Consider the following 107560-nt stretch of genomic DNA (forward strand, 5'->3'; position numbering starts at 1 on the left):
CCGTGGCCGACCTGGCCGCGCGGGCGGCGGTCAGCCAGGCCACGCTGCACCGGCGGTTCCAGGCGGAGCTGGGCACCACGCCGCTGGCCTGGCTGACCGGGGAGCGGGTGGCGCTGGCCTGCCGGTTGATCGAACGCGGTGAGCTGCGGCTGGATCGGGTGGCCGAAGCCAGCGGGCTGGGCTCGGCCTCGAACCTGCGGGTCAAGCTACGGCGGCAGACCGGGCTGACGCCAACCGCGTACCGGCGACGGTTCGCCTCCTGATCGTTTGTCAACGGGTTCACGCACCGATGAAACCGTTGTCCCACAGCGGTTCCGCCTGGCTATGTTCGGGATGATTCCGCTGTCTTCCGGGAGGACTCCATGCGTTCCTTCAAGCTCTTCGCCGGCGCTTCGGTGCTCGCGCTCTCCGCCGCCGGGCTGTTCGCGGCGCCGGCCAGCGCGGCCCCGTGCGGCTACTCCGAGAGCGGCAACGACGGCCTGTACAACCACTGCCCCTATGACCAGGACATGATCGAGGTCTACATCGACTACCACAACGGCTCGAAGGGGCAGACCTGCGTGCGCACCGGCACGACCCGGATCGGCGACGCCGACAAGATCTACTTCGCCTGGTCGAACCGGACCATCTGCCGCGTCTGACACCTGCGGGGGAGCCGGTTCCCGCTGAGGTGGGAACCGGCTCCCGCCGCGCCCGGACACCCTGGTGGTGACCAACACCGAGGGGGAGTCAGGATGATCGGCGTGATGGTGGTGGCGGCGCTGGTGGCGCTGCCGGGAGTGCCCGCGGACACCGCGACGGTGGCCGGGACGGCCAAGATCCGGTTGTCGGACCCGGTCAGCGAGTTCGAGCTCGACCTGCGGGGCACGACATTCCGGATGGCGCACCACTACCAAGGGGAGAGTGGCTGGCTGACCGCGACCGTGGACTGCGTGCGGACCGGCGGGCCGGTGGGTGTGGTGACCGGGGTGGTGGACCGGGTGCACGGGATCGGGCACATCGCGCCGGGGGACCGGTTCAGCCTCAGCGTGCTCGACCGCGGCCGCCGCGACCTGGTGGGCATGGCCTGGCAGGCGGAGGCGGCGCGCTGCCTCGGACCGGCGCCGGGCACCGCGATCACCAGCGGCGACCTGCGGGTGCGCGGCCCGGGCTAGACTCCGGTGCCATGGGGGCGGAGCTGGTGCTGCTGTCGCGGATCTCCTTCCGCGGCAACGTGATCACCGGCCCCCGCCTGCACGCGCTGCTGGCCCTGTTGGCCGAGGACCTGCGCGCCGGGTGCGGCACCGGGCGGCTGGTCGAAGGCCTGTGGCCGGAGGCGCGGCCCGAGCACCCGGTGAAAGCGGTGCAGATCCTCATCTCCCGCGCGCGGGCCCAGCTGGGTTCGGAGGTCATCGCCAGCACCCCGACCGGCTACCGGCTCACGCTGGCCGAACAACAGGTGGACGCGACCGCGCTGGCGGCCGCCGCGGCCGAGGCGCAGCGGTCGGCGCGCGCGGGGGAGCACCTGGCCGCGCTGGCCGCGGCGGAGGCTGGAATCGCGCTGTGCCAAGGGATCGAGCCCGCCGCCGGGGAGGATCCGGTGGCCCGGCTGCGCGCGCGGCTGGCCGGGCTGGGCCCGGACCTGGCGCGGATCAGGGCGCTCGCGCTGGCGCGGCTGGGCAGGCACGCCGAGGCGGTCGGACCGCTGGCGGCACTGGCCGAGGAGCGGCCGCGGGATGAGGAGCTGCTGGCGGAGCTGTTGCGCGCCGAGGCGGCCACCGCCGGACCCTCGGCCGCGCTGGAGCGGTTCGAGCGGTACCGGCAGTCGCTGCGCGCCGAGCTGGGGGCTGATCCCGGCGAGCCGCTGCGGCAGGCCCACCGTGAGTTGTTGCAGGCTACCCAGCCCGCGGTGCGCCGGGGCGTGCCGGAGGAGCCGAACCCGTTGCTGGGCCGGGAAGAGGACCTGCGGCGGGTGGCCGAACTGCTGCGCAGGTCCAGGGTGACCTCGATCGTCGGCACCGGCGGTCTCGGCAAGACCAGGCTGGCGCACGCGGTGAGCCGGGCCCCCGAACACCGCCTGGTGCACCTGGTGGAGCTGGCTGGGATCGGCGCGGACGAGGAGGTCGCGCCCGCCGTGGCCGCCGAGCTGGGCGCGGACCTCGGCGACCCGGTCCGCGGGCTGGCCAGGGTCCTGGCCGGTGGCGCGCTGCTGGTGCTGGACAACTGCGAGCACGTGGTGCGCGGCGCGGCCGAGCTGGTCAGGGCCCTGGTCGCGCTGACCCCGGAACTGCGCGTGCTGACCACCTCGCGCACCCCGCTCGGCCTGTCCTCCGAGGCGGTCTACCCGCTGCCGGAGCTGAGCCCCTCGGCCACCGTGGAGCTGTTCACCCAGCGGGCCAGGGCCGCCCGCCCCGAGGTCGAGCTGCCCGCGGACACCGTGGCCGAGCTGTGCCGCCGCCTGGACGGGCTGCCGCTGGCCGTGGAACTGGCCGCGGCCAGGGTGCGGCTGCTCTCGGTGGCCCAGATCGCGCGGCGGCTGGACGACCGGTTCTCCTTGCTGGCAGGCGGTTCCCGGGACGCGCCGCCCCGGCACCACACCCTGCGCGCGGCCCTGGAGTGGAGCTGGGCGCTGCTGGCACCCCAGGGACAGCGGGCTTTGCGGGTGCTGTCGGTGTTCCCCGGCGGGTTCACCGCGGAGAGCGCGGGCAGCCTGCTCGGCGCGACCGAGGTGCTCGCCGACCTCACCCACCTGGCCGACCAGTCGCTGCTCACGGTGGTGGACACCCCGCTGGGCACCCGGTTCCGGATGCTGGAAGCCGTCCGCGAGTTCGGCGCGCGGCAGCGGGCGGCAGCAGGGGAGGAGGATGCGGTCACCGCCGGATTCCTGGGCTGGGCAACGGACATCGGCCGGGCCTGGCACGAGGGCGTCTTCGGCGCGGACCCGCTGACGACCTCCGAACTGATCAGGGCCGAGCACGACAACCTCGCGCACGCCCTGCGCCTGGCCGTGGACCGGGGCCAGCCCCAGGCGGCGGTCGCGGCCGCCGCGCTGCTGGCCGTTCTCGGCCTGGTGGACAACAACCACCTGCGGATGCTGCGCGCCAGTGACCTGTGCGCCCCGGTGCTCGCCCGCTACCGCCCGGAGCCGGAGCTGCTGGAGGTCACCCGCACCGCGGCGGTGCTGTGCTCGCTGTTCAACTTCCAGGGCCGCGGCCTGCGCGCCGGGCGGGCCCTGCTGGCGCTGCGGCGGCTGCCACCGGGACCGCCGGACTCACCGGTGCGGGCCTTCGCCCTGGTGCTGACCAAGTCGGTGGAGACCCTGGGCGCGGACGACGAGGTGCTGCGCGAGCTGTGCGAACGCCCGGAACCGCTGCTGGCCGCGGCCGCGGAGTTCATGGCAGGCTACCTGTGGGAGCGCGACGGCGTGCCGGAGCGGGCGCTGCGCTGCACCGAAGGCATGCTGGCCAAGCTGCCCCCGGACGTGCCACTGCTGCGGATCCTGGCCATGGTGCGCCTGGCCGAGCTGAACCTGCAGCTGGACCGGGCGCGGACCGCGCTGCGGGAGTCCCAGACCGCGTTGCGGGAACTGGAAGAACTGGGCCTGTCGGCGGACTTCGTGGGCACCAGGGTCGGCGTGATGCTGGCCAACCTGCACCTGGGCGCGGTGGACGAGGCCGAGCAGTGGCTGCCCCCGGCCGAGGACGCCGAGGCCACCTACCAGGAGGCGTTCCGCCTCGGCGTCGGCGGTGCGATCCTGTTGTCCCGCGGCCAGATCGAGGAAGGACTCGCGGTGCTGCGGCGGCTGTCCGGGCCCGCCTGGTCGGTCTCGCCGGAGAACTGGGCGCTGGAGGCCCAGGGCGTCACGGTGGCCGCGCACGCCCAGCACGGCCGCCTGGACCTGGTGACGGGCCTGACCGAGACGCTGCCCGCGCGGCTGGCCGAGCTGCTGGCCGTCCCGGTCGGGCCCGCCACCACGGTGGAGGAGTTCCCGGTGTGCGGGGTGCTGCTGGTCGCGCTGGCCCTGGTGCGGCTGGAGCGCGGGCACCCGGCGGTGGCCGCGCGGATGATCGCGCTGGCCGAACGGTTCCGGTTCTCCCGCGCCTTCCAGCCCACCATGACCGGCGCGCGGATCACCGGCATCGCCGAACGAGCCGACCCGGCCGCCTACCGGCAGGCCCGGCTCGACTACGCGGGCCGCTCGCAACTGGAACTGCAAGCGGCGGCCCGCGCACTGGTCGAGCTGGTCAGCGGGTGAGCAGCGGCAGGCTGCGCACACCGAGGGTTTCCGGGCTGGGCATGAACACCACCGGGCGGTCCGGGTCGACGCGCAGCGCGGGGAAGCGGTCGAACAGGATGTCCAGCACGACCCTGCCCTCCAGCCGGGCCAGCGGGGCGCCCATGCAGAAGTGCATGCCCCGGCCCCAGGCCAGGTGCGGGTTCGGGTCGCGGCCCGCGTCGAAGGTGTGCGGGTCGGCGAAGACCGAGGCGTCCCGGTTGGCCGCCGCGGTCCACATCCGCACCATCTGCCCGGCCGGGACAACCGCGTCGCCGATCTTCACCTCGGCGGTGGCGACCCGGTAGGCGGTGGCGAACGGGGACAGCAACCGGATCGACTCCTCGATCGCGGTCGGGATCAGCGACCGGTCGGCGCGCACCCTGGCCGCCTGCTCCGGGTTGGCATCCAGCAGCAGCACCGTGTTGCCCAGCATCATGGTGGTGGTGATGTGCCCGGCGAGCAGCAGCAGGCTGCCGAAGGTGGCCACCTGCCGGTCGGTCAGCCGCAGCCCGTCCACCTCGGCCTGCACCAGCTCGGTGAGCAGGTCCGCGCGCGGGCTGCGCCGGCGTTCGGCGGCGTGCTCGGACATGTAGGCGGTGAGCTGCTCGGCCATCTCGAACTGCCTGCGCAGGATCGCCTGCTGCTGCTCCAGGTCGCCCGGGTTGAGCGAGAGCTGCATGTCGTTGCCGAAGCGCTCGTCCACCCAGCTGCGGAACATGTCCTTGTCGCCGCTGGGCACACCGAGCATCTCGGCGATCACGGTCACCGGCAGCGGGTAGGCCAGCTCGGCCACCCACTCGAAACCCTCCCGGCCTTCCACCTGGTCCAGCATCTGGTGCGCGAGCTTGGCGATCCGGGGCTCCAGGTCGGCCACGGTCTTGGGCGTGAAGGCGTGGCTGAGCAGCCGCTTGAGCTTGCGGTGCTCGGGCGCGTCGGTCTGCAGCAGGTTCCCGTCGTTGAACTCCGCCGCGGCCTCCTCGCCGACCATGAGCTTGAGCGTGTTGGCGGAGAAGTTGTCGTTGTCGCCGAGCACCTCGACGACCTCGGCGTAGCCGAACACCTCCCACATGCCGAGCTCTTCGTTGAACGCGACCCGCTCGGCGGGCTGCTCGCCGCGCATCCAGGGGAACTGCTGGTGGATGGTGGTCAAAAGCGACTTCGTGGTCATGCCGACCAGGCTGGCCCGGCCCGGTTTCAGCATGGCTTCACCGCGGCTTCCCGCGCTGGGACACTGGGCTGACCACCGGGGAAGAGGGGTGTGGCGATGAGTTCGGCAGAGGGTTACGAGGCGGCCGCGCGCCGCGGCGCCGACTGGCTGCTGAGCAGGCTGCGGCCCGACGGCGGCTTCGGCGAGACCGACCTCGCCTGCTACTACAAGGCCCCGGCCGCACTGGGCCTGGCCGGGCACCCGAGGCAGGCCCGCCGCCTGCTGGAGGTCGCGGTCGAGCGCTTCGGCACCCCGGAGGGCGACTTCGTCACCGCCGAGGGCGTGAAGAGCGCGAACCCGGTCTTCCAGGAGTTCTGGTGCTACCCCAACGGCTGGCTGGCCCTGGCCGCGCACCGCCTCGGCTGGTTCGGCGTGGCCCACCAGGCCTACCGGCACCTGCTGACCTACCGCACCGGCGACGGCGGCTTCAGCGCCAACGACGCCGGCGTCCCGGACGCGATCAGCACCGCCCACCTCGGCCTGCTCGCCCTCACCCTCGGCGACCTGGACACCGCCCGCGCCGCGGGCGACTGGCTGACCAAGCTCCTGGTCACCCAGCCCCACCTGGCCACCGGCTTCCACCTGCGGGCCGATGAGCACGGCCCGCGCACCGCCGACGACTCACCCCTGCACGTGCTGCGCACCGGCGCGCCGGACCAGCCGTACTTCATGATCGGCTACCCGCTGGCCTACCTGACCCGCCTGCACCAGCTCGGCGGCGACCCCGCGCACCTGACCGCCGCCATCGGCTACGCCGACTACGCGCTCAGCTGCGGCGAGCACCTGCGCAGCACCCCGTTCAGCCACAAGGTCGGCTGGGGTGCGGCGATCCTGGCCCGGCACGGTCACGACGCCCGCCACCGGGACCTGGCCACCGGCATCGCCGACCACCTGGTCTCGTTGCAGGCCGAGGACGGCAGCTGGTCCCCGGACGGGCCCGCGTACGCGACCTTCGACGACACCGCCGAGATCACGCACTGGCTGCTGGAGATCGCCGCCGAGCTGCCCTAGTACCGCGACGGCACGCGGCTCAGCCCTTGCCCATGCGCAGGATCAAGGCGACCGCGTCCGCCGAGTGGACTGCCGGAGTCAGCACCTCCTGGAGGAGCAGGCCACGAATCGCGGCGATGGTGACGGTGGCCAGGGTCAGCGCTTCCCCGGCGCCGAGCCCTTCGCGTTCCGCGAGCGAGGCCAGAGTCTTGGTCAGGTCGTCGAGTGAGTCGATGAACTCACGAAAGTTCTCCGGGCTGTACGCGGCCAGACCCACGACGTGGAAGAAGCCGCGGACTCGCGACAGCTGCTCCGGGCGGGTGTAGGTCCGCCAGATCGCCAGGACGAGGTCGTCGAAGGTGCCTTGCCGGGCGGCCTCGAACAGCGCCTCGTTGTCACGGGATCGCTGCGCCTTGAGCATGGCCGCCAAGACGCCCGGGAGCGACCCGAAGTGGTATCGCAGGAGGGCGTGACTGGTCCCGGCCCGGGCGGCGACCTCACGCAGTGACACCTCCGGTGCGGGCAGGGCCTCGCCGAAGGCGTCGAGAAGCCGGGCCAGGAGACGCTCGCGTGCGTCGCCGGTGCGTTCGGTGCTTGACAGGGTCACTCCCACAGTTTATCCATTGGAAAAGACCGACGACGCGTGTTGTGAAGGATCTCCGATGAGCACCATGTGGCAGGGCTGCCTCGCCGACACCGACTACTTCGAGCTGCGCTCCAGCGGTGGGCACGACTACGGCGTCTGGGTCACCACGCCACCGGGCTACGACCCCGCCACGACGCCGGCGCCTGCCGTGTACGTGCTCGACGGCAACTGGGCCGTGGGCCTGACGGCTCCGCTCATCGTCACCCAGGCGGATCCCATGCAGCGGATCCAGCCCTACCTCCAGGTCAGCGTCGGCTACGCGGGCGAGGAAGCGCGGCACTGGGACCGGCTGCGCAACAGGGACCTCGTGCCGCCCGGTGAGCCCATCGCCAAGGAGCTCATCGACGCCGTGGAAATGGGAGTTCAAACCGGCGCGAGGACCCGCGAGGAAGCCGACGCCTACCTCGCCGAACTGCGCGACACCCACGCGGACGCGTTCCTGAGCTTCCTCACCGCGGAGCTGCACCCGCGGATCGAACGCGACTACGGCACGGCCACGAGCGGTCACGGCCTTTTCGGCTACTCCTACGGCGGCCTTTTCAGCCTCTACACCTGGCTCACCGGCACCACGCTCTTCGAGAGCATCGGAGCGGGCAGCCCCGGCGTCACCGGTGCGGACAGTCAGATCTTCGCCCAGCTCCAGGAGATGGGTGACCGGCAGCCTGCCGCCAAGCTGCACGTGACCCTCAACGAGCAAGAGCTGCTGGGAGACCTGGCCGTCTACCAGAACCTCACGAAGCACACGACCACCGTCCTGCACCACCTCACCGCCCGCGGCGCAGCCGTCACCAGCGCGGTCCTGCGCGAAACGCACGTGACTGGCCTGCAGGCCTCGTTCCTCAGCTACCTCAGGACCTGCCGGGCGGTACTAGGCGATCTCGGCCGGGTCTGAGATCGAACGCACTACTCCGCCGGTCCGGTGCCCGCGTCCACCCGGTCGAGCTCGACCCGGCGGCCGTCCTTGGTGACGAAGCACAGCTCGACCTGCTCGCCGGTGTCGGCGTCGGTGTAGACGGGGGAGGAGCTCTCCGGCAGTGGCCGGTGCTCGCGACCCCAGTGCGCCAGCCCGGCCAGCACGAGCAGCAGGTCGTGGCCGGCCGGGGTGAGCACGTACTCCTCGCGGGCCCTGGCCCCGGTGTCCCGGTAGGCGCGGCGCTCCAGCACACCCTCGTGCACCAGCGCGGCCAGGCGGTTGGCCAGCACATCGGGGGCGATGCCCAGGTTGCGCCGGAACTCCGAGAAGCGGGTGCGGCCCCAGCAGGCCTCCCGCGCGATCAACAGCGCCCACTTGTCACCGAGCAGGTCGACCCCGCGAGCTATCGCGCAGCGTGCCTGCCGGCCGATCACCTGCGTCATGACGTGACGGTACCACCGCTAAGTTTGCGGCACCTACTCAGAAGTCGGCGGCGGTCGTGGTCAGCGCTTCTTCCGCTTGATCTTGATGTCGCGCATGTCGGTGACCGCGACCTTGAGCACCTGGCGCACCGGAATCCCATGTGCGGCAAGCAGTTCCTCCGCCTTGAGCTCGGCGATGCCGTCATCGTCGTCCGGTTCGGCCGGCACCTGGCAGCGGAAGCTGAACACCGTGGCGTCCGCGTCGTGGCTGAACGAGCCGGCGTCGGTGTACCCGATGCCGCTCACCGCGGCCAGCGCCGCGCGCTGCGCGGCCGACAGCGGCTCGAACTTCCCCCTGATGGTCACCCGGAACACAGCTCAGTCCTCTCGCACGGCATAACCCAGCACCTGCTCTCCCCACACGTCCCGCACCCCGTCCAGCAGCCGGAGCACCGCGGCCGCGATGGTCGCCGGACGCTGCCCGGCCAGCGTCCGCTTGCCGACCTCGGCGAAGGTCAGCGCGTGCGCCCAGCCGATCTGACCGGCCACCAGCCGGGGCCGCAGCCCGCGTTCGCCGGTCTCCCGGACCAGTTGCGCGGCAAGGGCATCCACCATCTCCGCGCCCCTGCGCTCGATCCGGGCGGCCAGGGTCGGCGCGGCCAGCATCATCGGCAGCACCCGCCCGAACCCGGCGGTGAGCCCCACCTTCCGGTCCCGCCGCCGGACCTCGGCGCGCAGGTGGTCGAGCACCGCATCAGCCGCGGACACCCCGACCGCCCTGGCCCGCACGATGTCGGCCAGCCGCTCCGGCGAGGCCTCATCCGGCGGCAGCACCAGGTCCTCCTTGACCGGGAAGTAGTTGTAGACGGTGTTCACCGAGACATCGGCGGCGGCGGCCACCTCGGCCACGGTCACCTGATCGAAACCCCGGTCCACGAACAGCGCCAGCGCGGTGTCGGCGATCCGGCGCGCGGTCTCCCGCTTCTTCCGCTCCCGCAGTCCCGGTGTGCTCACCGGAAAAGTGAAGCAGACAGCAAACTTGGGGTCGACTCCATTTTTCGTGCTCAGTCACAACTGAGTCCTGCGCCACGTCCGTGGGATGCCGCGCACTCCGCCGTAACCCATCCCCCCGAACGTCGTTAAGGCCGACATGAGCGAACCCCTGCTCCTGGAAGACGGGACCGTGCTGAACCTAATCCGCCGCGGCGACCCGGCCGCGCCGGTGACCGTGCTGTTCGCGCACGGTTACGCACTGGACCACCGCGAATGGACCCGGCAGCTGGAGGTGCTGGAAACCGCGGTGGCGCGGCCGGTGCAGCTGGTGGCCTACGACCACCGCGGCCACGGCGAGTCCAGCCCCGCCACCGCCGAGACCGCCACCATCGACCAGCTCGCCGACGACCTGGCGGTGGTCATCGAACGCGCGATCCCCAGCGGCCGGGTGGTGCTGGTCGCGCACTCGATGGGCGGCATGGCCGCCCTCGCGCTGGCCGTCCGCCGCCCGAGGTTGTTCTCCCAGCGGATCGGCGGCCTGGTGCTGCTGTCCACCGCGGCGGGCGGCTTCGCCGAGGCCAACCTCGGCCTCGCCCAACCGGTCGGCAGGCTGGTGCACGAGCTGGAACGCCTGTTCGGCCCGGTGGTGCGCAAGGTGCGGGAGAAGATCGAACCCGCCAAGACCGCGGGCCTGCGCTGGTTCCTCTTCGGCGCCAAACCACGTGCTGAGGACGTGGACCTGACCGCCGACATGGTCTGGTCCAACTGGCCGGAAACCGTGGCCCTGTTCAAACCGGCCCTGGACCGCCACGACCGCCAGGCCGCGCTGACCGTGGTGGAGGGCGCCACCCTGTCCGGGGCGGAGGTGGTGATCATGACGGGCGACCAGGACCGGCTGTGCCCGACCAGCCACGTCGCGGAGATCGCCAGGGTGTGCGGGTGCGGGGAGCAGGTCATCGTGGCCGGGGCCGGGCACATGCTGCCGCTGGAACGCCCGGATGAGGTGACCGTGCGAATCGCGACCCTGGTGGACTCGTTGCCGTAGTCGATCACGGTTCTGACCAGGCGTAATGCCGTCTTTCTCAAGAACTTTCTCGTGATGATTACTTCAGTGACGAGTGAAAGCAAGCGGCAGTGCGAGCAAGGGCCAAAACGCATGGAGGGGAGAAGCTGAGCGCTCCGGTGCTGGCAGCGGAGATGAGCCCGCGTTGCCCGGCGGGCGGAGGGCCGGAGCCTAGGCCTCGTCTGCCAGCGTCTCCGGGCGGGCGAGCGGGAAGAACACCGGACTGAACAGGTACGGCCTGCGCTCCGCCGTGGGCTGGTTCGCCGCGTGCGCCCGGAGCAGCGCGATCACCTCGCCCGCCAGGTCCGCCATCTCCGCCTCGCTCAGCCACACCGTGCCCTGCTTGTAGCCCACCAGGTCGGTCGCCGGGTCCGCGCCCTCGCGATCCAGGTAGCCGTTGAACTCCGCGAGCAGGGCGGCCATGGCGGCGGTGAACAGCTGGCGGTGGTCGTCCAGGGTCATCGACCTGGCCTCGTCGCCTTCGATCTTGGTGCGGTCCTGGCGGAGGCGGTAGTGGCGTTCGACCGCGCCGTGCACCCGCCGCTCGTCCGCGACCTCCAGCACGCCACCCTCGGCGAGCAGGGCGACGTGGCGGTACACCGTGGTCTTGGGCACGTCCGGCAGTTGCGCGCACAGCTCCGAGGTGGTGACGGTGCGCCCGCCGGACAGGCACCAGGTGATGCGCAGGCGGACGGGGTGCAGCAGCAGGTCGAGGGTGTCCACGGGCCTACGATCCCATATCTGGTACCGTTCCCAAAGTTGGGAAAGCAACTGACGGGGGTTGGACGTATGAGCACCGAGATCTCGGCCGCGCGGCTGAGCAGGGCCGCGGTGCGGCCGCTGGCGACGCTGGACCCGGCCGCGCCGCTGGATGACCTGAGCTGGCTGGACGAGGTGGTCGGCGAGGCCAGGGTGGTCGCGATCGGCGAGAGCGGGCACTACACCACCGAGTTCCCGCGGCTGCGGCACCGGGTGCAGCGCTACCTGGTGGAGCGGCACGGGTTCCGTGCCTGTGCGGTGGAGAGCGGGGTGGTGGAGGGCAGGCAGGTCGACGACTGGGTTCGCGGCGGGCCGGGGGAGCTGGGCCCGGTGCTGGCCAACGGGATGAACTCGCTGACCGGGGTGTGGCGGTCGGTGCGCGCCCAGTTGGAGTGGCTGCGCGCGCACAACAGCACAGCGGCGGAGGCGGTCGGCTGGTACGGGTTCGACCTGGGCGGCTCGAACGTCAGCCTGCAGCCCATGCTGGACGCGGTGCTCGCCTACTTCACCGCGGCGGATCCGGAGTTCCGGCCGGACCCGGCGATCCGGGAGACCGCGATGGCCTTCGCCGTGCCCTCGGCCTTCGGCATCCCGGCCGCGCTGGGCGCCTACGCCGGGCTTGCGCCCGAGCGCAGGGACGCGCTGACCGCGGGCCTTGCCGGTCTGCACACCCGGCTGACCAGCAGGCGACTGCCGTACCTGCGGCGGACCGGCGCGGAGGCCTACGAATGGGCGGTGCGCGCGTTGCGGGCCACCGTCACCGTGGACACCGTGGTCCGCGCGATGGCCGCAGGCGACCAGGAAACCGCCCTGTTCAGCCGGGAGGCCACCAGCGCGGACACGGTGGAGTGGATCCTGGGCCGGGCGGACCGGATCGTGCTGGGCGCGCACAACGGGCACGTCCAGCGCTGGCCGGGCGCGCTGCCGGGGACGGGGCCGATCACCACGCTCGGCGTGCACCTGGCCGACCGGCTGGGGGAGCGGTACCGGGCGATCGGCACCACCTCGGGGCCGGGCCAGATGCTCGGCCGGGGCTTCCACGCCGGTGAGCTGTTCGAGGAGCTGCCCGCGCCCGAGCCGGACAGCCTGGACGGGGTGCTGGCGGCCAGCCACGACGGACTCTTCGGCGTCAACCTGCGCACGCTGGACCCGGCCGACCGCGACACCCTCCGGGCGGTGACCCGGCAGTGCCACGGCATGTACTACGCCGAGGTGGACGCGCTGGCCGCCTACGACGCCCTGGTGCACGTGCCCAGGGTCAGCGCGGGCGAACCCGACCCCGAGGCGATCGCCGCCTCGCCCGAGGACGTGCGGGAGATGTTCGCCAAGTGGCAGGGGAGTGGCGGCTGACCGGGGTCAGGCCGGGCGGCGCGCGGTGAGCAGCACCTGCGGGAGCGACGACGGCGGCCGAGGCGGCAGCCGCAGCTCGGCGACCAGCTCCAGGCCGGCCTCGGCCAGCATCGCGACCAGGTCGTCGGGGCGGTACAGGTGGGTCGTCCAGGACACCGGCAGGCCACCGTAGCCCTCGGTCCGGTGGATCTCGCCGTCGCCGACGTGCGTGCCGATCAGCGCCTGCCCGCCGGGCACGAGCGCTTCGGCGAAGCTCCGCAGCACACCGGGCAGCGCCTCCCGTGGGAGGTTGAACAGCGACCACCAGCCGAGCACACCGCCGAGCGAGGCAGGCGCGAGGTCGAGCTCGGTTGCCGAGGCGACGGAGAACCGCAGGTCGGGGTACTGCTCGCGGGCGTGCTCGACCATCCGCGGCGACAGGTCCACGCCCGAGGCGTCCAGGCCGAGCCCGGTGAGGTGCGCGGTGACGTGGCCGGGTCCGCAGCCGACGTCCAGGACCGGGCCGAGCCCGCGCACGGACTCGGCGAACCCGGCGAGCATGGCCCGTAGCCAGGGCTCGGTCTCCAGCCGGCCGACGGCCAGCTCCACGTAGGCATCGGCGACCCGGTCGTAGGACTCACGGACGGTCTCAAGATCGGCAGGCTGCGGCACGGAGGCATCCTATGCACGGCGCGTGGCGCGCTAGGACGGACCTCGGAAAGCCGAGATCAGCGCGAGCAGACCGATCCCGGAGAGCACCACGCCGAGGACCAGCACCACGGTGCCCCGGTAGTCGGTCATGGTGGTGGCGCCCCAGCTGAGGGTGACCCCGCCGGCCAGGAGCAGCAGCGCGAACACCACCCCGACAATCGCGGCCGTACGGGTTCGGGCCACCGCAACCTCCAGCAATGCTTGATCGGGCAGGTGGCTCATTCTGCCCGACAAGCTTCTTTCTTGTCACGATGACTTCAGTGTCGAGTGAAATTAACCGCTCAAACAGACAAACCAAACCCGCAAGGAGGAGGAGCCGCCACACAGCCGCGAGAGGGGGGGTGAAGGCGCGGAAACAGTCATGGCTAAGGCATTCGCCGGTGCTCACGCCTTCGCGGGCACGGCTCGGGCGCGGTCGATGTCCGGTCCGCGGTAGAGGTGCTCCGGGATCCGGGCCAGGGTCGAGGGGTGCGCCTGCGGCCCGAGCCCGTAGTACTTCTGGAAGCTCATGATCAGCGGTCGCCAGGCGTCCGGGTCGATGTGGTCCTCGGTGCCGGCCAGCCGGATGCTCTCGTGCGCGAACACCCGCTGCACCCGCACCTCCACCGCCACGATTCCGCCGCGCTGCCGCTCATCCGCCTCCGCGATCGGGTGCACCGCCTCGACCACCACCTCCATCGCCACCGGGCACTCCGCGACCCTGGGCGGCGCGACCGTCTCCGAGCGGACCGGGGTCAGCCCGGCGCGGCCGAACTTGTCCGCGACGTGGAAGTAGCCGCGGCGGAGCTTGCCCGGCGGCACCGGGTCCGAGCCGGTGGTCAGGGCGAGGCGGTCGACCGCGGGGGCCAGGGCGTCGCTGGGCAGGTTGAGCACGGCCTCGCCGGTGCGCAGCAGGTTGTGCGTGGTGTGCGACTTCGCGCTGATGCCCAGCAGCGCGCGCCAGCCGAGCCAGAACGCCGAGGAGATCGGGGCCAGGTTCGGGGTGCCGTCCTCGTTCTCGGTGGAGACCAGCACGACCGGGGTGCCGAAGTACAGGATGCCGGGCTCGATCGCCTGGTGGGCAAGGGGTTCGGTGTTCACGCCGCCCAGTCTGGGAGTCCACACCGGACCGCTGCTGGCGGGAATCGGCCGTGGTGATCCGGTAGCGGACAGGAACTGACCTACAGGGTCGGCAGAATCGCCTCCACCATCGAACCCGGAGGTCACACGATGTACGCACCCGCTCAGCACGACGAGGTCACCGGCCTGGTCAACTACCTCGACGAGCAGCTCACCGCCATCCGTGCCGCCGCCTTTGGCCTGACCGAGCAGCAGGCGCGGGAGACGCCGTGCCGGAGTGCGCTCTCGGTCGGGGGCATCATCAAACACGCGGCCTGGGTCATGCGCGGCGCGCTGGAGCGGTTGCGAACCGAGGTCACCGAACAGTCGGTCGACGCGGCCGCCTACGCCGAGTTCACCGACAGCTTCACCGTGCGCGAGGACGAGACGGTGGCAGGCACCATCGAGGAGTTCGACCGGCTGCGGGCTCAGCTGCTGGCCGCGGTCGCCGCGACCGATCCGGCCGCCAAAACCATGGCCCCGCCCGCGCCGTGGCACGGGATCTTCGACGCCCGGCCGATCCACGCCCGCTACTTCCTGGTGCACCTGATCGAGGAGTGTGCCCGGCACGCGGGTCACGCCGACATCATCCGCGAGCAGCTCGACGGTGTGGCGGTGCCGGCGCTGGTGCTCACCCTGGCCGGGGCGAGCGCCAACGACTTCTTCCAGCCGTACCAGCCGATCCCGGGCACCCTCCTGGCGTGAGGCACGCCGCGGGGTGATCACACGTGCTGGGCGGCCGCGGCGAGGTCCAGCCATTCCCCGATGGCAAGGGGTTCGATGTTCACGCCGTCCAGTTTGAGAGTCCGCACCGGACCGCTGCTGGCGGAAATCGGCCGTCCCTGGACCGCAAGCTCCAACTCGAATAGTGTCGACTGCACTAATCATGTTTGGAGTAGTGCATGAAGCATCGGCTGTGCAAGTCCCAGCGTGAGGCGCGCAGGGCGGAACGGACCGTCTACCGGGTCACCCCGGAGGGCAAAGAGGAGTTCTCCGGCACCCTGGGTGAGCTGCTGACCAGCGAATCGATCGACTGCTCGGCCACCATGACCGCCGCCTCCCTGCTCGTCCACCTGCCTTCGCCGCAGGTCGCCGAGCAAACCCATCGCGTGTGCGTCCTGGAGTTCAGGCATCTGCGCGCGGTGGAGCGAACCGAGCTGACCAGCCTCGACCGCGGCGAACTCGACTGGGATCCACTCGCGGTGCGGGAGGACCCCGAGGTGCTGCGGCACTCGCCACCACGACATCCGCCTGTCGTGCCGACCGCACGGAGTCGACAGTGAACGACACCGTGCGCCGCCTCGGCCAGGTGACCAGGGGGGACGCCGCCCTGGTCGGGCAGAAGGCCGGCATGCTCGGCGAACTGCGCGCCGCGGGCTTCCCGGTGCCGGACGGATTCGTGCTGACCGTGGCCGCGTACGTCGGCGCCGCTGACGACGGCGAGGCGGGCCTGGCCCGGATCCGCGAACCGGTGCAAGCCGCGCTGGCCGAACTCGGCGCGGACGACGCCTACGCGGTGCGGTCCTCCGCTGTGGACGAGGACCTGACAGGCGGATCCTTCGCCGGTCAGTACGAGAGCGTGCTCGACGTGCGCGGCCTGGACGAGGTGCTCGCGGCGGTGCGGGTCTGCTGGGACTCCGCCGGTTCGGACCGGGTGGCCGCCTACCGGCGCGGCCGTGGCCTGGACGGCTCGGGGCGGATGGCCGTGCTGGTGCAGCGGATGGTGCCTGCCGACGCCGCCGGTGTGGCCTTCAGCGCCAACCCGGTCACCGGTGACCGGGCCGAGGTCGTGGTCAGCGCGGTGCGCGGGCTCGGTGACCGGCTGGTCGCCGGTTCGGTCGGCGCGGAGGAGTGGGTGGTGCGGGCGGAGCCGCACTGCCGCTCCGACGGCGCGCAGGTGCTCACCGCGGCGCAGGCCCGCGCGGTCGCGGAGCTGGCCTGTCAGGTGGAGCGGCAGTGCGGCGTTCCGCAGGACATCGAGTGGGCGATCGCGGATGGGCGGATCATGCTGCTGCAGGCCCGGCCCATCACCGCGCTGCCGGAGCAGCTGCCCGAATTCAAGGTGGCGGTGCCCGGGGGCTTCTGGCTCCGGGATCCCTACCTGCGCCGCCCGTGGACGCCGATGCAGCGTTCGCTGTTGCAGGAGGGCCTCAACCAGGTCAACTGGCGGTTGTTCGAGTACGGGCTGATGCACGGCTTCGAGTACCGCGATATCGGCGGCTGGTGCTATTTCCGGTTCGTGCCGCTCGGCGCGCGGATCGCGGAGCGCATCCGGGACATCGTCACCGCGGTCGCCGGCGGCGAGCCGGCCAGGGTGATCGAGCGCTGGCACACCGAATGGCAGCCGGACCTGGCGGCACGGGTCCGCGCCATGCGTGACCGCGAGTTGCCGCGGCTGACCGATGCCGCCCTCGGCGAGCACCTGTGGGCGGCGCGGGAGCTGTCCACCGAGTCCAATGAGCTGCACTTCCGGGTCGGCGGGGCTAGTTCGTTCAGCTGGGGCACGCTGGGCGTCACCTGCGCGGAACTCCTCGGCTGGGAACCCTTCCAGGTGCTGCGGCTGGTCGTCGGCATGCCGGGCAAGACCACCGAACCCGGGTTCCGGCTCGCCGGGCTGGCCCGGATGGCCGCGGCCAAGCCCGCCGTGCGCGAACTGCTCCCCAGCGGCGAGGTGGGCCGGACCCTGGCCGCCGACCAGGAGTTCGCGGCGGCCTTCGCCGACTACCTGAGCGAGTACGGCACCCGGACCATGGGCCAGGACATCACCAAGCCGACGCTGGCGGAGCAGCCGGAGCTGGTGCTGCGCCTGGTCGAAGGACAGCTCACCGGCGAGCACGACCCGGAGGCGGCGCTGGCGGCACTGGCCGAGAGCCGGGAACAGGCGTACGCGGAAGCTGTCACCGGCCTGCCCGGTCCTGCGGCGGACCGGCTCACCGAGGCGGTGCGGCTGGCCCGCCGGGCGTATCCGGTGCGCGACGACAGCGCCTTTTACACCCACGTGATGCTGGCGGTGCTGCGGCAGGGCGTGCTCGAGCTGGGCCACCGGCTCACCGCCCGCGGTCAGCTGGCAGATCCCGCGGACGCGTTCCTGCTGGAACTGCCGGAGGCGCTGGACGCGCTGCGGGACGGCACGGACCAGCGCAAGCTCGCCGAGCGGCGGCGAGCCGAGCAGGCATGGGCGAGCACCCATCCCGGTTCGCCGTACTACGGCGAGCCCCCCGCGCAATCGTCCGAACAGGACAGCGCGTCCTGGCTGGGATCACTGGAGGCGACCGCCCGGCACACCATCGAGATTGTGCTATGGGTGGGCCGCACGGCGAGCCCGGTCGCGCAGGCGCAGGCCACCCCGACCGGGCTGCGCGGGCTGGCCGCCTCGAGCGGGCAGTACACCGGGACCGCACGGGTGATCCTCGACGAGACCGAGTTCCACCGGCTCCGGGCGGGAGACGTGCTGGTCTGTCCGGAGACCAACGCGCAGTGGTCAGTGCTCTTCGGCAGTGTCGGCGCACTGGTCACCGACACCGGGAGCATCCTGTCCCACCCGGCGATCATCGCCCGCGAGTACCGGGTGCCCGCCGTGGTGGCCACCGGCAACGCCACCCAACTGCTGCGGGACGGGCAGCTGGTCACCGTCGACGGCGACACGGGCGCCGTCGACTTCATCGAAAGCTGACAAGGAGTCGGAAGATGGCGTTCAAGGGACCGGGACTCCGGACATTGCTGCTGCGCCTGCTGGTGGATGTGGTAGCGCCCATCGTCCTGTTCATCTTGCTGCACCGGGCCTTCGACGTCCGGGACCTGTACGCGCTGCTCGCGGCAAGTGCGGTGCCCGCGCTCGCGTTCACGGTGGAACTGTTGGCACACCGCAGGATCGATGGCCTCGCGGTGTTCATGGTCTGCCTGTTCGGGGTGGGCATCGGCATGGCGCTGATCAGCGGTGACCCGAGGTTCGTGCTGGCGAGGGAGTCGGCATTCACCGGTTTTGTCGGGCTCACCTTCATCGGCTCGATCTTCGTCCGGAAACCGCTGATCCATCTGTTCGGCCGCAAGTTCGCCGAGGGCGGCGGCATTCCCGGGATGGACGCGGCCACCTGGGACCGGTACTTCGCCAAGTCGCCGCGGTTCCGGCGCGCGATGAACTTCATGACGATGGTGTGGGGCTTCGCGCTGGTGGTGGAGTCGGTAGTGCGGGTGGTCGTGATCTACCTGATCCCAGTGACCGCCTCGGTGTTCGTCTCTCCCGCGCTGTACGTGCTCACCTTCGGTCTGCTGGTGCTGTGGACGCCGCGGTACGCGGGCCGGGTCAGGGAGCGGGTCAACTCGGCCTGAGTGGCGCGGTGCCGGTGTGGGTCAGGCGCATCCGCACCGGCAGCGGCACCACCTCGACTGGTGTTGCGGCACTTCGGTCAGTATTAGTCCTGTGAGCCGCTCATTGACCTCGCGTGACATCGTCGCACTGACCGTTCTCGGCCTGCTGCTCGAAGGTCCCAGCCACGCGTACAACCTGAACCGGGAGATCCGGACCAGGAAGATGGACTTCGTGAGCGGCCTGCCACGCAGCGTCTACCACGCGGTGGACCGGCTGACCGCGCAGGGCCTGTCCAGGCTGGTCGAGACCAGCCGGGACGGCCGCAGGCCGGAGCGGTCGGTGTACGAGATCACCGACAAGGGCCGGACGGAGTTCTACGAGGCCTTGGCCGACCTGTTCATGGTGCCGACCGACAAGGAGCTGCCATTCACCATCGCGCTGTCATTCTTGATCAGGCTGGCGCCGGAGGAGGTGCTGGCGGTCCTGCGGAAGCGCGCCGCCCGGCTACGCGCCGAGCTGGCTGAGGTCGACGCCTCGCTGGAGGTCGGCAGGCAGCACGTGCACCGGCTGGCGCTGCTGGAGGTCGAGTACACCCGGACATTGCGGCGGGCCGAGCTGGACTGGCTCGACCAGCTGGTCGCCGACATCGCCGCGAGCCGGCTGGACTGGGATCCGGCGGCGATCCTGCGGGATCCCTCGATCCTGTCCCGGTGAAGCCGCACAGCGCCGGCGAGCCGGTGCACTCAGCTACCCCAGGTCCAGCCATTCCCCGATGGGCAGCACGTGCGCGCGCCCGCCGGCATGCGCGCGGAACTCCTCCGCCGGGTCGGTGACCTCGACGTAGCCCGCGATCTTGTCCGGCACCTCCGCCTCGTAGTGCATCGGCACCACGTGCCGGGCATCGAGGATCTCCGCGGCCGCGGCGGCCTGCCTCGGGTCCATCGCGGCGGGCAGTGGGCTGGGGGGCTGGAGGTGCGGCGCGTCGACCACCGCGCCGTTGGCGGGCAGGAACACCGCGTCGAACGGGCTGAACCGGCGCGCGATGAGCCACCAGTAGCCGTGGAACATCGTGTCGCCGCCGTGGAAGACCCGCTGTCCGTCGGCCTGCACCACCCAGTTCAGCTGCGGGTCGCCCAGCCCGTCGACGGCGGGGACCGCGGTGACCCGGAACGGCCCGATGTCGCGGGTGGCCCAGGCGTCCACGACCTCGGCGGCCAGTCCGTGCTGGGCCAGTTCGCGACGCGGTGGCCGAGGTGTGGTCGCGCTGGCGGGAACAACTGCGGGCGGACCTGGTCGCGGCGGTGGGGCAGGGCGAGCTGCCCGCCGGGTTCGACGTCGACCAGGCGCTGTTCGAGATCATCGCCGCCGGGCTGGCGCTGAACGCGGCCATGCAGCTCGAGCACGACCGGGCGGCCGCAGGCCGGGCCCGCCGCGCGATCGAACGGGCCTTGCGGCAGCCCTGACCGCAAGCCGGAGGCGTCCGGCTTGCGGCGCGCTTGTCGAACTTTGTTGGCTCGATGGTCTCAGTGTCGACTGAATTCAATCCTGATAAAACAAAACCCGAAGAACGCAGCGAAGCCCGAATACGGGAGAAGCCCACCGGCAAGCGGCGCGACCGAGATGACCGCTACCGGATACCGTGACCGGATGCGGAGCGGTGACCGTTCCGGCCGGGTGATCTTCCTCAACGGAACGTCGAGTGCGGGGAAGACCACCCTGGCCCGGGCCATCCAGGAGGAAAGCGACACCCCGTTCGTCTACTGGGGCATCGACACGCTGTTCAGCCTGGTGCCGCCGAACTGGGGCGGGGGACGTGACGGCCCGCTCAGCCGTGACGGCTTCTGGTACGACCGCACCGGGGGTGACGCGGACGGGCGCCCGTCGGTGGTCATCCGTTACGGCGACGTCGGACGTCGGATGCTGCGGTCCGCCCGGTTCGCGGCCGCCGCGTTCGCCCATGGCGGTGACGACCTGGTCATCGACGAGTTGCTGCTGACCCCGGATCTGCTGCCGCAGTGGATGGACGCGTTGTCAGGTCTGGAAGTGCTGCTGGTGCGCGTCACGTGCCCGCTCGCGGTCGCAGAACAGCGCGAACTCGACCGGCGCAACCCGAACGGGCTCGCACGAGGCCACTACCGCATGGTTCACGACCACGGCGCCACCTATGACATGACCGTCGACAGCACCACGGGTACGCCCGCCGAACTGGCCAGAGCAGTACTGGCCGAACCAGCCGTTGTGTGAAGCGCCCAGGTGCGTCCCTACGTGAGGCGGGCGGAACCGATTTGCTTGCCCAGTCCGGGTGCGGAGGGCTTCCGGGCACCGATCCAGGTCGACCACGCGGTGCTGAAGGTGTCAGCGGGTTGTGGGTCGGAGGCGGTGGAGATCCAGGCAGTGTGTCCGTCGGGGCGGACCAGCAGGCCGTCGAGTTCGGGGTGTTCGGGGCAGTGGGCGCGGTAGGTGTCCACGTTGCCGTCCGTTCCGGTGTCGACTGGCAAGGCGCGGTTGCCGAGGTGCAGAAGTACCGGGCGTGCGGGCCGGAGCAGTTCGGCGATGCTGGTGTGCTTGTCGCCGATGGTCAGTTTCAAGTTCGGGGCGAGTTTGCCCAGCCAGGGATGGTCGCCGGGGATCTTGGGGTCGTACCGGGTGCTGACGCCGGTGGCGAGTTCGGCCAGGTAGGTGCTGACGGGTGGCAGGTCGGTGAGTTCGTTGAACAGGTCCCGGACCGGATCCAGTTCCGGTCGGCGTCGTCCGAGGATCGCCTGGGCCCGGGTGGTGCGCAGCACGCGTGCCCCGGCCTCGTGCCGCTCGTGGTGGTAGCTGTCCAGCAGCCCGTCCGGCGCGTGGCCGAGCGCGGTGGCGGCCAGCTTCCAGCCGAGGTTGACCGCGTCGGCCAGCGCCACGTTCACCCCCACCGCCCCGGCCGGCGGGTGGATGTGCGCGGCGTCCCCGGCCAGCACGACCCGGCCGGCGACGTAGCGATCCGCCTGCCTGGCCGCGTCGGAGAACCGGGTGAGCCAGCGCGGGTTGCGGAGTTCCACCGGGTGGCCGAGCGTCTCGTTCAGGAGTTGCTGGAAGTGGGCCAGCCGCACCGGTTCGTCGCGGTCGGCGGGCGGGGTCGGCTCGTCGAGCACGATCCGCACGTAGCCGGGTCGCGGGATCACGAACACCGTGCCGTGCTCGCCGTCGGTCATTCCGAACGGCAGGTCGGCGGGGTCGGCCAGTTCCACATCGGCGAGCAGGCCGAAGGTGGTGGCGGCGGTGCCCGGGAAGCCGATCCCGGCGAGTTTGCGCACGACGCTGCGGCTGCCGTCGCAGCCTGCGAGGTAGTCGACCCGCCGGTGCTGGTGCTGACCGCTGACCCGGAGGGTCACGTCCACCCCGTCCTCGTCCTGATCGAGGCCGATCACCTCGTGCCCCCAGGACACCGCCACACCCAGCTCGGCCAGCCACTGCTCGAGGAGTTCTTCGACCCGGGTCTGCGCGATGCCGAGCACGTAGGGGTGATCGGTGTCCATCACGCTCAGGTCCAGGGGGCGGCTCGGATCGGCGAACATGCCGTAGGGCACCGTCGGGCCCTCCGCCAGGAAGCGGTCGGCGATGCCGCGCCGGTCCAGCAGTTCCAGGCTGCGGGCGTTGAGGGTGAAGCCGCGGCAGAACGGCGACCGTGCCGGCAGCCGGTCCACCACCGCCACCTCGGCCCCGCCCAGCGCGAGCTCCGCCGCCAGCATCAACCCGGCCGGTCCCGCCCCGGCCACCATGACCTTCATCGAACCCCCGCTTCCGGTCTTCATCTGGTCTCGTTCTGGTCGCGGACCCAGCCGGTCACCGGTTCCGGCCAGGCCAGCCGGCCGGTTGTGATGTCGCCGATGATCTCCTCGAGCCAGCCCGACTCGGCCTCCAGCATCCGCACCGCGTACTCGGCCTCCACCACGAACAGGCGCGGCACCTCACCGGCCTCCAGCACCTCGCGGTGGCCCTGCCGGATCTCCGCCAACGACGCGCGGATCCGCTCGGCCCGCTCCCGCAACGCCGCCACCGCGCCCTCCGGCCCGAGCGCGCCGAGATAACTGACCGCGGACAGGAACTTCGGGTACTCATCGGCCGGGACGCGGATCAGCTCCTCCACCCAGCGCACGAACTCCTGCCGCCCCAGCGAGGTGTGCTGATAGATCGTCCGTTCCGGCCGGGCGCCCACCCTGACCGTCTCGCGCGCCGCTATCCACCCGGCCCGTTCCAGCGTCCGGACCACGTCGTAGAGGGAACCGGTGGTCACCTTGAACGCCCGGTCCATGCCCCGTTCCCGCAGGGTGGCGGCCATGGCATGGGGATGCGTCGGCGCCTCCATCAGCAACCCCAGCACCGCCAGCCCCAGCGGGTTGGACACCACACGCTTGCTACTCGAGCTCAATCGCTCGCCTCCAATCAGTCGGCACCGAGTATTTGGTGGCGACTGCCGATTGTCAAGAGGGGACGTCGTGGTGACCACACGTGCGGGGGAGCCGGTTCCAGCCGGGGAGGGAGTCCGCGGGCCGGCATCGCGGCGAGCCTGGAACCGGAGGTGGTCGCGGTGGCGGCAGGGAAGCGGTGGCAGCGCTGGCCGGAGTGGGTGGCGGGCGCGGCGGCGGTGTGGGCGGTGGGTTACGCGGGGGTGAACCTGGCGCTGGGCGGGCCCGCGGTGGTGCTCTGGCTGACGCCGGTGGCGGTGCTGGTCGCGCTGGCGGCGGTGCGGCCGGCGACGGGCTGGCTGGTGCCGGTGGCGGCCGGGGTGGTGGGTGCGCTGGCGTTGGTCGCCGGGATGTTCACGGTGATCTCGGTGGTGGCGCTGGTGATCAGCGGGATGGTGGCGGACTGGGCTGCACTGCTCCGGCAGGCGCTGGCGCTGGTGGGGGCCGGGTTGTTCGGGGCGGCCGCGGTGTCGAGCAGGAGGCGTGGGCGCGGGTGGTGCGGGCGGTGTGGCCGGGCTCCTGGCGAGCCGGTCCGGCCGAGGGCGGTGCCGGTGGCGGTGCGGCGGACGGCGTACTTCGGCATCGCCGCGTTCGTGCCGTACGTGGTGATGAAAGCGTTGTGGGCCTGGGGTTTCCAGCTGGGCGACAGCGTGGCGCCGGACCTGGTGGGCGAGGGGCGGGGGCTCTACGGGCTGCTGGCGCGGTACGGGCTGGATGCCACCGCGCTGGCTGCGCTGGCCGGCATGGTGCTGTTGCTGGCACTGGTGCGGCCCTGGGGGGAGCGGGTGCCGAGGTGGCTGCTGCTGGGGCCGGCGTGGCTGGCTGCGTTGCTCGGGCCGTACGGGGTGGTGGGACTGGGCTGGGTGGCGATGGTCCTGCTGGGCTGGCTGCCGGGGAGTGCGGAGTCGCCGGTGTGGGTGGGGCTGGTGGGCGCGGTGGGGTTCGGCGGGTTCGGGGTCGCCGCGGGGGTGGCCGCGTGGTCCTACCAGCGCCGGACTCGTCAGGTTTGTTAGCTCGATGATATCAGTGTCGACTGAAATCAATCCTCATAGAGCAAAGAAAACCCAAACAGCGCATGGAGAGGAAAGGGACCGCGACGCGGCGGTGTGCGGTGGCTCAGCCGGGGGCTGGGCTCAGATGATGACTCCGGGCAGACCGGCGTGGGCTGGTCGTCGTTTGCGGCGGAGCCAGACCTTGCGGGTGCCGTCAGAGAACAGCAGCACCCTGGACAGCTCCCATCCGGCGAACTCGGCGTGGATGGCGAGCTGGGTGGCCGCCGCGCGCCGGGAGACTCCCGGTGGGATGCGCAGCGGCTGGTACTCCCAGTCTCCGTCGGTTACCGCCCCGTCGGTTGCGGCACTCATGGTTGCACCACCTGTACCCCTCCTCCGTCGGCGGAGGCGACGAGTACGCGTCCGCTCTTCGGATCCACCGCGACCGAGTTGGGCTGGTGCACGGTGGCAAAGCGATACTTCTCCTCCGGCGAGCCGGTGGCCACGTTGTAGCCGACCACCTCGTCGCGTTCGGTGAGGGTGATCCAGGCCAGGTCCCTGGTGCGGTCGTAGGCGATCCCGTAGGGCGCCCCGGGCACGGGGTAGCGCTGGCGCATGATCAGCGGGTTCGTGGAGAAGGCGAGGAGTTCGCCCGCTCGGGTGTCGATGAGCAGGATGCGGCCGAAGCGGTCGGTGACCGCGCGGGTGGCGGCATCGCCTGCGCGCAGGCCTGCGCCGAGTTCGCCGGTGGCGGGGTCGACCTCGATGAGGGCGGTGCGCAGCTCGTCGAGGACGGCGACCTTCTTGCCTGCGGGGAGCACGGCGCTGACGCCGCGGAAGCCCTGGGTGATGGTGCGTTCGAGCTTGCCCTGGGCGTTGAGCACGGCGATGCCCTGGCCGGGTTCGCGCAGGGCGACGATGGTGCGGTCGCCGACCTGGGTGGCCGAGAGCGGGCCGCCGGTCACGTCGAGGGTGTCGACGGTGCCTTCGGGCAGGGTGATGCGGAGGAGTTTTCCGTTGGCGCGCACCGGGGCGAGCAGTTTTCCGTCCACCAGGGACAGTTGGTCGACCGGGCCGGGCAGCGGGAGCTCGCGGGGGGTGGCGGCGAGGTTGCCGTCGGGGTAGAGCAGCAGGCGGGCCGGGTCGCTGACGGCGATGGCGATCGTCTGGGTGGCCTCGTCGTGCAGCAGGGCGGTGGCCTTGCCGGGCAGGGGGGTCACGGTGCCGGCGGGGACCGCGCCGCGGTGCGGGGCGGTGGCGGGGGTGGCGGGGACGATCTCGTCCGGTGGCTGCTCGGTGGTGTTGTCCTGGCTGGTGGTGCAGCCGGTGAGCAGGACTGTTCCGGTGAGAAGGGCCGCCATCAGCCGACGCACTCTGGTTCCTCCCGTGTTGGCCGTGGTGCGTTCAGCATCCCGGAAGTTCACGCTCTCGTCACGTTCCGGGTGTGAACAACTCCACGACCTGTAACTCGTAGTAGTTGTTAGGCGAAGTATTACCGTGTCGGCCGTATCCGCCCTGAGTCGCCCCGCCCGGTGAGGAGTCTGCGATGAACTCGACCAGTTCGCGGAGTTCGTTCGTGCTGGAGGGGCTGCGGGTGGGGGAGCAGGCGCACGGCCACGGGCACCTGGCTGATGGGCGGGAGTTCTCGTTCGTGTTGCGGCGTGGGGTGGCCCGGTTGGTGGTCTACCGGGCGGACGCGCCGTCGGTGCCGGGCCGGGCGGATGCGGAGTGGGTGCAGGAGTCGCCGGTGGAGGGTGTGGATCCGGCGGACCGGCGGGTGGTGGGGGCGTTGTTGCGGTCGATGGTCACGGCAGTGGGCGTTCGGGGTAGCTGAGCTCGATCGCGCTGACGTCGTCGAGGGCGGCGCGGATGGCCGGGGGCAGGGTGAGGTCTTCGGCGGCGAGGATGCCGGCCAGTTGGGCGGTGTCGCGGGCGCCGATGACGGGGGCGACGACCAGGGGGCGGTCGCGGACCCAGGCGAGGGCGACGGCCAGTGGTGAGGTGCCGAGTCCGTCGGCGGCGGTGGCGACGGCTTGCACGATGCGGGCGGTGCGTTCGGTGCGGTGGTGTTCGACGTAGGGGGCGTAGTGCGGGCTGGCGCCGCGGGAGTCGGCTGGGGTGCCGTTGCGGTACTTGCCGGTGAGCACGCCGCGGCCGAGTGGGGCCCAGGGGAGCAGGCCGAGGCCGTGGTGGGTGGCGGCGGGGATGACTTCGCGTTCGACGCCGCGTTCCAGGAGTGAGTATTCGACCTGGGTGGAGATCAGGGGGGCGGGGCTGTGCAGGGCGTGCTGGCGGGCGGCGGCGGTGGCGGTTTGCCAGCCGGAGTAGTTGGAGATGCCGGTGTAGCGGACTTTTCCGCTGGTGACGGCGGTGTCGAGGGCGGCGAGGGTTTCCTCGATGGGGGTGCTGGCGTCCCAGGCGTGGAGTTGCCAGAGGTCGATGTGGTCGGTGTTGAGGCGGCGCAGGGAGTCGTGCAGGGCGGTGAGCAGGGCGCCGCGGGAGGCGCCGCCGCCGAAGGGGCCTTCGGTGCGTCGGGCGACGGCTTTGGTGGCCAGGACGAGGTCGTGGCGGGGGATGGTGTCGCCGAGCAGGCTGCCGAGGATTTCTTCGCTGAGGCCGTCGTTGTAGACATCGGCGGTGTCGACGAGGGTGCCGCCGGCTTCGAGGAAGGCGAGCAGCAGGTTGGCGGCCTCGTCGGCGTCGGTGTCGCGGCCCCAGGACATGGTGCCGAGTGCCGTGCGGGAGACGCGGAGGCCGCTGCGGCCGAGCTGTCGCTGTTCCACGGCGGTCAACGATAGGTGCTTGGTTAGCCGTTCGTGGGTAGCTGGGGCGTGGCGGCGGGTCACTCGGTCGTGTGACCGGTGTCACGGTCGCCTACCCGGTTTGTTACTAGCGAGTAAGGTTCGGCGGGTGCGACTTGGGCTGAACCTCGGATACTGGGGCGCCGGTAACGACGCCGAGAACCTTGACCTGGCCAAGGAGGCCGATCGACTCGGCTACTCCGTGGTCTGGGCCGCGGAGGCCTATGGCTCCGACGCGCCCACCGTGCTGAGCTGGATCGCGGCGCAGACCGAACGCATCGACGTCGGTTCGGCGGTCTTCCAGATCCCGGCGCGGACCCCGGCGATGGCGGCGATGACCGCGGCGACCCTGGACACGCTCTCCGACGGCCGGTTCCGGATGGGGCTCGGGGTGTCGGGGCCGCAGGTCTCGGAGGGCTGGCACGGTGTGCGCTTCGACAAGCCGCTGGGCCGCACCCGCGAGTACGTGGAGATCGTGCGCAAGGCGCTCTCCCGCGAGCGCCTGAAGTACGAAGGCCAGCACTACACGCTGCCGCTGCCGGATGGTCCCGGCAAGGCGCTGACGCTGACCGTGCACCCGGCGCGCGAGCACATCCCGATCTACCTGGCCTCCATCGGCCCGAAGAACCTGGAGCTGACCGGCGAGATCGCCGACGGCTGGCTGGGGGTGTTCTTCTCCCCCGAGCACTCCGCGGAGAGCCTGGAGTCCATCCGCCTGGGCCGGGAGCGGGCGGGCAAGACGATGGAGGGCTTCGACGTCGTGCCGACCGTGCCGCTGGTGGTGGGCGAGGACTGGCGGGCGTGTGCGGACAAGGTGCGGCCGTACGCCTCGCTGTACCTGGGCGGGATGGGCAGCAAGCAGAAGAACTTCTACAAGGACCTGGCCACCCGGATGGGCTTCGGGGAACAGGCCCAGGAGGTGCAGGACAAGTTCCTGGCCAAGGACTACGAGGGCGCGCTGGCGGCGGTGCCGCTGGAGTTCATCGACGCGACCTCGCTGCTGGGGCCCAAGGAGCGGATCACCGAGCGGGTGAAGGACTTCGCGCAGGCGGGGGTCACCACGCTGACCGTTTCGGCGATGCTGCAAGATCTTGACGAGGCGACGCTGTCCCTTCGCGTCGCGGTCGAAGCCTTGGAAGCAGCTGGAGTGGGGTAAGTGTCGCAACATCTCGCGGTCGCCGACCGAGTCATCGCACGCATTGGCGACCGCGGGATGGTGGTCTAGGCCATGACCTGGCTTGAGGCTCTTGTCCTTGGCGTGGTCCAGGGGCTGACCGAGATGCTGCCGATCTCCAGCTCCGGTCACCTGCGCATCGTCTCCGAGCTGTTCTTCGGCCGGGACGCGGGCGCGAGTTTCACCGCGGTGACCCAGCTGGGCACCGAGGCGGCGGTGCTGATCTATTTCGCCAAGGACATCTTCCGGCTGGTGGGCACCTGGTTCCGCGGGTTCGCCAGTGCGGAAGTGCGGCGGACGCACGACTACAAGCTGGCCTGGTACGTGATCATCGGCACCATCCCGATCAGTGTGCTGGGGCTGCTGTTCAAGGACGAGATCCGCACCAGTGGCCGGAACCTGTGGATCGTGGGCACCACACTGGTGGTGTTCGGGCTGGTGCTGGGTGCGGCTGAGCTGTACGGGAGGCAGCGGCGCAGCGTGGAGCAGATGACGCTCAAGGACGGGATCATCATGGGCTGCGCGCAGGCGATGGCCCTGGTGCCTGGGGTGTCGCGGTCGGGCGGGACGATCACCGCGGGGCTGTTCATCGGGCTGGACCGGGCGGCGGCGACCCGGTACTCGTTCCTGCTGGCCATCCCGGCTGTGGTGGCCGCGGGGGTGTTCTCGCTGCCGGATGTCTTCGAGCGGGGCGGGGCGAACGCGCCGAGCATCGCGCAGATGATCGTGGCCACCGCGGTCGCCTTCGCCATCGGGTATGTGACCATCGCCTGGTTGTTGAAGTACGTGGCCAAGCACAGTGTGTACGTCTTCGTCTGGTACCGGGTCGTGGTGGGGCTGTTCGTGCTGGCGATGCTGTCCTCGGGCTACATGTCGGCGACCTGACCGTCGGCGCGGCGGGTGCAGCGCTGCAGGCAGAGCCGGTAGCTGTTGTCCACCGCGGCGGTGCAGGTGCGGAAGAGGTCCTGGCACCGGGCGGCGGGCTGGCCGCTGGCGCGGCACTGGTCGTACCTGAGGTCGCAGCTGCGGCGGCCGTCGGTGCGCTTGCGGAGGCAGTCGTCGGTGCACGGGCCCGCGGCGGCGTCCTGGGCGCAGCCGGGGGCGGGTGCCGGGGCGGGGGTGGCCGCGGCGGCAGGGGCGGCGACGAGCGCGCCGAGGGTGGCCAGGGCGAGCAGGCCGCGGGTGAGGCGGGTGGTGTGGGACATCTGTCTGTCCTAGCAGTCCGGCCGGGCCGGTGTGGGTGGAATGGCGCGGTTGACCCAGGCCGGACCGGGGCGGTCTAGGCGCTGCGGCGGGTGCAGGTGGCCAGGCAGCGGCGGTGGCTGTCCTCGACCAGGGTGCGGCAGCGCAGCCGCTGCTCGCGGCACTTGCGGGCGTCGGTGCCGTTGCGCAGGCAGTTGTCCTGGGCGCGGTCGCAGTTGCGCAGGCCGTCCTCCTTCTTGCGGCGGCAGCCGTCGACGCAGGGTCCGGCGGCGGCTTCGGCGCAGGCCGGTGCGGTCGCGGGGGCAGGGGTGGCGGCGGCGGGGGCGGCGAACAGGGCGCTGAGGGTGGCCAGGGCGAGCAGGCCGCGGGCCAGGCGCGTGGTGTGGGACATGTGCTCTGTCGTAACAGGGCGGGCTGGGTGGCGCGCGCGGAACGGGCGGAGGTCACCCGGTCCGTTGACCTTGGCTGCCCGTAAGCTGCCGGGGTGGCGACGCTCATCCTTCTGCGGCATGCACGGTCGGTGGCCAATGGCGCCGGCACCCTGGCCGGCCGGGCTGAGGGGGTCGGGTTGCACGAGGACGGCCGGGTTCAGGCCGAGGCTTTGGTGGAGCGGTTCGCCGGGGTGCCGATCGCCCGGATCGTGTCCTCGCCGTTGCAGCGGTGCGCCGAGACGCTCGCGCCGTTGGCCGCGGCGCGGGAGCTGGTGCCGGTGACCGAGCCTCGTCTGTCCGAAGTGGACTACGGGGACTGGACCGGCAAGGCGATCAAGGACCTGCTGGCCGAGCCGCTGTGGAAGGTGGTACAGCAGCACCCTTCGGCGGCGGTGTTCCCCAGCGGTGAGGGGCTGGCGGCGGTGTCGGCGCGGGCGGTGGCTGCGGTCCGGGAGCACGATGCGCGGATCAGCGCCGAGCACGGGGCGGAGTCGATCTGGGTGGCGTGCAGCCACGGCGATGTGATCAAGGCGATCCTGGCTGACGCGCTGGGCTCGCACCTGGACTCCTTCCAGCGGATCCTGGTGGACCCGGCGTCGGTGTCGGTGATCCACTACACCGAGCACCGGCCGTATGTGTGGAAGGTCAACGACTCCGGGCCGCTGGCTGGTCTGGTGCGGGCGGAGCGACCGAGCGAGGACGCCACGGTGGGTGGGTCAACCGGCGGGGAGACCGCCGCCGTCGAGGGCTGAGCCTGCGGGCAGTTCCAGGGTGGCCTGGGCGCCGCCGTCTTCGGCGTTGGTCAGGGTGAGGGTGCCGCCGAGGACCTTGGTCTGGGCCAGTGCGATGGTCAGGCCGAGGCCGTGGCCGCTGCCCCGGTCGCTGGCTCCGGTGCGGAAGCGGCTGGGTCCGTCACGCAGCAGGTCGGGGGCGAAGCCGGGGCCGTGGTCGCGTACGCGCAGGGTGCGGCCGGCGACGGTGACCTCGATCGGCGGCCGGCCGTGGCGGCGGGCGTTGTGCAGCAGGTTGACCAGGATGCGTTCCAGGCGGCGGGGGTCGGTGAGCACGGTCTCGGACTCGCCGCTGACCTCGGCTTCGGGGATCACGGCGGTGACCCGGCGTCGCACGAAGGTGAGCAGGTCCAGCTCGGTGAGTTCGGCCCGTTCGGCAGCGGTGTCCAGGCGGGCGACTTCCAGGACGTCTTCGACGAGTCCGCGCAGGGCTTTGATCCGGTCGCGGACCATCTCGGCCGGTCGTCCTGGTGGCAGCAGTTCGGCGGCGGTGACCAGGCCGGTGACCGGGGTGCGCAGCTCGTGGGCGATGTCGGCGGTGACGCGCTGTTCGGCGGCCAGGCGCTCCTGGAGGGCGTCGGCCATGGCGTCGACGGCTTGGGCGAGCTCGGCGGTCTCGTCGGCGGGGCGGGTGCCGATGGCGTCGCGGACCCGGACCTCGGTGTCGCCGTCGGCGACCTGGCGGGCCGCGGCGGCGGCCAGGCGCAGGCGGCGGGACAGGCGGGCGCCCAGGACCACGCCGAGCAGGGTGCCGAGCACGACGACGGCGGCGGAGCCGATGAGCAGGACCTGGTCGAGCTGGTCGAGGGCGTCGTCCTTGTCGGCGTAGCTGCCGCGGATGGAGAGCACGCGGCCGTCGGTTTCGGCCGCGGCCCAGATCCAGGCCTGGCCGCCCTCGCGGTGCAGGTAGGTGGCGCGGTGGCCGCCGCGGACGGCCTCGCGCAGGTCGCGGGGCAGTTCGGGGGAGTCCAGGTCGGCGCCGAGGGTGGCGGTGCCGGTCATGCCGTACTCGCGCAGCACGAGCTGGATGCGTTCGTCCTGCAGGTGGCGGGCGTCGGCGAGCTGGGAGCGCTCGAACTCGGTGTGCACCAGGATGCTCAGCGCGATCGCGACCAGGGCGCTGACCACGGCGATGACGGCGCTGAGCCGCCAGCGCAGGGTGGCGAGGAACATGGGGTTCAGGTCCGGAGCTTGTAGCCGAAGCCGCGGACGGTCTCGATGCGGTCCTGGCCGATCTTGACCCGCAGGCGCTGGACGTGCACGTCGACCACGCGGGAGTCCCCGCCCCACTGGTAGTCCCAGACCTGTTCCAGCAGCACGTCGCGGGTCAGGACGCTGCCGGGGGACTCGGCGAAGCAGAGCAGCAGGCGCAGTTCGGTGGGGGTCAGCTCGACCGGCTGGCCGGCCAGCCGGACTTCCAGGCCGTGTTTGTGGATCTCCAACTCGCCGAAGCGCAGCACGGTGTCCTCGGGCTCGCGTCCGGCGCGGACCATGCGGCGGGCCACCGCGCGGATGCGGGCGACCAGCACGGTGGAGTCGAAGGGTTTGGTGACGTAGTCATCGGCGCCTGCTTCCAGGCCGAGGACGACGTCGACGGGGTCGGAGCGGGCGGACATCATGATCACCGGGGTGGGGCCCTCCTCGCGGATCTGGCGGCAGAGGCTGACGCCGTTGAGGCCGGGCAGCATGATGTCGAGCAGGGCGACGTCGGGGCGGTCCTGGCGGTAGGCGGCCAGGCCGGTGAGGCCGTCGGCGGCCACGGTGACGGTGAAGCCGTCGCGTTCCAGGGTCAGCTGGGTGGCCTCGCGGATGACGTCGTCGTCCTCGACCAGCAGCACGTGCAAGCCGCTCACTTGTACTCCTCGAAGACGGTGCCGGTCCAGCGGTAGACGGTGGCCTCGGCGCCGCTGGGGCAGCAGCTGCGGTCGGCCGGTTCGTAGACCGGGTGGCTGAGCACGAACCCGATGCCGGGTTCGACCTTGATGCCGCCGCCGGGGTCCTCGGAGCCGAAGAGTCGTTTGGCCGGGGTGGCGGTGAGCTCGTAGATGTAGTTGCCCAGCACGCCGCGGGTGGCATAGGGGGCGGCCTGGCTGCCGGAGCAGGCGCGCACCGAGGCGATCAGCTCGGGGTTGCCGTCACCGGTGAGGTCGTCGAAGCGGACGTCGACCGGGTAGCGGCTGTCCCCGCAGGGCTTGAGCTGGGCTTTGATCTTCTCCCCGACCAGCGGGTCGGCGCGCAGGATGGCGATGGCATCGGCGCTGGGGGCCTGTCCGCTGCTGGTGGGCGGGCTGGTCGGGGGTGCTTTGACCTGGCTGGCCGGTCCTTCGATCTGGACTCCGCCGACGGTGGCGCAGCCGGTGACGGCCAGCAGGGCGGCGGTGGCCGCCCAGGCGCTGATCCGTGCTCGCATGCCGCTCATTGTGCCCAGGCAACCACGGCGTGGCCGCATCGGCACACGGCCTCGAACGGGGTGTTACCTGCCTGGTGGGGGAGTGCCGGGTGGCTGTTACAGAACCGTCGGACAGCCGAGTCAATCCCCGCTTAGCGTCGAGTTCGACCTGCTCAGACAACTTTCGGGGAGTTGTGCTCATGCTCCAGCGTCTCGGTCCGTTCCGCTACGTGGCCATCGCCGTGCTCGCGTTGATCGTGGTGGCGTTGCTGCTGAACCGGAACACCGCCGGGACCCCGGAGCCGGTCGCGAGTGACGCGCCACCGAGCACGCCGGACTCCTCGCCGGATCCGGCGTCGCGGCCGGTGCCGGGCGGGGAGCCGGCCAAGGTGGTCTACAAGGTCGACACCCAGGACCGGGTGGTGTTCCTGACCATCGACGACGGCGCCACCCGCCGCCCCGACATGATCGACATCCTGCGGCGCAACGGGGTCAAGGCGACGTTCTTCCTGACCAACTCTTACGTCAAGCAGGACCCCGGTTTCTACAAGGGCCTGCGCGATGCCACCGGCAGCGCGATCGAGAACCACACCGAGAGCCACCCCAACCTCAAGGGCAAGTCCCTGGAGGAGCAGCGCGCGGAGATCGGCCCGGTCTCCGAGACCTACGCGCGGGAGTTCGGCGCGCGGCCGACGCTGTTCCGGCCGCCGTTTGGCAACTTCGACGACACCACGCTCAAGGCCGCCGGTGAGGCCGGGATCAAGTGGGTCGTGCACTGGGGCTCGGAGATCAGCAACGGCAAGGTGCAGTTCAGCGGGCCGCACGAGTTCCGGCCCGGCTCCATCGTGCTCATGCACTTCCGCACCACCTTCGAGCAGGACGTCCAGGCATTCGTGGACCAGGCCCGCGCGAACAACCTGACCCCCGCTCTCCTCACCGATTACCTGAAATGAGCCCGATGTCCGAGCACAAAGCCACCAACTCGACCCGCCGGGTGCTCTCCGGCATAGGCAAGACCGGCCTGGTGCTGGTCTCCGTCGCCGCCCTGACCGCCACCGCCGCCGGCTACCTGACCTACCGGCAGGCCACCGTGGGCCTGGCCACCGACAACGTCATCACCGACGACAAGGGCGACCCGGTGCTGCCCAAGGCGCCCGGCACCGACACCAACATCCTGCTGGTCGGCGTGGACTCCCGCACCGACGCCCAGGGCCGCCCGCTCTCCCGCGAGGTCCTCGACGCGCTGCAGGCCGGGGAGGCCAACGGCGAGCAGAACACCGACACCATGATGCTGGTGCACGTCCCGGCCGATCCGAACAAGAAGGCCTTCGCCGTCTCCCTGCCGCGGGACTCCTATGTGGACATCGCGGGCGGGTTCGGCAAGCACAAGCTCAACTCCGCCTACGCCCGCGCCAAGCTGGCCAAGGCCAAGGAGCTGCGCGGCCAGGGCAAGGACGCCGCGACCGTGGACAAGGAGTCGGTCACCGCGGGGCGGAAGAACCTGATCAGCACCGTGGCCAAGCTCACCGGGCTGACCGTGGACCACTTCGCCGAGATCAACCTCTATGGCTTCAGCGAGATCACCAAGGCCGTCGGCGGCATCCCGGTCTGCCTGAACAAGCCGGTGCGCGATGACTTCTCCGGCGCGAACTTCCCCGCCGGCAAGCAGGTGCTGGAAGGGGTGGACGCGCTGAAGTTCGTCCGCCAGCGCCACGGCCTGCCCGGCGGCGACCTGGACCGGGTGCGCCGCCAGCAGGCCTTCCTGGCCGGACTGGCCAACCAGGTGCTCTCCGCCGGCACCCTGACCGACCCCGGCAAGGTCAAGGACCTCATCGACGCGCTGACCCGCTCGGTGGTGCTGGACTCCGGCTGGGACCTGCTCGGTTTCGCCCAGCAGGTGCAGGGCCTCTCCGGCGGCAAGATCCAGTTCCACACCATCCCGACCCTGCGGTCCAACCTGGCCACCCCCGGCGACGGCGTCGCGGTCGAGGTCGACCCCGCCAAGGTCCGCTCCTTCATCCAGGACCTGCTGGGCGGCGGGGACGGCACCCCGGCCAACGCCGCGGGCAGGCCCGGCGGCACCCCGGCAGGCGGCCCGGTGGGCCGGGTCAAGCCGATGGCCAACAACACCGCCCAGCAGCCCATCGACGCCGCCGGGATCCCCTGTGTCAACTGACCGCCACGACCGGGCGGCCGCCGGTATCCACCCCCGTCACCGGCGGCCGCCTGCCTCCCCCCGCCTGCCCTGGTGGGCCGCGGTCCTGCTCGCCCTCACCCTGACCGCCCTCGGCGGCTGGCTCGGTGGGGCGTTGTTCCCGGCCGGGATCGCACTGGGCTGTGTGGCCGCCGCCCTCGCGGTGGATTCCCGTGGCCTGTTCGCGGTGGCCGTGCAACCGCCACTGGTCACCGCAGCCGTGGTGGCAGGCACCCTCTTGGCGGGGAAACCGCTGCTCAGCGCCTTCTCCGAGCTGGTCTCGGTGTTCCCCTGGCTGGCCGCCACCACAGCTGTGGTGATCGCGATCGTGCTCGGCAGGGTGAACCGGGCTCGGCGCGCCGCCGTAGTCAGGGAAGCCTCGCTCGGCGCAGTGAACCGGCGTGAGACGCGCGTGAAGGCGGGCACGGCCTCCCGGAGCGGGCGGTCGGAATGGTTGCCTCAAGGCCGGGAAGGGGTGAGCGCCGATGAGTCTCCGAGCACGTCACGCCCGTCGTCTGGCCAGTCTGCTGACCGCGCGCACCGGCGCCTACGTGGTGGTGCGCTACGACCGGTCAGCCGGCCGCTACCAGGTTCAGTGGAGCGGCGGTCCTGATCGGGAGTCCATGCGCGAGCTGGCTACCGAGTACGCCGAGGAGGTGGCCGAACTCGACGTCACGGAGCTGGTGTGGCTCCGCAGCAGCGGTTGAGATTGGATCCGCTTCCCGCCGCCGTGGGAGGTCCCCCGATGATCGTGCTCAGCCTGGAGATCGGCAGCGACGCACACCGGCTACCCGCGGTGGGCGCCGCGATAGCCCCGGTGCTGGCCCGCCTGTTCCCGCCCGCCCAGGCCCAGCTGCTGGGCCAGGCGGTGCGGGAGGCGGTGGCCAACGCCATCCAGCACGGCAACGCCGCCGACCCGCGCGCCGCGGTCGGCATCACCCTCGCCCTGGCCGAGGACGAACTGCTGATCCAGGTCAGCGACCAGGGCGAGGGCTTCCTGCCCACCACAACCGACCTCTGCCCAGCCGCGCTGCGCCGCCCGCACGGCGGTGGCCTGGCGCTGATCCTGACCGCGGTCACCGGCCTGGACGTCACCTGCTCCAACGGCCGTTTCCTGCTCACCCTGCGCGCGACCCTGCCCACCCCGCAAACCGACGCCGCCTAGTCCGCCAGCTGGGCTTTCACCGCGGCCTGGATCTCCGCGCGCAACACCGCCCGCTCCCTACCACCGGGGTGGTGCCACTCGCCCTCCACCGCCAGCACCTGCGCCAGCGGCGCGGTGAGCACCTCATCGGCGTAGCCGGTGGCCCGGCAGATCCGCTCCACCGCCAGTAGCACCTGCTCCTCACCATCGATCCCGTCGGCGCAGCGCCGGGCCACCGCGGTGAACACCACTCGCGCGGCCGCCGAGAGCTCCGGCTCCGGCGCGCCGGCCTGGGCCAGCGCCCAGGGCAGCACCGACCGGACCTCCTCCACGTCCTGCCCGCTCATCCCGGCCAGGATGCGCAGGTCAGGACCATCACGATCCTCGGCCAGCCAGTGCGCGGCCCACAGCGGCAGCCGCTCCAGCGGAGCCACGCCCAGCCGCACCGCCGCCGCGGCCAGCTCCGGGCCCGGGGTCTCGGTGAACATCAGCGCCGCGCGGCCAGGTCCGGGCCGGTGAGCAGCTCGCCCAGCCAGCCGGGCACCGCATCGGCCCACTCCGCCAGCGCCGCCGCATCCGCCCCGTGCAGCGCGCGCTCCCAGGCCAGGGCCCGGCCGATGGCGCCGAGTTGGGCGGCCACGGTGGCGGTGCGGGCCAGCTCGGCGGGCGTGCCCAGGTCCGACCACGGCTCCAGGTAGGCATCCCGCAACCGCAGGATCTCCGGATCCTCAGGAGCCAGCTCGAACTTCTTGCAGGCCACCCGCAGCGAGACCAGCAGTGTGCCGAAGGGGTGGGCCACGCTGGCATCGCCCCAGTCGAAGAACCGGTACCGGCCGCCGGCGTCGACCAGCACGTTGGCATCGTGCAGGTCATCGTGCTGCAACCCCATCGGCACCCGGGACTCCGCCAGCTCCGCGCACAGCTCCAGCACCCTCGGCCGCGCCGCGGCGACCTCGGGCAGCCCGTGCGCAGCCAGCAGCCGGTCCAGCTGCCCGGGCAGCGCGGCGGGGGAGAGGTCGGGCACGCCGAGGCCGAGGAAGTCCGCCGAGTGCGGCAGCAGGGCGCGCTGCAGCTGGGCGTACTCACCGAGCATCCGCGCCCACTCCGCCAGCCCGGTCTCCGGCAGCTCCCGCAGCGTGGTGCCGCCGTCGGGCAGCAGCGCCCAGCCCAGCTCCGGCTCCACCGCCAGCGGGACGATCACCCGCTCCGGGGCCAGCGACCCCAGCGCCCGCAGCAACCCGGCCTCGTAGCGCAGGCCGGGGCCGTTGACCTTGAACCACAGCGTGCCGGTCCCGGTCGGCACGGTGGCCACCGTCGACCACGGCATCTCCCGCACCCGGGTCACCTCGCCGGTGCGCACCCGGCCGCCCAGGTTGTCCTCGATCCAGGCCAGCGCCTGCGGCCACCACACGGGTTCGCTCATGGGCGGCACCGTAGAGGAACTAGTACTCCCAGTTCATCCCAGTTCCGCTGTACTCCTCCACCGGGATGGACTCCGCGTCGGTGCGCATCCGCTCCGGGTAGAGCACCCCGTGCAGGTGATCCACCTCGTGTGCGACCAGCCGCGCCACCCCGTGGCTGAAGATGGTGATCCGCCGCGCGCCGGAGAGCTCTTGGTGCTCCACGTGCAGCGCCAGCGGCCGGGTCACCAGGCCCCTGACGTCGAAAAAGCTCAGGCAGCCCTCGTACTGCTCGTCGGTCTGGTCGCCGATCTCGATGATGCGCGGGTTGAGCAGCGTGATCACGTCCTCGCTGCCCGGCGGCAGCACCAGCGCCGCCGCCCGGTCGATGCCCAGCTGGTTGGCGGCCAGGCCCATGCCCTTGCCGAAGGTGTGCGCGCGGCAGATCCGCTTGGCCGCGGTGCACAGCTCGTGCAGCACCCGGCGTGCGTCCTCGGCCTCATCGGGCAGCACGAACGGGCGAGCCGGACGGTGTAACAACGGATCATCGCGCTGCAGCACGCCCAGGGCCTGCATCACCTCACTGGGCCGCTGCGCACGCACCTCCTCCACCTTCGCCGCGGCCCGGAAGTGCCATTCGAGGCGGTAGCGGGCGTGCAGCGGCGGGTCCTCGGTGGCCCAGGAGTAGATCCGGCGGCCGCGTTCCCGGCGCTCGTCGATGGCGGTGCGAAACGGCATCGCCTCCGCGGTCATCGAGGTGTGCAGCCCCCACACCGTGGGCTCCAGCTCGGCGGGCAGGTCCAGGCGCATCGACAGCCGTTTGGTGGGCAGGCGCACCGCGCGGCGGAACCACGGGCCCCACTTCTCCGCGCGCACGGCGTAGGTGTACTCGATCCAGGTGCTCTGCCCCGGATACAGCGGGAAGTGGCCGCTGTCGTTGGCGAAGAGCAGCCACACCTCCTTGAAGGCATCCCGGTCGTGCTGGGCCACCCAGTGCATCGGCTCGGCCCTGCCCTCGCCCCACCACGCGGAGAGCTCCAGCTCGTCCCAGGTCAGCGGGTCGTCCCGGTAGAGCCGGTTGGACTGCTCCGGGTTGTCCGGATAGCGGTCCACCGCGATCCGGATCAGGTAGCGGGTGATCGGCTCGGTGCCGGAGTTGACCAGCTTGCGCCGCATGGTCGCCCGGTAGGAGCGGCCGTCGAAGTGCAGCGCCGCGTCGTCGTGCTCGACCAGCAGGCTGGAGCCGGTGGCGGTGTCCACCCCGAACTCCGGGCTGGGCTGCACCAGCCGGATCGCCGCCGGGCGGTGGTTGTCGTAGTCCCGCCAGGCCCGCCGCAGCGCCCCCGCCGCGCGCAACGCCTCATCGGCGGCCTTGGCGAACTCCCGGGACGGCCGCTCGTGCGCGCTCTCGACCTTGGAGACGTAGGAGCGGCTGTAGCCCATGGCGTTGGCCAGCGCCGTCCGGGAAAGACCGCGCACATCGCGCCACCGCCGCAGCTCGGCGATGAACGCGTCCAGGTGCGCGACATCTTCACTCGTGGGTTCGTCGTCAGACACCATGCCGCCGCCTCCACCGCCGAGGCGTGAGTCGGCGTGAGAGGCGCGTGAGTCCACGCACATCTTCCGCTAGCCGGCCCACCACTGGTCTGCTCTAACCACAGATAGCACACAAGCGACCGCGCGGAGTGTTCGGAAGGGCTTCTGTTATGGAACTAGTCCAGAGGGTGCTTCGCGCGGTTCCCAGCGGAATGAGCACCATGAGCAGCAGAGCCCGCAGCGCCCGACGCCTGGCGACCCTGCTCTCGGCACGTTCGGGGGTGAGCGTGTCGGTGCGGTACGACCGGGAGCTGCGGCGCTACCGGGTGGTCTGGGCCAGCGGCCCTGACCAGGCGCAGATGCAGACCCTGGCGGTGACCAGCGTGGCCGCGGTGCCGGACTTCAGCATCGGCGAGCTGTTCTGGTCCAGGACTCCCGCGTAGGCGCCACAAGCCACTACGCGGGCAAGCCGCCCCGGTGGCGGCGGGTTTTCCGGGCCTGCAACCCGGCCGCCACCGGTTCGGCAACCACGACCTCATCCCCGTTTCCCTGCGGGAGCCCTCCGAGCTGTCATGCCGGGACAGCTCAGGCGACCACCAGCCGGTCGAGCAACGCCGCCAGCTCGACCGGCTTGGTGGCCATCGGCCAGTGGCCGGTGCCGATCTCCGCGCGCACCCACTCGCGCCCGTAGCCGGGCAGCTCGGGCGCCGGGCCGTCGCCCGTGCAGTGCAGGAACACCCGCGGCACCGGCGAGGAGTCCGGGCTGGCCAGCTCGATGACCTCGCGGTGGGTGGCGATCGGCACGCCCTCGGCGTGCCTGCGCAGCCAGGCCAGGTGCTCGCCGGTGAGTTCGTGCTCGCCGTAGTAGGCGTCCAGGATCTCATCGCCGATGAACGGGATCCGCCAGCCCTGGCCCTCGGCGTCGGCCATCGCCTGCATGATCTCCTCCACGCCCTCGGCCAGGTCGAACAGCCGCTGGCCGTGCCGCGGGGTCACCCCGGCCACGTAGATCACCTTGGCCAGCCGCTGCGGGATGCGGTCGGCGACCACGGTGACCACCGCCCCGGCGTAGCTGTGCCCGACCAGCACCACGTCGGTCAGCTCCTCGGCCTCGATCGCGGCGATCACGTCCTGGACGTGGTCGGACAGGTTCGTCTCCGGGCTGCCCAGGTGCGCCCGGTCGCCGAAACCGGTCAGCGTCACGGCATGCACCTGGTGCCCGGCCTCGCGCAGCCTCGGCGTGACCGCCCGCCAGGCCCACGCGCCCAGCCATGCCCCGCCCACCAGCACGATGTTCGCCATTTCTCTCATCCTCCCAGTCGTTGTTTCCGCTGGTGAGGACGCTAGGATCAAATCCGGACAGTATCCGCCCGGATTCACCAGGGGAGTGGCCCGTGTCACATCCGACGACGCGGATCCTGGCGTTGCTGGAACTGCTCCAGGCCCACCACCGGCTCACCGGCGCCGAGCTGGCCCGCCGCCTGGAGGTCGATGAGCGCACCGTGCGCCGCTACGCCACCCGCCTGGCCGAGCTCGGCATCCCGGTGCAGGCCGAACGCGGCCGCTACGGCGGCTACCGGCTGCTGCCCGGCTACAAGCTGCCGCCGCTGATGTTCACCGACGAGGAAGCCGTCGCGGTTGTCCTCGGCCTGCTCGCCGGGGCCCGCCTCGGCCTGGCCGCCACCGCCCCCGCCGTGGACAGCGCGCTGGCCAAGCTCCAGCGCGTGCTGCCCGCCCAGCTGCGCGAGCGCACCGCCGCGGTCCGCGAGGCCCTGGACTTCACCCTCGTCCCACGCGAGGCCCGCGCTCCCGGCACCGGCACCCTGCTCACCCTCGGCGAGGCCACCAGCCGGCGCCGCCGGGTCCGCCTGGCCTACCGCTCCTACCAGGGCCAGGACAGCGACCGCGAGCTCGACCCCTACGGCCTGGTCTTCCACCACGGCCGCTGGTACGTCACCGGCCACGACCACCACCGCGCCGACCTGCGCACCTTCCGCCTGGACCGCATCCGCGAGGTCACCATCACCGAGCAGACCTTCACCCCGCCCGCCGACTTCGACCCGGTCGGCCACGTCACCCAGGCCCTGGCCGGCGTGCCGTATGCCTGGGAGGTTCAGGTCACCCTGCACACCACCCTGGAAGAAGCCAGCCGCCGCGTCCCGGCCACCACCGCCACCCTCACCGAGACCGAGAACGGCGTGCTGATGCGCACCCGCGCCGAACGCCTGGACGGGATGGCGATGATGCTGGCCGGACTGGGCTGGCCCTTCCGCATCCACCACCCGGAAGAACTGAAAGCCGAGGTCAGGGCACACGCGGCGCGGCTCGTGGCGGCCAGCGAGGACTAGCTGGGACTAGCTGGGGAGATCCAGCCGGCCCCGGCGGGGAAGTCGGGGGGTAGCTTCCCACGCCGGGGCACCGGCTTCTGGCCGGGACAACGCCCGACCGCCAGGTTCGTCGCTCCGCGCAGCGTGAGCGTTACACCACGAAGCGAGAAACCCCCGCCCGGATCGCACACTTGACCCTCACGCCACGTGAGGCCACAGGCTCGGAGCCGTCAACGAAAGGAGCGGGGAAGGTGAGCTACTCGGTCGGCCAGGTGTCCCGGTTCGCCGGCGTCACGGTGCGCACGCTGCACCACTACGACGAGATCGGCCTGCTCAGCCCGAGCGGCCGAACCCTGGCCGGATACCGCCGCTACGAGCAGGAGGACCTGGACCGGCTCCAGCAGATCCTGTTCTACCGCGAGCTCGGCTTCCCCCTTGACGAGATCTCGACCCTGCTGGACGACCCGACCGTGGACCCGCGCGAACACCTGCGCCGTCAGCACGCCCTGCTGACCGACCGGATCGATCGCCTCCAGCAGATGGTCAAGGCCGTCGAACACACGATGGAGGCACGAGCCATGGGCAACGCACTGACCCCGGAAGAGCAGTTCGAGGTCTTCGGCAACTGGCGCCCCGAACCCGGCTACGCCGAGCGCGCCGAGGCCCGCTGGGGCCACACCCAGGAGTGGCAGGAGGGCATGCCCAAAGCCGCGAACATGACCAAGGAGGAGTGGGTCGCCGACCAGGAGCGGGTGGCTGCCTGGGTCAGCGAGCTGGAGCAGCTGCTGGACTCCGGCGCCAGCCCGGACAGCCCTGCCGCGCTGGCCCTGGCCGAGCGGCACCGGGACATGCTGAAGAAGTTCTTCGACTGCTCCTACCCGGTGCAGGTCAGCATCGCCGAGAGCTACGTCACCGAACCGGAGCAGTTCGCCTTCCTGGTCCGCCCGGAACGGCAGCGGCCCGGCATGGCCGAGTTCATCCGGGACGCGGTCAAGGCCAACGCCGCCAAGGCGGGCTAACTGGCCCGCCACTCCTGCACGGACGGCAGCACGTAGTCCACCAGCGCGGGTAGCTGCGGTGCGAGCGCGAGGAAGGCGATCGCCCGCAGCACCCCCACGCCGTTGACGAACTTCGAGACCTCCGCATCCAGCTCCCGCAGACCTTCGCGGCGCGCGCCGCGGTTGTAGGCGGCTTCCAGCTCGGGGCCGAGCGCGGCCAGGTCCCACTCCACCGGACCCAGCGTGACCAGCTCGAAGTCGGCATAGCGCGGCCCGTCCACCCCGGCGAAGGTGTTCGCCGGCGGGGAGTCGCCGTGGATGGGCTGGAGGTCGATGCCGGGGAACCTCTCCTCGAAGGCCGCCCGCGACCGCACCAGCGGCTCCAGCTCCGCCCACTCCCGGCGCGCCCGCGCCACATCGGCCGCGCTGATCGGGCCGGGATGCTGTTCGAGCTGGGTGAGGGCCTCGGTGATGAAGTCCGGTTCGGCCGCCGACAGGTAGGACAAGCGGCCCGGGTAGTCGCGCAGCGCGGCATGCAGCCGCGCGGTGCTCTCGGCGTTGACCGCGTAGTCGGGCTCGCCGCTCCGGTCCTCCTCGACGAACTGCCAGAACGTCATGGAGAACCCGTCCCGCGCCACGGGTTCGCGCGCCACCAGCGGGCTCGGCGGGATCACCGGTACGCCTTGCTGGTCCAGCCACCAGGTCACGTCCAGCTCGGCCTGCTGCCGCTGCGCCAGGGTGTGCACGGTGGCAGACTCCGGCAGCACGACCGGCATCCGGGCCACCACCGGGGCCGGCGCGAGGTGCACGACCACCGAGAACACCTCGTGCAGCACCCGCGCGTCGGTGACGGTCAGCCCGCGTTCGCGCCCCGCGGCGACCGCGGCGTCCACCGCGGCGGCGGTGCGGCGGGCGATCTGCTCAGGGGTCAAGAACTCAGCCATGGCCGGCGCCAGCTCCGTTCAGCCAGGACGCCACCAGGTGGTGTCCGATCGAGTCCAACTTGAAAGCTCCCGGATCCGCGGCCACCCGCGCCCGGATCTCCTGCGCGGTGAACCAGCGCGCCTCCACCAGCTCCGCCTCATCCACCGCGATCGCCTCATCGAGGGCGGTGGCGTGGAAACCCACCATCAGCCCGGCCGGGAACGGCCAGGCCTGCGAGGCCAGGTAGGACACCGGCCCCACCACGACTCCGGCCTCCTCGGCGACCTCCCGGCGCACCGCGTCCTCCAGGCTCTCGCCGATCTCGACGAACCCGGCCAGCGTGGAGAACGCGCCCTCGGCCGCACCGCGGTGCCGCCCGAGCAGGCAGCGCCGGGGCTCGCCGGGGGCGGTGACCAGCACGATCACCGCCGGTTCGATCCGGGGGAACAGCAGCCGCGCGCACCCGGGCGCGCCGCACACCCGCAGGTGCCCGCCCTCGCGGACTTCGGTGGCGTGCCCGCAGGTCCCGCAGAAGCGCTGGTTGCGGTGCCAGTGCAGCAGACCCTTGGCATAGGCCAGCAGCGTGGACTCCGCCGCGGGCACCGAGGGGAACAGCGCACGGATGTCCACAGTGGACTCCGCGCCGGTCCGGCGCAGCGCCTCGGCCTCGTCCACATCGGACAGATCAACGGCGAAGCGGCCGTCCTGGCCGTCCAGGGCCAGGAAAACCGGCTCCGCACCGGCCCACGACTCGCCGGTGGCCGCGGGCAGCGCCACCGGCACACCGCCGATGGTCAGGCAGCGGTCCCGCCACAGCGGCAGCACCGTCGAGCCCGGCCGGGCGCGCACCTCCGCCAGCCACGCCGGGTCACCGCGATGCCCGCCCGCCCGGTCCAGAGGTAGTCCGTTGTAGGCGATGGCCAGCTCAGGCACTAGCGGGCTCCAGGGAGTCAGGTCGGGGGTGAGGGGCCAACTCCACCGTCCGTGGACTCGACCGTCAAGATAATTACGTGTCAGCCAGCCCCCGCCCGAGTGAACCCACCGGCCATGGTCACGGGCACGGTCACGGCCCGGCCGAGCCCGTCTCCCGCCGGGTCCGGACCCTGCTGACCGCCCTGCTGGCCCCGCTGGCGCTGGCCGCGGTGCTCGGCGGCATCCTGCTCTACCCCTTCGGCAGCAAGCAGGCCACCGGCGGCGACCTGGGCCTCAACCGCACCCCGGTGCACGCCGAGGTCACCGCGGTCAGCCAGGAACCCTGCCCCTCCGGCGGCCAGGGCGAGTCCTGCCAGGCGGTCATGGTCAAGCTCACCGACGGCCCCGGCGCGGGCGCCACCGTGCGCCTGGCGGTGCCGCTGGGACCCAGCGCGCCGAAGTTCACCATCAATGACGCGGTGGTGCTGGCCTACTCCGGCGAGGGCAACCCGCGCGAGGGCACCGCCTACGAGCTGGTCGACTTCCAGCGCGGCCTGCCCCTTGGCGTGCTGGCCGCGATCTTCGCCCTGGCCGTGCTGGTGCTGGCCCGCTGGCGCGGCCTGGCCGCCCTGGGCGCGCTCGCGCTGAGCTTCCTGGTGCTGATGTACTTCATGCTGCCGGCGATCCTGGCCGGGAAGAGCCCGCTGGCCGTGGCGGTGGTCGGCGCGGGCATCATCATGTTCGCCGCCCTGTACCTGACCCACGGCTTCAGCGCCCGGACCTCCACCGCCGTGCTCGGCACCCTGGCCAGCCTGCTGCTCATCGGCTTCCTCGGCGCGGCCTTCGTCGCCCTGACCCACCTGACCGGCCTGGACGAGGACACCACCAACCTGATCACCCTGCTCGGCCGCCCGGTGGACACCCAGGGCCTGCTGCTGGCCGGGATCATCATCGGCGCCCTGGGCGTGCTCGACGACGTCACCGTCACCCAGGCCAGCGCCGTGTGGGAACTGCGCCGCGCCAACCCGGCCCTGAACTGGCGACGCCTGTACGCCGCCGGCCTGCGCATCGGCCGCGACCACGCCGGCTCGGCGGTCAACACCCTGTTCATGGCCTACGCCGGCGCCGCCCTGCCAATGCTGATCACCTTCTCCGTCTCCGGCCGCACCTTCGGTGAGATCGCCACCACCCAGCACCTGGCCACCGAGATCGTCCGCACCCTCGTCGGCAGCATCGGCCTGGTCGCCGCCGTCCCGGTCACCACCCTGCTCGCCGCCCTGGTCGCCGTCCGCGAACCCATCCCCGACCCCCCGGAAGCCGACGACCCCAAACCCGCCCCAGAACCCAAGCCCGAGGCCGATCCCGAGTCCGAGGCCACCGCCGAGCCCGCACGCCCCCAGCCCGCACGTTCCCAGCCCGCGGTGGCTGGCGCGCACCAGCGCCCCCCAGCCACCGGAACCCAGCCCCGCCTGTCCCCGTCCACCGCCTCCAACCCCCGCCTGCGCCCACCAGCCCCACCCGGCGGCCCCGCCCGCCCCGCGCCTGCCCACCCCGCCGACCGCCGACCGCCGCACCCCAGCGAGCGCTCGAACCCGGCCCTCAACCCCGGCTCCGGTCACTGGCCCGTCCCCAGCCCACCCCTGGACCCAGCCCTCAACCCGGGCTCCGGCCAGTGGCCTGTTCCCAGCCCATCCCCGGCTCCAGCCTTCTACCCCGGCTCCGACCGGCGGCCCGCCCCCGGCCCAGCCCCCAACTCCGGCCAGTGGCCCGTCCCCGGCCCAGCCCCTGACCCTGACCCGGCACTCAACCCCGGCCCAGACCCGGCACTCAACCCTGGCTCCGGCCGGTGGCCCGCCCCTGGCCCGGACCCAGTCCTCAATCCCGGCTCCGGCCGATGGCCTGTCCCTGGCCCAGCCCCAGCACTCAATCCCAGTTCCGGCCAATGGCCCGCCCCCAACCCCGGCCCGAACCCCGGCCCGAACCCCGACCCGGACCCGAACCGCGCCTTCACCACCGGCCAGTGGCCGACCCCCGCCCCACCTCGCCCGATCCGCCCCACCCCACTGCCCGACCCCGCCGAGCCACCCCCCGCCGAACCCCGCCCGGCCCCCGACGCGCGGCGACCCCCACCGCCGCCCTCGCAGCAGTGGGGATCGCCCCAACCCGACCAGCCCGCACCCGATCACCCGGGACCGACGCACCGGCCCCGGCACCGGCGCGACTGATGCGGGAAGCTCACTCCCGGCAGCGCTTGTTCTTGTTGATGCAGTTGACCACCCGGTTCATGATCGACTGCGACATGACGTTGGCGAAGTCGTCGTGGTCGGAGAAGGGGTTGTGCGCCTCCTCCGGGAAGGAGTCCACCGCGTACCGGCGCTGCTGCTGGATGTCCAGGGGAATGTTGTAGGTCAAGGAGATCCGCAGCTGCGGCACCGCCCGCGTGCCCCGCGGGCAACGCCCGGAGTTCGCGTCCGGGAACTGGATGTGGTCGCGGTGGTTCCGGCTGTCGATGTTGCGGCCGTCCCAGCAGCTCGGGAAGTCGTGCACCCGCTTGACCTTGCTGCCCTGCGGACAGATCGGATACTTGTTGATCAACCGGTTCTCGAAGCCGGTGCAGGTCCAGGAGGCGCGGGCGTTCTTGGTGCCATTGGTGGAGACCTTGGCATCGCCGTAGAGGATGCGCAGGAACCGCGGCATCGCGGTGACCTTGCCGGTGGGACTGCCGCGGAAGGTCAGGTCCACCACCTCCGGCCGCTGGATCTCCCCGGCGTTGCCGGGCAGCTCGTTGTTGCCGTCGGCATCCAGCAGGCTCGCCTTGGGCGACTCGAAGACCTCGGCGTTGTCCTGCTTGACCTCACACCGCTCCAGCCCGGCCGTCTCCGGCTGCTGACCGCTTTGCGAGACCACCTGCCGGATAGCCTCGATGACCACCGCGCGCAGCTGGGTCAGCGGCTCGATCACCTCCTTCTGCACCTGTTCCTCGTTGGCCGGGTCCACCCCGCGCAGCCGCTCGATGGCCTCCTCGATCTGCCGGTCGAGCTCGTCGAGGCGCTTCTCGACCTCCGGCTGGGACTCATCCGGCACGTCCGTCAGCTTGCTGGCCACATCGGGGCAGCTCACCACGTCCTTCTTGACCTGAGGGCCGCCGGTGCCGCCGCGCTGACCCTTGGGGTTCTGCACGTCTTCGCCGCGGTCGATGCGCACCACCGGCCAGAAGTAGGTCGACTTGTCGCCGTTCTTGCAGGTCGTGCCCGCCCGTTTCAGGCTCTCATTCGTGGAGTCGGCATCGGTGGACAGGTTTCCGACATAGTCGTGCAGGTGCTCGGCGCCATTGCGCACACCGGGCTGGGCGATGAAGTTGTCCGGATTGAAGTGGCCGTTCTCGTTGCGGCCGCAATCCACGGTGAACGTGCCCCTGGTCGCGTCGTTCTCTCCTCTCGGGGTGCGGACGTTCGGTCTGACCGTTCGGATGTCGACGTACTGGTCTTTCGGCCCCTGTCCGTCAGCCAGCGCCGAGCCCGGCTGCACCGAGGAGGTGATCACCGCGACCACCCCGGCGAGCAGCGTCATCGTGATGAACGCGGCGAGGAAAGCGGCCCGTCGGGACGGGAGTCTGTGCAAGGCCATGCGAGGTCACCTCACAGGTCAAGGTGCGTGAAAGGCATGCGTGTGCCGTACTTCGCCGGGATTCCGAGGCACCCGTGAACCCGACATGGGAAATACGGGTCGGAACCAGCCGAAGCTCACCCATTTGCCCCGCGTTATCAAAACGTTATTCGATACGGGCGCGTTCCTCGGCCGCCGCCAGCTGCTCCGCGGAGACCCACCGCCGCAACGGCAGGATGGTCACCAGCATCAGCACCGCGCACCCGGCGAACACCGCGGCGGGCGGGGCCAGCACGCCCAGCAGTCCGCCCAGTGCCGCACCGATCGGCGTGCTGCCGTAGTTGATCATCCGGAACGCGCCGCCGACCCGGCCCAGCTCCGCCCGCGGCGCGGTGCGCTGCCTCACCGACATCGCCACCGCCTGCCACATGCCGCCCAGCACGCTGGCCGCCGTCATCACCACCCCCAGCGTCCAGCCGGAGAGGACCAGCGGCGCGGCGAAGAACACCGCCCAGCCGAGTCTGGTCAGCCGCAGCAACCGTGCCCGGCCGCACAGCCGCTCGCCGCGTCCGGACAGCAGCGACCCCACGGCCGCGCCGACCCCGCTCGCCCCCAGCAGCAACCCGTAGCCGGTCGCGGTCAAACCCAGCGGGCCGCGGGCGTAGCCGAGGAAGACGATCAGGAACGCCGCGTAGGCCGCCATGGCCGTCCCGCTGACCGCGAAGAGCACCAGCAGGATCGGCTGCCGCAGCACCGGAGCCAGCCCACCACGCAGGCCCGCCCCGCTGCGCCGTGCCGGCGCCGAGGGCAGCGGAATCCCGCGCAGCAGCAACGCCGCGGCCAGGCAGGCGATGCCGGCGGCCAGCGCGGGCAACCCGATCGCGAGGCTCGCCGCCAGACCGGCCACCGCCGGTCCCAGCGCCTGCTGGGAAAGCCGGGTGGCCACCGACATCGCACCATTGGCGCCGGTCAGCTTCTCCGGAGGAACCAGCTCCGGCACGGTCACCTCGGCCGCGGTGTCGGCCAGCAGTTGCAGGCACACGGCCAGGAAGACCGAGACCACCAGCACCGGTACCGGTGAGAGCCCGGCGCTGAGCAACAACCCGGCTACTAGCAATACCAGACCGCGACCCAGTTGGGCCAATCGGAGCAGTCGTCGTCGATCCGTGGCGTCCACCAGCACCCCGGCCGGCACCGCGAACAGCAGCCACGGCAGGCTGCCCGCCGTGCTCACCGCGGCCACTGCCAGCGGCGAACCGGTCGCCGACTCCGCGATCAGCGTGCCGGCCACGACCACCACCCCGGTCGCGGAGTCCGACAGCGCGGTGGTGCCCAGCAGGCGGCGGAACGGGGTCACCGGCATGCCGCGAGCCTGCCACCCGTCAGCCCCCTGGTCGTGGGGATGTGATCAGCGCGGGGGCAGCGGCAACGGCAGCGCGGGCAGCCCGTCGATGCTGGTGCCGTTGGTCGGCACCTTCTCGCAGTAGGCGGCGAAGTCGGTGTCGGAGCGGCGTCCGAAGTACTGCGCGTGCAGCGTGCGCTCGGCCCGGTAGTCCAGCAGCGGCACCGCGAACCCGCAGCTGTCGCTGACCCGCTGCACCGCCACCAAGATCACCGCACGCAGCCCCGGTCCGTCCGCCTCGCCAAAACCGGCCACCAGGTCGGCGAAGCGCGGGTCGTCGCGGAAGACCGGCTCGCCGTGGCCGTGCACCCGCAGCACCATCGGCGGACCGCTGAAGGCGCACCACATCAACGTGATCCGCCCGTTCTCCCGCAGGTGCGCGATGGTCTCGGCGTGGCTGCCGCCGAAGTCCAGGAAGGCCAGCGTGCGCTCGTCCAGCACCCGCAGCGACCCGGCCCGTCCCTTGGGTGAGAGGTTCACGTGCCCCGAGCCGGACAGCGGCGCCGTGGCCACGAAGAACACCGGCTGCTCGGCGATGAACGCGCGCAGCCTGTCCTCGATCCCGTCATAGTTCCTCCCCATGATCGGCAGTCTGGCCGCCGCCACTGGCAATCCGCTGACGCCGGTTGCCGGGAAGCCGGAGGACCCTCTAGCATTGTGATATCACTTTTTCCTGGGGAGGAACCTCGATGGCGCACATCCTCTGTCTCGCCCCCGGCGCGGCGGGCCACGTCAACCCCCTGCTCGGCGTGGTCAGCGAACTGAGCGCGCGCGGGCACCGGATCAGCTTCGCCACCACCAAGGACTACGCGCCCAGGGTCGCCGAGGCGGGCGCGGAGCCGGTGGTCTACCGGTCTGTCATCGAGGAGTCCTGGGGCGATGAGGACCCGCCGGACTTCACCGGCGAGGAGATCATCCGGCTGATGGGCCTGGGTGTCACCGAGACCGAGACCCAGTTGCCGGTGCTGGAGCAGGCATTCGCCGGCGACGAGCCCGACCTGGTGCTCTACGACGGCATGCAGCTGCTGCGCTGGGTCGGCCCGTTCCTCGGCGACCGCTGGGGCGTGCCGACGGTGCAGAGCTGCCCGTCGCTGGTCAGCAACGAACACTGGTCCATGACCGATGAGCACGTCCAGTTCGACCCCGGCCACCCCGGTTTCACCGAGGTGCTGGGCAGGCTCAGTGCCCTTGCCGCACAACGGAAAGCGCGCTTCGACTTCGGCGGGCTGTTCGACGACTCGCTCAGCACGCGGCACCTGGTCTTCGTGCCCAGGGAGTTCCAGCCCGCGGGGGAGACCTTCTCCGCGCGTTACCGCTTCGTCGGGCCCTGCCTGGGTCAGCGGTCCTTCCAGGGGGAGTGGGAACCGCCGAACTCGGTGCGGCCACGGGTGTTCATCTCACTCGGCACCGCCTACAACCGGCGGCCGGAGTTCTTCCGCACCTGCCTGGCCGCCTTCGCTGGACTGCCCATCCACGTGGTGCTGGCCATCGGCGATCAGGTCGAGCGCGCCGCCCTCGGTGAAGTTCCCGCCAACGTGGAGGTGCACGAGTTCGTGCCGCAACTCTCCGTGCTGGAACAGGTCGACCTGTTCGTCACGCACGCGGGCATGGGCTCCACGATGGAGGGACTGCACCTGGGCGTGCCGTTGCTGGCGGTGCCGCAGATGGCCGAACAGCGGGTCAACGCCGACCGGATCGAGGCACTCGGCCTTGGTCGTCAGCTCGCGCCGGAGGAGGTGACCGCGGCGAGTCTGCGCGAGGCCGCACTGGCGGTGGTCGCCGACGGCGCGATGGCCAAACGCGTTGCCGCGTATCGTAAGCGCTCGCAGGCCGCCGGTGGCGCGATGGCGGCCGCGGACGTGGTGGAGGAGCTGTTGTGAGCGAGGCGATCGGCGAGCTGGTGCGGGACTGGGTGCACGGCTGGGCGCGCTGCCGGGACGTGGCACCGCCGGTCGCGGTGCCCGAGGGCTACCGGCTGCAAGTCGACCGGCCCGGCCACCTGGCCCGCCACGTGCTGCCGGAGTTCGACCCGGACACCGTGCGGGCACTGGCCGATCGGCTGTCCACTGTGGACAACTGGCTGAAGGTGTGCGGCCCGCCCGAACAGGTGGCCGCCTGCCTGTCGCCGCACTGGTCAGTCGGCGCGCCGGAGTTCCTGATGAGCACCGCCCTCCAGTCGCGGCCACCGCTGCCGACCTCTTATACGGTCGAGGTGGCGGGGAACGGGGAGGTCGTCGACGTGCGGCTGCGCGCGGACGACGGCGAGCTCGCGGCCAGCGGCCGGATCGGGCTGGCCGGCGCCGCCGCGGTCATCGACCAGGTGGAGACCGCGCCCGCGCACCGGCGGCGCGGCCTGGGCCGGATCGTGATGGACCGGCTCGGCGCGCAGGCCCTGGACCGGGGTGCGAGCCGGGCCGTGCTGGTGGCCACCACGGACGGCCACGGCCTCTACCGCGCCCTCGGCTGGACCACCCACTCCCCGGTCACCGCCGCCCGCCGCACCTCCTGACCAGCGCGTTTGCCCCCGGTGGTGACCCGCGCTACATTCAACCCATCGGTTAATTAACAAGGCGGTTGAATACAGATGAGCGACGCGAGACCTGATACCGAGGACCAGCTCAGTGCGGTGTTCGCGGCGCTCGCCGACCCCACCCGCCGAGCCATCCTGGCCCGGCTCACGGAAGGGGAGGCCACGGTCAACCAGATCGCCGAACCGTTCGCGATGAGCCTGCCCGCGGTCTCCAAACACCTCAAGGTGCTGGAGCGCGCCGGGCTGATCACCCGCGGACGCGAGGCGCAGTGGCGGCCCTGCCGGTTGGACGCACGTCCGCTGGAAGGAGCCACCGACTGGCTGGAGCGGTACCGGAAGTTCTGGTCCGACAGCTTCGACCGCCTCGACGACCACCTGCGCCGCCTCCAGCGACGGCAGGCGCCCGGCCAACAGGAAGGACAGCACGATGACTGAGGCAGTGGCCACCAGGGAGTTCACCCTCACCCGGGTTTTCAACGCCCCGCGCGAACTGGTGTACCGGTCCTGGACCGACCCCGACGACGCCACCCACTGGTGGGGCCCGGACAACTTCACCACCCCCAGGGACACCATGTCCTTTGACGTGCGCCCCGGCGGCCAGTGGCAGGCCTGCATGGTCAACGACGCCACCGGCGAGCAGTTCCCCAGCAGCGGCGTCTACCGCGAGGTCGTGCCCGGCGAACGGCTCGTGTTCACCTGGGGCAGGCAGGGCGACCCCGATGAGCACAAGCCGGTGGTCACCATCGAGCTCACCGACAAGGGCGAACACACGCAGATGGTCTTCCACCTCGTCGGGCACCTGGCGGAGGGCGACTTACTGGAGATGGAAGACGGCTGGAGCGAGTGCATCGCCCGCAGCATGACCCACCTGTCCCGCTGAGCTACCCCGACCGGTACGCCGCAACGGCGACCCGGACGAAGGAGTGCACCAACCGGCTTTCCCGCGCGCTCGCCCAGGCGACGACGAGCGGGCTCGGGGGCATGTCGGTCAGGGGGACCAGGACGAGTCCCTCCGGCAGGGCGTGGCTCAGGGGCGCGATGCCTACCGTGCCGTTCCACAGCACGGCTTGGACGCACTCGTTCACCGTGCGCACCACCGGCCCCGCGGGGCGTTCGCCCACCGGCGTCGCGCCGTTCCAGTACTCGCGCCAGAGCGGGTCCGTGCCCTCGGGCAGCTGGAACCAGGGACGGTCGGCGAGCTCGGCCAGGCGCAGCGGGCCGCGAGCGGCGAGTGGGTCGTCCGCACGCAGGACCGCGCCGACCTGGTCGGTGCGCAGCACGCGGGCGCTGATACCGGTGGTGTCGAAGGGAAAGCGGGTGAGCGCCACCTCGGCCAGGCCGGTACGCAGGCCGGCGGCAGGGTCGGCGAAGTCGGTCTCGCGGAAGCGGATCGAGACCTCCGGATGGCGGCGGCGGAAGGTCGCGGCCAGCCGGGTGCCGATCTCGCCCGCGCTGTCGGCGAGGGTGCCGACGGTGAGGGTGGCGGTCCCGGCGGCGGTCCGCACGCGGGTGCGGGTCTGCTCGGCCTGGGCCAGCAGGGCGGTGGCATCGGCGTAGAGCACGGTGCCCGCGGCGGTGAGCTCGACGCCGGTGGCCGAGCGGTGCAGCAGCACCACGCCCAGGTCGGTCTCCAACTGCTTGAGCGCCCGGCTCAACGGTGGCTGGGTCATGTGCAGCCGGGCCGCGGCTCGGCCGAAGTGCCGTTCCTCGGCGATGGCCACGAAGTAGCGCAGCAGTCGGAGCTCCATCACCAGCGACGATACCCAGCCGGCATCGGGGCTGCGGCATCGGTGTTGGACGGCGGACGTGCGCCGCCCGGAGAGTCGGAGCATGTCTTCCGAAGCTCTCACCGGCGAGCCGATCGTCGAGATCAGCCAGGCCCGGGAACTCGCCCACGACCTGGTGATCATCCCCGACCGAGGGGTGCAGCTGGTGCCCAACATCGGCGTCATCGGCGGCTCGCACTCCGTGCTGGTGGTCGAGACCGGGCTGGGACCGCGCAACGCCGAGCAGGTGCTCGCCTTCGCCACCGAGTACGCCAAGGGGCGTCGGCTGTACCTGACCACGACGCACTTCCACCCCGAGCACGCCTTCGGCGCGCAGGCCTTCGCCGGTGAGGCGACCTACCTCGCCAACGCCGCGCAGGCCGCGGACCTGACCGAGAAGGGGCAGGCCTACCTGGCGATGTTCCGCGAGCTGGGCGCGCCGGTGGCGCGGGAACTAGCCGGGGTCGAGCTGGTCGCGCCGGAGGTGGTCTACGAGGAGGACTACGAGCTGGACCTGGGGGGCCGGGTGGTGCGGTTGCGGGCCACCGGGCGTGCCCACAGCAAGGGCGACCAGGTGGTGAGCGTGCCCGATGCGGGGGTGCTGTTCACCGGTGACCTGGTCGAGGCGGGGCAGTTCTCGATCTTCCCGTGGTTTCCGCCGCACGATGTGGACGTCTCGGGGCTGCGGTGGATCGAGGTGCTGGGCCGCCTGATCGCCACCGGGCCGCGGGTGGTGGTGCCCGGCCACGGCGAGGTCTCCGGGCCGGGGGTGCTGGCCGAGGTCCGCGACTACCTGGAGCTGCTGCGGGCGGAGACCTGGGTGCGGCGGGACTCGGCCATGCCCAGGGAGACACTGGTGGCCGAGGTCAGGGCGCTGATGATCGAGCGGCACCCGGAATGGGTCGGCCGGGACTGGATCGAGAAGGGCATTGGCTGTTTCTGCGCGGAACACGCCTGACCCGCACATTGCGAAATTGCCCGAAGTTCCGCCGTTCTCACCCGCGTGATCGCGCGATGGGGCGGAAGATCAAAAACAACTGGCTCGCGGCGGACGAGGCTGGCCAGACTCGGCGCGTATCGCAGGACCGATTCGGCGACATGAGCCGGATGTCCTGTCAGGTCTGGCCAACGAAAGGCGACTCATCAATGCGGATGTCACATCGTATTTTCGCGGTGCTCTCGGCGGTAGCGGCGGTCATGAGCACGGCATCGGTCGCGGTGGCGGCTCCGGCGGGGCCGCCACCGACGGATGAGCCGATGCAGCTGCGCAACGTGTTCAGCGACGGGTGCGCCGACGTCGAGCGGAAGTCCCTTGAGGACGGCGCGCGGGTGCACCAGTGGCGGTGCTACTCAGTCAACGCACCCAACCAGTTGTGGCGGCTGGAGCACCTGGGCGGCAAGGACTACAAGCTCAAGAACGAGAACAGCAAGAAGTGCCTTGACGTGTACGACCGCGCGCTCGAACGCGGAATGTCGGCGATCCAGTACACCTGCCGCTATTCCGGGGACCCGAGCCAGCGGTGGGAACTGGACGAGGTGGAACGCGATGTCTACCGGCTGATCAACCGCAACAGCGGCCTGTGCCTGGACATCAAGGACCACACGACCGCGGACGGAAACCACATTCACCAGTGGGACTGCCAGGCCAACGCCCGCAACCAGCGGTGGGTGTTCCGCGCGGTCAGCTGATTCAGGCGTGGGGACCGACCGTGACGGTCCCCACCGTCAGTTCCGCGGTGGCTTCCAGCACCGCCGCGACCCGGTCCACCTGCTCGGCCAGCATGCGCCGCCGGCCTGCCCGCCACCGGCCGCAGGGTTCGACGGTGACCGCGATCCGGCGGCCGGAGCGGCGCTGGTGCCACACCCCGGCGACGGTGCCGTCGACGAGCACCACCGGGTAGTTCCCGGCCTGGCCGCGGTTGAGGGCCCGGAGGTAGGTCTTGCCGGGGAACAGCGACTCCCGGGGGTGGCAGCCCACCTGGTAGGCGTCGAAGTAGGGGAGCAGGCGCAGGCCGGGGGCGTCCTGGGCCGGCTCGAAGTTGTCGTCGGCGGCCAGCCAGGCCTCGGTCTCGCCGAGGCGGACCGGGCGGAGCCGGTCGCGGCAGGCGGTGAACAGGCGCTCGGCCCAGGGGCGGGGTGCGGACAGCCAGCGGGCGAAGTGGGCGGGGGTGGCCGGGCCGTAGGAGTACAGGTAGCGGCGCAGCAGCTCGGCCAGAGCCTGTTCGGTGGTCATCGGGGGCGCGGTGGACAGGTGGCGGTGCGGGCTGGTGTAGGTGGTCTTGCGGTCGCGGTCGGGGCCGAAGCACAGCGCGCCGCGGAAGGCGGCGGTGTGGATGACCGTGGCCCAGCGTGGCCAGAAGCCGCTGAAGGAGGGCACGACCAGGTCACCGGCCCAGGAACCGGTCTCGGCCACCACGGCTGGGGTGAGCTCGTCCATGGTGAACTCGCCCGTGCGGCACACCCGGTCCAGGGCGGCCACCACGGCGTCGGTCTGGTCGGGGGTGAGCCGGAGGGCCGGGGCGTAGCCGACGGTGAGGGGGACCGCGGACAGCGCCGCGGTCCACAGGGGCAGGTCGGCGGCGGTGAGCAGGTGGACCGTGCCGCGCAGGCCGAAGGTCTTGACCAGCTCACCGCGCTGCCAGAGCGCCTCGCGGACCTGAGTCCGGGTCGCGCCGGTGCGCAGGCCGAGGGAGAGCTCGGCCGCGGACATCACCTGGGCGTGCACGCCGCACATCGCCCGCGCCGCCTCGGCGATCCCGGGCGTCGGGGTGCTCAGCGCGTGCCGCTCCATCCGCACCGCGCACACCGTGGCCCAGTCCAGTTCCGTCATGGCCGCAACTCTAGGCAACAACTAGGACAGGGAGTGTCCTCTTCGGCTGAGAGGATCCGGTCATGACCGACACGCCTGCCCGGTTGCTCACCCTGCTCTCGCTGTTGCAGACCCCGAGGGAGTGGTCCGGCACGGTGCTCGCCGAACGGCTGGGGGTCACCACCCGGACCATCCGCCGCGACATCGAACGGCTCCGCGAGCTCGGCTACCCGGTGCAGGCCAGCATGGGCGCCGAGGGCGGGTACCGGCTGGTGGCCGGGACCGCGATGCCGCCGTTGCTGCTTGATGACGAGGAGGCGGTGGCGATCGCGGTCGGGCTGCGCAACGCCGCCGGGCTGGCGGTGCAGGGCATCGAGGAGGCCTCGGTGCGCGCGCTGACCAAGCTGGAGCAGGTGCTGCCCTCGCGGTTGCGGCGGCGGGTCTCGGCGCTGGGCAGTGCCACGGTGCCGATGTTCGACCCCGGCTCGGCCAGGGTGAACCCCGAGCACCTCGCCGTGCTCGCGGCCGCGGTGGCCAACCGGGAACGGGTGCGCTTCGGCTACGAGGCCTTCGACGGCGCCCGGACCCGGCGGCTGGCCGAGCCGAACCGGCTGGTCTCCTCCGGACGGCGGTGGTACCTGGTGGCCTTCGACCTCGACCGGGACGACTGGCGGATCTTCCGGGTGGACCGGATCGAGGAACCGCGCGGGATCGGGGTGCACTCGGCGGAACGCACGCTGCCCGCGGCCGACGCGGCCGAGTTCGTCACCAGCAAGCTGTACTCCTCCGCGCCGACCTACCAGGCGGTGGCCACCATCCACGCCCCCGCCAGCCGGGTGCGAGGGGTGCTGGGGGACCGGCCCGCCGATGTGGAGGCGGTGGACGAGCACACCTGCCGGTTGCGCAGCCACACCGACACCCTGGACTGGCTGGCCTTCCGGCTGGCGATGCTGGGCTGTGAGTTCGAGGTGCACTCGCCGCCGGAGCTGGCGGAGTACCTGCGGGAGCTGGCCGGGCGGGTGAGCAGGGCGGCAGGCGCTCCGGCGGCCGGATGAGCAGACGCGACTGTGACTTGTCTTGCTAAGTTAGCATGCTAAGTTCGCCTGGTGTCGCAGAACCTGAGTTTCACCCTGCACGTGCTCACCGCGCGGCTGGACCGGGCGGCCGACCGCCTGCTGCGGGCCGAGCACAACGTCTCCTACCGTCGTTTCCTCGCCCTGACGCTGGTGAAGGAGCTCGGCAGGCCGACCCAGCGCGCCCTCGCCGACACCCTCGGGGTGACCGAGCCGTCGGTGAGCCGGATGGCCGCCGTGCTCGCCGAGGACGGGCTGCTCGACGTCCAGCCGGATCCGGCGGGCGGGCGGCGCAAGCTGCTGAGCCTCACCGAGGAGGGCCACCGGCTGGTGACCTCGGTCCAGCGGGACTTCGAGAAGCGGTTCGCCAAGCTCGTGGCCCACAGCGGCGTGCCGTACGAGGAGTACGCCGAGCAGACCGAGCGGCTGCTGGCCACCCTGGACCACCTGTGGACCGAGAAGGGGACCCGATGACGGCCGAGATCAGCACGGTCAGCTCGGCCGACGGCACTACGATCAGCTACCAGACCTTGGGCGCGGGCCCCGGTCTCATCGTGTTCGGCGGCGCGCTGCGCACCGCGGCGGACTACGCGCCGCTGGCCTCCGCGTTGGCCCGCTCCTGCACCGTGCACCTGGTGGAACGGCGCGGACGCGGCGCCAGCGGCCCACTGGGACCTCAGTACAGCCTGGCCTCGGAGGTGGCGGACCTGCGCGCGGTCCAGGCGGCGACCGGCGCGAGGCTGGCCTTCGGGCACAGCTACGGCGGGCTGGTCGTCCTGGAAACCGCGCGCACGAGCGAGGTCTTCGACCGCGTCGCGACCTACGAGCCGGGAGTGCCGGTGGCCGCGGTGCCCACCGGGTGGATGGACCCGTACCGGCAGCGGCTCGCGGCAGGAGATCCGCACGGCGCGTTTGTCCACTTCCTCCGGGGATCGGGCGGCGCGCCACCGTTCGTGGCGAAGCTGCCGCACTGGTATCTGCGGTTGGCCTTGCGCATCGGGTTCCGTGGCGGGAGCTGGCAGCGGATGCGGCCGCTGCTGGCGGCCAACCTGGCCGAGCACGAGCAGGTGGCCGCCCAGCACGGCAAGCTCTCCGGGTTCGCCGCGGTCGCCGCCGAGGTGCTGCTGCTGTGCGGCAGCCGTTCTCCCCGCGAGACCAGGGCGGAGTTCGACACCCTCCGCCAGACGCTGCCGCACGCGGTGCTGGAGGCCCTGCCCCGGCTCAGCCACTTCGGCCCGGAGGGCAAGTCGGCCCCGCTGGTGGCCGAACGGGTGCTGGCGTTCTTCTCCTGAGGTCTACAGGCCGAGCTTGGTGACCGCGTTGTCCTCCAACGGGTTCGCCGTGCGGATGTAGCGGTGCACGGTGCGCGGGTTGGACCAGCGGCCCTGGCGCATGATCTCGCGGTCGCTGGCGCCGCCCAGGGCGGCCTGGGTGGCGAAGCCGGCGCGCAGGGAGTGGCCGGAGAACAGGGCGGGGTCCAGGCCGGCGCGGGCGGCGTAGCGCTTGACCAGCTCGGCCACCGCGCGGCCGGAGACCGGGGTGGCGCCCAGGTGGCCGTGTTTGCTGACCGAGGGGAACAGTGGTCGGGCGGTGCCGTCGGCCAGTGGGGTGCCCTGGTAGCCGTGGCAGGTGTGCACGGTGGCGGGTTCGGGCCGGGTGGCCAGCCACTGCTGCAGGGCCGCGGAACCGTTGGTGGCGTTGACTTCCAGCAGGGCGACCCAGTTGGCGAAGGCGCACACCGGGCAGGTCTGCGGGCGCTGGCCTCGCGGCAGGGCGACGCGTTGTTCGTGGATGCCGGTGGGGTCGGTCTTGGTGCCGGCCAGCTGGATGAGCAGCAGGGGTTCGCCGGTGGACAGGTCGGTGTCCACGGTGACGTCGTCCAGGGTCAGCGCGGCCAGCTCGCTGCGGCGCAGGGCGCCGGCGAAGCCGACCAGGAGCAGCAGCTGGTCGCGGCGGCGGGCCGGTTCGGTGGGCCAGCCGGGTTCGGGCAGGCCGGTGAGCAGTTCTTCCAGGGTGTGCAGCAGGACCGGGCGTTTGCGGGTGGGCTGGGTGCGGCGGGTGCGGCGGATTCCGCGCAGGGTCAGCCGGACCACGTCGGTGCGGGTCGGGCTGGGCAGGCCGTTGGCGGCGTGCACCGCGGCGATCGCGGCGGCCTTGCGGTCCAGGGTGGCCGGGCTGAACGCCGGGCGGCCATCGGATTTGCGGGCATCCGCGGCCGCGGCCAGGTAGACCGCGAGATCGAGGGGGTCGGCGGGCAGGGCCTGTCGGCCTTCGGCGGCGCACCAGGCGGCGAAAGCCAGCCAGTCCGAGCGGTAGGCGCGCAGCGTGTTGGGGGACTGGCTGGCCTCCAGGTAGCGGGCCAGCGACTCCGACTGCTCGGTCTCGAACCTGGCCCGCACCGCCAGCAGCTGCTGGGTGTCCACCAGCACGCTGCGCGGCCCCTGCTCCAGGCGGGCGCGCACGAGCTGGGGCAGTCGGTCCGCGGTCTCCGGCACGGGGTTAGCCTGCCACAGCGGCATGTCATGATCGACTCTCTAGAGCGGTGACACGGAAGGAAAACGCGGTGGCCGAGCTGTCCGGGGTGGCGTCGACGGAATCGGGAATGCTGGCGATCTTCTCCCCGGAGGAGTTCGCCGGCGTCCGCGACCAGGCGAGCTGGGCGGCCGAGCTGGGCAGCGCGGAGAAGATCCGTGAGCGGATCGTGGCCGGCGGGCTGGTGCCGGTCAACATCGGTGGCGACGGGGCCTGGCAGGTGGTGCTGCGCGCCGACGGCACCGGCCTGACCGAGCGCGAGGACCGCTACCTGATGCTCAGCTCCGAGCCGTATCTGCTGGTGTGTCACGGGATCGCGCACATCGGTGGCATCGAGGAGGTCTGCGCCGAACCCGAGGACACCGGCCTGCCGCTGCGGCCGGGCCGCTACTCGGTGGTGGTGCACCTCATCGAGTGGGAGGCCGAGCCGGGTAGCCGGGACGCTGACGGTCAGCCCGCCGCCGACGCGCTGCCGGACTTCGTGGTGCTGCTGGAATGGGACGCGCCCCTGGTCTCCGACCTGGCCCCCTCGGGGCCGTTCGCGCCGGTGTACCGGCAGGAGCTGATGACCTTCGACGCGGCTCAGCGGGTGTCTCCGAACTGCTGAACGTGCCTGGTGACGTGGCGGGCTGCCCGGTGCCGAAGAATCACCGGCGGCGGGCGGTGAGCTGGTCCGGGGGCGGCGGCATCGGCCCGGTGGACGCGGCGCTGGCCGAGGCGGCGGATCTGATCAAGCGGGGCCGGCTGCACATCCCGGTGGCGAAGTCCTACCTGCTCGCCGAGGCCGCGGCCGCGCACCTGGACAGCCAGCCGGGCACACCCGGGGGCGGCGCGTTCTGGTGCGGTGAAAGGGGTTCAGCGCGGCGGGCCCAGTCCTGTCACGGCCAGCCGGAGCAGCCGGTCGGCCTGCCCGGCGGGGTCGGGGTGCTCTTCGGTGGCCAGCGCGATGCCCACGGCCAGCGTGATCAGGTCCGCCACGGTGAGGCCCGGGGGCACCCACCTTTCCCGGATCGCCCGGCGCAGCAACGGTTCCGCCGCCTCGGCCACGGTGGCCGAGCAGGTGCTCTCGTGTGCCCGGACCGCCTCGGCGTCGTAGGCCAGCGCGGCCGCCAGTCCCCGCGCCGAGACGCAGTAGCCGACCAGCTCGCCCAGCCAGTCCACCACCGCGTGCTGACTGTCCTGTTCGGACAGTTCCTGCGCGCGCCGGCACAGGGCCTCGATCCGTTCCCGGGACACCGCCTCCAGCAGCGCGCGGCGGGTCGGGAAGTGCCTGCGCACGGTGGCCGAGCCGACCCCGGCGAGGCGGGCGATCTGTTCCAGGGAGGCGTTCGCGCCGTGTGCGGCCACCTCCGCGGTGGCCACGGCGAGGATGTGCGCGTAGTTGCGCCGGGCGTCGGCTCGCTGGCGCTCAGCCATGGTCACCTCGATGTTTGCCAAGTGGCGGGGTCCGCCGTATCGTACCGGACAGTAAGTGGCGGGCCCCGCCACTTAGCACGCTGAATTGGAGTGCCATGTCCGTAGAATCCGCACCCGTCCTGGTCACCGGCGCCACCGGCAGGCAGGGTGGTGCCACCGTCCGGGCCCTGCGCGCCGCGGGAGTCCCGGTCCGCGCACTGGTCCGCGACCCGGCCACCGAACGGGCCAAAGCCGTTGCCGCGCAAGGGGTCGAGCTGGTCACCGGGGACTTGCACGACCGCGATTCAGTGCTCAGGGCCGCCAAGGGAGCTCGGGCGGTCTTCTCCGTGCAGCTGCCCGCCGCGACCGCCGACGGCGTCGACTTCGCCGGGGAGGTGACCCAGGGCGTCAACCTGATCGAGGCCGCGAAGGCCGCCGGGGTGCCGCAGTTCGTGCACACCTCGGTCTCCGGCGCGGGCCAGCACGTGGAGGTCCCGGGCTGGGCCGAAGGCCAGTGGAACTGGATGGCGCCCTACTACGAGGCGAAAACCGAGCTCCAGGACCGGGTCCGCGCGGCTGGGTTCGAGCACTGGACGCTGCTCAAACCCGCCTTCTTCATGGAGAACTTCCTGCCGTCGATGCGGTACCTGTTCCCGCGCGGCCTCGACGGCGGCCTGGTCACCCTGCTGCGCCCGGAAACCCGGCTGTCCCTGATCGCGGCGGCCGACATCGGCCGGGCCGCCGCGGCCGCCATCGCCGAGCCGGGGCGGTTCCACCGGGTCGAGCTGGAACTGGCCGGTGACTACCTGTCCATGACCGAGGTCACCGAGGTGCTCGCCCGGGTCCTGGACCGGCCACTGTCCACTCCGGATATGACCGAGGCGGAGGCGGTCGCGGCGGGCATGCCCGCGATGGGCCACTCGCACAAGTGGGTCAACGTGGCCGGACAGCCCGCCCGGCCGGAGTTCGCCAGGGCGCTCGGCATCCCGCTGACCGGCTTCGAGGAGTGGGCGCGGGAGCACCTGCCGGCCGACCGGGCTTGACTGTGCCGCGACGGCACGGCGTGGTCAGGCCAGCGCGAGGTAGACCGCGGTGGCGATCGGGGCCAGCGGCAGCGCGGGCAACAGGTTGGCCACCGCGATCTCGCGCAGTTCCAGCATGCGCAGGCTGATCGCCAGGATCAGCACCCCGCCCACCGCGGTCAGCGAGCCGATCACCGCGGGCACCATCACCGTGCTCAGCACCGAGGCCAGCGCGGTCAGCCCGCCTTGGTAGAGCAGCACCGCGGCCGCGGACAGGCCCACGCCCCAGCCCAGGTTGGCGGCGAAGGCCAGCGCGATGAACCCGTCCAGGATGGCCTTGATCGACAGGATGCCGGGGTCGCCCTGCACGCCGTCGGCGAAGGCGCCCAGCACCGCCATCGGGCCCACGCAGAACAGCAGGGTGGCGGTGACAAAACCGGTGGCGAAGCGGTGGTCCTCGGCCTCGCCGCGGGTGAACTTGCGTTGCAGGAACAGGCCGAAGCGGTCCAGCCGGGCCTCGATGTCGACCGCCGCGCCGAGGCCGCCGCCGAGCACCAGCGCGGCCAGCACCAGGATGGTGGCCGCGCCACCGGCCGCGGTGGCGAACTCGCCGCTGAAGGTCTGCATCGCCTGGTGCACGCCGAGGGCCAGCAGGAACAGCGCCAGCGAGGAGACCATCAGCTCCCGCCAGCGTTTGGGTAGCCGGTCGCCGAGCACCGCGCCCACCCCGGTGCCCACCACGATCGCCACCACGTTGATGCCCGTGCCCAGACCAGTCACCGGATCAGCCTAGGTGGGCAGGAGCGCGCGGATCGCGTGCTCCTGCCCACAAACTCCCTGGCTACCGCGCGAGGTAGCGGCCGGTGCGGCTGGCCGGGTTCGCGGCGATCTGCTCCGGGTTGCCGGTGGCCACCACCTGGCCACCACCGTCCCCGCCCGCCGGGCCCAGGTCGATCACCCAGTCCGCGCCGCGCACCACCTCCGCGTTGTGCGAGACCGTGATCACCGTGTGCCCCTTGGCCACCAGCCGGTGCAGCACCCCCATCAGCCGGGCCACGTCGCTGGCGTGCAGTCCGGTGGTCGGCTCATCCAGCACGTACAGCGTGTGCTTGCCGGGCCTGCGCTGGAGCTCGGCGGCCAGTTTCACCCGCTGGGCCTCCCCGCCGGAGAGGGTGTTGGACGCCTGCCCCAGCCGCAGGTAGCCCAGCCCCACCTCGCACAGGGTGCGCAGCGGGCCCGCGATGGCCGGGGCGGCGGTGAAGAACTCCGCGGCCGCCTCGATCGGCAGGTCCAGCACCTCGGCGATGGTGCGGCCCCGGTAGGTCACCTTGAGGGTGTCGGCGTCGTAGCGGGTGCCGTGGCAGGTGTCGCACTCCAGGAACACATCGGGCAGGAAGTACATCTCCACCCGCACCGTGCCGTCCCCGGCGCAGCTCTCGCAGCGGCCGCCGGGGGAGTTGAAGGAGAACCGGCCGGGGGTGAACCCGAGCTCCTTCGCCGCGGGGGTCTGGGCGAACAGTTTGCGGATGGCGTCCAGGATCCCGGTGTAGGTCGCCGGGGTGGAGCGGCCGGAGCGGCCGATCGGGGCCTGGTCCACCCGGATCACCCGGTCCAGGTGGCCCAGCCCGTCGATGCGCTCGTGCGCGCCCGGCGGCGGCGCCTCCCCGCCCAGCGCCCTGGCCACCGCCCGGTACAGGATGGTGTCCACCAGGGTGGACTTGCCCGCCCCGGACACCCCGCTGACCACCACAAAACACCCCAGCGGGAAGGCCACGTCGATCCCGGCCAGGTTGTTCTCCCGCGCGCCCCGCACCACCAGCTCCCGTCCCGGGGCCGGGGTGCGCCGCCGTGCCGGGACGTGACCGGTGCGGCGGCCGCTGAGGTAGGCCCCGGTCAGCGACTCCGGATCGGCGAGCAGCTCCGGCGCGGTGCCGGTGAAGACCAGCTGCCCGCCGTGCTCGCCCGCGGCCGGGCCGAGCTCGACCACCCAGTCCGCGGCCCGGATCAGGTGCTCGTCGTGCTCCACCACGATCAGCGTGTTTCCCCGGTTCCGCAACGCCTTCAGCGTGCCGATCAGCTCTTCCACGTCCTGCGGGTGCAGTCCGGCGGTGGGCTCGTCGAGCACGTAGAGCAGCCCGAAGAGCTGGGTGCCGAGCTGGGTGGCCAGCCGGATCCGCTGGGCCTCCCCGCCGGAGAGGGTGCGCGCCGGGCGGTCCAGGCTGAGGTAGCCCAGGCCGACCTCGGTGAGGTGGCGCAGCCGGTCGGTGATCTCGGCCAGCGCCTGGGTGAGCACCCGCCGCTGCCGCTCCGGCAGTTCCAGGGTGCTGAAGAACCGCAGGCATTCGGTCACCGGCAGCGCGTTGACCTCGGCGATGCTGCGGCCGTCCAGGCGCACCCCCAGCTGGGCCGGGCGCAGCCGCGCGCCGCCGCAACTGGCGCACAGCCGCTGCTCGGTGCTCTCCGGATCGGCCGCGGCGCCCAGGCCGAGGCAGTCCGGGCACTGGCCGAAGGGCAGGTTGAAGGAGAAGGACCGGTTGTACATCTCCGGCACTTCGGTGGCATGCCCGTCCAGGCAGACCAGGATGCCGTTGTCGGGCAACAGTTCCTCGGCGCAGACGGTGCAGTGCGGCACGCCCGCGGTGGCCCAGACCACGCGCATCAGGTCGAACACCTCGGTCACCGTGCCCACCGTGGAGCGCGGGCTGCGGGTGGCCGAGGAGCGCTGGTCCACCGCCACCGCCGAGCACAGCCCGGTCAGCTGGTCGACCGCGGGCTTGTCCATCTCGTTCATGAACTGGCGGGCGAAGGTGGACAGCGACTGGACCTGCCGCCGCTGCGCCTCGGCGTAGAGGGTGTCGAAGGCCAGTGAGGACTTGCCGGAGCCGGAGACCCCGGTGAAGACGATCAGTTTGCGGTGCGGGAGTTCGAGGTCGACGCCGCGCAGGTTGTGCACGCGCGCGCCACGCACGATGAGCCGGTCGGGGAGCTGGGTGTCGGTCGAGTCGAGGACGTCGACTGAGGTCACCATTGTCCTTTCTGGACTGATCGGATAGCGGCTCAGGCGGAGAGCTTGCGGATGGCGCGCAGCGCGAAGGCGGTGGCGCCCGCGCAGCCGAGCACGGTGATGGCCAGCGCGATCAGGATCGACGGGTGGCTGAAGTTCCCGGCGAAGAGGGCGCGCTCGGCGTTGACCACGTGGGTCAGCGGGTTGATCCGGGACAGCCAGTACAGCCAGCCCGGGGCGGCGTCCATCGGCAGCAGCATGCCCGCGGTGAGCATCAGCGGCAGGATCGCGGTCTGCACCGCGGTGTAGAACAGGTACGCCTGCTTGAGCACCAGCCCGAGCCCGAGCGAGCCCACGCCGACCCCGGCGGCCAGCACCAGCAGCATGACCAGGCCGAGGACGGTGCCCAGCGGGTCGACGTCCAGGCCGAAGGGCAGCACCAGCACGATGAGCACCAGCGCCTGCAGCAGCAGCGTGGTCAGCTGGCGGCCGACCTGCCCGACCAGCAGCGCCACCCGGTTCAGCGGGGAGGCCAGCAGGCGTTCCAGCGAGCCCATGTCCCGCTCGTACATGATGTCCGCCCCGGCGAAGGCGGTGCCGAACAGCGTGGTGAAGACCAGCATGCCCGGGATGAACCAGGTCCACGGCGTGCCCCCGCCGCTGGAGACCCCCGGCAGCGCGAAGGTCGACAGCAGCGGGCCGAACAGCGCCACGTACAGCAGTGGCTGGATGAGTCCGGTGATGATCGCCATCGGGTTGCGCAGCGTCGGCCGCATCTCCCTGGCGTAGACCACACCGGTCGCGGTGATCAGGTTCATGCCGACTCCTCACGCAGGCTGCGGCCGGTCAGGGACAGGAAGACGTCGTCGAGGCTGGGCCGGGCCACGCTCAGCCCGCGCAGCCGGATGTCCGCGGCGTCCAGCGCGCGGACCAGGATCGCCAGGGCTTCATCGCCCTGCTCCACCCGCAGGGTCAGCTTTGTGCCGGCCGCGGTCACCTCGTGCGCCCCGGGCAGCGCCGCGCCCACCGGCACCGCGCGGGCGGCGGAGTCCGGCTCGCCGAACTCGACGGTGACCAGGTCGCCGGAGACCTTGGCCTTGAGCTGGTCCGGCGTGCCCTCGGCGATGATCCGGCCGTGGTCGATGACGATCACCCGCTCGGCGGCGGTGTCGGCCTCGTCCAGGTAGTGGGTGGTCAGGAAGATCGTGGTGCCGTACTGCTCGCGCAGCCCGGTGATGTGGTTCCACAGGTTGGCCCGGCTGTGCGGGTCAAGGCCGGTGGAGGGTTCGTCCAGGAACAGCAGGTCGGGCCGGTGGATCAGCCCGAGCGCCACGTCCAGGCGGCGCTTCTGGCCGCCGGAGAGCGTGGCCACGTACCGCTTGGCCTGCTCGGTCAGCTCCAGCTGCTCGAGCAGCTGGTCGGCCCGCACCCCGGCCTCAGCCCGGTTGAGGCCGTAGATCCGGCCCTGGGTGACCAGCTCGTCGCGGACCTGCTGGCCCTCGCTGGCGCCGTGCTTCTGCCCGATGTAGCCGATCCGGCGGCGCACCCCGTCGGGGTTGGCGCGCACGTCGAACCCGGCCACCGTCGCCTCGCCGGAGGTGGCGGGCAGCAGCGTGGTCAGCATGCGCAGTGTGGTGCTCTTGCCTGCCCCGTTCGGGCCGAGGAAGGCGACGATCTCGCCTTCTTGGACATCCAGGTCAACGCCCTGGACGGCCTTGACCACCTCCCCTTTTGCTTTGAAGTGTCGGACCAGATCCCTGGTGTGGATCATCCCCAGCTCCCTACTCAAACTTGAGTCGCCGGGCGAGGGTAGGGCAAATCGGACCCAACGTACAAGTTTGAGTAGGGAAAAAGTTCAGCCGCAGCTGATGTCGGGCTTCGGCCGCGGCCGCGGGCTGCCGTCACTGTGGAACCCGGCCCCGCCGGGCTGGCCGAAGACGTACGGGGCCTCTCCGGCGAAGGTGTGCGCGCCGGCCTCGATCCGTTCCACCAGGTCCTGGGTCCAGGCCACGCTGGCATCGGCGGAGGAGCGCCAGACCCCGAACAGCTCGCTCATGTGCGCGGGCTCGGTCAGCTCCCCGGCCCGCCCGGCCACCTGCGCCCGGTTGACCTCCAGCGCGGCCAGCCGCTCCTTGAGCAGCGCGATCACCTCATCGCGGGGCAGCGTCGGCATCAGCACCAGCGCCGCGGCCAGCAGGTCGGGCTTGTGTTCCTCCGGCTCGCGCAGGGTGGCGCGCAGCAGCCGGAAGAACTCCGCCTCACCGGCCGGGGTGAGCGTGTAGTCCACCCGGCCGATGTTGCCCATCGGCGAGGAGGAGGTCATCAGCCCCTCCTTGGTCAGCTGCTTGAGACCGTGGTAGATCGAGCCCCACTTGATGTTGGCCCATTCGTGCGCCCACCAGGACTCCAGCTCGGCGCGCACCAGATAGCCGTGTGCGGACCCGCACCAGCGCACCACGCCCAGCACCAGCAGCCTCGTCGCCGACATACTCTCCCTACTTCGCCGTGCCACCCCCGGTGACCAGGTTATCCCTGCTCGATCGAAGCTCGGCGGAGGTCCGCCACCAGCAGGCACAGCGCCGCGCCGGCCAGCTCCAGCCCGGCGCTGCACAGGAACGCCGCCGGCACCCCGACCGCGCCCACGGTCAGCCCGAACAGGCCGGTGGCCAGCGGCGCCACGCCCAGGCTGCACAGGGTGTGCACGCTGCTCACCCGGCCGCGGAAGGCATCGGGGGTGCGGGCCTGGATCAGCGTGCGCACCCCGACCCCGCAGGGCGCGCCGCCGAGTCCGATCAGCACCGCGGCGACCACGGCCGCAGGCAGCGTGGGGGCCAGCGCCATGACCACCATGGCCGCGGTCTCGACCAGCGCGGCCACCGCGACGACCAGGCCGAGCCGTCGTCGCAGCGGCACCCGCAGCAGCACCAGCGCGCCCAGGGCCGCGCCGCCGCCGAACCCGGCCACCAGCAGCCCGACCCCGACCGAGCCCCAGCCGCGGTGCTCCGAGAGCACCGCCACGCCCAGGTTCATCGGTCCGACAAAGCCCAGGTTGATCACCAGCGCGGCCAGGATCACCGTGCGCAGCACCCGTTCCCGCCGCAGGAAGGCGAACCCGGCGCGCACCGAGGCCAGCACCGGCTCGGTGTTGGGCTCGACCTCCCGGCGCGGCTTGGCCGAGGCCACCGCGGCCATCGAGACCCCGAAGGTCAGCGCGTTGACCACACAGGCCAGCGGCAGTCCGCCCACCGCGACCAGCAGCCCGCCCAGCGGCGCGCCCAGCAGCAGCGCCGCCCGGCCGACCACCTCGTGCAGCGCCGCGCCGGAGGACAGCTGCGCCGGTTCCAGCAGCCGGGGTTGCAGCGAACCGGCCGCGGGCAGGAACACCGCGTCGGCGATGCCGAAGGCCAGCGCGACCAGCACCAGCCACAACAGGCTGGGGGAGAGGAAGGCCAGGGTCGCGGCCACCAGCATGACCAGCGCGCGGGCCAGGTCGCTGCCGATCATCAGCCGCCGCGCGTCGAAGCGGTCGGCCAGCGCGCCGCCGAGCAGCATCAGCGCCAGCCTGGGCACCGCGGCCACCGTCATCACCAGCCCGGCCACCCCTGGCGAGGCCAGCTGCACCGCCGACCAGGACAGCGCGATGTGCCAGACCTGGTCGCCCAGCAGCGAGGTGCCGTGCCCGGCCAGGTAGCGCAGGTAGGCCGGCTCCCGATAGGCCGGGCGCAGCGCGGTCGCGGTGCTCACGGGCGCTCCGGGAAGCCGTGCAGGAACAGGAAGACGTGCTCGCGGCCGTCCTCGGCCGCCGGTCCGGCGGGCAGGTCCTTGCGCGGCTCGCGCCAGCGGTTGATCACCTCGTGCAGCTCGTCCTCCAGCTGGCGCAGCTCGGTGTCGGTCAGGCGCAGGAAGTTGTTGGAGATGAAGGCCGAGGTGTTCCACTGCCCGCCCCAGGCCGAGCGGTTCTGCTGGAAGTCCCGGACCCGCTCGAACTGGTTGGTCACCATCTGGGCCACCGCGGCGCTGGCCACCGCCTTGGCCTCCGGGGTGGTGAAGTCGGTCCAGGCCCAGGACTGGTGCTCCTCGGCGGCCCGGTACCAGCGCTCGCGGCGGTCCCTGGCCAGCTCGGGCGCGGTCTCGATGTAGCCGGCCTTGGCCAGCTCACGCAGGTGGTAGCTGACCAGCCCCGGATCGGTGTCGACCTGCTTGGCCAGCGTGCTCACCGTGGCCGGGCCGGCCTGGGCGAGCAGGTGGTAGAGGCGCTGGCGCAGCGGCTGGGCCAGGCCCTTGAGCACCTCGGGATCGGTGATGCGACGGTTCCCCATGTTTCGGAAGATATCTTCCAGAAGAAATCTTCCGCAAGTGGTCTCAGCATACCTGCCAGAACCTGTCAGCTTCTGCTGGCACGGTGACCGCCATGAGCAAGCCACTGCACGGCAAGATCGCCCTGGTCACCGGAGCCACCCGCAACGCCGGTCGCGGCATCGCCATCGAGCTCGGCGCCGCCGGCGCCACCGTCTACCTCTCCGGCCGCAGCGGTGGCGGCCACACCTCCCCGGAGAACCGCCCGGAAACCCTGGAACAGACCGCCGCCATGGTCGAGGCCGAGGGCGGCACCGCGATCGTCGTGCCCACCGACCACCTGGACTCCGCGCAGGTCCGCGCCCTGATCGAGCGCATCGAAGCCGAGCAGGGCCGGCTGGACGTCCTGGTCAACGCGATCTTCGGCGGGAACTCGCTGCTGGAGTGGGACAAGCCGGTCTGGGAGCACGACCTCGACGGCGGCCTGCGGATGCTGCGGCTGGCCATCGACACCCACCTGGTCACCGCCCACCACGCGCTGCCGCTGCTCACCCGGCACCCCGGCGGCCTGGTCGTCGAGATCACCGACGGCACCAACGCCTACAACGCGGACAACTACCGGGTGAACACCTACTTCGACCTGACCAAGGCCGCCTGCAACCGCCTGGCCTTCACCCTGGGCCACGAGCTGCGCCCGCACGGCGGCACCGCGCTCGCGCTCACCCCGGGCTGGCTGCGCTCGGAGATCATGCTGGAGGCCTACGGGGTCACCGAGGAGAACTGGCGGGACGCCCTGGACAAGACCCCGCACTTCGCCATCTCGGAGACCACCCGCTACGCCGGTCGCGCGGTCGCCGCACTGGCCGCCGACCCGCGGGTGGCGCGGTACAACCAGCAGTCCCTGGACGCGGGCAGCCTGGCCAAGGAGTACGGGTTCACCGACCTGGACGGCTCGCAGCCGGATGCCTGGCGGTACCTGGTGGAGGTGCAGGATCCGGGCAAGCCCGCCGACACCACGGGCTACCGCTGAGAAACCGGCGTGGCGGCCGATGAGTTTTCCCGGCGGTGGAAGTCTCTACTGGCATGACCGAGACGCACACCCTGAGCACCCCCGAAGCCGACCTCGTCTACGACGTGTACGGCCCGCTGCCTGCCGCCGACGGCCGCCCGCCGCTGCTGATGGTCGGTCAGCCCATGGAGGCCAGCGGGTTCGCCACCCTGGCCCCGCTGATGTCCGAGCGCACCGTGGTCGCCTACGACCCGCGTGGCCTGGGCCGCAGCACGCGCAAGGACGGGCGGACCGACCACAGTCCCGAGACCCAGGCCGGGGACCTGCACGCCCTCATCGAGGCCCTCGGCGCCGGGCCGGTGGAGGTGTTCGCCAGCAGCGGTGGCGCGGTGACCTCACTCGCGCTGGTGACCGCCTACCCGCAGGACGTGCTGACCCTGGTGGCGCACGAGCCGCCGCTGAACAACGTGCTGCCCGACGCCGAGGCCGCCGACCGGGGCCGCGCCTGGTTCCGCGACGTCTACCTGGCCAAGGGCTGGGGCGCGGGCATGGCCGCCTTCATCGCGATGACCTCCTGGGAGGGCGAGCTCACCGAGGAGTTCTTCGCCCAGCCCGCGCCCGACCCGGCCCAGTTCGGGCTGCCCACCGAGGACGACGGCAAGCGGGACGACCCGCTGCTGTCGGACCGCTCCTGGGCGGTGAGCAGCTACCGGCCCGACATCGAGGCGCTGAAGGCCGCGCCGACCCGGGTGGTGGTCGCGGTGGGCGAGGAGACCGGGAACACCTTCACCGGGCGCACCGCGGTGGCCCTGGCCAAGCTGCTCGGCCAGGAGGCCACCGTTTTCCCCAGCCACCACGGCGGTTTCGCCGGCGGCGAGCACGGCTACGCCGGTCAGCCCGAGGCCTTCGCCGTCCGCCTGCGCGAGGTGCTGGCGGGTTAACCGGCCAGGAACCCGCTGACCACCGAGGTGAAGGAGTCGGGGGCGTCCAGCCACGGCCAGTGCCCGCAGCCGGGGAGCACCGCGAGCACCCCGGCCGGGTGCAGGTCGGCGACCAGCCTCGCCGGGGTCAGGCCGGCGATGCCGTCCTCGGCCCCGGCCACCGCCAGCACCGGGTGCGGCACCGCCTTGGCCTTGTGCTCGACGTAGAAGGCCGCGCGCAGCCAGCCCGGCGGGTTCCCGTTGTCGGCCGGTTCCCTGGTGCGCACGCCCCTGGCCCTGATCCGGGCCACCTCCTCCTCATCCGGCTCGCGCGACCCGCGCCCGGCCGGGGTGATGAGCACCAGCCGCCGGACCCGGTTCGGCTCGGCCGCGGCGTAGGCCTGGGCGGTGAGGGTGCCCGCGGAGTGCGCGAGCAGGTCGATGGCGGGCAGGCCCAGGTGGGCGCGCAGCGCCTCGACGTCCTTGACCTGCTCGGTGAAGGCGCAGCTGCCCTGGTCGGCCGGGATCTCGGAGTCACCGCCCGCCCTGGCGTCCAGCCGGATCAGCGTGTGGTGCCCGGCCAGCCCGCCGAGGTCGCCGAGGCTGGTGGCATCCGCGCCGGGTCCACCGGAGAGGCAGACCAGCGCCGGGCCCTCGCCGAGGGTGGTGTAGGACAGCCGAAGTCCGTCATAGCTCTCGAAATGCGGCATCCGCGCCAGAGTGCCACAGGTCCAGCAGTGCCAGCACCTCATCCACCGAACCCGCGGGGTCCGGGATCGGGTACAGCGCGGCGCGCACCACCCGGTCCCGGTCCACCACCAGGGTCAGCCGCTTGAGCCGGTGCGCCCCGGCCGCGCGGAAGGTGGGCAGCCGCAGTGCCGCGACCAGGCTCAGCTCGGCGTCGGAGAACAGCGGGAACGGCAGCGACTCCGCGGCGCGGAAGGCGGCCAGCTCGTCGAGGCGCTGGGTGGAGACCCCGTGCACGGTGGCGTCCCTGGCCGCGAACTCCGCGTGCCGGTCCCGGTAGGCGCAGGCCTCCAGGGTGCAGCCGGGTGCGCCGGGGATGCGGTCCCAGCCGGGTGGGGCGTTGCCCGCGCCGGGGAAGAAGTACAGGACGGTGTGGGCCGAGCCGGCGACCGGGTCGCGGCGGGTGTTGTCCGCGGCGGGCAGCAGCAGCTCCGGGACCCGGGTCCCGACCAGGTCGCGCACCCGGCGGGCCTCCGCGGACTCCGGGGCGCTGGTCGCCGAGAGGGTGCCGTCGCCCAGCAGCCAGGTCGAGCCCCAGTCCTGCAGGGCGATGAGCACCGGCAGCAGGCCGCGGCCGCGGTCGGTGAGCCGGTACTCATGGCGCGGCGGGTGCTCGTGGTAGCGCTCGCGGCGCAACACCTCGTGCTCGACCAGCCGGCGCAGCCGCTCGGCCAGCACCTTGCGCGAGAGGCCCAGCTCGGCCTGCAAAGCGTCGAAGCGGTGCACGCCCCTGGCCACATCGCGCAGCACCAGCAGGGTCCACCAGTCGCCGACCACGTCCAGGGACTGGGCGATCGCGCAGTCGGCGTCGGAGAGGTCCGTTCGCCGCACCGTCACCTCCTTGACCTGCGGGGCGCGCGGCCAGCATAGTGCGTTCCTTGAAGGAACTCACGCGATCCTGGGGAGCGACATGCGCACGAGACCGGCAGGCGACTTCGACTACGAGACCCACGGCGCCGGCTACGCCCAGCACCGCCGCACCGACCCGCGCATCGCCGCGCTGGTGCACGCCGCCCTCGGCGAGGCCCGCACCGTGGTCAACGTCGGCGCGGGCGCGGGCTCCTACGAACCGGTGGACCGGCACGTGATCGCGGTCGAACCCGCCGCCGCGATGCGCGCCCAGCGACCGCCGCACCTGGCCCCGGCGATCAACGGCGTCGCCGAGGAACTGCCCTTGGACGACAACAGCGTGGACGCGGCCATGGCCACCGTCACCGTGCACCAGTGGTCCGGCGCCGACCGCGGCCTGCGCGAGATGTGCCGGGTCAGCCGCGGCCGGGTGGTCATTCTGTGCATGGACGGCGAGGCGCTGAGCCAGGGCTGGTTCGCCGAGTACGCGCCGGAGGTGGTCGCCGCCGAACGTCAGCGCTACCAACCCATCGAGCACATCGCCGAGGTGCTCGGCGGTGCCACGGTCACCCCGGTGCCGGTGCCGCTGGACTGCGTGGACGGCATCACCGACGCCTTCTACGGCCGCCCGGAACGCTTCCTGGACCCCGCGGTGCGGCGTGCCCAGTCCGGCTGGGGCTTCGTCGGCGCCGAGGCCGAGGCGCGGTTCGTGGCCAAGCTGACCGCCGATCTGGAGTCGGGGGAGTGGGACCGGCGCTTCGGGCACCTGCGCACCCAGCCGGAGTACGACTCCGCGCTGCGGCTGGTGGTCGCCGGTTAGGGGAGATCGAACTCACCGGTGGCCCGGCGCACAGCCCCGGCGCGAGCTGGGAAAAGTCCGAACGGGTGACGCTAGCCTCGACGGGTGGCTGCCTCGACCCTCCCCGCGCTGATCCGGTTCGTCCGCGAGAACTCCCCGTACTACCGGGACCTGTACGCGCACCTGCCGGAGAACCCGGAGCTGGCCGAGCTGCCCATCGTGGACCACGCCACCTATTGGGCGGCGAACACGTTGCGGGACAACCGGTTGCACACCGGCGAGCACCGCGGCGGGCTGGTGTTCAAGACCGGCGGCACCACCAGCGCGCCGCGGGTCTCGGTCTACACCCGCGCGGAGTGGCGGGAGATGAGCGAGACCTTCTCCACCGGCCTGGCCGGGGCCGGCCTGGTCGACGGGGACCGGGTGGCGAACCTGTTCTACGCCGGGGAGCTGTACTCCAGCTTCATCTTCACCCTCAACACCCTGCAGGACGCGCCGGTGGACACCGTGCAGCTGCCCATCGCCGGTTCCGCGCCCCTGGACTTCGTCGCCAGCACCCTGGCGGAGTTCGGGGCGACGGTGCTGGCCGCGCCGCCCACCTCGCTGTGCCAGCTGGCCCAGCACGTGGCCGACACCGTCGGGGAACTGCCGCTGGTGCGGATCGTGCTCTTCAGCGGCGAGGCCTTCTACGGCGACCAGCGCGCGCTCATCCGTGCGGCCTTCCCGAACGCCGAGGTCCGCTCCATCGGCTACGCCAGCGTGGACGGCGGCATCCTCGGCGGCCCGGTCGCCGGTGAGCCGGACGCCCGCATTCACCGGGTCTTCCCCGGGCGGATCATGGAGATCCTGGACATCGACTCCGGCGAGCCGATCACCGAACCGGGCCGCCCCGGCCGGGTGGTGGTGACCGACCTGGTGCGCACCCTGCAACCGGTGCTGCGCTACCCGGTGGGCGACCTGGCCGAGTGGACCGAGGTCGAGTCGGGCACCTTCCGGCTGCTGGGCCGTTCCGACGAGGGCGCCAGGGTCGGCCCGGTGACCGTCTACCTGGACGACCTGCGGTCCATTGTGGAGGGTGCGGCGGCCGGGCAGTCCATCACCGGCATCCAGGTGGTGTTGCGGCGCAAGGAGGCCAAGGACCAGCTGGTGCTGCGCCTGGGCGGCGCGGTCACCGGAGAGGCGGAGCTGGCCGAGGCGATCGCGACCCGGCTGGACCAGGTGCGGCCGATGTTCGCCGACCACGTCCGGCGCGGCCTGATCCAGCCGCTGGCGGTGGAATGGGCCGGGACCAACGGGCTCACGGTCAACCCGCGCACCGGCAAGCTGGTCCGGCTGCTCGACGAGCGCGGCGCCTGAGGCCTAGCACTCCTCGGTGATCATCAGCAGCAGTTCGCCGGTGTCCGCGCGCCACCTGCTGAAGCGGTGCCCGGACTCCGCCCGGGTGGCCCAGAACTCCCGCCGCGCGGGCAGCTCCAGCCAGGCCAGGTCCGGATCCGTCGACTCCAGCGCGACCAGCGTGGACTCCCGCAGCGCGAACGGGCGTGCCTCCCGGGCCGAGAGCTGACGCGGCTTCAGCCTGGTCCACACCCGGCCCAGGTGGTCGGTCCAGCTGTCCCGGAAGGAACGCCAGCGGATCTCGGTCACGCCGAGGCCTGTTCGTGCTTCTCGCGCGCGGCCAGCACCTGCGGCAGATGGACCTCGGCCCACGCGCAGCAGGAGTCCAGCAGGCCCAGCAGCGAGCGGCCCAGCTCGGTCAGCTCGTACTCCACCCTCGGCGGGATCTCCGGGTGGTGGGTGCGGGTCAGCATGCCGTCGCGCTCCATCGCGCGCAGCGTCTCGGTGAGCACCTTCGGCGTCACCCGCGCCATCGGCACCCGCAGTTCGGTGAAGCGGCGCGGCCCGTGCTCCAGGCAGCGGATGACCATCGCGGTCCACTTGTCGCCGATCCGGAAGGGCAGCGCGCTGGACGGGCAGGCCGGGTCGAACAGGTCGGGGCGCAGCGGCTCGGGCACGTTCGGACGGTAACCAAGTACCTTTGAAGTAACAAGTATGCCGTGGATACCGTCCAGCTCAGAGCCGTGATCGGCACGGTGCGGACGAACTGGGGCAGACATGAGCAAGATCATCATCTTTGGCGCGGGTGGCCGGGTCGGGCGACTGGTGGCCGCCGAGGCGCTGGCCCGCGGCCACCAGGTGACCTCGGTGGTGCGCGACCCGGCCCGCCATCCCGACCTGCCCGGCCGGGTGGTCGCCGGGGACGTCACCGACCCGGACTCGGTGGCCGCGCTGGTGCCCGGCCACGAGGTCGCGGTCAGCACCGTCTACGACGTCAGCGCCGACCCGGCCGAGTTCTACCCCGCCGCGGCCCGCGCGCTGGCCGCCGTGCCAGGAGTGCGGGTGCTGGTGCTGGGCATCGCGGTGCTGCTGGAGTCCGCGCCGGAGGTCCGGTTGCTGGACTCGCCGGAGTTCCCCGCGGAGTACCGGCCGTTCTGCCTCGGGCACGCGGCCGGCTCGGCGGTGCTGGCCGGTTCGCCGGGACTGGACTGGCTGGTGCTCAGCCCGATCGGCGAGTTCGACTTCGCCGCCGGGCGCACCGGGCACCGCACCGACGGCGGGTTCGTCACCCCTGGCTGGCCGCGGCCGGAGGGTGCGCTCTCCGGGGTGGACTTCGCCACCGCGGTCGTCGAGGAGATCGAGACCCCGCGCCACCACGGCGGGCAGGTCGCGGTCTACCCGCTCACCTGAGCGCGTGGGTGAAGAACTTGACCACCTCGTCGGTGGCCCGGCCCCGCTGTTCGGACTCGGTCAGCTGCCGCACCACCCCGTCGTCGGCAGGCTGGCGGCAGTGACCGGCGGGCAGCTGCGGGTCCTCGTCCTTGCCGGGGGCGTCGTCGTAGGCGTGCTGCTGGCCGCTCTCCGGTGACCACTGGGTGTTGAAGAAGTTGTGGTTGCCACCGCGGTACGTGCCGGCCGAGACCGGGAACTTCGTCCCGGCGGCCAGCGCGTCCCGCACATAGCCGCGGCCGGCCTCGCCGATCGCGCCGTCGCAGGTGCTGATTAGGACCCGCACCGGCGCCGTGGTCACCAGCCCGTCGCTGACATCGCCCTCCACCAGCGGGAAGTACACCGGGGCCACCGGCAGCACGGCCCGCACCCGCACCCCGGCCGGCACCTTGCCGCGCTCGCGATCGGCCGCCTGCCACATCACCGCCTTGCCGCCCCGGGAGTGGCCGAGGGTGCCGACCCGGCTCAGGTCGGCGCGGCCGCGGAAGTCGACCTCGCGGGGCGCGCCGGTGTCCGGATCGATGAACCGCCCGGCCAGCTCGCCCTCGCCGGTGGCGGCCAGCCGCTGCCACATCGCCAGGTGCTTGTTGATCAGGTCCGCGCGCGCCTGGTAGGGCTGCATGGGCCGGTCGGGGCCGGTGGCGCCGAGCTTGTTCCACTGCCCCTCCACCGCGTTGGCCGCGATGGCGACCGCGATGATCCCGCGCTGGGCCAGCGCCCGGCCGAGGTAGTCATAGCCGCGGTGGCTGGGCATCGGCGCGGAGCTCTGGCACGGCCACTCGGCGTTGTCGGCGCAGGAGTGCCAGGAGCCGTGCAGCATCAGCACCACCGGCGCGGGCCGGGCGCTGCGCCGCACCGGGTAGTGCACCACCGCGGTCAGCTCCAGCGGCTCCGGCATGGCCGGGGTGCGGAAGGCCGCCCGGCCCAGGTCGTAGGCCACCGCGCCGATCCCGCTGCCCTCGGCCTCGGCCTGGGACAGCGCCGGGGCCAGGGCGATCAGCAGCGCGGCGGTGGTGGAGACGGCGGCGGTGTGCACGGGCACGGGGTTTCCCTTCGGCGGGCGGGTGGCCGTCACCGACGGTAGGGGCGAGTTGTCAGGAAGTTGTGAGCCGGTTGTGAGTCTGCCGTTGACCCAGCGCCGGTCAGGCTCGGGTGAAGCCCATGTCCATCCAGTGCCGCCACTGCCCGTCCACCAGGCGCTCCCAGGTGGCGGCCATGGTGTTCTCGCCGACCCGCAGTGTCGCCCTGGTGTCCGGACCGGCGAAGGTCCACACCCCGTCGGCGTCCACGGTCGCGGTCATCTCGCTGAACCCGCCCTGGTGGTCGAAGGCGCGCATCGGGTAGCTGTCGGTGGCCGGGTCGTGCGGGCCGATCATCTCCAGCACCTGCACGTGCTCCCCGCCCACCCGCACGTCCACCCGGTGCACCAGGAACCGCTCACCGGGGAACCACTGGTAGTCGTCGGTGCCGATGATCTCGATCGGCGGCTCGTCCACGGTGCGGCCGCGGGAGCGCCAGAGCCCGAGCAGGGCGTTGAGGCGTGCGTTCATGAGCCGAGGGTAGGTGTCGGGGCTGACATCCAGGCGAACAGCGGCGGGCCGGGCTCGGGGTTCCGGTCCGCCGCTGTCCTGGCGCGCTCAGCTGTTGCGAGCGCGCCGGTCCACCACCGCGACCAGCTTGCCGCTGGCCCCGGTCCGCTCGAAGATCCCGGGATCGGCCAGCTGCACGTGCAGGTCCACCAGCCCGTCGCGGACCGCGGTGACCATCAGTTCCGGGTAGCGGTCCAGGAACTCCGCCCGCACCGTCTCGGCGTCCAGGGTTGTCCTGCCCTGTTCCAGCCGGATGGTCAGGCTTTCCCGCTCGCCCTCCTCGGCCAGCACCAGCTGGAGGTCGCCTGCGTAGGCGAAGGCCTCGTCGGCCACCGCGAGGAAGCGGCGGTAGTTGAGGAAGTGGCCGCCGCTGCGGAAGACGTCGCCGGAGCGGCCCAGCAGCTCGAACCTCGGCGTCTTGCGACCACACGGGCAGTCCTGCGTCAGCCAGCGGCCCAGGTCGCCGATCTCGTAGCGGTCCAGGCGCTGGCCGCGGCGGGTGTGCGCGGTGAAGACCAGGCGGCCGGTCTCGCCGGGGCCGACCGGGCGGTCCTGTTCCCGGTCCAGGATCTCCAGGGTCTGGATGCCCGCGAACAGGTGGTGCACCCTGGCCGGGGAGTCCGGGCACTGGTAGCCCAGCGGGCCGCCGTCCACACTGCCGTAGGCGGCGCTGCGGATGACCTCGACGCCGAACTCCTCGGTCAGCCAGCGCCGCTGCTGCTCGCTGAAGTGCTCGCCGCCGTAGAAGATCTTGCGCACGCCCCGGTAGTTCCGCAGCACGTCCCCGGACTCGTCGAACAGCCGCAGCAGGTAGCTGGGCATGCCGAGCAGGGTGTCCACCCGGTTGTCCACAATGGACTTGGCCACCAGGTCGTGCAGGTTCTGCTGGCCCGCCATCGGGAACTGCACCGCGCCCAGGCGTTCCACCGCGGAGAAGAAGCTCAGGAAACCGCCGTAGAGCTGGCCGCCGAAGAACAGGTTCATGGTGCGGTCGGTGCGCGGGTCCAGCCCGGCGGCCAGCAGGCCCTCCGCGCCGTGCCGCATGTGCTCGTCGTAGTCGGCCCAGCTGAACGCCGAGAGCTTCGGCTCGCCGGTGGTGCCGCCGCTGCGGAAGAACACCTCGGCCCGGCTCAGGTCGGTCTGCAGCTCGTCGAAGCGGGCCTTGGTGGTCACCGGCACCGCGGGCGGCGGCAGCGGCCGGGAGGAGACCAGGTCGTCCAGGCAGGCGTGCCCGGTGAACCGCTCGTCCAGCTGCACGTCCACCCGGCGGCTGTAGCGCTGCAGGGCGTAGACCCCGTCGTGCGGCTCGCCGTCGTAGCTGCCCAGCATCCGCCCCGGCATGGTGATCCGCTGCACGCCCGCGCCGATCAGCGCCCGGGTCAGCACCGCCACCTCGTCCCGGTCCGCGCCGAGTCCGACGGTTTGCAGGTACCGGCGCATCGGCCGCAGCACCTGTGCGATCTTGTTGCGGGACAAGGACTTCACCCACACCGTGCGGTACAGCGGGGAGGCGCGCAGCGCGGAGCGGGTGTCGGCCAGCACCCGCCAGGACCCGTCCTTGGCGGCGTGCACCTTGGTCAGGCCGAGGTGCTCCTCCAGCTGGGTGACCAGCACGGTGTTGGTGATCTCGGCCCATTCCGGGTCGCTGGGCTCGCGGGTCTCGGTCTTGGCCACGGTCTCGGCCAGCACCGCGGCGAAGCGCTCGGCGAAGGCGAAGACCTCGCCGTCGTCCTCGGTGTCGAGGTAGATCACCTGCGGGCTGGAGCAGGCCTGCTGGTCGAGCAGGCACACGTCCCCAGCCACCGCGCGCAGCGTGTCCTGGTCGTTCCAGGTGGCGGCGGTGAGGTAGGCGAAGGACAGCTTCGGTCCCCAGTCCACCAGGCGGCAACCCGGCCGCAGCACCGAGGCCACCCCGGCGAGGGCTTCCTCGCCACCCCAGGCGGCCACCGCGTCCGCGGGCGCGCACATCCGCTCCAGCCAGTCCTTGCGGGCCGAGGAGTAATGCAGCACGATCACCCGCCGCGCGATCTGCCCGGTCGGGTCCGCCTCGGCGAGCGCGGCCAGCAGCTCGGCGGTGAACCGCGAGTCGTCCCCGCTGGTCTTGATCACGTTGAGGTTGCCGGAGAGCAGCCCTTCCAGGCCGCTCATCGCCCCGGCCGCCGGCGCGTTGCCGGGCGCGATGTGCGCGAGCAGCCCGACCGGGGCCCAGGCCTCGAAGATCTCCTGCCGGAAGTCGAACCGGGTCAGCCGGCCGGGGTCGATCCCGCCGAGCTCCCGGACCACCTTGCGCTCCAAGGTTTCCCGGCTCAGCGCGCCGGTGAGCTGGGTCAGCGTGGCCTCGATCTCGGCAGCGGGCACCTGCCAGGCGGCGAGCCGGTCGGCCAGCCTGCGGCGCACCGGGCTCTCGGCGTCGCGGAGCTGGGCGACCACCTTCTCCGCGGCGGCCAGCACCAGCAGCGGGCTCAGCGGCTCACCGCCGAGCACCTGCTGGGTCAGCTCCTCCAGGGTGTCCAGGCGGCGGTCCGCTTCGGCGTCCTCGACCCACTCGCCCTGCCAGTAGTGCTGGTTCACGACTTTTCCTTCAGCAGTTCGGCGGCGGCGATGGCACAGCTCTTGTTGCGGCTCAACCCCGCGCGGCCCAGGATCTTGAACCACGGCGTCGGCGCGCCGCAGCCGCATTCCTCCGGGGCGTGCAGCGAGGCCAGGTCGCCCATCAGCACGCTCTGCGCGGGCGCGGAGGTGATGAACGGGGAGACGAACTGCAGGTAGCCCGGTTCGCCGTAGCCCAGCGGGGCCAGCTCGCGCACCGAGCGGATCAGCACCCGCGACCACACCGGCACGTGCATGTTGTGCCGCGCGCATTCCATGTAGGGCACCGAGTGCTCCACCGAGCCGAAGCCGTCCCGGATCCGCTCGTCCGGGATGCCCAGCTGCTCGGCGATCTTGCCGTAGAGCTCGGGCTTGCTGACCTGCTTGTCCGCGTTGCCCTTCCAGCCACCGCCGAAGACCACCAGCGAGGCCGGGTCCAGCTGGATCGGCTTCATGCCCATGTTGCGCATCCGGTCCAGGGTGAAGGACAGGAAGGCCGGGAAGCCCAGGATGCGCACCGGGACACCGTCCTCGGCCGAGCGCAGCAGCGAGCGGATCGCGCCGAAGGCGTCGAACTCGTGGCCGGTGCCGGTGCTGGGCAGCGCGTGCTCGACCCGGTGGACCGGGGCGAAGTCGCACAGGTAGTTGTCGGTGAAGGAGGCGCCCAGGTTCAGCCCCGGCCTGGGCTGGTAGGTGTAGATCAGGTAGTCCACCGCGCGGCTGTCGTCGATCCAGCCGTAGTGGTCGAAGATGCGGGCCACCATCCGCTGCCCGGCGCGCAGGGTCCACTCGTCGAAGAACATCTGCGACTTCTGGCCCGTGGTGCCCGAGGAGGTCACGTGCAGCTTGACCTGCTCGCGCGGGATGGAGACGACCTCGTGCATCTTGAAGAAGTTGGCGTGCACGAACGGCTGCCGCTGAATGTCCACAATGGACTCCAGCTGCGGGCGGCCCTTGCTCTGCCACAGCGAGTCGAAGAACGGCGAGCGCGCGGCGTGCCAGGCGTTGGACTCGTTCATCGCCGCCACGAACAGCTCGTCGGCCTCCGCGCCCGCGGCATACGGGGCGGCCAGGTCGCACAGCCGCTGCACCGAGGCCAGCGCGGCCGGGTCGGGGACCGTGACCGGTCCGAGGTAGGAACTCACCGGAACACCCCGCGTGTGTTGAGATACATCTGTTTCCAGGCTTCGATGTACTGCTCGGTGAACGGCTGGAACGCCGCGTCGATGGCCAGGCCGCGGAAGTCCAGCGGCTGCATGGTGCGGGCCATCACCACGTAGTCCCGGAACAGCTCGCCGTCCTTGCGCATCGCCGGGTAGGCCGCGGCGGGCAGGAAGCCGTGCGCGAGCAGCTGGCCCAGCTCGTCGAAGGCGTGCAGCGGCACCAGGGTCTCGATGTAGAAGGCCCCGTAGTCGTTGAGCTGCTCGATGAGCAGGTCCAGGTGCCGGGCCACCGCCATCGCGTCCGGGTTGGCGCCGATCAGCGTGCAGTAGCCGTCGCTGCCGGACAGGTGCGCGAACACCTCGTAGGAGCCGTCGGCCGCGGCCAGCAGCACGTTCGGGGTGTGGAAGGGGTAGAAGCGGCGGCCGGGGTTGGTCAGCTGCTCGTTGTAGCGGCGCAGCACGAACTTCGGCGCGCTGATCAGCTCGACCTCCGGGGCCGGGGACTCCCCGCGCTGGACCGGCACCTCCACATCGGGCACCAGCTCCGGCCGGGTGGGCAGGCCCACGACCTGCTCGACCGCCGCCAGCAGCGGGCCGAGGCTGGCCGGGACCCGCTCCACCGGGTGCCGCTGCTCCAGCACGCCCTCCTGGTGGCGGGCCAGCAGGACCATGGTCTCGTGCCGGGCGGCCTTGCGCAGGTTCGGGAAGATGCCCATTGCCTTGAACCCATTGCGCAGGCAGATCCGTTGCGGGGCGGTGGAGGTGGTGCGCGCGGTGGCGTAGACGGAGTCCGCGCGCCCGTCGGAGAGGATCAGCTCGGCCAGTGAGCTGACCGCCTGCTGCGCCACCCCGCCACCGCGGTGCTCGGGGTGCACCACCAGTCCCTGCATCTTGCCGAGGCGGTCGGCGGGCTCGACGTTGCCCACGATGGAGGCCACCAGCTCACCCCGCTCCCTGGCGACCAGCCAGCTGGTGCGGTCGGAGGTGATCTCGGCGGCCATCACCTGCGGGTCGGTGCCCAGCGGCAGCGCGTAGGCGCGGCCGTAGACCCGGCGGTAGAGCCGGAGTAACTCGTCGATGTCGTCCAGACTCGCCCGTTCGAACACAGGCCCCACTCAAGTCTCCTTCTCATGGAATGCGGCCGGGACTCAGACGTCGACCGGAGCGATTCCGAAGACTAGCCCCCGCAAGGCCTTGAGACTTCTTTGATAAAGGCCTGACCAGCGAAGATGTCCTGATGGGGCGATCAGGCTCACAACGCGATCCCACCGTATGTCGTAATTCGTGCGAGGTGTGGGAAGCAGGTCAACGCGGATAGTCCGGCAGCCGCAGTCCGGACGCCGCCTTCGTGGTCAGCTTGTTAAAGAAAGAACTGAGCCGGGGGGAGCTGAGCGCCTTGTACATCAGGTTGCGCCGCCGGATCCCGAAGGCGGTGCGCGGGGACAGGAACGGTCCGGCGTTCTCCGAGGTCTTCTGGCACCCGGTGGCGTACTCGCGGATGATCTCCTCGTACCGCCGGAAGGCCACCCGGTGGTCGCCGTCGGCGGCGTGCAGCTCCCCGGCCAGCACGTGCGCGCACACGATGGCCAGCCCGGTGCCCAGCCCGCCGCAGGTCGCCCCGTACCCGGCATCGCCCAGCAGCGCGATCCGGCCGCGGGAGAGCCGGTCGATGTGCACCTGGCTGATCGAGTCGAAGTAGAAGTCCGGCGCCGCCCACATCGCGTCGATGATCTTCGAGGTCTCCCAGCCCATCCCGGCGTAGGTGCGCTCGACGATCTTCATCTGCTGCTGGGGGTCCCGCCGGTCGTACTCCAGCGGGTCGCTGGCGAAGACCAGCAGCGTGCCCGCCTCGACGCCGCCCAGCGAGGCGCCCCGGCCGGGCTCGTTGTAGAGCCGGTTGTGGTTGTCCAGGCCGGGGTGGTCCGGCATGGAGAACCCGCACACGTAGTAGCCCAGGTGCCGCAGGAACCGCGACTCCGCGCCGAAGGTCAGCCGCCGCACGGCCGAGTGCAGCCCGTCCGCGCCGATCACCAGGTCGAAGGTCCGCGGCGCGCCGCGCTCGAAGGTGACCTCCACCCCGTCGGGGGTCTCGGTGAGCGAGCTGATCGAGTCGCCGAAGACGTACTCGACCTCGTCCTTGGTGCGGTCGTAGATGATCCGGGAGAGGTCCCCGCGCAGGATCTCCACCTCACCGGAGATGAAGTAGGCGGGCAGCCCGGCCAGCCGCCGCCCGTCCCGGTCCACCACGATCATCTCCCCGGCGTCGGTCTGCTTGGCGCGCACCTCGTCCAGGATGCCCATGCGGCGCAACACCTCCAGGTGCACCGGGCCGCGGAAGTCGACGGCGAAGCCGCCCTCGCGCAGGGCGGGGGCGCGTTCGACCACGGTGGGGTTGAAGCCGTAGCGGCGCAGCCAGAAGGCCAGCGCGGGACCGGCGATGCTGGCGCCGGAGATGAGCACGTTGCGGTTGGTCATGGGCGCAGCCTGGCCGGACCCGCTGACCACCCACGCACCATCGGCTGACAGCGCTGGTCAGCCGGTGATGACCTGCCGGTAGATGTTGGTCAGGTAGGCCGGGGTCATACCGACAGACTCGTAGAGCCGGTAGGCCCCGGTCGGGTTGGTGGTGTCCACGCCCAGCCCGGCCTTGCCCAGACCCTCCTCGGCGTAGGCGGCGAAGGCGCCGGCCAGCAGCGCCCTGCCCAGGCCGCGGCCGCGGTGCGCGGGCAGCACGCCGAGCCACTTCACCCAGCCCTCCTCGCTGGCCGGCGACTGCCCGGAGGACACCACCACCCCGGCCAGCTCACCGCTGTCGGCCTCGGCGACCAGGGACTCCGCCCACCGGATGCCCGGGGTGTCCGCGAGCTCGCCGAGGGTGCCGGGGAAGGGCTGGGCGGCGCCGGTGAAGGCGGTGCGCAGCAGCTCGTGGCACTCCACCAGCTCGCCGGAGTTCAGCCTGCGCAGGGTGTAGCCGGGCACCGGAGCCGGCCGCTGCTCGTCGCCGGTCAGCGGCCGGGTCATCCGCGCGTGCTGCCGCTCGAAGGCAAAACCGGCCTGCTCCAGCACCCGGATGTAGGCCGTCTCGCCGGGCGTCGCGGCCGACCTGGCGGTCACCGGCGCCCGCTCGGCGAGCCGGCCCAGCAGCAGCCGGACCAGCTCGGCCTGGACGGCCGGGTCCGCGCCGGGACGGGCGTAGGCCTCGCAGCAGACCTCCTCGGCCGCGCCGGGCGGGTCGAGGTAGCCCCAGCCCACGGCCAGGCCGTCCCGGTCGCGCACCACCCAGGACTCCGCGAGCGCCGAGACCACCTCGGACTCGTCGAAGTCGGCGAACCCGACCGCGGCGATGTCGCTGGCGTGCACCAGCGCGAGGATCTCCGCGACATCGGCGGAGCCGGGACGTGCCACCTGGAAGCCATCCATCCGGTCAGTGAAATGCCTGGCCGGCCGGGATGGCGAATTAGTTACCCGATCTCGACCTGGCCGGGACGCCGCCACGCCACTGCCAGCTCCGCCGCCGCGGGTGTCCCGGCAGTTCCCCGCGCCCGGTGCACCACCACAGCACCGCCACCGGATCACCCTCGGGCGCCTCCGGGAACAGCCGGTCCACCGCCGCCGCGCACACCCCGGGATCGGGCCGCCAGCCCACACCGAGCGCGCGGGCCAGGTCGCCGGTGTGCGCGGTCAGCTCGACCACGCCCATCGCGGCGAACCCGGCCGCGTCCGCGACACCCCACGGATGCCAGCCTCGATCGGCCGGATCGGCGTGCCGGACCGCGGCCGACAGCAGCGCGGCGGCGGCCCGGACACCGGCCAGGCAGTCCCGGATCGGCGCGTCCGGCCGCAGACCGCCGAGCAGCGCGGTCCAGCTGTCGGCGGCCCCGGTGCCGAGCTGGGCGGTGTAGCAGAGCAGGCCCTCCACCAGGTGGTCCAGGGTGGTGCGGCAGGACCAGTCCAGGCCGTCGGCCCGGCGGGTCCAGTCCGCGTCCGCGACCGTGGTCAGCGTCGCGAAGCTGTCGTTGGCGGCGGTGTCGAGCAGGGTTGGCCAGCGCACCTCAGGCCGCCTTGCGCAGCAGCTCGATGACCCGCGCCCAGCCGTCACCGCCGTGCCCCTGGGCCACCGCGCGGGCCGCGTAGTCGCGCAGCAGCTCGGGCAGCGCGGCGTCCACCCCGCGCACCTGGCTGGCGTGCACCAGGTGCTCGATGGTGGCCAGCTGCACGTCGATGGTGGCGTCGAAGCCCGGGTAGGCGCGCTGGTCGACCTGCGGCACGTAGGCGCGGATGAAGCCGTTGACATCGCCCAGCCAGCGCAGGGCCAGCGGGGTGAACTCCGCGGCGGTGGCCCCGTCCGCGGTGACCAGGGCGGCGGCGTGCAGCCAACCGGTCATGGTCGACCACATCATGCCCAGCAGCGCGGTGTCGTAGAGCGAGGCCACCCCGGGGTCCTCGCCGAGGTGGATCGCCTCGCCGAAGGCCGCCAGCAGCTGCTCCGCCGCGGCGAAGGCGGTCCGGGAACCGCTGTAGAGCAGCATGGACTCCGGGTTGCCGATGCCCGGCGGGGTGATCATGATCCCGCCGTCGAGGTAGTCGATGCCGTGGCCGGCGGCCCACTGCGCGGTCTCGCGGGCCTGTTCGGGGGAGCCGGAGGTGAGGTTGACCAGGGTGCGCCCGGCCAGCGCGGCGGGGTCCAGGATCTCGTGCAGGGCCGGGTAGTCCAGCACGCAGGCGATGACCACCGGGCTGCCGGCCTGGGCCTCGGAGGCGGTGGCCGCGGCGTGCGCGCCCTCGGCGGTCAGCGCGGCGGTCTTGGCGGGGGTGCGGTTCCACACCGCGGTGCGGTGGCCCGCGCGCAGCAGGGCGGCGGCCAGGGCCGAGCCCATCTGGCCCAGGCCCAGCACGGTCACGTCGTATTCAGTCACCTGACCAGCCTCAACCCTGTGCGCGGAGATCAACAGTGGCAGAAATGCCGACATCCGCACGATTACTGCCATAGGCTGCCGGACATGAGCACCGGCACCGTGGCCATCGTGGTGGCCGAGGACGAGGCGCCCTCGCTGTGGGACGTCTACGAGGTCGGCCTGGCCTGCGTGGTCTTCGGCGTGGACCACCCCGACCTGGCCGATCCCTGGTACCGCACCCGCCTGTGCGGCATGCGACCCGACCTGCCCAGGGCTGAGCACGGTTTTGTGCTGCACCCCGAGCACGGCCTGGAGGGCCTGCGCGGCGCGGACACCATCATCGTGCCCTCGGTGCCCGAGGCCGTGCTGCACGGCACCGAACCCCTGGATCCGTTGCTGGTCAAGGAACTCCAGGAGGCCGCGGAGGCCGGGGCGCGGATCGCCGCGCTGTGCAACGGGGCCTTCGTGCTGGCCGAGGCCGGGTTGCTGGACGGCCGCCGCGCCACCGCGCACTGGAACTACACCGCCGAGCTGGCCCGCCGCTACCCCAAGGTCCAGGTCGACGACTCGGTGCTCTACATCGACGAGGGCCAGATCCTGACCAGCGCGGGCGCGGCCGCCGGGCTGGACCTGTGCCTGTACCTGGTGCGCCAGGACCTCGGCGCGCACGTGGCCAACCAGCTCGCCCGCCAGCTCTGCGTGCCCGCGCACCGCACCGGCGGGCAGGCCCAGTTCGTCACCCGGCACGTGCCGGAGACCGACGACGACAGCATCGCCCCGGTGCTGGAGTGGGCCACCCGCAACCTGCACCGCCCGCTGACCGTGGCCCAGCTGGCCCGGCGGGCCGGGCTGAGCCAGCGCACCTTCTTCCGCCGCCTGCACGAGGCCACCGGCACCACCCCGCTGCAATGGCTGCTCGGCCAGCGCCTCGCACACGCCCAGGCCCTGCTGGAGACCACCGCGCTCTCCGTCGAGCAGGTCGGCGAGCGCTGCGGCCTGGGCAGCGGGGCCAACCTGCGGCGGCACTTCGCCACGCAGCTGGGCATCGCGCCCACCGACTACCGCCGCGCCTACACCGCTTGACCTCCACCTAACCAGAGGTAGTGGAATCCCTGTCATGACAACAGAAACGATGCGGGCCGCCGCGGCCACCAGGTTCGGCGGGATCGAGGTCCTGGACGTGGTGGAGCTGCCGATCCCGCAGCCGGGACCCGGCCAGGTCCGGGTGCGGGTGCGCGCGGCCGGGATCCAGCCCTTCGACCTCGCGGTGCGCGGCGGCTGGACCCCGCCGTATGGCTCGGTGGAGTTCCCCCAGCCGCTGGGCAACGAGTTCGCCGGGGTGGTCGACGCGGTGGGGGAGCAGGTCGACACGATCGAGGCCGGCGCGGAGGTGCTGGGCTTCTCGGTGCTCAACGCCCAGGCCGAGTACGTGGTGGTCGGCGCGGACGCGGTCACCCCCAAGCCACCGGAGATGCCCTGGGAGGTCGCAGGCGGCTTCACCGCGGGCACCCAGACCGCCACCCTGGCCCTGGACCAGCTCGACCTCAAGCCGGGCCAGACCCTGCTGGTGCACGCCGCGGCCGGTTCGGTGGGCACCGCCGCGGTCCAGCTGGCCCAGCTGCGCGGCGCCAAGGTGATCGGCACCGCCAGCCCGGTCAACCAGGACTACCTGCGCTCCCTCGGCGCGACCCCGGTGATCTACGGCGAGGGCCTGGCCGACCGGATCCACCAGCTGGCCCCCGGCGGGGTGGACGCGGTGCTGGACGGAGCCGGGGGAGCGGCCCTGGACCTGTCCCTGGCGCTGGTGGCACCGGCGAAGATCGTCACCCTTGTTGACCACGACCGAGCGGCTGACCTGGGAGTTCAGCTGGTCTACGGCACCAGGTCGGCGGAGCGGCTGGCCGGGCTGGCCCAGCTCTACGCCGAGGGCAAGCTCAAGTTCCCGGTGCGCCGGACCTACTCGCTGCACGAGATCCAGGACGCGCACCGCGAAGTGGCCACCGGGCACGGCCGCGGCAAGGTGGTGCTGATCGTCGGCTGACTCAGCCGGTGGCGAGGCGGCGCGCGGCCTCCCGGATGGCCTCCCGGTGCCGGGCGACCCGCGCTGCCTCAGCCTCATCGTCTGGCTGCGGGGCGCCGAAGTGGGTGAACCAGGCCATCGCCAGCCCGATCACCAGGATCAGCAGGTCCTCCGGATCCAGCCCGGTGGCCAGGTCCGCCTCCGCGAGGGGCTGCTGCTTGTAGGCCAGTTCCGCGGTCCGCTCCTCGGCGGTCATCGGACGTTCCAGCTGCCGCCAGGCGTTGAGCCGCAACACATCCGGATTGGCCAGCAGCGCGTCGAACAGGCCGACGGCGTAGCCGGGCAGGTCATCGGGGGTGAAGGGGACCAGGTCGGAGATGACCGCGGTGGAGCGGGCCAGCACGAGGTCGAACAGCTCGTCCTTGTTGCCGAAGTAGACGTAGAGCAGCCGCTTGTTCGCCTTGGCCTGCTCCGCGATCCGGTCCACCCGCGCCCCGGCGATGCCGTAGCGGGTGAACTCGGCCGTGGCCGCCTCCAGCAGGCGGGCCTTGGTCGCGGTGGAGTCCGGTGGCATGGCGGGAGCATACCGGGCGAAGGGCGGTAACTAACCAGTTATGGACAGCCGGGCCAGCGCTGTGCTTCTCTGTAACTACCCAGTTAGGTACCCGCTTGGAAGAGGTCCCCATGGCACCCCGCACCTGGTTCATCACCGGCACCTCCACCGGCTTCGGCCGCCTGCTCACCGAAGCCCTGCTCAAGCGCGGCGACCGGGTCGCGGCCACGCTGCGCCGCCCCGAACGGCTCGACGAGCTCGCCGCCGCCCACCGCGACCACCTGTGGGTGCGCCGCCTGGACGTCACCGACACCGCCGAGCTGCGCACCGTGGTGCAGGCCGCCTTCACCGAGCTGGGCCGCATCGACGTGGTGGTCAGCAACGCCGGTCACGGCGTGCTCGGCGCGACCGAGGAGTTCACCGACGAGCAGGTCACCCGCCAGCTCGAGACCAACCTGCTCGGCTCCATCCAGCTGGCCCGCGCCGTGCTGCCGCACCTGCGCGCCCAGGGCGGCGGCCACCTGGTGCAGCTCTCCAGCATGGGCGGGCAGATGGCCATCGCCGGCTCCAGCCTCTACCACGCGAGCAAGTGGGGTATCGAGGGCTTCTACGAGAGCCTCGCCCAGGAGGTCGCCCCGTTCGGCATCCACACCACCCTGGTGGAACCGGGCGGCGCCGCCACCGAGTTCGTCACCACCGGCATGGCCGTGGCCGACCCGCTGCCCGCCTACGCCGACGGCCCGGTCGCCGAGCTCCGCGCGATGCTGGCCGATCCCGGCGGCTACCCCTTCGCCGATCCGGCCAAGATGGTCGAGGCGATCATCGACGCCGCCACCGCCGAGCACCCGCCGGCCCGCCTGCTGCTCGGCGCGGACGCCTACCGGGCGGTCACCACCGCACTGGCGGCCCGCCTGGCCCAGGCCGAGCGGCAGCGGGACCTGGCCAGCGCGGTCAGCTCATGAGGCGGGCAGCGGCCGCTCGTCGACCACCCGCTTCATCACCAGCGTCGAGTTCAGCCGCTGCACCCCCGGCAGCGCGGAGAGCACGTCGTCCTCCAGCTGCTGGTAGGCGGCCAGGTCGGCGGTGACGATGCGCAGCAGGTAGTCCGGATCGCCGAAAAGACGTTGCGCCAGCAGGACGTTCGGGATGTCCGCCACCGCGGCCTCGAAGGCCAGCAGGGTCTCCCGGTCCTCCTGGCGCATCGTCACGAACACCAGCGCCTCGAAGGTCAGCCCCAGCGCCGCCGGGTCCACCACCGCCCGGTAGCCGCGGATGGTGCCGTCCAGCTCCAGCGCGCGCAGCCGCCGGTGACAGGGCGAGACGCTCAGCCGCACCCGCTGGGCCAGCTCGGTGAGCGTCAACCGCCCCTCCGCCTGCAACACCGCAAGAATCTGCCGATCAACCGCGTCCACGGAGAAGATTCTTCCACTGATAGCCCCTGAGCTGGCAATACTTGGAAGCACCTTCGGTCACTTCGCGCATAGCTTTCTGGCATGCCAGCCAGCAACCTCCTCGCCTTCTGGGCCGTGGCCGCCCTGCTCATCGCCGTGCCCGGCGCGGACTGGGCCTTCGCCATCGCCGCCGGTCTGCGCCGCCACGCCTGGGCCGCCGCGACCGGCATCACCCTCGGCTACCTGGCGATGACCGCGGTGGTCGCCGCGGGCCTGGGCCTGCTCATCACCAGCACCCCGGTCGCGCTCACCGCCCTGACCGTCACCGGTGCCTGCTACCTCGCCTGGCTGGGCGTGCGGACCCTCCGCGACCCCAGCACTCCCACCACCTCCGGGGACACCGCGACCAGCCCCCGGCAGACCGTGGCGCAGGGCTTTGCCGTCAGCGCGCTCAACCCCAAGGGCCTGCTGGTGTTCGTGGCCCTGCTCCCGCAGTTCACCACCCCGGCCGCGCCCTGGCCGATCCCGCTGCAACTGGCCGCCCTGGGCCTGGCCTTCACCGCCACCTGCGCCGTGGTCTACCTGGGCGTGGCCGCCACCGCGCACGCGGTGCTGCGCGCCCGGCCCTCGGCGGCCAGGGCAGTCTCGCGGGTATCCGGCGCTTCCATGATCGTCATCGGGGCGGCGCTGGTGCTGGAACGCGTCATGACATGATGCGCGGACCGTGATCAATCCTGGCGTCGGGGGGACGTTGACGGTGACCTCGCCGGAACCGGCCAGCGCGGCCGAACGACTCCTCGGCCGCCCGATGCCGGCGGACCGGCTGCGCGGCTGGCTGGTCGCCGCGGTGCTCGCGGTGCTCGGCGGGATCATCCGGTTCCAGAACCTGGGTACGCCCACCGATCCCAGCGGCACGCCGGTCTTCGACGAGAAGTACTACGCCGTGCAGGCCTGGCAGATGCTGCGCAACGGCTGGGTCGAGGACAACCCCGGCTTCAACTGGACCGTGCACCCGCCGCTGGCCAAACAGCTCATCGCGCTCGGCGAGCTGATCTTCGGCTACAACGGCTGGGGCTGGCGGTTCGCCGCCGCGGTCGCGGGCACGCTGATGATCCTGCTGATCGTCCGGATCGCCCGGCGGCTGACCCGCTCCACCCTGCTCGGCGGCCTGGCCGGCGTCCTGCTGATCTGCGACGGCGTGCTGCACCTGATGAGCCGCACCGCGATGCTGGACATCTTCCTGGCGCTGTTCGTGCTCATCGCCTTCGGCTGCCTGCTGCTGGACCGCGACCAGGTTCGCCACCGCCTGGCCGCCGCCGTCGGCGAAGGCTGGGCGACCCAGACCCCGCACGGCCCGCGGCTGGGCTTGCGCTGGTGGCGCTTCAGCGCGGGCGTCTCGCTCGGCCTGGCCTGCGGGGTGAAGTGGGGCGGCCTGTACTGGATCGCCGCCTTCGGCCTGCTCACCGTGTGCTGGGACGCCACCGCCCGCCGCGCCGCCGGGATCACGCACCCGTGGACCGGCGCGCTGCGCCGCGATGTGCTGCCCGGCCTGTGGTCGCTGCTGCTCATCCCGGTGCTGGTCTACCTGGGCACCTGGTGGGCCTGGTTCGCCAGCGAGACCGGGGTGAACCGGCACCTGCTGTCCACCGCGCTGAGCTCGCTCTGGCAGTACACCGTCGACGTCTTCCACTTCCACCAGGGCCTGGTCACGCCGAAGGACAAGCCGCACCCGTGGGAGTCCAAGCCGTGGAGCTGGCCGATGGGCCTGCGGCCGATGCTCTACTTCTTCGACGGCTCGGCCACCGGCTGCGGCGCGACCACCTGCGTGCGCGCGACCATGCTGATCGGCACCCCGGCGATGTGGTGGCTGGCGTTCCCGATGCTCGCCTGGGGCCTGTGGCGCTGGCTCGGCCACCTGGACTGGCGCTACGGCGCGGTCCTGGTCGCCTACCTGGCCGGGCTGCTGCCCTGGTTCCTGAACCTGGACCGCCAGATGTACTTCTTCTACCTGACCCCGGTGGCCGCGTTCCTGGTGCTGGGCCTCATCCTGCCGCTGGGGCAGATACTGGGCTCGGCGCGCGAGGGGCACGAGCGGCGGGCGACCGGCCTGTTGGTGGTCGCGCTGTACGTGGGCCTGGTGGTGGCCAACTTCGTCTGGCTGTGGCCCATCCTCAACGGCGAGCCGATCACCGAGGCCCGCTGGCAGGCCGAGCTCTGGCTGCCGTCCTGGCGCTGAGCCCGACCAGCCGATCGGCTGATCCCCGGCTCAGCCCCTGGACCGGCAGACCGGTTGATGTGCGCCGGGTCGCGCCGCTGGGACGGTGCAGGCATGACAGAGCCAGCACGCAACCAGCTGAGCCGCCGGACCCTGCTCGCCGGCGCGACCGCCGTGGCAGGCGGCACCCTGGCCGCCGGGACGGTCGGGCACGCGGCCCCCGAGCCCGCCGAGTTCGGCCCGGTGCGCATCCGGCCCGGCGACCCGCGCTACGAGAACCTGTTGCGTGGCAACAACTTCCGCTTCGCCGGACAGCCGGAGGAGATCCGGGTGGTCAGCTCCGCCGAGCAGGTGGTGCGCGCGGTCGCCGAAGCGGCGCGCACCGGACGCCGGATCGCGCCCCGCAGCGGCGGGCACTGCTTCGAGAACTTCACCGCAGACCCGCAGGTGCGGCTGCTGCTGGACCTCTCACCGATGGACGAGGTCGGCTACGACCCGGCCATGAAGGCCTTCGCGGTGCAGCCCGGCGCGACCCTCGGGCAGGTGTACCGGCGGCTGTTCCAGGGCTGGGGGGTGACCATCCCCGGCGGCAGCTGCCCCGCGGTCGGCGCGGGCGGGCACTTCGCCGGCGGCGGTTACGGCGCGCTGTCCCGCCGGTACGGCTCGGTGGTGGACCACCTCTACGGTGTGGAGGTCGTGGTGGCCGACCGGGACGGCACCGCCCGCGCGGTGGTCGCCACCCGCGAGCCGGACGACCCGAACCGGGAGCTGTGGTGGGCGCACACCGGTGGTGGCGGCGGCAACTTCGGCGTGGTCACCCGGTACTGGCTGCGCTCACCAGGGGCCACCGGCGAGCCCTCCCGGCTGCTGCCGCCCTCGCCCAGGACGATGCTCGAACGAGTGGTCTCCTGGGGCTGGGCGGGCCTGACCGAGCAGGCGTTCACCCGGCTGCTGCGCAACTTCGGCCGCTGGCACGAGCGCAACAGCGAACCCGGCTCGCGCTCGGCCGGGCTGTACGCGATCTTGCTGCTGTCCCACCACAGCGCCGGGTACTTCTCGCTGGCCATGCAGATCGACGCGGACCTGCCCGGCGCGGAGGGCCTGGTGGCCGAGTTCCTGGCCGCGGTGACCGAGGGCACCGGCCTCACCCCGATCGACGACCGCCACCAGCGGATGCCGTGGCTGCACAAGATGACCTGGCCGGGCACCGGGGAGGCCGGTGACGCCGCCGCCCGCCGGTACAAGAACAAGGCGGGCTACCTGCGCCGCTCGCTGACCGACCGGCAGCTGGCCGCCGTGCACCACCACCTGGCCAAGACCACCGCCACCCCGGCCGCGACGATGCTGCTCATCGGCTACGGCGGCCAGGTGCGGTCGGTGTCGCCGGAGGCCACCGCGATCGCCCAGCGCGGGGCGGTGATGAAGGCGGTCTACAGCACGACCTGGACCGACGAGGGCCAGGACGAGACCCACCTGGCCTGGATCCGCGCCTTCTACCGCGACGTCTACCTCGACACCGGCGGCGTGCCGGTGCCCGGCGAGGTCAGCGACGGCTCCTACATCAACTACCCGGACAACGACCTGGCCGACCCCGCGCACAACACCTCCGGGGTCTCCGCGCACACGCTCTACTACCGGGACAACTACCCGCGCCTGCAACGGGTCAAGGCCTGCTGGGACCCGCGCGGGATCTTCCGGCACGCCCTGGGCGTCGAACCACCCGCCTGACCGGCGACCATGGTCACGACGAGAGGAGCGCGGATGGCCGGCGCACTGCCGTACACCCTGCTGGCCGCGCTGGCCGCGGGCACGGTGGCGATCAGGTGGTCCAACGGCCAGTCCCCGGCCGTGGACCTGGCGCTGTGCGCGCTGGCGGCGGCCTGGATGCTCTGGCTGCACACCCTGCATCCGGCCTGGCGAAGCCGTCCGAGGGTGATGGCGGTCTTCGTCGCCGGGCTGATCGTGATCATGGCGGTGCTGGTGGTCCGGGCGCCGTGGTTCGGGCTGTTCACCCCGGCCGGCTATATCTTCGCCTTCCGGGTGCTGCCCTGGCCGGGGCGGCTGGCCGGGGTCGCCGGGGTGGCCGTGGTGGCGGGCACCGCGCAGTCCTACGCCCTGGAGCTCGACACCGCGACGGGGCTGCTCTTCTACCTCATCGTGGTGGCCGCCAACGCCATTCCCCTGTGCGGTTTCGCCTGGTACGCCGAGCGCACCGACCGGCGCAACGAGGAACGCCTGCGGGTGCTGGCGGAGAACGCGGCCCTGCACGAGCAGCTGCTCGTGCAGGCCAAGGCGGCGGCGGTGCACGAGGAGCGGGAGCGGATGGCGCGGGAGATCCACGACACCCTGGCCCAGGGCCTCACCGGCATCATCAGCCAGCTCCGCGCCGCCGAGCACGCCGATCCGGCGAGCTGGCGGCGGCACGTGGCCACCGCGACCGGGCTGGCCAGGGAGAGCCTGGCCGAGGCGCGCCGCTCGGTGCACGCGCTGCGCCCGGAACCGCTGCGCACCGCGCGTCTCGGCGAGGCGCTGACCAGCGTCGCGCAGGACTGGTCGGCGCTGCACCTGGTCCCGGTCCAGGTCACCACCACCGGCACGGCCCGGCCGCTGCCGCAGGAGGCCGAGGTCGCGCTGCTGCGGGCCGCCCAGGAAGCGCTGACCAACGTGGCCAGGCACGCGCGGGCCAGCCGGGTGGGCGTGACACTGTCCTATCTGGAGGAGGAGGTGGCACTGGACGTGCGCGATGACGGCGGCGGTTTTGACACCGCCCGGCACAGCGCCGGGTTCGGGCTGGTCGCGATGCGGCAGCGGATCGAGGGCCTGTCCGGCACGCTGCTGGTGGAGTCCGAGCCGGGCGCGGGCACCGGCATCTCGGCCAGGGTGCCGGTCTCGTGATCAGGCTGCTGGTGGTGGACGACCACCCGGTGGTGCGGGACGGGCTGATCAGCATGTTCGCCCGCGAATCCGACTTCGAGGTGGTCGGTGAGGCCGCCGACGGGGCCGAGGCGGTCCGGCTGGCCGGGACCCTGCGGCCCGAGGTGGTCCTGATGGACCTGCGGATGCCCGGCCTGGACGGGGTGGCCGCGACCAGGCAGCTGGCCGGGACCGGCGCGCGCGTGCTGGTGCTGACCACCTACGACACCGACAGCCACGTGCTGCCCGCGATCGAGGCAGGCGCCACCGGCTACCTGCTCAAGGACGCGCCGAGGGAGGAGCTGCTGCGGGCGGTGCGCGCCACCGCACGGGGCGAGGCGGTGCTCGCGCCCTCGGCGGCGGCCCTGCTGATGAACCGGGTGCGCGCCACCGCCAGCCTGCTCAGCCAGCGGGAGCTGGAGGTGCTCCAGCTGGTGGCGGGCGGGGCGACGAACCGGGAGGCGGCGGCGAAGCTGTTCATCACCGAGGCCACGGTCAAGTCCCACCTGCTCAACATCTACGGCAAGCTCGGTGTCGGCGACCGCGCCGCGGCGGTCTTCGAGGCGTTCAACCGAGGTCTGCTGGTGCCGAAGTCGCCGTGACCGCACGCAGGAACTCCGGCATCCGCAGCCTGGCCGGCTCCTCGTCGGCGGTAGATCAAGGTCACCGGGACACGAGCCGGTCGATGAGGTCCAGCAGGGCCGCGGTGTCGCCGACCGGGCCGTTGAGGATGATCTTCATGCTGGCCCGCTCCTGGTCGTAGTAGGTCTGCACGCGCATGGCGGGCTCGGTGAAGTCGCGGCCCTGCAGGGAAGCGGTGAGCGCGCCGCTGACGGTGCTCATCAGCTCGAAGCTGATCGCGTCGATCTGCACCACGGTCGAGGCCTCGGCGCGCCGGTGCCGGGCCGCGGTCTCCCTGGCCGGTGGTTCGGCGGCGCGGCCGGTGAGGGCTTCCAGGTCCCGGCGGGCGATCCGGTACTGCTTGCCGATCCGGACCGCTTTGAGCCGTCCCTCGCGCACGTAGTTGCGCACGGTCTTGACGTGCAGGCCGAGCACGTTGGCCACGTGCTCCACGGTGTACAGCTCGTCGTCCACGAACACTCCCTAGGTTCCCTTACCTGCGCAACCATAGCAGCTGGAGGGAAGAATAGGGAGTGATAGGGAACCCTGCGGCGCTGTTGGTGGCCATTCGATGAATTCCCGTGGTCGGACTGCTCCGAGCCGGTGCCGGACGTGGTGGCCGGGCCGCACGGAGCGCGAGAATGCCCCCTACCGGCAAGAATGTTCCGGCTGGGGCTGATAACTCCCCGAACGAGGCTGAGGACCATGACCAAGAAGGACGACGCCGTCCGCACCGCGACCGGCCGCGACTGGACCGAGTGGCTGTCCCTGCTGGATGCCGCGGGCGCCGCCGAATGGGACCACAAGGGCATCGTCAAGCACCTGGCCGCAGACTACCCGCAGGTCAGCAGCTGGTGGCAGCAGTCGATCACGGTCGCCTACGAGCGCGCCCGCGGCAAGCGCGCGATCGGGGAGACCGCAGGCGGCTTCCAGGTCGGCGTGCAGCGCAGCGTCGCCGCCGGCGCCGACGTGGTGTGGAAGGTGCTCACCGAACGGCCCGAGCTGTGGCTGGGCGGCCCGGTGCGCTTCGAGCCGGGCAACCAGTACGAGGGCGGCGGGGTCAGCGGCGAGATCAGGGTGGTCAAGCCAGTCGACCGGGTCCGCCTCACCTGGCGGCGCACCGGCTGGGACACCCCGGCCACCGTCCAGGTCAGCCTGCTCGGCGAGGGCGGGACCACGGTGCGCGCCCTGGTGGAGAAGCTGCCCGACGCCCAGTCCCGGGAGTGGGCGCGGGAGCAGTGGCGGATCGCGCTGGAGCGCATCGCCGCCGAGGCAGGCTCCTAGGCCGTGTCGTCACAGCCCCGCCCGCGGTAGCCGCGCCGGTTCGGCCGCTGGCGGCACGGCCGGAACGCCCGAATACGTCCGGTATGAGGCGACCCCACGGCGACAGGGTGCCGTGGCTGGTGTTTCCGCAGGCTGTCGTGGGGGTCAGACAGTATCGGCGACGTTTTGCCAGGGCCAGGGGGGAACAGGTTCCCCCCTGGCCTCGGTGAAACCCCGGGACTGTCGGTCCCCTCGGATAGCCTGGGAAAACGGTGACCTTGCGCGCGGGTGCGTAGAGGGAGCCCACTCGGTGACCACCCGCACCGCCAGCAAGACCAGCAAGACCAGCAAGGCCCGCTCCAGCAGCAGGCCGAAGAAGCGCAAGAACCACCAGTCCCCGGCCTCGAAGGCTGCCCCCGGCCACGGCTGGGTGGAGCTGAAGGACTCCGGCAACTACGCCGGGCGGTACTCCGACCCCACCACCGGCAGGAAGCCGAGCAAGACCTTCCAGACCGTGGCCGAGGCTGACGCCTGGCAGATCGCCATGCGGCATGAACTGCACGGCACCTACGCCGCAGTCGGGATCAAGCTGCCAACCTTCCGGCGCGGCGCTCCGGACTTCAAGGACTTCTGGCCGACCTGGCTGGACAACCACCCCACCGAGTCCGTGGCCACGCGCCGGACCTACCGCGACAACGCCAAGATGCTGGAGAAGTTCTTCGGCGAGATGCGGATGGACCTCATCACTGAAGATGACGTCCGCAGGTGGCTGCGCGAGGCCCGGGAAGCCCACAAGCCCGACGGCACCCGCAAGTGGGCCGACAGCACGCTCAACACGCGGTGGAAGGTGCTCAAGCAGATCCTGGCCGCAGCGGCCAAGGCAGAGCTGAGGCACGGCAACCCGTGCGACGACCTGAAGGCACCGATCCCGGAGGACAAGCCGTTCCGGGTGCTCACCGAGCAAGAGCTGTGCCTGGTGCTGGTCTACCTGCCGCAGTGGCTCTGGCTCGCCGCGCTGATCGCCTACGACACTGGCCTGCGCGCAGGCGAGGTGCTGGGGCTGCGGTGGGCCCGGCTGGAGCTGGATGCGCTGGGGCGCGAGGTGGTCACGGTCGCCGAGGTCATGCAGTGCAACAACACGCTGCGGCACTACCCCAAGGGGAAGAAGGTCGCCACCATCCCCCTCACCGCTCGGGTTGCTGAGGCGCTGCGGGAGTTCCGGGGCACCGGGGTGAACAGGAAGTCGTTCCACGAGACGGTGTTTGTCGACCCGAACGGCAAGCCGGTGACCTATGACCGCCTCAAGGCGGAGTGGAACCGGGCAGTCAAGAAGGCCGGGCTGGCTGGCCACGACAACCAGAAGCCGACCTTCCACGACCTGCGGCACAGCTTCGCGACCAACCTGGCTCGGGCCAACGTGCCGTTCTACGCCATCCAGGCAATGATGCGGCACGCCAAGGCCGACCACACCATGCGCTACATCCATGCCGCCGGCGGGGACGTGCTGCGCTCCTACCTGGACCAGATGCACGCCCTGCCCAGCGCCCCGGCGTCGACCGCTCCGGAAGACCTGCGCACGCTTATCGAGCCGTCCACGGCTATGGTCGCGCCGGTGCAGCGTCCCCGCGAGGACGGGACCAGGGCGGAGTCCCGCCGCCCCGGCGACCGCCGCACGGCCGCGAACAACAACCCCGGTCGCGGTGTGCGCCGTGGTGCTGCCGGTGCTCGTGGTCCTGCCCGCCGGGCGGCGGTCAAGGTGGCTGGGCGGCGGTAGCGCCTGGCGCTGACGTCACGCGCTGGCAGGCCCCCGGTAGTGGCCGGGGGTCTGCCAGCCCTCGCTGTCGGTCTCGTCGTCGGCGTCGATGGCGAGGCGGTTCAGCGTCACCAGGCCATGGCGGCCTTTCAGCCTGCTCCAGGTGCTCTTGCGCGCCTTCGCGGCGTTGTGCAGGGCTACGTCGATGATGAGTTCGACAACGTGTTCCAAGGCTGGCTGGTCGGGGACCAGCATGCCTGGTGCGAAGCGCAGTTCCATCTGGCCATCCGCGCCGATGTCCGCGCTGTAGGGCACTTCCAAGGCTGGATCGAACCGCACGCGCGGCGGCGTGATCATCGGTGTCCCCCTCCCGCACGGCTCTGTCCGAACCGTGCCGCTTGACCCGGGTTCGGCTGGCGCTCCCCAGACGCCTGCCGGCGGCTTCGCCCCGGGCGTGCGCTCCCCCCATGGGAGCGTTTGCTCATCCGTCTACCTCTGGTGATCGCCGCTCCGTACCCGGTCGTTTCACCAGCGCAGAGGAAGCAACCTACGGCATGACGCGGCCCCCGATCTACGAAATGAAATTTGCAGATCGCAGAGCGGGAGGTCAAGCCCCAGTAGCGCGCGCGTCGGCGTAAGCCTCCAGGGCCTTCACCCAGGCCGCCTGCTCCGCCGCATCCTCCAGGCGGGCCAGCGCGCGGAGCGCACGCCGTTGCAGCGGAGTGAGGCCGTCCGGCGGCTCGACCGTGATGCCGCTGTGGCGGGCGAATGCCTCCATGACCTTCGAGACCGGCAGCTTGAGCGCTGCGGAGATGTCCTCGACCTTGTCCGGAGCGGGCCGGTGGAGCTTGTCCTGAACCTCTTCCTTGAGGTAGTAGCTCAAGGTGTTGGCGGGAACTTCGGCCTCGCGCACCGCCTGGGCTGCGGAGATCCGCAGTTCGGCCAGCCTGTCTGCGATCAACTGCGCGACCGCGGACCTGTACTTCCGCCCGTTGGCCACCTAGCCCCCTTCATCTGGCCCCGTCCGGCCGGTCCTGCGCCTGTTGCTCCGCGTCGCCGGGCCTGGTCCCGTGCTGGCGCGGTTCGCGCGATAGCCGCGCGTCATTGTTTCTCCAGCCCCTTGTGTTTGCCTGACGCCTGCGCGGCAGGCGAACACCGGCGCGTCGACTACACGTATGCGGCAGACCGGCTGGCGTTACTCGGGCCTGGTAGACCCCCGCCGGTGCGTTGCACAGGCGGGGCGCACACCTGCGCACCGTACCGGGTTGAAGATCGCGACACATCGCGCCATAAGACGACAGTTCCGGTCGATTTATTGACAGGTCAACTGTGGGGAGTGCACGGTGGTGAGGGTGACCGGAGCACGGTCAGCGGGGTACGCAGGAAGAACCCTCCCGCGAACCGACACCGCACCCGCGCGCACAGCCCACCGCCTGGACTGACCCCGCGCGCCGTGCTCCGGTCACGCCGCAAGGTTTCCGAACGAACGGAGCGGGCATCAGCCGGTGCCCGCCAAGGGGGGCAACCGGCGTTGAGCGCCACAGCACACGATCCGCACCGGGAGTACAGCTACGCCGAGGCTGCCGCGCGGCTGGGCCGCTCGGTCCGCACCATCCAGCGCTACATCGCCAACGGTGACCTGGTGGCCAACCGGGGAGCGGGCAGGCCGACGGTGAGCCAGAAGCACATCGACGACTTCCGGGCCCGGCGCAATCGCAACGGAGTCAGCGCGGCCGCAGCCGCGCGCCGCGCCAAGCCCAGCCCGTAGCCCTCGTTCGGGCAGCACGCCACGGAGCACCTGCCCGTGGCACACCCATGTGATCACACCTGCCGTCAGGGGAGGCGGCTTCACCATGCCGGAAAAACGCAGCTCCGCACACGACCAGTCCACCGGCTCGGACGAGCTGACCCAACAAGAACTGGCCACCGCGCTGGATGACTGGTGGCGCAGGTACCGCCGCTACGCCGGCCCCGAGGAGGCCGAGCTGGACCCGGCGACCGCGCAGTGGCTGGCGAGCATGGCCGAGCCCAAGGCCCGCCCGCGCACCCACCAGCCGCGCAGGCGCTGCCGGGTTCTCGTGCGGGAGACCACCACGGTCACGGAAGTCGCGCTGACCCCGCTGGTCACCACCTACGTGGTCGAGGTCAGCACCGCCATCGAGGTGCAGCCGTGCCTGCGGCAATGACACCGCCCCCAGGGGGGCCCGGTCCTGCGGAGCAGTCCGCGGGACCGGGCCCCGCCCGCTTCGGCGCACTGGTCAAGCAGGCGGCCCGCGCCGCTGCGGCAGCACCTTCACGGGATCTGACCGGGGCGGTGTGCGCGCTGCTGATGCTCGATCCCCGGCACCACAACGGCATCCTCGCCGTGATCGAGGCGATCCTGTCCGCCGCGTGGGAACACCCCCGGCACGAGGTCACCGCCAACTCCTGGCGGGACCGGGTACCGGCCTGGGTGCCCGCCCAGCTGCGCGGCGCGGCCACCCGCAAGCTGCTGCACTCCGAGCTCCTGGTGCCCACCGGCCGCTACGAAGCCTGCGCCTCCACCGCCACCGGCCGCAACGGCGGCAAGTTGCAGCCGGTCTACCGGGCCGACCTCGGCCGTCTCGGCCTTCCCGCCGCTCCGGCCTGACCGGCGCTGCGGCACCAAGCCACCCAGCCACGCCACGCCACCCGGCCAGCCGCCACGTGCCGGCCGGGGGCCTCCGCACGCCTTGTTGAGGGAGTCGTTGATCATGTTCTCCGGTCGCGCCCGCACGCAGTCGCCGACCACCAGGGCGACCACCACGCCACCACCTGCCCCCGCGCGCCCCTTGGCCGGCGCGATCGAGCTGCCCGCCAGCACGATCACCCGGGCACGCTCGCGCGCCACGGCGTGCCCCGGGGGCGCGGCGTGACGTTCTTCCCCGTCCCCGACGAGTTCTACCGGGACCCCCAATTCCTCGGCTGGTCCGCCCACGCCTACGCGCTGTGGATGCTCGCCGGCTCGTGGTCCGCCGACCGTACAACCGACGGTTTCGTGCCGACCGCGGCGCTCGCGCTCTTCCCACAGGACGTCTCGGCGGCAGCGGATGAGCTGGTGGAACGCGGGATCTGGCGGCGAGCGCGCGGCGGCTACCAGTACGTCACCTGGCCCGAGGAGTGCTCCCGCGCCCGCATCGAGGCCAAAAAGGAAGCGTGGCGGCAACGTCAGCGCAAACATCGCAGCTCAGGGGCCGCGATGTCACGCGTGACGCACGCCGGGGTCACCGGTGAGTCCTCCGGGGAGTCACCGGCATCCAGTAGTCCAGTAATTCAGAAAGAGAAGAAGAGAACTACGTTCTCTTCTCCCGCCGCACCGAAGCCGCGTCGGGAGGACGTCGAAGCACTCTGTGCCCGGCTCGCTGAGCGGGTCCGGGCCAACGGCGCCAAGGCCACGGTCACCCGTGGATGGCGAGATGCCGCCCGGCTGCTGCTCGACACCGACGAACGTGACCACGACCAGGCCCTGCGGCTCATCGACTGGGCCACCGGGGACAGCTTCTGGTCGGCCACCGTGTTGTCGATGGGCACCTTCCGCCGGCAGTACGACCGGCTGCTGCTCCAGGCCCGGCGGGAACAGCAGGCCCGCCAGCAGACTGCCCGGGTCTCCGACACCGATGCCAACATCGCGCGCCTGCTCGGCGCGGCCGCCGGACAGGCTCCGCGGGCGCTGCCGGGAGGTGCGCGGTGAACGAAGCCGACATCCGGGCCGTGCTCGCCGCGGCCATGGCCTTCGACCACCGCAAGCTCCCCGGGCAGGCCGACATCGCCGCCTGGACCGAGGCCGGTGTGCGCGGAGGGTGGGCGCGGGATGAGGCGGTGGAGGCCGTGGCCGAGCACTACACCCACAGCACGGAGTTTCTCCGGCCCGGCCACCTCACCGCGATCATCCGGCATCGCCGGACCAAGCCGCCGGCGGTGACCGCAGTGGCCGCGCTGCCCGCCACGCCACCGGCTGACCCGGAGCGGATCGGCCGCCTGGTGGCCGAGCTGGGCGCGCGGCTGGGCTGGCGGCGGCCACCGGAGGCCAGCTCGCTGATCGTGGAGTGCCCGGCCTGCCACGCCCGCCCGAAGTCCGCGTGCCGCCGCCGGGTCTTCCGGGGCCCGCACCGGGGCGAGTTCGTGGCCATGAGCGGTGTGCACGCCTCCCGGTCCGAGCTTGCCGCGCGGGCCAGTCCGGCTGGCCACGGCCACAACCATCCACAGTAGACAGTCAGCGAGGAGGACCCCGGATGGCCCGGCGAGCCAGACCGCATCGCTGCCGCACCAGCGCGGCACCGAAGATCATGGACACGATGCTGGTGCGCGGGTGCGTGCTCGGCTGCGACGGCCCGCGCGCCGCAGAGACCGACCTGGGCTGGCACGCCTGCCACACCTGTGCGAACCGGCTCGCCGGGATCCTGCACGAAATCGTGGAGCTGTGGGCGCTGCTGCCGGAGATGATCGCCTCCGGCTCCCTGCCCTCGGACACTGCGCGCGGGGCACCGGGGCCAACACCGGGCAGCCCCGCCCGGCTAGGCGTGATCGCACTGCGGGATGAGCGCACAACCCGGGTAGATGACGGCGACCCGCACAGCGTCCTGGCGATCCTGGCCTCCTGGGCCCAGGCGGTCCAGGAGGAACGCCACCTTCCGCAGCCGCCCGGGCGAGCCAGCGTCAACGGCGCGGCCCGGCTCCTCTCAGCCAACCTCGGCTGGCTGCTCGCCCAGCCCTGGGTAGATGAGTGCGCCTCCGAACTGCGCGAGCTGCACGCCCAGCTGAGCGCGGCCTGCGGCACCCTGCCGCGCACCATCCCGATCGGCCGGTGCCCCACCCCGGTCGACACCGGCGACGGCCACCACGTCCGGTGCGGTGTGCCGCTGCGGGCCGCCCTGGACGCCGATGTCATCCACTGCCGGGGCTGCGACCGGGCATGGCGGTTCACCGAGTGGCCCCAGCTCGCCGGGCGGCAGGCCCGCTCAGGCGCGCGCCTAGGCGGCCCGGCCACCTGCTGACAAGGTGGTCCACCTCACCAAATGTCCACTTGCGATAGTGTTGTGTAACGCGTCAGTATGAAGACGTCCCGCACGGGACACCGGATGGCGGCCGTGGGACCGGCCGCCACACCGGAACGAACCAGGAAAGGACTGCACATGCAGGACCACCGCGCCACCGTGCGCACGGTCTATGTCTGGGTGCCCGAGCGCTACGGCCTGGAGCCGGAGGAGAACTACTACCCCGAGGCCCCTCAGCTTCCGTTCGAGGCGATCCCCGACGCCATCCGCAACATTCCCGCGCTCACCGGGCCGGACTACGCGGCCTGCCACCCGGAGTGGTCGCTGAAGCGCGAGGGCAGCGTCATCACCGTGACCCTGACCTGCCGCGAACCGGAAGAAGGGCGTCAGCGCCACGCCCTGGTCGTCTTCGAGCAGGCCGCCCAGTTCAACCACATCTACCCCAACCCGGTACGCGGCAAGCACTACAAGTACTGGCTGGTCGTGGACAGCCTGGACGCCGAAGGCAGGGTCAGGCACCGCTACCACGGCGCGGCCCTGAACTACGAATACGCCTTCTACCACAACTACCCGGAGAGCTGACGCCGCGCGGGCCCGGGGCCGCGCCGCCCCGGGCCCGCGCGCCCAGTCTCACCACGGATCCCCTTGGGGCAGTGCCGCTTCACGTCACGTTGCCGGACTGCCCTGCCCTTGGCCTTGCGGAAGGCGTGGGACCGCCCCGCAGGGAAACGAACCGATTCAGGGAGAAAACGTTGCCGTACAAGAAAGATGGTGCGCCATCCCACCCGCGCAGCGAGGGAGCGCTGTATCGCGAGGTGGCCGGAAAGCCTCTCTATGAGATGATCTTGACTATCGCCAACGATCTGCACACGGTCCTCGGCACCTCCGAGTGTCACGGGCGCTTCCAGGCTCGCCAGCGGGGGCACATCTTCACCTTCACCCTGCAATGCCAAGACGCCCACCTGGCGAAGTCGCACGCGGAACTCCTCTACTGGCAGGTGTCCTCGTACAACAGCCTCCGCCACTTCCCGGTGGGCACCAGGCACTTCTGCTTCTACGTGGTCGTGGACAGCCTTGACCAGTCAGGGGAGATCCTGCACCGCTACCACGGCGCAACCCCCGGTGGCGGCATCCCGAACTACACCGAAGGCCCGGCGACCTGACCGCGCGATGCGGGGCGAGCAGGCCGATCCAGGCTTCCTCGCCCCGCATCACCGGCGACGTGACCGGCACCACCAGCAGTCCTCTTGCGATAGTGTTGTGTAGCACCACATAATAGAGGCGTTCCGAACGGAACACCAGGCGGCAGGCGTGGGACCGCCCGCCGCAGGGAACGAACCAACGTAAGGACAACAGGAATGCATGACCTGGCAAGCGATCCGCGCCACTTCGGGGTGCTCTACGCCCCGACGGCCTCGGAGAGCCTGGATCTCATCGCTGGGCGGATCTTCGCTGACATCCGCTCTGAGCAAAAGGTTGGCCAGCTTCCGGCCAGCCTGGTCACCTTGGTCACGATCGACGGCAGGGTGATCACCGCAGCCCTGTTCCGTACCTCTGTCGACAACGGCGAGAGCAACGTGCCGGACGACCAGGTGCGCAGGCGGGTCAGGCAGATCATGACCCGCTACAACTGGAGCCACCCCGAGGACGTCAGGGACGTCCGGTTCATCGCGCGGGTCCGCTACACGCGGGTTCGGGGACTGTGGGACGGCAGCTTCCTTGGTGCCGTGATTAGCGGCTGATCAACGCCGGGGTGGCGCATCCCGCGCCACCCCGGCCCTTCCCGTCAAGATCACCGCAGCGAGGAGAAACCCTTGTCCTACAACCCTATGCCTGAACGCTACGTCTTCGAGACCGATGGTGGCTCCTACCCCAACGTCTGCCATCTGCCCCTGCCGGACCTGCTTGAGGAGATCCGGGAGGAGTTCGAGATCACCGAGCGGGAACGCGCGGAGTGTCACCCCGAGTTCGACGTGACGCTGAATGGCGATGTCATCACCGTCGCCACGCGGTGCCGGTTCGCTGAGAAGGCCAAGAAGCACGCGGAGCACTTCTACGCGACGCTGGCCTCATTCAACCGGATTCACCACATCCCGTTGCACGGCAAGCACTACCACTTCTACGCCGTCGTCGACATCCTGGGACCCGATGGTGAGCTGCTGCACCGGTACCACGGCACGGCGATAAGCCCAGATGACGCGTACTACGCGCACGAGTGGCAGCGCTGACGCCGGCTTGACCTGCGGGGCGGTCCTTCGGGGCCGCCCCGCTCTGCGTTCGAAAGAACGTGGCCCAGGTCATCGCTAGTCTACTTGCGACAGTGTGGTGCTACACAACATAATGGAGGTGTTCCGATCGGAGCGCCCGTGCCGGGTGTGGGACCACCCGGCGTGGGGTCAACGAACCAGTGAAACGGATACGCATGCGCATCTACGGCCAGTACGCGGAACAGACCGCGTGGCTCAACCTCAAGGAGATCGCCTACGCGATCGAGATGGACCTGCGCAAGGTGGTCAACGGGGTGATCCAGACCGACGTCATGGCGGTCAAGGACCGGATCACCGTGCTGCTTAGCGGCTTCAACGACTCCGACATCTGGGACGAGCGGCTGCGGCTCACCACCGCGGCTCGCCTGCTCAATGCCAGGGTGCTCGCGGTCATGGGCGCCTACAACTGGGCCA

General features: G+C 71.8%; 123 protein-coding genes and 2 pseudogenes (2 of these 125 cut by a window edge). 67 read left to right on the forward strand and 58 right to left on the reverse strand.

The genetic code is table 11. The annotated features are described in order from the left end of the window. From M8C13_RS05560 to M8C13_RS44995, 4 genes are all read left to right on the forward strand, one after another. On the forward strand, nucleotides 1-263 hold the final stretch of the coding sequence (locus M8C13_RS05560; protein WP_252479374.1) for a helix-turn-helix domain-containing protein. It extends 697 nt beyond the left edge of the window; the window shows 263 of its 960 coding nt (coding positions 698-960); the start codon falls outside the window, past its left edge; the stop codon is at nucleotides 261-263. A 99-nt stretch (nucleotides 264-362) separates the two neighbouring features. Beyond that, nucleotides 363-641, forward strand: a complete 279-nt coding sequence (locus M8C13_RS05565; protein WP_252479375.1) for a DUF6355 family natural product biosynthesis protein — start codon at nucleotides 363-365, stop codon at nucleotides 639-641. Nucleotides 642-734: 93 nt separating this feature from the next. Next, complete coding sequence (locus M8C13_RS05570; RefSeq protein ID WP_252479376.1) at nucleotides 735-1154, forward strand: hypothetical protein; 420 nt, start codon at nucleotides 735-737, stop codon at nucleotides 1152-1154. Nucleotides 1155-1165: 11 nt separating this feature from the next. Next, complete coding sequence (locus M8C13_RS44995; protein ID WP_305883922.1) at nucleotides 1166-4234, forward strand: BTAD domain-containing putative transcriptional regulator; 3069 nt, start codon at nucleotides 1166-1168, stop codon at nucleotides 4232-4234. On the opposite strand, the gene M8C13_RS05580 is transcribed toward M8C13_RS44995, so the two are convergent. After that, entirely contained in the window at nucleotides 4224-5456 is a 1233-nt protein-coding gene (locus M8C13_RS05580) for a cytochrome P450 (protein ID WP_252479377.1), read from the reverse strand. The two genes, M8C13_RS44995 and M8C13_RS05580, sit on opposite strands and share 11 nt — an antisense overlap. Before the next feature lie 63 nt (nucleotides 5457-5519). Here M8C13_RS05580 and M8C13_RS05585 point away from each other — a divergent pair, with 63 nt between their 5' ends. Continuing rightward, complete coding sequence (locus M8C13_RS05585; protein ID WP_252479378.1) at nucleotides 5520-6473, forward strand: prenyltransferase/squalene oxidase repeat-containing protein; 954 nt, start codon at nucleotides 5520-5522, stop codon at nucleotides 6471-6473. Between the two features lie 19 nt (nucleotides 6474-6492). Here M8C13_RS05585 and M8C13_RS05590 read toward each other — a convergent pair whose 3' ends face one another. Next, nucleotides 6493-7059 carry a TetR/AcrR family transcriptional regulator gene (locus tag M8C13_RS05590; RefSeq protein WP_252479379.1) on the reverse strand — a complete coding sequence of 189 codons (567 nt, stop codon included), beginning with the start codon at nucleotides 7057-7059 and terminating at the stop codon, nucleotides 6493-6495. Between the two features lie 55 nt (nucleotides 7060-7114). Between M8C13_RS05590 and M8C13_RS05595 the strand changes: the two genes are divergently transcribed. Beyond that, entirely contained in the window at nucleotides 7115-7990 is an 876-nt protein-coding gene (locus tag M8C13_RS05595) for an alpha/beta hydrolase (RefSeq protein ID WP_252479380.1), read from the forward strand. A gap of 11 nt (nucleotides 7991-8001) precedes the next feature. Here M8C13_RS05595 and M8C13_RS05600 read toward each other — a convergent pair whose 3' ends face one another. From M8C13_RS05600 to M8C13_RS05610, 3 genes are read right to left on the reverse strand one after another with little or no spacing between them, the layout of a single operon-like run. Continuing rightward, nucleotides 8002-8454: a helix-turn-helix domain-containing protein gene (locus M8C13_RS05600; RefSeq protein WP_252479381.1), complete on the reverse strand. Its 453-nt coding sequence runs from the start codon at nucleotides 8452-8454 to the stop codon at nucleotides 8002-8004. Between the two features lie 60 nt (nucleotides 8455-8514). Further along, on the reverse strand, nucleotides 8515-8799 hold the full coding sequence (locus tag M8C13_RS05605) for a DUF6204 family protein (RefSeq protein WP_252479382.1): 285 nt from the start codon (nucleotides 8797-8799) through the stop codon (nucleotides 8515-8517). Nucleotides 8800-8811: 12 nt separating this feature from the next. Further along, complete coding sequence (locus M8C13_RS05610; RefSeq protein ID WP_252479383.1) at nucleotides 8812-9447, reverse strand: TetR/AcrR family transcriptional regulator; 636 nt, start codon at nucleotides 9445-9447, stop codon at nucleotides 8812-8814. A gap of 136 nt (nucleotides 9448-9583) precedes the next feature. Here M8C13_RS05610 and M8C13_RS05615 point away from each other — a divergent pair, with 136 nt between their 5' ends. Continuing rightward, a complete protein-coding gene (locus M8C13_RS05615; protein ID WP_252479384.1) occupies nucleotides 9584-10471 on the forward strand; it encodes an alpha/beta fold hydrolase in 888 nt (295 codons plus the stop codon). A 189-nt stretch (nucleotides 10472-10660) separates the two neighbouring features. On the opposite strand, the gene M8C13_RS05620 is transcribed toward M8C13_RS05615, so the two are convergent. Continuing rightward, on the reverse strand, nucleotides 10661-11212 hold the full coding sequence (locus tag M8C13_RS05620; protein WP_252479385.1) for a helix-turn-helix domain-containing protein: 552 nt from the start codon (nucleotides 11210-11212) through the stop codon (nucleotides 10661-10663). Between the two features lie 66 nt (nucleotides 11213-11278). Between M8C13_RS05620 and M8C13_RS05625 the strand changes: the two genes are divergently transcribed. Next, nucleotides 11279-12598 (forward strand): erythromycin esterase family protein, encoded by a 1320-nt coding sequence (locus tag M8C13_RS05625; protein WP_252479386.1) that lies wholly within the window; start codon nucleotides 11279-11281, stop codon nucleotides 12596-12598. Nucleotides 12599-12604: 6 nt separating this feature from the next. Here M8C13_RS05625 and M8C13_RS05630 read toward each other — a convergent pair whose 3' ends face one another. The 3 genes from M8C13_RS05630 to M8C13_RS05640 all read right to left on the reverse strand — a co-directional run bounded on the left by M8C13_RS05630 (nucleotide 12605) and on the right by M8C13_RS05640 (nucleotide 14368). Then, nucleotides 12605-13249: a class I SAM-dependent methyltransferase gene (locus M8C13_RS05630; protein ID WP_252479387.1), complete on the reverse strand. Its 645-nt coding sequence runs from the start codon at nucleotides 13247-13249 to the stop codon at nucleotides 12605-12607. A 30-nt stretch (nucleotides 13250-13279) separates the two neighbouring features. After that, a complete protein-coding gene (locus tag M8C13_RS05635) occupies nucleotides 13280-13471 on the reverse strand; it encodes a hypothetical protein (protein ID WP_252479388.1) in 192 nt (63 codons plus the stop codon). Between the two features lie 201 nt (nucleotides 13472-13672). Beyond that, nucleotides 13673-14368 carry a flavin reductase family protein gene (locus M8C13_RS05640; protein WP_252479389.1) on the reverse strand — a complete coding sequence of 232 codons (696 nt, stop codon included), beginning with the start codon at nucleotides 14366-14368 and terminating at the stop codon, nucleotides 13673-13675. Nucleotides 14369-14497: 129 nt separating this feature from the next. Between M8C13_RS05640 and M8C13_RS05645 the strand changes: the two genes are divergently transcribed. The 5 genes from M8C13_RS05645 (at nucleotide 14498) to M8C13_RS05665 (ending at nucleotide 19409) form a co-directional block, all read left to right on the forward strand. Next, complete coding sequence (locus M8C13_RS05645; RefSeq protein WP_252479390.1) at nucleotides 14498-15091, forward strand: DUF664 domain-containing protein; 594 nt, start codon at nucleotides 14498-14500, stop codon at nucleotides 15089-15091. 197 nt (nucleotides 15092-15288) lie between these two features. Continuing rightward, the gene (locus M8C13_RS05650; RefSeq protein ID WP_252479391.1) at nucleotides 15289-15669 is read left to right on the forward strand and encodes a hypothetical protein; all 381 of its coding nucleotides are present in this window, start codon (nucleotides 15289-15291) and stop codon (nucleotides 15667-15669) included. Next, nucleotides 15666-18059, forward strand: coding sequence for a PEP/pyruvate-binding domain-containing protein (locus M8C13_RS05655; protein WP_252479392.1), 2394 nt, complete (start codon nucleotides 15666-15668; stop codon nucleotides 18057-18059). The genes M8C13_RS05650 and M8C13_RS05655 overlap by 4 nt, the downstream gene beginning before the upstream one ends. Before the next feature lie 14 nt (nucleotides 18060-18073). Next, the gene (locus M8C13_RS05660; RefSeq protein WP_252479393.1) at nucleotides 18074-18715 is read left to right on the forward strand and encodes a VC0807 family protein; all 642 of its coding nucleotides are present in this window, start codon (nucleotides 18074-18076) and stop codon (nucleotides 18713-18715) included. Between the two features lie 91 nt (nucleotides 18716-18806). Then, entirely contained in the window at nucleotides 18807-19409 is a 603-nt protein-coding gene (locus M8C13_RS05665) for a PadR family transcriptional regulator (RefSeq protein WP_252479394.1), read from the forward strand. A gap of 33 nt (nucleotides 19410-19442) precedes the next feature. Here the strand turns inward: M8C13_RS05665 and M8C13_RS05670 are convergent, their stop codons facing one another. Then, nucleotides 19443-19898 (reverse strand): MBL fold metallo-hydrolase, encoded by a 456-nt coding sequence (locus M8C13_RS05670; RefSeq protein ID WP_252479395.1) that lies wholly within the window; start codon nucleotides 19896-19898, stop codon nucleotides 19443-19445. 41 nt (nucleotides 19899-19939) lie between these two features. Between M8C13_RS05670 and M8C13_RS05675 the strand changes: the two genes are divergently transcribed. Together M8C13_RS05675 and M8C13_RS05680 are read left to right on the forward strand one after the other, a co-directional pair. Next, complete coding sequence (locus tag M8C13_RS05675; RefSeq protein ID WP_252479396.1) at nucleotides 19940-20158, forward strand: TetR family transcriptional regulator C-terminal domain-containing protein; 219 nt, start codon at nucleotides 19940-19942, stop codon at nucleotides 20156-20158. 184 nt (nucleotides 20159-20342) lie between these two features. Then, nucleotides 20343-20939 carry a chloramphenicol phosphotransferase CPT family protein gene (locus tag M8C13_RS05680; RefSeq protein ID WP_252479397.1) on the forward strand — a complete coding sequence of 199 codons (597 nt, stop codon included), beginning with the start codon at nucleotides 20343-20345 and terminating at the stop codon, nucleotides 20937-20939. 17 nt (nucleotides 20940-20956) lie between these two features. Here M8C13_RS05680 and M8C13_RS05685 read toward each other — a convergent pair whose 3' ends face one another. Next, a complete protein-coding gene (locus M8C13_RS05685; protein WP_256508621.1) occupies nucleotides 20957-22489 on the reverse strand; it encodes an FAD-dependent monooxygenase in 1533 nt (510 codons plus the stop codon). After that, nucleotides 22486-23082, reverse strand: coding sequence for a PadR family transcriptional regulator (locus M8C13_RS05690; RefSeq protein ID WP_252479398.1), 597 nt, complete (start codon nucleotides 23080-23082; stop codon nucleotides 22486-22488). The genes M8C13_RS05685 and M8C13_RS05690 overlap by 4 nt, the downstream gene beginning before the upstream one ends. 183 nt (nucleotides 23083-23265) lie before the next feature. On the opposite strand from M8C13_RS05690, the gene M8C13_RS05695 reads away from it, so the two are divergent. After that, nucleotides 23266-24156: a hypothetical protein gene (locus M8C13_RS05695; RefSeq protein WP_252479399.1), complete on the forward strand. Its 891-nt coding sequence runs from the start codon at nucleotides 23266-23268 to the stop codon at nucleotides 24154-24156. 120 nt (nucleotides 24157-24276) lie between these two features. On the opposite strand, the gene M8C13_RS05700 is transcribed toward M8C13_RS05695, so the two are convergent. Both M8C13_RS05700 and M8C13_RS05705 read right to left on the reverse strand, forming a co-directional pair. Next, nucleotides 24277-24507: a DUF5703 family protein gene (locus M8C13_RS05700; RefSeq protein ID WP_252479400.1), complete on the reverse strand. Its 231-nt coding sequence runs from the start codon at nucleotides 24505-24507 to the stop codon at nucleotides 24277-24279. Next, complete coding sequence (locus M8C13_RS05705; RefSeq protein ID WP_252479401.1) at nucleotides 24504-25496, reverse strand: YncE family protein; 993 nt, start codon at nucleotides 25494-25496, stop codon at nucleotides 24504-24506. Before M8C13_RS05705 ends, M8C13_RS05700 begins: the two co-directional genes overlap by 4 nt. A 185-nt stretch (nucleotides 25497-25681) precedes the next feature. Between M8C13_RS05705 and M8C13_RS05710 the strand changes: the two genes are divergently transcribed. After that, nucleotides 25682-25969 (forward strand): hypothetical protein, encoded by a 288-nt coding sequence (locus M8C13_RS05710; protein WP_252479402.1) that lies wholly within the window; start codon nucleotides 25682-25684, stop codon nucleotides 25967-25969. Here the strand turns inward: M8C13_RS05710 and M8C13_RS05715 are convergent. Continuing rightward, on the reverse strand, nucleotides 25941-26918 hold the full coding sequence (locus M8C13_RS05715; protein ID WP_252479403.1) for an aldo/keto reductase: 978 nt from the start codon (nucleotides 26916-26918) through the stop codon (nucleotides 25941-25943). The genes M8C13_RS05710 and M8C13_RS05715 overlap by 29 nt on opposite strands. A 127-nt stretch (nucleotides 26919-27045) precedes the next feature. Between M8C13_RS05715 and M8C13_RS05720 the strand changes: the two genes are divergently transcribed. Then, a complete protein-coding gene (locus M8C13_RS05720) occupies nucleotides 27046-28092 on the forward strand; it encodes an LLM class F420-dependent oxidoreductase (RefSeq protein WP_252479404.1) in 1047 nt (348 codons plus the stop codon). A gap of 72 nt (nucleotides 28093-28164) precedes the next feature. After that, entirely contained in the window at nucleotides 28165-28995 is an 831-nt protein-coding gene (locus M8C13_RS05725; protein WP_252479405.1) for an undecaprenyl-diphosphate phosphatase, read from the forward strand. On the opposite strand, the gene M8C13_RS05730 is transcribed toward M8C13_RS05725, so the two are convergent. Together M8C13_RS05730 and M8C13_RS05735 are read right to left on the reverse strand one after the other, a co-directional pair. Next, on the reverse strand, nucleotides 28977-29315 hold the full coding sequence (locus tag M8C13_RS05730; RefSeq protein WP_252479406.1) for a hypothetical protein: 339 nt from the start codon (nucleotides 29313-29315) through the stop codon (nucleotides 28977-28979). The genes M8C13_RS05725 and M8C13_RS05730 overlap by 19 nt on opposite strands. A gap of 74 nt (nucleotides 29316-29389) precedes the next feature. Continuing rightward, complete coding sequence (locus M8C13_RS05735) at nucleotides 29390-29704, reverse strand: hypothetical protein (protein WP_252479407.1); 315 nt, start codon at nucleotides 29702-29704, stop codon at nucleotides 29390-29392. A gap of 93 nt (nucleotides 29705-29797) precedes the next feature. Between M8C13_RS05735 and M8C13_RS05740 the strand changes: the two genes are divergently transcribed. Beyond that, nucleotides 29798-30496 (forward strand): MSMEG_4193 family putative phosphomutase, encoded by a 699-nt coding sequence (locus tag M8C13_RS05740; protein WP_252479408.1) that lies wholly within the window; start codon nucleotides 29798-29800, stop codon nucleotides 30494-30496. Here M8C13_RS05740 and M8C13_RS05745 read toward each other — a convergent pair. From M8C13_RS05745 to M8C13_RS05755, 3 genes are read right to left on the reverse strand one after another with little or no spacing between them, the layout of a single operon-like run. Then, nucleotides 30461-31708 carry a HAMP domain-containing sensor histidine kinase gene (locus M8C13_RS05745; protein ID WP_252479409.1) on the reverse strand — a complete coding sequence of 416 codons (1248 nt, stop codon included), beginning with the start codon at nucleotides 31706-31708 and terminating at the stop codon, nucleotides 30461-30463. The genes M8C13_RS05740 and M8C13_RS05745 overlap by 36 nt on opposite strands. A gap of 5 nt (nucleotides 31709-31713) precedes the next feature. Beyond that, nucleotides 31714-32388: a two-component system response regulator CseB gene (gene cseB, locus M8C13_RS05750; protein WP_252479410.1), complete on the reverse strand. Its 675-nt coding sequence runs from the start codon at nucleotides 32386-32388 to the stop codon at nucleotides 31714-31716. Next, nucleotides 32385-32945, reverse strand: coding sequence for a hypothetical protein (locus tag M8C13_RS05755; protein ID WP_252479411.1), 561 nt, complete (start codon nucleotides 32943-32945; stop codon nucleotides 32385-32387). The genes cseB and M8C13_RS05755 overlap by 4 nt, the downstream gene beginning before the upstream one ends. Before the next feature lie 179 nt (nucleotides 32946-33124). Between M8C13_RS05755 and M8C13_RS05760 the strand changes: the two genes are divergently transcribed. The 5 genes and pseudogenes from M8C13_RS05760 (at nucleotide 33125) to M8C13_RS05775 (ending at nucleotide 36283) form a co-directional block, all read left to right on the forward strand. Beyond that, entirely contained in the window at nucleotides 33125-33877 is a 753-nt protein-coding gene (locus M8C13_RS05760) for a polysaccharide deacetylase family protein (RefSeq protein WP_252479412.1), read from the forward strand. 5 nt (nucleotides 33878-33882) lie between these two features. Next, nucleotides 33883-35100 carry an LCP family protein gene (locus M8C13_RS05765; protein WP_252479413.1) on the forward strand — a complete coding sequence of 406 codons (1218 nt, stop codon included), beginning with the start codon at nucleotides 33883-33885 and terminating at the stop codon, nucleotides 35098-35100. Continuing rightward, nucleotides 35090-35464, forward strand: a pseudogene (locus M8C13_RS45730) (DUF6542 domain-containing protein); the annotation flags it as partial. The gene M8C13_RS05765 and the pseudogene M8C13_RS45730, both read left to right, overlap by 11 nt. A gap of 139 nt (nucleotides 35465-35603) precedes the next feature. Beyond that, entirely contained in the window at nucleotides 35604-35825 is a 222-nt protein-coding gene (locus M8C13_RS05770; protein WP_252479414.1) for a hypothetical protein, read from the forward strand. Nucleotides 35826-35863: 38 nt separating this feature from the next. Beyond that, nucleotides 35864-36283, forward strand: a complete 420-nt coding sequence (locus M8C13_RS05775) for an ATP-binding protein (RefSeq protein ID WP_252479415.1) — start codon at nucleotides 35864-35866, stop codon at nucleotides 36281-36283. On the opposite strand, the gene M8C13_RS05780 is transcribed toward M8C13_RS05775, so the two are convergent. From M8C13_RS05780 to M8C13_RS05790, 3 genes are read right to left on the reverse strand one after another with little or no spacing between them, the layout of a single operon-like run. Then, nucleotides 36280-36750 carry a hypothetical protein gene (locus M8C13_RS05780; protein ID WP_252479416.1) on the reverse strand — a complete coding sequence of 157 codons (471 nt, stop codon included), beginning with the start codon at nucleotides 36748-36750 and terminating at the stop codon, nucleotides 36280-36282. The genes M8C13_RS05775 and M8C13_RS05780 overlap by 4 nt on opposite strands. Further along, nucleotides 36750-37685 (reverse strand): aminoglycoside phosphotransferase family protein, encoded by a 936-nt coding sequence (locus M8C13_RS05785; protein ID WP_252479417.1) that lies wholly within the window; start codon nucleotides 37683-37685, stop codon nucleotides 36750-36752. Before M8C13_RS05785 ends, M8C13_RS05780 begins: the two co-directional genes overlap by 1 nt. A 19-nt stretch (nucleotides 37686-37704) precedes the next feature. After that, nucleotides 37705-39222: a peptide deformylase gene (locus M8C13_RS05790; protein WP_252479418.1), complete on the reverse strand. Its 1518-nt coding sequence runs from the start codon at nucleotides 39220-39222 to the stop codon at nucleotides 37705-37707. A gap of 197 nt (nucleotides 39223-39419) precedes the next feature. Between M8C13_RS05790 and M8C13_RS05795 the strand changes: the two genes are divergently transcribed. Continuing rightward, nucleotides 39420-39641 (forward strand): hypothetical protein, encoded by a 222-nt coding sequence (locus M8C13_RS05795; RefSeq protein WP_252479419.1) that lies wholly within the window; start codon nucleotides 39420-39422, stop codon nucleotides 39639-39641. Nucleotides 39642-39783: 142 nt separating this feature from the next. Here M8C13_RS05795 and M8C13_RS05800 read toward each other — a convergent pair whose 3' ends face one another. Next, nucleotides 39784-40500, reverse strand: coding sequence for an alpha/beta fold hydrolase (locus M8C13_RS05800; RefSeq protein ID WP_252479420.1), 717 nt, complete (start codon nucleotides 40498-40500; stop codon nucleotides 39784-39786). Nucleotides 40501-40592: 92 nt separating this feature from the next. Here M8C13_RS05800 and M8C13_RS05805 point away from each other — a divergent pair, with 92 nt between their 5' ends. Together M8C13_RS05805 and M8C13_RS05810 are read left to right on the forward strand one after the other, a co-directional pair. Next, the gene (locus M8C13_RS05805) at nucleotides 40593-41546 is read left to right on the forward strand and encodes a YafY family protein (protein WP_252479421.1); all 954 of its coding nucleotides are present in this window, start codon (nucleotides 40593-40595) and stop codon (nucleotides 41544-41546) included. 230 nt (nucleotides 41547-41776) lie between these two features. Next, nucleotides 41777-42544: a MerR family transcriptional regulator gene (locus M8C13_RS05810; RefSeq protein ID WP_252479422.1), complete on the forward strand. Its 768-nt coding sequence runs from the start codon at nucleotides 41777-41779 to the stop codon at nucleotides 42542-42544. On the opposite strand, the gene M8C13_RS05815 is transcribed toward M8C13_RS05810, so the two are convergent. Further along, nucleotides 42541-43467, reverse strand: coding sequence for a phosphotransferase (locus M8C13_RS05815; RefSeq protein ID WP_252479423.1), 927 nt, complete (start codon nucleotides 43465-43467; stop codon nucleotides 42541-42543). The genes M8C13_RS05810 and M8C13_RS05815 overlap by 4 nt on opposite strands. Beyond that, nucleotides 43460-44380 carry an NAD(+) diphosphatase gene (gene nudC, locus M8C13_RS05820; protein WP_252479424.1) on the reverse strand — a complete coding sequence of 307 codons (921 nt, stop codon included), beginning with the start codon at nucleotides 44378-44380 and terminating at the stop codon, nucleotides 43460-43462. Before nudC ends, M8C13_RS05815 begins: the two co-directional genes overlap by 8 nt. Before the next feature lie 77 nt (nucleotides 44381-44457). Between nudC and M8C13_RS45315 the strand changes: the two genes are divergently transcribed. After that, nucleotides 44458-46584, forward strand: a complete 2127-nt coding sequence (locus tag M8C13_RS45315; RefSeq protein ID WP_308202768.1) for a YibE/F family protein — start codon at nucleotides 44458-44460, stop codon at nucleotides 46582-46584. A 10-nt stretch (nucleotides 46585-46594) separates the two neighbouring features. On the opposite strand, the gene M8C13_RS05830 is transcribed toward M8C13_RS45315, so the two are convergent. The 3 genes from M8C13_RS05830 to M8C13_RS05840 all read right to left on the reverse strand — a co-directional run bounded on the left by M8C13_RS05830 (nucleotide 46595) and on the right by M8C13_RS05840 (nucleotide 49949). Next, complete coding sequence (locus M8C13_RS05830) at nucleotides 46595-47986, reverse strand: DUF1996 domain-containing protein (RefSeq protein ID WP_252479425.1); 1392 nt, start codon at nucleotides 47984-47986, stop codon at nucleotides 46595-46597. A 145-nt stretch (nucleotides 47987-48131) separates the two neighbouring features. Further along, nucleotides 48132-49328, reverse strand: coding sequence for an MFS transporter (locus tag M8C13_RS05835; protein WP_252479426.1), 1197 nt, complete (start codon nucleotides 49326-49328; stop codon nucleotides 48132-48134). Nucleotides 49329-49373: 45 nt separating this feature from the next. Continuing rightward, nucleotides 49374-49949 (reverse strand): pyridoxamine 5'-phosphate oxidase family protein, encoded by a 576-nt coding sequence (locus M8C13_RS05840; protein ID WP_252479427.1) that lies wholly within the window; start codon nucleotides 49947-49949, stop codon nucleotides 49374-49376. A gap of 107 nt (nucleotides 49950-50056) precedes the next feature. Between M8C13_RS05840 and M8C13_RS05845 the strand changes: the two genes are divergently transcribed. From M8C13_RS05845 to M8C13_RS05860, 4 genes are all read left to right on the forward strand, one after another. Continuing rightward, nucleotides 50057-51247: a macrolide family glycosyltransferase gene (locus M8C13_RS05845; protein ID WP_252479428.1), complete on the forward strand. Its 1191-nt coding sequence runs from the start codon at nucleotides 50057-50059 to the stop codon at nucleotides 51245-51247. Then, nucleotides 51244-51876 carry a GNAT family N-acetyltransferase gene (locus M8C13_RS05850; RefSeq protein ID WP_252479429.1) on the forward strand — a complete coding sequence of 211 codons (633 nt, stop codon included), beginning with the start codon at nucleotides 51244-51246 and terminating at the stop codon, nucleotides 51874-51876. The genes M8C13_RS05845 and M8C13_RS05850 overlap by 4 nt, the downstream gene beginning before the upstream one ends. Nucleotides 51877-51951: 75 nt before the next feature. Next, nucleotides 51952-52332 (forward strand): helix-turn-helix transcriptional regulator, encoded by a 381-nt coding sequence (locus M8C13_RS05855; protein ID WP_252479430.1) that lies wholly within the window; start codon nucleotides 51952-51954, stop codon nucleotides 52330-52332. Next, a complete protein-coding gene (locus M8C13_RS05860; protein WP_252479431.1) occupies nucleotides 52325-52777 on the forward strand; it encodes an SRPBCC domain-containing protein in 453 nt (150 codons plus the stop codon). The genes M8C13_RS05855 and M8C13_RS05860 overlap by 8 nt, the downstream gene beginning before the upstream one ends. Before the next feature lies 1 nt (nucleotide 52778). Here the strand turns inward: M8C13_RS05860 and M8C13_RS05865 are convergent, their stop codons facing one another. Further along, a complete protein-coding gene (locus tag M8C13_RS05865; protein WP_252479432.1) occupies nucleotides 52779-53645 on the reverse strand; it encodes a LysR substrate-binding domain-containing protein in 867 nt (288 codons plus the stop codon). A gap of 82 nt (nucleotides 53646-53727) precedes the next feature. Here M8C13_RS05865 and M8C13_RS05870 point away from each other — a divergent pair, with 82 nt between their 5' ends. Both M8C13_RS05870 and M8C13_RS05875 read left to right on the forward strand, forming a co-directional pair. Next, nucleotides 53728-54621 carry an MBL fold metallo-hydrolase gene (locus M8C13_RS05870; protein ID WP_252479433.1) on the forward strand — a complete coding sequence of 298 codons (894 nt, stop codon included), beginning with the start codon at nucleotides 53728-53730 and terminating at the stop codon, nucleotides 54619-54621. A gap of 239 nt (nucleotides 54622-54860) precedes the next feature. Further along, nucleotides 54861-55352 carry an RICIN domain-containing protein gene (locus M8C13_RS05875; RefSeq protein ID WP_252479434.1) on the forward strand — a complete coding sequence of 164 codons (492 nt, stop codon included), beginning with the start codon at nucleotides 54861-54863 and terminating at the stop codon, nucleotides 55350-55352. A gap of 1 nt (nucleotide 55353) precedes the next feature. Here M8C13_RS05875 and M8C13_RS05880 read toward each other — a convergent pair whose 3' ends face one another. Continuing rightward, nucleotides 55354-56493, reverse strand: coding sequence for a winged helix DNA-binding domain-containing protein (locus M8C13_RS05880; RefSeq protein ID WP_252479435.1), 1140 nt, complete (start codon nucleotides 56491-56493; stop codon nucleotides 55354-55356). Between the two features lie 62 nt (nucleotides 56494-56555). Here M8C13_RS05880 and M8C13_RS05885 point away from each other — a divergent pair, with 62 nt between their 5' ends. From M8C13_RS05885 to M8C13_RS05895, 3 genes are read left to right on the forward strand one after another with little or no spacing between them, the layout of a single operon-like run. Then, nucleotides 56556-57527: a YafY family protein gene (locus M8C13_RS05885; RefSeq protein WP_252479436.1), complete on the forward strand. Its 972-nt coding sequence runs from the start codon at nucleotides 56556-56558 to the stop codon at nucleotides 57525-57527. A gap of 51 nt (nucleotides 57528-57578) precedes the next feature. Beyond that, nucleotides 57579-58019, forward strand: a complete 441-nt coding sequence (locus M8C13_RS05890) for a MarR family winged helix-turn-helix transcriptional regulator (RefSeq protein ID WP_252479437.1) — start codon at nucleotides 57579-57581, stop codon at nucleotides 58017-58019. Beyond that, nucleotides 58016-58837: an alpha/beta fold hydrolase gene (locus M8C13_RS05895; RefSeq protein WP_252479438.1), complete on the forward strand. Its 822-nt coding sequence runs from the start codon at nucleotides 58016-58018 to the stop codon at nucleotides 58835-58837. Before M8C13_RS05890 ends, M8C13_RS05895 begins: the two co-directional genes overlap by 4 nt. A gap of 3 nt (nucleotides 58838-58840) precedes the next feature. Here the strand turns inward: M8C13_RS05895 and M8C13_RS05900 are convergent, their stop codons facing one another. Then, nucleotides 58841-60040 carry a tyrosine-type recombinase/integrase gene (locus tag M8C13_RS05900; RefSeq protein WP_252479439.1) on the reverse strand — a complete coding sequence of 400 codons (1200 nt, stop codon included), beginning with the start codon at nucleotides 60038-60040 and terminating at the stop codon, nucleotides 58841-58843. Nucleotides 60041-60087: 47 nt separating this feature from the next. Here M8C13_RS05900 and M8C13_RS05905 point away from each other — a divergent pair, with 47 nt between their 5' ends. Further along, nucleotides 60088-60684, forward strand: a complete 597-nt coding sequence (locus M8C13_RS05905) for a hypothetical protein (RefSeq protein WP_252479440.1) — start codon at nucleotides 60088-60090, stop codon at nucleotides 60682-60684. An 89-nt stretch (nucleotides 60685-60773) separates the two neighbouring features. Beyond that, nucleotides 60774-60925 (forward strand): annotated as a pseudogene (locus M8C13_RS45735) (zinc-binding dehydrogenase); the annotation flags it as partial. A gap of 7 nt (nucleotides 60926-60932) precedes the next feature. Here M8C13_RS45735 and M8C13_RS05910 read toward each other — a convergent pair. Next, nucleotides 60933-61493 (reverse strand): TetR/AcrR family transcriptional regulator, encoded by a 561-nt coding sequence (locus tag M8C13_RS05910; RefSeq protein WP_252479441.1) that lies wholly within the window; start codon nucleotides 61491-61493, stop codon nucleotides 60933-60935. Between the two features lie 95 nt (nucleotides 61494-61588). On the opposite strand from M8C13_RS05910, the gene M8C13_RS05915 reads away from it, so the two are divergent. Beyond that, entirely contained in the window at nucleotides 61589-62515 is a 927-nt protein-coding gene (locus M8C13_RS05915) for an NmrA family NAD(P)-binding protein (RefSeq protein ID WP_252479442.1), read from the forward strand. A 24-nt stretch (nucleotides 62516-62539) separates the two neighbouring features. Here M8C13_RS05915 and M8C13_RS05920 read toward each other — a convergent pair whose 3' ends face one another. From M8C13_RS05920 to M8C13_RS05950, 7 genes are all read right to left on the reverse strand, one after another. Then, entirely contained in the window at nucleotides 62540-63274 is a 735-nt protein-coding gene (locus tag M8C13_RS05920) for a DUF554 domain-containing protein (RefSeq protein WP_252479443.1), read from the reverse strand. A 61-nt stretch (nucleotides 63275-63335) separates the two neighbouring features. Further along, a complete protein-coding gene (gene uvrA, locus M8C13_RS05925) occupies nucleotides 63336-65519 on the reverse strand; it encodes an excinuclease ABC subunit UvrA (RefSeq protein ID WP_252479444.1) in 2184 nt (727 codons plus the stop codon). 32 nt (nucleotides 65520-65551) lie between these two features. Next, on the reverse strand, nucleotides 65552-66316 hold the full coding sequence (locus M8C13_RS05930) for an ABC transporter permease (protein ID WP_252479445.1): 765 nt from the start codon (nucleotides 66314-66316) through the stop codon (nucleotides 65552-65554). Next, entirely contained in the window at nucleotides 66313-67269 is a 957-nt protein-coding gene (locus M8C13_RS05935; protein WP_252479446.1) for an ATP-binding cassette domain-containing protein, read from the reverse strand. The genes M8C13_RS05930 and M8C13_RS05935 overlap by 4 nt, the downstream gene beginning before the upstream one ends. 84 nt (nucleotides 67270-67353) lie before the next feature. After that, the gene (locus M8C13_RS05940; RefSeq protein WP_252479447.1) at nucleotides 67354-67986 is read right to left on the reverse strand and encodes a PadR family transcriptional regulator; all 633 of its coding nucleotides are present in this window, start codon (nucleotides 67984-67986) and stop codon (nucleotides 67354-67356) included. Nucleotides 67987-68024: 38 nt separating this feature from the next. Further along, entirely contained in the window at nucleotides 68025-69242 is a 1218-nt protein-coding gene (locus tag M8C13_RS05945; RefSeq protein WP_252479448.1) for an MFS transporter, read from the reverse strand. After that, nucleotides 69239-69817, reverse strand: a complete 579-nt coding sequence (locus M8C13_RS05950; protein ID WP_252479449.1) for a helix-turn-helix transcriptional regulator — start codon at nucleotides 69815-69817, stop codon at nucleotides 69239-69241. The genes M8C13_RS05945 and M8C13_RS05950 overlap by 4 nt, the downstream gene beginning before the upstream one ends. 92 nt (nucleotides 69818-69909) lie before the next feature. Here M8C13_RS05950 and M8C13_RS05955 point away from each other — a divergent pair, with 92 nt between their 5' ends. Together M8C13_RS05955 and M8C13_RS05960 are read left to right on the forward strand one after the other, a co-directional pair. Continuing rightward, the gene (locus M8C13_RS05955; protein ID WP_252479450.1) at nucleotides 69910-70824 is read left to right on the forward strand and encodes an SDR family oxidoreductase; all 915 of its coding nucleotides are present in this window, start codon (nucleotides 69910-69912) and stop codon (nucleotides 70822-70824) included. 53 nt (nucleotides 70825-70877) lie between these two features. After that, the gene (locus M8C13_RS05960) at nucleotides 70878-71744 is read left to right on the forward strand and encodes an alpha/beta fold hydrolase (RefSeq protein WP_252479451.1); all 867 of its coding nucleotides are present in this window, start codon (nucleotides 70878-70880) and stop codon (nucleotides 71742-71744) included. Here M8C13_RS05960 and M8C13_RS05965 read toward each other — a convergent pair. Continuing rightward, entirely contained in the window at nucleotides 71741-72433 is a 693-nt protein-coding gene (locus M8C13_RS05965) for an alpha/beta fold hydrolase (RefSeq protein WP_252479452.1), read from the reverse strand. The two genes, M8C13_RS05960 and M8C13_RS05965, sit on opposite strands and share 4 nt — an antisense overlap. Next, on the reverse strand, nucleotides 72411-73301 hold the full coding sequence (locus M8C13_RS05970) for a winged helix-turn-helix transcriptional regulator (protein ID WP_252479453.1): 891 nt from the start codon (nucleotides 73299-73301) through the stop codon (nucleotides 72411-72413). Before M8C13_RS05970 ends, M8C13_RS05965 begins: the two co-directional genes overlap by 23 nt. Before the next feature lie 79 nt (nucleotides 73302-73380). Between M8C13_RS05970 and M8C13_RS05975 the strand changes: the two genes are divergently transcribed. Both M8C13_RS05975 and M8C13_RS05980 read left to right on the forward strand, forming a co-directional pair. After that, entirely contained in the window at nucleotides 73381-74139 is a 759-nt protein-coding gene (locus M8C13_RS05975) for a class I SAM-dependent methyltransferase (RefSeq protein ID WP_252479454.1), read from the forward strand. A gap of 84 nt (nucleotides 74140-74223) precedes the next feature. Further along, nucleotides 74224-75474, forward strand: coding sequence for a phenylacetate--CoA ligase family protein (locus M8C13_RS05980; RefSeq protein ID WP_252479455.1), 1251 nt, complete (start codon nucleotides 74224-74226; stop codon nucleotides 75472-75474). 3 nt (nucleotides 75475-75477) lie between these two features. Here the strand turns inward: M8C13_RS05980 and M8C13_RS05985 are convergent, their stop codons facing one another. Both M8C13_RS05985 and M8C13_RS05990 read right to left on the reverse strand, forming a co-directional pair. Further along, on the reverse strand, nucleotides 75478-75762 hold the full coding sequence (locus M8C13_RS05985; RefSeq protein ID WP_252479456.1) for a hypothetical protein: 285 nt from the start codon (nucleotides 75760-75762) through the stop codon (nucleotides 75478-75480). Continuing rightward, nucleotides 75759-76130 carry a helix-turn-helix domain-containing protein gene (locus tag M8C13_RS05990; protein ID WP_252479457.1) on the reverse strand — a complete coding sequence of 124 codons (372 nt, stop codon included), beginning with the start codon at nucleotides 76128-76130 and terminating at the stop codon, nucleotides 75759-75761. The genes M8C13_RS05985 and M8C13_RS05990 overlap by 4 nt, the downstream gene beginning before the upstream one ends. A gap of 100 nt (nucleotides 76131-76230) precedes the next feature. Here M8C13_RS05990 and M8C13_RS05995 point away from each other — a divergent pair, with 100 nt between their 5' ends. After that, nucleotides 76231-76863 carry an NAD(P)-dependent oxidoreductase gene (locus tag M8C13_RS05995; protein ID WP_252479458.1) on the forward strand — a complete coding sequence of 211 codons (633 nt, stop codon included), beginning with the start codon at nucleotides 76231-76233 and terminating at the stop codon, nucleotides 76861-76863. On the opposite strand, the gene M8C13_RS06000 is transcribed toward M8C13_RS05995, so the two are convergent. From M8C13_RS06000 to M8C13_RS06040, 9 genes are all read right to left on the reverse strand, one after another. Continuing rightward, a complete protein-coding gene (locus M8C13_RS06000) occupies nucleotides 76856-77944 on the reverse strand; it encodes a hypothetical protein (RefSeq protein WP_252479459.1) in 1089 nt (362 codons plus the stop codon). The two genes, M8C13_RS05995 and M8C13_RS06000, sit on opposite strands and share 8 nt — an antisense overlap. 100 nt (nucleotides 77945-78044) lie before the next feature. Continuing rightward, nucleotides 78045-78452, reverse strand: a complete 408-nt coding sequence (locus tag M8C13_RS06005) for a hypothetical protein (RefSeq protein ID WP_252479460.1) — start codon at nucleotides 78450-78452, stop codon at nucleotides 78045-78047. 87 nt (nucleotides 78453-78539) lie between these two features. Beyond that, nucleotides 78540-81062 carry an acyl-CoA reductase gene (locus tag M8C13_RS06010; RefSeq protein ID WP_252479461.1) on the reverse strand — a complete coding sequence of 841 codons (2523 nt, stop codon included), beginning with the start codon at nucleotides 81060-81062 and terminating at the stop codon, nucleotides 78540-78542. Beyond that, complete coding sequence (locus M8C13_RS06015) at nucleotides 81059-82225, reverse strand: hypothetical protein (RefSeq protein WP_252479462.1); 1167 nt, start codon at nucleotides 82223-82225, stop codon at nucleotides 81059-81061. Before M8C13_RS06015 ends, M8C13_RS06010 begins: the two co-directional genes overlap by 4 nt. Continuing rightward, nucleotides 82222-83358 (reverse strand): GNAT family N-acetyltransferase, encoded by a 1137-nt coding sequence (locus M8C13_RS06020; RefSeq protein WP_252479463.1) that lies wholly within the window; start codon nucleotides 83356-83358, stop codon nucleotides 82222-82224. The genes M8C13_RS06015 and M8C13_RS06020 overlap by 4 nt, the downstream gene beginning before the upstream one ends. A 190-nt stretch (nucleotides 83359-83548) precedes the next feature. After that, complete coding sequence (locus tag M8C13_RS06025) at nucleotides 83549-84718, reverse strand: FAD-dependent monooxygenase (RefSeq protein WP_252479464.1); 1170 nt, start codon at nucleotides 84716-84718, stop codon at nucleotides 83549-83551. A 57-nt stretch (nucleotides 84719-84775) separates the two neighbouring features. Further along, nucleotides 84776-85663, reverse strand: a complete 888-nt coding sequence (locus M8C13_RS06030; RefSeq protein ID WP_252479465.1) for a GNAT family N-acetyltransferase — start codon at nucleotides 85661-85663, stop codon at nucleotides 84776-84778. A gap of 37 nt (nucleotides 85664-85700) precedes the next feature. Then, nucleotides 85701-86294: a DinB family protein gene (locus M8C13_RS06035; protein WP_252479466.1), complete on the reverse strand. Its 594-nt coding sequence runs from the start codon at nucleotides 86292-86294 to the stop codon at nucleotides 85701-85703. A gap of 1 nt (nucleotide 86295) precedes the next feature. Beyond that, on the reverse strand, nucleotides 86296-87159 hold the full coding sequence (locus M8C13_RS06040; RefSeq protein WP_252479467.1) for an NAD(P)-binding domain-containing protein: 864 nt from the start codon (nucleotides 87157-87159) through the stop codon (nucleotides 86296-86298). 84 nt (nucleotides 87160-87243) lie between these two features. Here M8C13_RS06040 and M8C13_RS06045 point away from each other — a divergent pair, with 84 nt between their 5' ends. Together M8C13_RS06045 and M8C13_RS06050 are read left to right on the forward strand one after the other, a co-directional pair. After that, a complete protein-coding gene (locus tag M8C13_RS06045; RefSeq protein ID WP_252479468.1) occupies nucleotides 87244-88221 on the forward strand; it encodes a helix-turn-helix domain-containing protein in 978 nt (325 codons plus the stop codon). Nucleotides 88222-88270: 49 nt separating this feature from the next. Then, on the forward strand, nucleotides 88271-89179 hold the full coding sequence (locus M8C13_RS06050) for an NADP-dependent oxidoreductase (RefSeq protein ID WP_252479536.1): 909 nt from the start codon (nucleotides 88271-88273) through the stop codon (nucleotides 89177-89179). A gap of 1 nt (nucleotide 89180) precedes the next feature. Here M8C13_RS06050 and M8C13_RS06055 read toward each other — a convergent pair whose 3' ends face one another. Continuing rightward, nucleotides 89181-89732 (reverse strand): TetR/AcrR family transcriptional regulator, encoded by a 552-nt coding sequence (locus M8C13_RS06055; protein WP_252479469.1) that lies wholly within the window; start codon nucleotides 89730-89732, stop codon nucleotides 89181-89183. 110 nt (nucleotides 89733-89842) lie between these two features. Between M8C13_RS06055 and M8C13_RS06060 the strand changes: the two genes are divergently transcribed. Next, entirely contained in the window at nucleotides 89843-90673 is an 831-nt protein-coding gene (locus M8C13_RS06060; RefSeq protein WP_252479470.1) for an SDR family oxidoreductase, read from the forward strand. Here M8C13_RS06060 and M8C13_RS45320 read toward each other — a convergent pair. Continuing rightward, nucleotides 90668-91123: an Lrp/AsnC family transcriptional regulator gene (locus tag M8C13_RS45320; RefSeq protein WP_252479471.1), complete on the reverse strand. Its 456-nt coding sequence runs from the start codon at nucleotides 91121-91123 to the stop codon at nucleotides 90668-90670. The two genes, M8C13_RS06060 and M8C13_RS45320, sit on opposite strands and share 6 nt — an antisense overlap. A gap of 81 nt (nucleotides 91124-91204) precedes the next feature. Between M8C13_RS45320 and M8C13_RS06070 the strand changes: the two genes are divergently transcribed. The 5 genes from M8C13_RS06070 (at nucleotide 91205) to M8C13_RS06090 (ending at nucleotide 96832) form a co-directional block, all read left to right on the forward strand. Continuing rightward, entirely contained in the window at nucleotides 91205-91816 is a 612-nt protein-coding gene (locus M8C13_RS06070) for a LysE family translocator (protein ID WP_252479472.1), read from the forward strand. Nucleotides 91817-91910: 94 nt separating this feature from the next. Then, nucleotides 91911-93338: a dolichyl-phosphate-mannose--protein mannosyltransferase gene (locus M8C13_RS06075; protein WP_252479537.1), complete on the forward strand. Its 1428-nt coding sequence runs from the start codon at nucleotides 91911-91913 to the stop codon at nucleotides 93336-93338. A gap of 93 nt (nucleotides 93339-93431) precedes the next feature. Further along, nucleotides 93432-95045: an FAD-binding oxidoreductase gene (locus M8C13_RS06080; RefSeq protein ID WP_252479473.1), complete on the forward strand. Its 1614-nt coding sequence runs from the start codon at nucleotides 93432-93434 to the stop codon at nucleotides 95043-95045. Between the two features lie 33 nt (nucleotides 95046-95078). Further along, complete coding sequence (locus M8C13_RS06085) at nucleotides 95079-96212, forward strand: sensor histidine kinase (RefSeq protein ID WP_252479474.1); 1134 nt, start codon at nucleotides 95079-95081, stop codon at nucleotides 96210-96212. Beyond that, nucleotides 96209-96832, forward strand: a complete 624-nt coding sequence (locus tag M8C13_RS06090) for a response regulator transcription factor (protein ID WP_252479475.1) — start codon at nucleotides 96209-96211, stop codon at nucleotides 96830-96832. The genes M8C13_RS06085 and M8C13_RS06090 overlap by 4 nt, the downstream gene beginning before the upstream one ends. Before the next feature lie 61 nt (nucleotides 96833-96893). Here M8C13_RS06090 and M8C13_RS06095 read toward each other — a convergent pair whose 3' ends face one another. Beyond that, nucleotides 96894-97325, reverse strand: a complete 432-nt coding sequence (locus M8C13_RS06095; RefSeq protein ID WP_252479476.1) for a helix-turn-helix domain-containing protein — start codon at nucleotides 97323-97325, stop codon at nucleotides 96894-96896. 231 nt (nucleotides 97326-97556) lie between these two features. Here M8C13_RS06095 and M8C13_RS06100 point away from each other — a divergent pair, with 231 nt between their 5' ends. Together M8C13_RS06100 and M8C13_RS06105 are read left to right on the forward strand one after the other, a co-directional pair. Next, a complete protein-coding gene (locus M8C13_RS06100; RefSeq protein ID WP_252479477.1) occupies nucleotides 97557-98135 on the forward strand; it encodes an SRPBCC domain-containing protein in 579 nt (192 codons plus the stop codon). A 289-nt stretch (nucleotides 98136-98424) separates the two neighbouring features. Further along, a complete protein-coding gene (locus M8C13_RS06105) occupies nucleotides 98425-99888 on the forward strand; it encodes a tyrosine-type recombinase/integrase (protein ID WP_252479478.1) in 1464 nt (487 codons plus the stop codon). Between the two features lie 15 nt (nucleotides 99889-99903). Here the strand turns inward: M8C13_RS06105 and M8C13_RS06110 are convergent, their stop codons facing one another. Together M8C13_RS06110 and M8C13_RS06115 are read right to left on the reverse strand one after the other, a co-directional pair. Beyond that, on the reverse strand, nucleotides 99904-100224 hold the full coding sequence (locus M8C13_RS06110; RefSeq protein ID WP_252479479.1) for a hypothetical protein: 321 nt from the start codon (nucleotides 100222-100224) through the stop codon (nucleotides 99904-99906). Between the two features lie 250 nt (nucleotides 100225-100474). Then, nucleotides 100475-100867: a hypothetical protein gene (locus tag M8C13_RS06115; protein ID WP_252479480.1), complete on the reverse strand. Its 393-nt coding sequence runs from the start codon at nucleotides 100865-100867 to the stop codon at nucleotides 100475-100477. 531 nt (nucleotides 100868-101398) lie between these two features. Here M8C13_RS06115 and M8C13_RS06120 point away from each other — a divergent pair. From M8C13_RS06120 to M8C13_RS06170, 11 genes are all read left to right on the forward strand, one after another. Then, on the forward strand, nucleotides 101399-101635 hold the full coding sequence (locus M8C13_RS06120) for a helix-turn-helix domain-containing protein (protein WP_252479481.1): 237 nt from the start codon (nucleotides 101399-101401) through the stop codon (nucleotides 101633-101635). A gap of 85 nt (nucleotides 101636-101720) precedes the next feature. Then, a complete protein-coding gene (locus tag M8C13_RS06125; protein WP_252479482.1) occupies nucleotides 101721-102053 on the forward strand; it encodes a hypothetical protein in 333 nt (110 codons plus the stop codon). Next, on the forward strand, nucleotides 102038-102496 hold the full coding sequence (locus M8C13_RS06130) for a hypothetical protein (protein ID WP_252479483.1): 459 nt from the start codon (nucleotides 102038-102040) through the stop codon (nucleotides 102494-102496). The genes M8C13_RS06125 and M8C13_RS06130 overlap by 16 nt, the downstream gene beginning before the upstream one ends. 261 nt (nucleotides 102497-102757) lie before the next feature. Further along, nucleotides 102758-103576, forward strand: coding sequence for a hypothetical protein (locus M8C13_RS06135; RefSeq protein ID WP_252479484.1), 819 nt, complete (start codon nucleotides 102758-102760; stop codon nucleotides 103574-103576). Then, on the forward strand, nucleotides 103573-104094 hold the full coding sequence (locus tag M8C13_RS06140; RefSeq protein WP_252479485.1) for a hypothetical protein: 522 nt from the start codon (nucleotides 103573-103575) through the stop codon (nucleotides 104092-104094). The genes M8C13_RS06135 and M8C13_RS06140 overlap by 4 nt, the downstream gene beginning before the upstream one ends. Before the next feature lie 23 nt (nucleotides 104095-104117). Beyond that, complete coding sequence (locus M8C13_RS06145; protein ID WP_252479486.1) at nucleotides 104118-104879, forward strand: hypothetical protein; 762 nt, start codon at nucleotides 104118-104120, stop codon at nucleotides 104877-104879. Between the two features lie 138 nt (nucleotides 104880-105017). Continuing rightward, on the forward strand, nucleotides 105018-105461 hold the full coding sequence (locus tag M8C13_RS06150) for a hypothetical protein (RefSeq protein WP_252479487.1): 444 nt from the start codon (nucleotides 105018-105020) through the stop codon (nucleotides 105459-105461). 257 nt (nucleotides 105462-105718) lie between these two features. Next, nucleotides 105719-106042, forward strand: coding sequence for a hypothetical protein (locus M8C13_RS06155; RefSeq protein WP_252479488.1), 324 nt, complete (start codon nucleotides 105719-105721; stop codon nucleotides 106040-106042). A 195-nt stretch (nucleotides 106043-106237) separates the two neighbouring features. Further along, the gene (locus tag M8C13_RS06160; protein ID WP_252479489.1) at nucleotides 106238-106621 is read left to right on the forward strand and encodes a hypothetical protein; all 384 of its coding nucleotides are present in this window, start codon (nucleotides 106238-106240) and stop codon (nucleotides 106619-106621) included. Nucleotides 106622-106693: 72 nt separating this feature from the next. Then, nucleotides 106694-107107, forward strand: coding sequence for a hypothetical protein (locus M8C13_RS06165; RefSeq protein ID WP_252479490.1), 414 nt, complete (start codon nucleotides 106694-106696; stop codon nucleotides 107105-107107). Nucleotides 107108-107301: 194 nt separating this feature from the next. Continuing rightward, nucleotides 107302-107560 carry the 5' portion of a hypothetical protein gene (locus M8C13_RS06170; RefSeq protein WP_252479491.1) on the forward strand. 101 nt of this gene lie beyond the right edge of the window, so 259 of the gene's 360 nt are visible here — the first part of the coding sequence; its start codon is at nucleotides 107302-107304; its stop codon lies beyond the right edge, outside the window.

This window comes from Crossiella sp. SN42 (assembly GCF_023897065.1).
Taxonomy (GTDB): Bacteria; Actinomycetota; Actinomycetes; order Mycobacteriales; family Pseudonocardiaceae; genus Crossiella.

What these genes read in the sequence shown, in the direction of transcription:
- M8C13_RS06075 (WP_252479537.1), top strand. Translation starts at nt 91,911, where the DNA reads ATGCCGGCGGACCGGCTGCGCGGCTGGCTGGTCGCCGCGGTGCTCGCG.
- M8C13_RS06145 (WP_252479486.1), top strand. Translation starts at nt 104,118, where the DNA reads ATGGCCCGGCGAGCCAGACCGCATCGCTGCCGCACCAGCGCGGCACCG.
- M8C13_RS06045 (WP_252479468.1), top strand. Translation starts at nt 87,244, where the DNA reads ATGAGCACCGGCACCGTGGCCATCGTGGTGGCCGAGGACGAGGCGCCC.
- M8C13_RS06160 (WP_252479489.1), top strand. Translation starts at nt 106,238, where the DNA reads ATGCATGACCTGGCAAGCGATCCGCGCCACTTCGGGGTGCTCTACGCC.
- M8C13_RS05940 (WP_252479447.1), bottom strand. Translation starts at nt 67,986, where the DNA reads ATGTCGGCGACGAGGCTGCTGGTGCTGGGCGTGGTGCGCTGGTGCGGG.
- M8C13_RS05680 (WP_252479397.1), top strand. Translation starts at nt 20,343, where the DNA reads ATGCGGAGCGGTGACCGTTCCGGCCGGGTGATCTTCCTCAACGGAACG.
- M8C13_RS05770 (WP_252479414.1), top strand. Translation starts at nt 35,604, where the DNA reads ATGAGTCTCCGAGCACGTCACGCCCGTCGTCTGGCCAGTCTGCTGACC.
- M8C13_RS06125 (WP_252479482.1), top strand. Translation starts at nt 101,721, where the DNA reads ATGCCGGAAAAACGCAGCTCCGCACACGACCAGTCCACCGGCTCGGAC.
- M8C13_RS06030 (WP_252479465.1), bottom strand. Translation starts at nt 85,663, where the DNA reads ATGGATGGCTTCCAGGTGGCACGTCCCGGCTCCGCCGATGTCGCGGAG.
- M8C13_RS05960 (WP_252479451.1), top strand. Translation starts at nt 70,878, where the DNA reads ATGACCGAGACGCACACCCTGAGCACCCCCGAAGCCGACCTCGTCTAC.
- M8C13_RS05865 (WP_252479432.1), bottom strand. Translation starts at nt 53,645, where the DNA reads ATGGAGCTCCGACTGCTGCGCTACTTCGTGGCCATCGCCGAGGAACGG.
- M8C13_RS05795 (WP_252479419.1), top strand. Translation starts at nt 39,420, where the DNA reads ATGAGCAGCAGAGCCCGCAGCGCCCGACGCCTGGCGACCCTGCTCTCG.
- M8C13_RS05955 (WP_252479450.1), top strand. Translation starts at nt 69,910, where the DNA reads ATGAGCAAGCCACTGCACGGCAAGATCGCCCTGGTCACCGGAGCCACC.
- M8C13_RS06110 (WP_252479479.1), bottom strand. Translation starts at nt 100,224, where the DNA reads ATGATCACGCCGCCGCGCGTGCGGTTCGATCCAGCCTTGGAAGTGCCC.
- M8C13_RS05580 (WP_252479377.1), bottom strand. Translation starts at nt 5,456, where the DNA reads ATGCTGAAACCGGGCCGGGCCAGCCTGGTCGGCATGACCACGAAGTCG.
- M8C13_RS05860 (WP_252479431.1), top strand. Translation starts at nt 52,325, where the DNA reads ATGACTGAGGCAGTGGCCACCAGGGAGTTCACCCTCACCCGGGTTTTC.
- M8C13_RS05725 (WP_252479405.1), top strand. Translation starts at nt 28,165, where the DNA reads ATGACCTGGCTTGAGGCTCTTGTCCTTGGCGTGGTCCAGGGGCTGACC.
- M8C13_RS05785 (WP_252479417.1), bottom strand. Translation starts at nt 37,685, where the DNA reads ATGAGCGAACCCGTGTGGTGGCCGCAGGCGCTGGCCTGGATCGAGGAC.
- M8C13_RS05625 (WP_252479386.1), top strand. Translation starts at nt 11,279, where the DNA reads ATGAGCACCGAGATCTCGGCCGCGCGGCTGAGCAGGGCCGCGGTGCGG.
- M8C13_RS05995 (WP_252479458.1), top strand. Translation starts at nt 76,231, where the DNA reads ATGAGCAAGATCATCATCTTTGGCGCGGGTGGCCGGGTCGGGCGACTG.
- M8C13_RS06080 (WP_252479473.1), top strand. Translation starts at nt 93,432, where the DNA reads ATGACAGAGCCAGCACGCAACCAGCTGAGCCGCCGGACCCTGCTCGCC.
- M8C13_RS05910 (WP_252479441.1), bottom strand. Translation starts at nt 61,493, where the DNA reads ATGGCTGAGCGCCAGCGAGCCGACGCCCGGCGCAACTACGCGCACATC.
- M8C13_RS05835 (WP_252479426.1), bottom strand. Translation starts at nt 49,328, where the DNA reads ATGCCGGTGACCCCGTTCCGCCGCCTGCTGGGCACCACCGCGCTGTCG.
- M8C13_RS05780 (WP_252479416.1), bottom strand. Translation starts at nt 36,750, where the DNA reads ATGTTCACCGAGACCCCGGGCCCGGAGCTGGCCGCGGCGGCGGTGCGG.
- M8C13_RS05570 (WP_252479376.1), top strand. Translation starts at nt 735, where the DNA reads ATGATCGGCGTGATGGTGGTGGCGGCGCTGGTGGCGCTGCCGGGAGTG.
- M8C13_RS05885 (WP_252479436.1), top strand. Translation starts at nt 56,556, where the DNA reads ATGACCGACACGCCTGCCCGGTTGCTCACCCTGCTCTCGCTGTTGCAG.
- M8C13_RS05915 (WP_252479442.1), top strand. Translation starts at nt 61,589, where the DNA reads ATGTCCGTAGAATCCGCACCCGTCCTGGTCACCGGCGCCACCGGCAGG.
- M8C13_RS05855 (WP_252479430.1), top strand. Translation starts at nt 51,952, where the DNA reads ATGAGCGACGCGAGACCTGATACCGAGGACCAGCTCAGTGCGGTGTTC.
- M8C13_RS05875 (WP_252479434.1), top strand. Translation starts at nt 54,861, where the DNA reads ATGAGCACGGCATCGGTCGCGGTGGCGGCTCCGGCGGGGCCGCCACCG.
- M8C13_RS05870 (WP_252479433.1), top strand. Translation starts at nt 53,728, where the DNA reads ATGTCTTCCGAAGCTCTCACCGGCGAGCCGATCGTCGAGATCAGCCAG.
- M8C13_RS05830 (WP_252479425.1), bottom strand. Translation starts at nt 47,986, where the DNA reads ATGGCCTTGCACAGACTCCCGTCCCGACGGGCCGCTTTCCTCGCCGCG.
- M8C13_RS05800 (WP_252479420.1), bottom strand. Translation starts at nt 40,500, where the DNA reads ATGGCGAACATCGTGCTGGTGGGCGGGGCATGGCTGGGCGCGTGGGCC.
- M8C13_RS06085 (WP_252479474.1), top strand. Translation starts at nt 95,079, where the DNA reads ATGGCCGGCGCACTGCCGTACACCCTGCTGGCCGCGCTGGCCGCGGGC.
- M8C13_RS05775 (WP_252479415.1), top strand. Translation starts at nt 35,864, where the DNA reads ATGATCGTGCTCAGCCTGGAGATCGGCAGCGACGCACACCGGCTACCC.
- M8C13_RS05650 (WP_252479391.1), top strand. Translation starts at nt 15,289, where the DNA reads ATGAAGCATCGGCTGTGCAAGTCCCAGCGTGAGGCGCGCAGGGCGGAA.
- M8C13_RS05700 (WP_252479400.1), bottom strand. Translation starts at nt 24,507, where the DNA reads ATGAGTGCCGCAACCGACGGGGCGGTAACCGACGGAGACTGGGAGTAC.
- M8C13_RS05840 (WP_252479427.1), bottom strand. Translation starts at nt 49,949, where the DNA reads ATGGGGAGGAACTATGACGGGATCGAGGACAGGCTGCGCGCGTTCATC.
- M8C13_RS05685 (WP_256508621.1), bottom strand. Translation starts at nt 22,489, where the DNA reads ATGAAGACCGGAAGCGGGGGTTCGATGAAGGTCATGGTGGCCGGGGCG.
- M8C13_RS06055 (WP_252479469.1), bottom strand. Translation starts at nt 89,732, where the DNA reads ATGCCACCGGACTCCACCGCGACCAAGGCCCGCCTGCTGGAGGCGGCC.
- M8C13_RS05965 (WP_252479452.1), bottom strand. Translation starts at nt 72,433, where the DNA reads ATGCCGCATTTCGAGAGCTATGACGGACTTCGGCTGTCCTACACCACC.
- M8C13_RS05935 (WP_252479446.1), bottom strand. Translation starts at nt 67,269, where the DNA reads ATGATCCACACCAGGGATCTGGTCCGACACTTCAAAGCAAAAGGGGAG.
- M8C13_RS05815 (WP_252479423.1), bottom strand. Translation starts at nt 43,467, where the DNA reads ATGGCTGAGTTCTTGACCCCTGAGCAGATCGCCCGCCGCACCGCCGCC.
- M8C13_RS05710 (WP_252479402.1), top strand. Translation starts at nt 25,682, where the DNA reads ATGAACTCGACCAGTTCGCGGAGTTCGTTCGTGCTGGAGGGGCTGCGG.
- M8C13_RS05585 (WP_252479378.1), top strand. Translation starts at nt 5,520, where the DNA reads ATGAGTTCGGCAGAGGGTTACGAGGCGGCCGCGCGCCGCGGCGCCGAC.
- M8C13_RS06100 (WP_252479477.1), top strand. Translation starts at nt 97,557, where the DNA reads ATGACCAAGAAGGACGACGCCGTCCGCACCGCGACCGGCCGCGACTGG.
- M8C13_RS05845 (WP_252479428.1), top strand. Translation starts at nt 50,057, where the DNA reads ATGGCGCACATCCTCTGTCTCGCCCCCGGCGCGGCGGGCCACGTCAAC.
- M8C13_RS06005 (WP_252479460.1), bottom strand. Translation starts at nt 78,452, where the DNA reads ATGAACGCACGCCTCAACGCCCTGCTCGGGCTCTGGCGCTCCCGCGGC.
- M8C13_RS06025 (WP_252479464.1), bottom strand. Translation starts at nt 84,718, where the DNA reads ATGACCAACCGCAACGTGCTCATCTCCGGCGCCAGCATCGCCGGTCCC.
- M8C13_RS05565 (WP_252479375.1), top strand. Translation starts at nt 363, where the DNA reads ATGCGTTCCTTCAAGCTCTTCGCCGGCGCTTCGGTGCTCGCGCTCTCC.
- M8C13_RS05745 (WP_252479409.1), bottom strand. Translation starts at nt 31,708, where the DNA reads ATGTTCCTCGCCACCCTGCGCTGGCGGCTCAGCGCCGTCATCGCCGTG.
- M8C13_RS05600 (WP_252479381.1), bottom strand. Translation starts at nt 8,454, where the DNA reads ATGACGCAGGTGATCGGCCGGCAGGCACGCTGCGCGATAGCTCGCGGG.
- M8C13_RS06070 (WP_252479472.1), top strand. Translation starts at nt 91,205, where the DNA reads ATGCCAGCCAGCAACCTCCTCGCCTTCTGGGCCGTGGCCGCCCTGCTC.
- M8C13_RS05790 (WP_252479418.1), bottom strand. Translation starts at nt 39,222, where the DNA reads ATGGTGTCTGACGACGAACCCACGAGTGAAGATGTCGCGCACCTGGAC.
- M8C13_RS44995 (WP_305883922.1), top strand. Translation starts at nt 1,166, where the DNA reads ATGGGGGCGGAGCTGGTGCTGCTGTCGCGGATCTCCTTCCGCGGCAAC.
- M8C13_RS05895 (WP_252479438.1), top strand. Translation starts at nt 58,016, where the DNA reads ATGACGGCCGAGATCAGCACGGTCAGCTCGGCCGACGGCACTACGATC.
- M8C13_RS05615 (WP_252479384.1), top strand. Translation starts at nt 9,584, where the DNA reads ATGAGCGAACCCCTGCTCCTGGAAGACGGGACCGTGCTGAACCTAATC.
- M8C13_RS06060 (WP_252479470.1), top strand. Translation starts at nt 89,843, where the DNA reads ATGGCACCCCGCACCTGGTTCATCACCGGCACCTCCACCGGCTTCGGC.
- M8C13_RS05730 (WP_252479406.1), bottom strand. Translation starts at nt 29,315, where the DNA reads ATGTCCCACACCACCCGCCTCACCCGCGGCCTGCTCGCCCTGGCCACC.
- M8C13_RS05765 (WP_252479413.1), top strand. Translation starts at nt 33,883, where the DNA reads ATGTCCGAGCACAAAGCCACCAACTCGACCCGCCGGGTGCTCTCCGGC.
- M8C13_RS05760 (WP_252479412.1), top strand. Translation starts at nt 33,125, where the DNA reads ATGCTCCAGCGTCTCGGTCCGTTCCGCTACGTGGCCATCGCCGTGCTC.
- M8C13_RS05975 (WP_252479454.1), top strand. Translation starts at nt 73,381, where the DNA reads ATGCGCACGAGACCGGCAGGCGACTTCGACTACGAGACCCACGGCGCC.
- M8C13_RS05735 (WP_252479407.1), bottom strand. Translation starts at nt 29,704, where the DNA reads ATGTCCCACACCACGCGCCTGGCCCGCGGCCTGCTCGCCCTGGCCACC.
- M8C13_RS05595 (WP_252479380.1), top strand. Translation starts at nt 7,115, where the DNA reads ATGAGCACCATGTGGCAGGGCTGCCTCGCCGACACCGACTACTTCGAG.
- M8C13_RS06155 (WP_252479488.1), top strand. Translation starts at nt 105,719, where the DNA reads ATGATCTTGACTATCGCCAACGATCTGCACACGGTCCTCGGCACCTCC.
- M8C13_RS06150 (WP_252479487.1), top strand. Translation starts at nt 105,018, where the DNA reads ATGCAGGACCACCGCGCCACCGTGCGCACGGTCTATGTCTGGGTGCCC.
- M8C13_RS05950 (WP_252479449.1), bottom strand. Translation starts at nt 69,817, where the DNA reads ATGGGGAACCGTCGCATCACCGATCCCGAGGTGCTCAAGGGCCTGGCC.
- M8C13_RS06050 (WP_252479536.1), top strand. Translation starts at nt 88,271, where the DNA reads ATGCGGGCCGCCGCGGCCACCAGGTTCGGCGGGATCGAGGTCCTGGAC.
- M8C13_RS05755 (WP_252479411.1), bottom strand. Translation starts at nt 32,945, where the DNA reads ATGCGAGCACGGATCAGCGCCTGGGCGGCCACCGCCGCCCTGCTGGCC.
- M8C13_RS05705 (WP_252479401.1), bottom strand. Translation starts at nt 25,496, where the DNA reads ATGGCGGCCCTTCTCACCGGAACAGTCCTGCTCACCGGCTGCACCACC.
- M8C13_RS05930 (WP_252479445.1), bottom strand. Translation starts at nt 66,316, where the DNA reads ATGAACCTGATCACCGCGACCGGTGTGGTCTACGCCAGGGAGATGCGG.
- M8C13_RS05660 (WP_252479393.1), top strand. Translation starts at nt 18,074, where the DNA reads ATGGCGTTCAAGGGACCGGGACTCCGGACATTGCTGCTGCGCCTGCTG.
- M8C13_RS05645 (WP_252479390.1), top strand. Translation starts at nt 14,498, where the DNA reads ATGTACGCACCCGCTCAGCACGACGAGGTCACCGGCCTGGTCAACTAC.
- M8C13_RS05880 (WP_252479435.1), bottom strand. Translation starts at nt 56,493, where the DNA reads ATGACGGAACTGGACTGGGCCACGGTGTGCGCGGTGCGGATGGAGCGG.